This is a genomic window from Arthrobacter sp. Z4-13, assembly GCF_054792705.1.
Map to the genome: position 1 here is coordinate 3,363,990 of NZ_CP096459.1, position 112,767 is coordinate 3,476,756.

Genomic DNA, 112,767 nt, shown 5'->3' on the forward strand with positions numbered 1-112,767 from the left:
TCACTGTTTTCCCCCGGGTAGGGCCTCGATCCGCAAGGTATCTTGTAGCCCATGAGCATCTTCCTGGCCGGCGCCGGACCGGACTTCGACTCCTTTCCTGACGTGTTCGAGCTCTTCGTCAAGGACATCTCCGGCCATCGCGGCCAGCCTCGGCCCGCCCGGATCGCCGTTGTGGTGCACCGCCGCGGCGGGAACCCGGAGAGTGTGCTGCAGGATTACGCCGGGCCGCTTCAGTCCCTGGCCTCCTGCGAGGTGGTACCGGTCCTGCTGGGTGCCGGCAGCCCAGCGGATCCGGCGGCTTTCGATGGCGCGGATGCCGTGGTGGTGGGCGGCGGGCTGACACCGGCGTACCTCGAAGGGCTTCAGGGCTGCGCGGGTGGCATTGCCGCAAGAGTTGCCGACGGCGCGCCCTATCTCGGGTTTTCCGCCGGCGCCATGGTTGCTCCCGGCAGGGGCATTATTGGCGGTTACCGCATTTAGGGGGGTCGAGGTGTGCGGTGAGGAGTGTTCAGAAGACCTTGACGACGTCGATGTGCGCGACGGACTCGGGCTGGTTCCCTTTGCCGTGGACGTTCACGCCGCCCAGGCAGGGACGCTGAGCAGGGCCGTGGGTGCCGTGGCGGCGGGACTGGTGGACAGGGCCGTGGCCGTGGATGAGGACACGGCAATAGTCGTGCCCGACGGACGTGAGGGGGACTTCGTGGTGATCGGCAGCGGTAACTGCTGGGATATCCGCAGGTCCGGCACAGGCTGCAGTGTTGCTGTCCTTTCGGCCGGCAAGTGAAACAGTACCGCCCGGCTGGCCCGGGGCAGGCTTAGGAGTCGAAGTGGGTCTGGACGCTGGCGCCGGACAACTGTTCGATCAGTTCGGTGGCGACGTCACGCAGCTTGCGGTTGCGGTTGCTGGAGACCTTGGTGAGAATTTCCATCGCTTCCAGCTGTGAGCACCTGTTCTGCGCCATGATCACACCGCACGCCAGATTGATGGCGGTCCGGCTTTCCATGGCTGCCTCCAGGTCCTCCGCCCGGTGCTGCGCCGACTTGATGCGGACCGACAGGTGAAGGGTACTGTGGGCGGCCGCAGCAAAGCCAAGAGCCTTGTCGTAGACATCCGGGGTGAAGACTCCGGGCTTTGACGCGAAGAAGTTCAATGCGGCGCTGGCTCCATCGGTGATCTCCAATGGGACTCCCATGGAGCTGCAGACGCCTGCCTCTGCGAATTTCCGGGCCAGCTCCGGCCACCTCCCATCCGTGGCGACGTCGTCGATAATCACAGGGGACATGTCCCGCAACGCCTTTATGCATGGGCCGTCACCGACTTCCTGCTCCAGCTGATCCAGCTCGATGGCGCGTCCGCTGCTGCCCGCGGCAGTAGAGGGCCTGCGCCTAAGCTTGACGGTGACTGCGCATTCGATCTCGTCACCGGCCGCCTCGGATACCGCCGCGGCCGCCAGCCTGGAGAGCCCGGAGAGGAATTCAACTGCATCTTCCGTACCCACCAGGATGTTCTGAAGCTGGTCCACGGGTTCGCTTTCCGATGAATTCGACATGGGCCTATCCTACGTCCCACCCGCTAAAGCAGGCGCCTGTTGATGTTTGTGAACCAGGAGGAAATCCTGCCCGGATTACCCTCAATACCCTGCAGGTCCCCGGCGAAATGAGGGCCTGCCGGCTATTCGGGCAGCTCCATCTGGAATCCGCACGGACAGTGCAGGACCTGCGTTGTGAGGTATACGTCCAAAGCGTCCACCAGGTCCTGCCCGGTAGTGGCAGGCGCATGGAGGCGGCGGAGTTCCGAGCCGGTCTTCTGCATGGGCTGCCCGCAGTGGATGTAGTGCCCGCCGAAGGCAAGCACGTCCTCCGGGCTCCGGACCCGGTTCAGGAGTGCTGCAACAGCAACAACGCTTGCCCTATGGAGGTACTGGCTCCTGCACGTCCTGCAGGAGTAACCCACTTCCACGGAACCGTTGGCAGGCGGAGTCAGCGCCACGATGGAGTGCAGGGCCAAGTGGCGGTCCGAGCCGCACTTAGTGCACCTGAGGGGACGGTCCTCAGCCCGCTCTCCCTGGACGCTGTGGTTGGGGCCCTCGGGATGGACCGACATTGTCAGGCGGCCGCGGGGTAGCTGGACAAGATGTAGTCTGCCGCCGCCGGACCGACCATCCGGAGCCTGCTGTCATGAATGTCGACGCCGGCCCGGTGCATGGCGGCGCGGAAGGTAACGTCCGGTTTCGCTTCCAGGTCGTGGAGGAAGCACCAGCTGACGTACAGGCCGTACAGGCAGTCGGCGGACATGGGGCAGTCCGTATCGAATTCTGGAACTGTGGCTTCGGCAAGAAAGGTTGAGAAATGCGAGGCAGCCATGATGGCTCTCTTTCGCTGATGTGCATCTGTCCGCCGTCTTGCTACAGCGGTTCCTCCTGATGGCCCTGCACATGGCCCGGAGGGGAAGCGCCTCAATTACGTGACGCCCGCCACTTAGAATTTACGCACTCACCGCCCTGCTGTCCAGCCGGGACCCTCCCCGCCGTCGGCCCGGGGATTCCTCGCCACCCTGAAGCCACAAAAGGTCGACGGCGGATTGGCACTCCTGCGCGGGGCCCGGAGCTATTCGTCGAAGTATGTGCGCAACCCCGGGTCCGGAGAGACGGACTCGATAACGCCCGCGGCCACGTCCCGCAGCTTGATATTGCGGCTGTTCGACGCCTTTCTCAGGATTTCCATGGCTGCGGCCTGGCTGCAGCGGTTTTGCGCCATGATGACCCCAACCGCAACATCGATGGCTGTCCTGGATTTCATTGCCGCCTCCAGGTCCTCCTTCGCGTCCTTCAACTGGGCCATGCGCAGCCCAAGCCGGAGCGTTTTGCAGGACTGCTGGCCAAACAATTCCGCCCGCGCGATGTCATCGCGGGAGAATCCGTGGACTGCTGAGGAGTAAATGTTCAAGGCAGCAGTGGAATCCCCCTCAAGTTGCAGGGGAACGCCAAGAATCGAGCGGACACCGCGGACAGACACCGCATGAACGTATTCCGGCCAACGGCGCTCAGTGGCGACGTCGCCGACGTAAACGGTCTGGCCCGTCCGCATCGCCGCAAGGCAGGGGCCTTCGCCGTGCGCGTACTGCAGCTCATCCAATACCCGCGCCCGGGGTGTACTGGAGGCCACAGTGATGGGCCTCTTCCGGCGTACCACGGTGACATTGCAATGGACATCGCCACCGGGCGGGGCCAGCAAGGACGCCGAGAAGACGGCGAATTCCTCGAAGAAGTCCTGGGCGTCAGCGGCCTGCAGGACAAGGTCCTGCAGACGGGAGACGATCCCGTCCTCCGTTGCTGCGGCGTTGGGTAGAGCGTCTGCGGTGTTGGGCAAAGCGTCCATCGGTTCCCTGCAAGTTGAGCTTCGACCGCTTGCGGTTGCCCGCGCGGCTTTTAGACGCCCACTTCCAAACGTTCCCCCAGCCTACATCGATTCAACGGGCAGCGCGGGAAGGCCTATTGGGCTGAAGTGACACACCTCAACACGGCGGCAATGCAAGGGCTATGCTGGTTAACGGAGCGGCAGGAATTTCGCTCCCGGCCCAGCAGGGGGCACCCGTCAAGGACAGCAATGTCCGGCGCAGAAGGTTAGCTACCATGCCACAACAGCAGCTCCCCCTGGATGAACTTACTCTCGCGCTCGCTCGCGTCAATAACCTGCTCCTGACCGAAGAGAAGGTTGGGCGCGCCGTTCAGTTGCTCGCCGAAGGCATCCGTGACGCTTTCCCCGGAAGTTCAGGTGCCGGCGTGTCGCTGCTGGACGAACAGGGCACCAGGATCAGTACAGGCGTCACCGACCCCGTTGTCCGGGAGGCAGACGAGGCCCAGTACGAACTCGGCCAGGGTCCGTGCCTTACCGCATGGGCCACCGAACGCACCGTGGTGATTGACGACGTCGTCACTGATGACCGCTGGCCCTTGTGGTCCCAGGCGGTAAGCACCCTCTCCATCCGGTCCGTCATCAGCGCGCCGCTGATGACCGGCACGCGGTGCCTGGGGGCGTTGAAAATTTATTCGACCGAACCCGGCGCCTATGACGCTGCCACCGCCCGGCCGCTGGAAAAACTGATCGTCCCCGCAGCTACCTTGCTGGACAACATCCAAAGCTCCGATACCCCGCAGCGCTTCACCCAGGTCCTGTCTTCGGCCCTGCACAGCCGGGACACCATCAACCGCGCCCAGGGTTTCCTGATGCACAGGCACGGCCTGGACCACGGCGCGGCCCTGCAGAAACTCCTGGAGCTGTCACGGACCGGCAGGCAACCACTTTTCAGTGTCAGCACCGACATACTCACCGGGACGAAGAACGGTCCTGATGACGAAAGCTGACCGGGGCAGGCCGGACCCCTCTGCTGGACTCGAACAGGAGCAAAGCCGCCTCCTGCGCAAAGCCCTGCACCACGCCGGCATCAAACACGGGGATCTCTGGCTGCGCTACTTCAGTATCGGAGGCACAGTAGGGGAATACGAAGTGGACGCCTACATCCAGTCGCTGATGTCCCTGCCGCCGGACCAACGCGACCTGATAGCACACGCAGCAAACGAGCTTATCGACGAATTCCCGCCGCTTCCCCGCGCACCATACCTTGAAGACCTCGCCCCGTAAAGAAGGAGCCCGTTATGCGACACGGCATGGGTCTTCCCCGGGCCACGGCCCTGGAATCGGCCGCTTTCCTGCTCGACGTTTTCCTGCCCACGGCCGCGAAGGGGCCACTCATCCGCCGGCCGAAGGTAGAGGCGGCCGCGGAACGGCTCGGACTCGATGACCGGGCAGTCCGCAGAATGGTTAAGCTCGCCAGGAAATACCCCGACGGGCCGCTCATGCTTCGCATCCCAGGGCGGCGGCAGGCCGTGGTGCTGCAGCCGGAACACCTGCATCATGTCCTGGCCAACTCGCCGGAGCCCTTCTCCCCGGCAAGCAGTGAAAAGAAGGCCGCCCTCGCGCACTTTGAACCTCGCTTCGTGCTCATTTCGGAAGGGCCGGAGAGGACCGCGCGAAGGGCGTTGCAGGAACAGGTCCTTGACGCCCACAGCCCCGTGCACAGGCTGGCAGCGCCATTCCTGCCCATCATCCGGGAAGAAGCGGACCAGCTGCTGCAACGCCCTGAGGAGGGGAGTCTGCCAGGGAGCTTTGAACTGGGATGGGATGATTTCATCCAGTCCTGGGACCGGGTGGTGCGGCGAATGGTCTTCGGGGACAACGCGCGTGAGGACCACGAGCTGACCAACATGCTCGCCAAGCTCCGGGCGAACGCGAACTGGTCCTTCCTCAAGCGGCAGGACACCGGGCTCAGGACAAAGTTCCTCAGCCGCATTGAGGACCGGATGAAAAATGCAGAACGGGGCAGCCTCGCATACGCGATCGCGAACGTGCATCCCGGCCAGCACGCTGCGCCGGTTGATCAGATCCCGCAGTGGCTGTTCGCCCTTGAAACGACAGGAATTGCCACCTTCAAAACGCTGGCACTCCTGGCCACGCATCCGGAACATGCGGCCACGGCCAGGGATGAGGTACAGCGCGACGAAACGCAACGCCAACACCTACCCTTCCTGCGCGCCTGCGTCCTGGAGTCCCTGCGGTTATGGCCCACAACGCCCGTGATCCTTCGCCAGAGCACCAGGGAAGTCCAATGGCCCGACGGCGACATGGCAACCGGCTGCGGCGTCATGATCTATGTCCCGTACTTTCACCGGGACGAAGCCCACGTCCCGCAGGCGCATTCCTTCACGCCCGGGCGGTGGCTGGACCGGAACGGCGAGGAGGGCTGGCCGCTGGTTCCCTTCAGCGCAGGTCCGGTGTTCTGTCCCGGACGTCAACTCGCGCTGATGCTCAGCAGTGCCATGCTCGCCTCCCTTATGGAAAAGAGCTCGTTCACCCTGTCCTCCCAGCATGCCCTGGACCCACAAACACGCCTTCCGGGGGCGCTAAACAATTACTCCCTGCGCTTCACCGTTACGGGCACCGAACCGGAAAGCAGCCGGGAGCAGGCTGCCTGAGCGTTCGCGACTGGCCGTGCACCCGCCGTCGTACCTCCCGCCCCAAACGGCATTGTCCTCCCTGTGGACCCCATGAAAGGGGTGGGACCTTGGCTTTATGCTGGGACTATGGCGCAACAACTTCCCCTTGACGAGCTCAGCAGTGTGATCGCCCGCATTCGAGGGCTGCTGCTGACGGAAGAAAAGGTCACCACGGCCGTCCGGCTCCTGGCCCAGGCCGCCAAGGAGTCGGTTCCGGGCACCATCGGAGCGGGCGTGTCCCTCCTGGATGCCCGGGGGCGCCGCACCAGCAGCGGCTACACGGACAAGGTTGTGGGCCAGGCCGACGCCCTGCAGTACGAATGCGGGGAAGGCCCATGCCTCACTGCCTGGGCAACAGAGGAACCTGTGCTGATGACGGACCTCAACGATGAAACCCGCTGGCCGGACTGGCGCAAGGCCGTGGCAGGACTGCCCGTGCGCTCGGTTGTCAGCGCTCCACTGATCGCGGGCAAAGAGTCCATCGGCGCCCTGAAGTTATATGCCGCCGCCCCGGATGCCTATGACGCGTCCAGCACTATCCTGCTTCAACTCTTTGCTGCCCCGGCCGCCACGCTGCTCTCCCACATCCAGGCCAGTGAGGCACCGCACAAAATGACGCAGGGCCTGCAGGCGTCCCTGCACAGCCGTGATGTTGTGAACCGGGCATGCGGTGTGCTGATGGAGCGCCTGGGGCTTGGCCACGAAGCCGCCCTGCACCGGTTGATCAAGCAGGCCCGCGACGAAAACACCGCATTGCAGCACATCAGCGAACGTGTCCTTGCCGGGACGCCGGCATACAGGGCATAGGAGCTGCCCGTGGGCTTTGATCCGAACGAACCGGAACAACGGCGAAGGCTCCGCTCCGCGCTAAAGGCCGCAGATATCCTGGTTTCTGAATTGTGGCTGAAGTATTTTGCTATGTCCGGCGACGCGGGCGAATACGAGGTGGAAGCCTATCTGCAGGGGCTGCTTTCCCTGCCACCCGTCCAGCGCGACCTGCTTGCGTTGGCCGCCAATGAGCTGATTGACGACCTCCCCCGGCCCCGCGCACCGTACTCCGATGATTTTGACGGCGGCCCTGGTTCCGGTCCAGCTGCCGGTCCAGCTTCCGGTCCCCCGGTATCAGACAGCCGGGAAGGCGGCGCCGGACGGCAGTCCGAGCCGGACCAGTAGATCGGAACGTACGGGCGTATCCAAAGGTCCCGCACCGGCGTAGTGTCGGTATCAGGAGATTTCAGGATAAACCGAGATCCAGAGGTTGAATACCCGGGTCAGCCGCGCAGAGAGCGGAGGCCGCCGGCCAGGGGCAGATGCCCACGGCAAACCCAAGGATCGAGGCCTCATGGCCCAGGACAGCAGACTTACCACTTCGGACCAGATGCAGGATTTGCTGCTGGACAGCCCTGAGTTTCCCGACTTCCTCCTGGGCCTCGCCACAATTTCTGCCTCCTTGCTTGGCTCAGACGGACAAATGACGTGCACCATCACGGTGGAGCGCGAGGGAGGCCCGGCAACGGTTGCCAGCAGCAGTGACAAGGGCCGCCGGCTGGATGAAACACAGTACGCATTCCACGACGGGCCCTGCCTTACGGCGGTGCGACAGCAGCGCTTGGTGTCGATTCCGGACCTGAGGGGCGACGAACGCTGGAGTGACTACCTGGAGGCAGCACTCCAGGAAGGGGTGCGTTCCGTCCTGGCCGTCCCCATCCCCACCGACCCCTTATCCCGTGCCGGATTGAACTGCTATGCAAGCACGGTGGGCGCCTTCACCGAGGAAACGGTGGTCCTGCTGGAGCAGCATGCAGCATCCATGTCCCGTGTCCTGCGGATCGCCCTGCGGCTGCACGGCGCGGCTGTGCATCCCGAGCATCTCCGCGCCGCGCTCAAGTCACGGGCCATGGTGGACGCCGCGGTATCCCTGATCATGCTCCAGCACCGTGGCGGGCGGGACGATGCCTTGGAGCTCCTCCAGTTGGCCGCCAAGTCCGGCAACCGGCGGGTCCATGACATCGCCAACGACATTGTCCGGGGAGCTGAAGTCCCGGCAGCCCGGCTGGACGGAGGGTAGGAACGTATATACCGATGGGGGCCGAAGGTCCTGGGCAACGGGACCGGTCCGCCGGCCTTGATCGCCATCGTAATAACGGAACTGACGGAACTAACGGAAAGGCGATCAGCCATGACGGCCCAGGATTCCACCGCCGGCGGTTTTGACGCCACGCCCCGGGAAGCCTCGCCACCGGCGTCGAATATTGAGCTGCGGCTGCAGGAACTGGCCCTGGACAGCCGGGACGTCGTCGGCTTCCTCACCGACTTGGCGGCAGTTGCCTCTTCCTGGCTGTCCTCCCCGGGCAACCGAATCCACAGCGGCGTCACGGTCCTTCGCCGCAAAAAAACCGAAGTAGTGGCCAGCAGCGACGCGGCAGCCCATGCTTTGGACGAGTTGCAGAACGGGTTCGGGGATGGACCCTGCCTGACTGCGCTTCGAGCCGCGACTACTGTCCTGGTATCCGACCTGGCCGATGAGCGCCGCTGGGCCCCCTACTTGAAGGTCGCCCGGGAGTATGGCGTCTCCTCCATCCTCGCCGTACCGCTGAACCTGTCCGGCGAGGCAGAAGCCGTCCTTAACCTTTACTCCGGCAGAAGCAATGGATTTTCAGCGGACGATGTCTCCGCCGTGGAAGCCTTCGCGAGCCAGGCTGCAAATTCCTTGCGTCTGGTGCTTCGCATCGCCCAGCTCAACGATGCCAGGACCGACCTCGGGACGGCCATGCAGTCGCGCACCGTCATCGATATGGCTGTTGGAGCGATTATGGCTGAGAACAGGTGCAGCCGGGACACTGCATTCCAAATCCTCACGAAGGCCTCCAACACCCGCAAGATCAAACTCCGGGACGCAGCGGCTTCCGTAATCGGGCCCATATCCGGCGGGCAGCAAATAGCTACCTACTTCGACGAGTAGTGCCGGCTGCCCCAATCCTGCAGGACGTGATGAGTCTCACCTGCAACAATCCCCATCCCGGTTGAGAGTCGCTCCCGCTCTGGGCACTATGGAAAAGGAGGGCGGGCGGCTCCTGAGCCAACACCCTCAACGGTCTCGTGTGCTTAGTCACATCAGCCCTGATACGGTTGCCAATCCTGAAAGCAACCTGCACCATGGAAGTACGGGAATGCGCTTTCCCACCTGCAGTCCGTCCTCACCGAAGAGGGCACGGTCCGGGCAATGAAGACTCCGGGCTGCCAACCGCATGAAATGGAAGTTGAATAATGACGTTCGATACCAATGACTCCGTAACCCTGAAGATCTGGGACAGGTCGGCCCTCCACCACACGCTGGACACGGCGGTAAGCGACCTTTCCGCGCGCCACAACACCACTACATGCCGCATCGCCGTCACCTGCAGCGGACCCAACACCTTTACGCTGAGCGTCCGTGGCGAAGAGCGCGCACTGGCTTCCGCCTAAGCCGCTAACCGCTGAGGAAAAGCGGACGACGGCGGGAGGTTCCGCCGGCGTCCGCTTTTTCACTTTCGAAACCTTCAGGCCGGGACAAAAAGACCATCCTGACGGCGTGGGTGTTTAACGCGAAGCGCCTTCGTCAGCTGTGGGTTGGTTCCTCGACCAGGGCGGTGGCGATGCTGTCCGCATCCTCCAGCGCGGCGAGGTAGCGTTCTGCGTCGAGGGCAGCGGCGCAGCCCGTGCCGGCGGCGGTGATCGCCTGCCGGTACCGGTGGTCCACCGCATCACCACACGCAAACACCCCCGAACGGTTGGTAACCGTTGTAGGTGAGTCCACCTTGATGTAGCCGTCCTCGTCCAGGTCCACCTGCCCGGTCAGCAGTTCCGTGCGCGGCACATGCCCGATCGCCACGAAGATCCCGGTCGCGGCCTGCTGCCGGGACTCCCCCGTGCGCGTGTCCGTGAGCGTCACCCCGGAGACTTTCCCGTCACCGTGGATGGCCGTGACAGCGGAGTTCCAGGCGAAGCTGATCTTCGGGTTGTCCTTGGCCCGCTGCGCCATGATCCGGGAGGCACGCAGCTCACCCTTGCGGACGACGACGGTCACGGACTTCCCGAACCGGGTCAGGAACATCGCTTCCTCCATAGCCGAATCCCCGCCGCCCACCACGATGATGTCCTGCTCCCGGAAGAAGAACCCGTCGCAGGTGGCGCACCAGGAAACCCCGTGGCCGCTGAACTTCTTCTCCTCCGGCAGGCCGAGCTCCTTGTAGGCCGAGCCGGTGGCAAGAATGACGGCCGGGGCCTCGTAGGTCCCGCCGCCGCCGGTGACCACCCGCTTGAGGTGACCGGCAAGCGCAACTTCCGTGACGTCGTCGAACACCACCTTGGCGCCGAACTTCTCCGCCTGCTCCTGCAGCCCGTCCATCAGCTCCGGCCCCTGGATGCCGCCCGGGAACCCCGGGAAGTTCTCCACCTCCGTGGTGTTCATCAGGGCACCCCCCGCGGTCACGGACCCGGCCAGCACCAACGGCGCAAGGCCCGCGCGGGCAGCGTAAATCGCGGCGGTATAACCGGCAGGGCCGGAACCGATAATGATGACTTGTTCGGTTGCGGGGGCGTTAGCGTCAATGGTCACGGCGGATTCCTTTGCTCGGGCGTTTGGGAAAAGGCTACTGCGCATCCGGGTGCCGCGCGGTGCCAATTCATGGGGCCGGTTGCCTGCCGTACAGAATCAGCTGCCTTGATGGTCATTTGCAAGGGCCTGGCCGCCCATATCGACGGACGTCAATCAGTTGCATAATAGGGTGCATGACCTCCCTGCAGATACTCGAACCCGACGTGGACCCGTCCTGCTGCACGCCATCGCAAAAGCCGGCATTGAGCGCGAAGGAAGCCCAACAGAAGGCGCTGGTTTTTAAGGCACTGGCCGATCCGAACCGGCTCCGTCTGCTGTCCATCGTGAAGGCAGGGGAATCGGGAGAGGCCTGCGTATGTGACCTCACAGAACCGCTGGACCTCGGCCAGCCTACGGTGTCGCATCACCTGAAAATACTTGTGGAGGCGGGACTGCTGCACCGTGAAAAGCGGGGCACGTGGGCCTACTTTTCGCTGGTCCCCGGTGCGCTCGATGATGCAGCCGGACTCCTGGCAACGCTGTGAGGCAGCAATCGGCGCAGGCCCAGCTGCTCCAGGCCGCGCCTGCTGACCAGCCCCGGGCGTCACTGAACCTGATTCCGGCGGCGCTGGTGTCGACGTCGGGCTTTCTGCTGTTCGCCAGGGAGGACCGCGTCTCGGGTTTCCTCCTGCTGGCCGCCGCCCTGGTCCTGGCCGCCATGATCAGCCGCCGCCTTGTGATTGACCTGGCGCTGATTGGTGTGGGGTTGACCGCGATGAGCCTGGTCCCGATCACCACGGACATCAGCACCGAACACATGGCCGTGATGGGTACTGCGATGGTCCTCGCCGTCGGGATCCCCTATGCGGTTTCGCGGTTCATCACCAAGGACCACGCCATCCGCTTTCCGGTCAGGACCGGCCAGCCGTGGACCCGCGCCGAAAAGTGGTACCTGCCCGCGGTCCTGGTGATCGGGTACGCCCTGATGCCCGTCTACATGATCCGGACCGGCGTCTACAACAACTGGCCCGCCGTCAGTGATCCCGAGGGCATCGCCCGGCTCTTCCTGGGAACCAACGTGCTGGGGATCTGGGACGAGCTGTTCTTCATCTGCACGGCCTTCACGCTCCTGCGCCGGCACCTTCCCGACTGGCAGGCAAACCTGCTCCAGGCGGTGCTTTTCACGTCATTCCTGTGGGAGCTGGGATTCCACTCCTGGGCGCCGTTTTTCATCTTCCCTTTTGCCCTGCTCCAGGCCCGGCTCTTCACGATCACCAGGTCGCTGTCCTACATCGTCAGCGTTCACCTGCTGTTCGACTTCGTGTTGTTCCTGGTCCTCATTCATGCCCACAACCGCCAGTGGATCGACATCTTCCTCTACTGAGGCGCCTTCCTGGATTGGGGTCCGCCGGCTCTGGACGCGGGGGCGGCGGGAGCACATAGTTGGAGCGTGCAGACACCCGATCCTGAACTTGAGTCCCTGCGGCAACGGGCGGCCCGCGGCGATTCCGACGCCGTGGATGAACTGATCGAAAAGGCCGCCGAGCGCGGCGATCTCGACGAACTCCGGCGGCTGGCGGATTCCGGCAGCCGGGATGCGGCCGACCAGCTGGTTGAAACGGCGGCAGAGAAGGACGACCTTGACGAGCTCCGCCGCCTGGCCACGTCCGGTAACTTCGACGCCGCCGACGTGCTGGCCGAGCTCGAAGACGAAGACGACGGCCCGTAGAGCGGAGAGAACAATGAGTGAAGTTATCGACAGGTTGGCGGCCGCCCTGAATGCCCACGACCTCGAAGCGGCGGCCGCGCTCATCCACGAGGACTACCGCAGCGAACAACCCGCCCATCCCGGCCGGGCCTTCGTAGGACGTGCCCAGATGCACGCCAACTGGCAGACGATCCTGGCAGGCATCCCCGACTTTCACGCGGAACTGATCCGCTCGGTCGACGACGGCGACACGGCCTGGAGTGAATGGTTCTGGTCCGGAAACCGCACGGACGGCCAGGAGTTCCAGGTCCGCGGAGTGACACTCTTTGAGATCAGCAACGGCATAATCACGGCCGGCAGGCTCTACCTGGAGGACGTCGAGCGGGTTACCAGTATCGAGGAGGACGTGGAGGGCATGTCGGGACGCCGGCCGGACCGCCCCTAAGACACTGGCGCGACGACGGAGCTCGTGGCCGAATTTGCCGCCCGCGGCGGCCAGGCCCCCGCACCCAATTCAGGGCGGCCCCGTCTGCCTTACCCCACCGGCCGGAGCGATGTGATCATCCGCCGGATGTTCTGGTATTCAGTGGTGTCCATGTACTTCCGGGCCTGTTCCAGGTACGGCAGGGACTCAGCGCCGGGCGTCCTGTTGTTCTCCGGGTTGTAGAACGCCCCAAACATCGCCGCGGTGGGCGGCCACGTGAAGAAGTGGAAGATGGCGCAGGCTGAATCGTCGGTGGGAGCCGGAACGGACGTGATGCCATAAGCCGCTGCCGGGGTTTCGGCCGGACCGGGAGCTGTAGCGTCGCCCCGGGTCTCAAAGACGTACCGCGGCACTGCGCTGTCCTGGGCCAGCGCAGGGAGTTCCTGCGACTCAAATTCCGAGTAGGGATATTTTTCCATGCAGGTTGACCCCGTTGCCATGTTGGTCCTCAGCGTGGCCAGCGGTCTCCCGGCCTCATTCCTTACCTCAGCAAACGCTCCGCCGCCTTCGGGCAGTTCCCCTGCAGGGTCTGTCACGCTCCATGCGGAGGGAAAATCGAAGGCCAATTGTCCGTCTGCCGTCGTAAAGTTCGCCCAGGACGCCCTCGTTGATGTGGCGGTGGGCCCCGCGGTCGCCGTCGACGTCGTGCCGGGCGAGGCTGGCGGCGGGGAAGTGATCGAAGGGCCGGGGGCAGCCGTACTGGGTGACGCAGAGACCTCGGGCGGGATGGTCGTCGCCGTCGGCGGGCCTGCCTGCGAACCACACCCCGCAAGTAGAACAGCAACCAGAGTCATCGCGGGCAGCAACCCGCCGGACCTACGCATTTCACCCTCCCGGAGGTCAGAAATCTTGTCCTCCAATTGTGGAACCGCCGGCAGGTTTGGGACCGGGTAGCTGCTCATTGGCGCCGAACCGTTGTGCCGAATAACGGAAACGCTTTTGTGCCACAAAGCACGACGGCGGCCCACCCCCTGGGGAGCCGGCCGCCGTCGAAAGCGTTTTGTTAGAGGGTGGCGGTGTCGATTACGAAGCGGTAGCGGACGTCCGAGGCGAGGACGCGCTCGTAGGCATCGTTGATCTTGCCGGCAGGGATGACCTCGATCTCAGCTCCGATGCCATGCTCGGCGCAGAAGTCCAGCATCTCCTGCGTTTCGGCGATGCCGCCGATCATGGAACCTGCGAAGGAGCGGCGGCCCATGATGAGGGCGAAGGCGTTGACCGGGAGCGGCTCCGCGGGGGCGCCGACGTTCACCAGTGCTCCGTCAAGGGTCAGCAGCTGCAGGTAGGAGCTGATGTCGATCGACGCGCTGACGGTGTTGATGATCAGGTCGAAGGTGCCGGCGAGGTCCTTGAAGGTGTTCTCGTCGCTGGTGGCGTAGTAGCTGGCGGCGCCCAGGCGCAGCCCGTCTTCCTGCTTCTTCAGCGACTGGGACAGGACGGTCACCTCTGCACCCATGGCGGCGGCGAGCTTGACGGCCATGTGGCCCAGACCGCCGAGGCCGACGACGGCGACCTTCTTGCCGGGTCCCGCGCCCCAGTGGCGCAGCGGGGAGTAAGTGGTGATGCCGGCGCACAGCAGCGGCGCGGCGGCGTCGAGCTCGATGCCTTCCGGAATCCGGACCACGAAGTCTTCGGTGACGACGACGTGGGTGGAGTAGCCGCCCTGGGTGATGGTTCCGTCCCGGTCGACGGCGCCGTAGGTACCGACGTTCCCGGCCAGGCAGTACTGTTCCTCGCCCTTTAGGCAGTTGGCGCATTCGCGGCAGGAATTGACCATGCAGCCGACGCCCACCCGGTCGCCCACCGCGTGCTTGGTGACAGCCGGGCCCACCTCGGTGACGATGCCGGCGATCTCGTGGCCGGGAACCAGCGGGTACTGCTGCGGGCCCCAGTCGCCGCGGACCGTGTGGATGTCCGAGTGGCAGATGCCAGCGAACTTGATCTCGATCAGGACGTCGTGGGGGCCAACCTCACGGCGTTCGATGGTGGTGGAAACGAGGTCCTCGGTAGCGGACGGGGATGCATAGGCCTTGACGGTGGTCATGGGTCTCCTGTGGTTTATGGGGGATAACTAAATTTTACAGGGAATGATTAATATCAAACCCGCGGTTTCCAGGCGTAGCGAGGGGCCTGCTGTAACTGGTTCTGGCAGTACCACCCTTAGCGGCCCTCATATTCGTCATCGGTGATGTGCTCACGCCAGTTAGTTGGTGCTCCATCTGGTTGGCTGAAAGGGGATACTTCCATCAAACCCGCAGCCGGCAGACCTAGCGAGGGCCCTGCTGTAACTGGTTATGGCAGGCCCTCCCAACGCCTTTCGGATCCGTCGTAACGTGTCCCTATGGATAACCGAGCCGAGGTACGACAGTTCCTCTCAACCCGCCGCGGACGCATCACCCCCGAACAGGCAGGACTGGAACCATACGGCGGCCGGCGCCGGGTGCCAGGGCTGCGACGTGAGGAAGTGGCCCGGCTGGCAGGAGTCAGCGTGGACTACTACACACGCCTGGAGCGCGGGAATCTGACAGGTGTCTCGGACAGTGTCCTGGACGCCATTGCCCGGGCCCTTGAGCTGGACCGCGCTGAACACGACCATCTCTACGACCTCGCGCGCACTGCCAACACTTCCGGACGCAAGCGTGCTGCGCCACCTGTTCCATCAGGAGTCCGGCCCGAATTGCAGTTCCTCCTGGACACGATCACCGGAGCGCCTGCCTTCATCGGAAACAACCGGATGGACATTGTTGCGGCCAACACGTTGGGTTATGCCCTGTACTCCGATATGTACCGCAGCACGGCGCGGCCGGCGAACCACTCAAGGTTCATTTTCCTGGACCCCCGCGCCCACAACTTCTACCCGGACTGGGAGCGGGCGGCGAACACCAACGTGGCCATCCTGCGCCGCGAGGCGGGCCGCAGCCCGCACGATAAGGGCATTGCCGAACTCATTGGAGAGCTCTCCATGCGCAGCGAGGATTTTCGCACCCGCTGGGCGGCGCACAACGTCCGCCGCCACTACGCCGGAACAAAGTTCTTCCAGCACCCGGTGGTGGGACTCCTGGAACTGAACTACCAGGTGCTGGGGCTGGAAGAGGATCCCGGGCACTCACTGACGGTTTACCCGGCCACCCCTGGCAGCCCCTCCGACGAGGCCCTCAAGCTCCTCGCGTCCTGGGCCGTGACGGAAAACATCGTGGAGCTGGCCCTGGCCGGCGCGCGGGGCTAGCCGGGACTCGGGTTCATCCCTGGGCCGGCTCGCCCCTACAAAAGGGGGACTTCGAGGATCCGGTCGTCCTCAGGGCCTGGATCGCCTCGGCCGTCGGTGTTGTTGGTGACGAACCACAAAGCACCGTCCGGAGACACTGTTACGTCGCGGATCCGGCCGTACTCGCGGCTGTAGTGGTCGGTGAAAGTTGAGGGGTCAGAGACGGGCACCGACCTCAGGACCTGCCCCCGCAGGTTGGCGATGAACAGGGTTCCGCCCGCATGGGCCATGCCGCTGGGACTGGCCGATGTCGGCTGCCATTGCTGCACCGGATTCACGAAGCCTTCCCTGTCCGTGATTCCTTCGACAGTGGGCCAGCCGTAATTTGCGCCCGGCGTGATGATGTTCAACTCATCCCAGGTGTTCTGCCCGAACTCCGTGGCAAACATCGTTCCGTCGTCGGCCCATGCCATGCCCTGCGGGTTCCTGTGCCCGTAACTGTAGACGAGGGAGCCCGGGAAGGGGTTGTCGGCCGGCACGCTGCCGTCCGGAGTCATCCGCAGAATTTTGCCGGCAAGGGACTCCCGCTCCTGGGCGCTGTCGCGCTGGCCCGCATCGCCCGCCGCCACATACAGCATGCCGTCCGGACCAAAGGCGATCCGCCCGCCGTCGTGAATGCTCGCAGACGGAAGGCCCTCCAGAAGGGTGTCCGGTTGTCCGAGTGACAGGGAACCGGGCCCGCCGCCCACCGCGAAACGCTGGACGCGGTTGCCGTCCGACCCCGTCGAATACACATAGAGGTCGCCCTCGCTGCCAACGGCAAGGCCCAGAAGTCCTGACTCTCCCCTGGCGGCTACACCCTCAACGGTTCCGATGGACCGCGCTGAGCCGTCCGGAGCGAGTTCGAGGATGCGCCCGCTGTTCCGTTCGCTGACCAGCGGCGTCCCGTCACGGAACACCACCGACCACGGAGCTTCCAGATCCGTGGCTACCGGCTGCGGCGTGCCACTGATGGTGGCTGCGGCAGGGCTGGAGGGTTCGCTGGCTGGTGTGGAGGTAGCCGGGGCGGAGGCAACCGGTGCCGGCGTACCCGGAGCAGGGGAACTGCTGGCGGTTGGCGCGGGTGCCGGGCCGGCCGTGCAGCCCGCGAGCAGAATGCTTGTCCCGATGACAACTGCCGTAAGGACCAGCTGGCGCATGTGCTTCTCCCATCAATCACGTTTCCCCTTCCAGTCACATTAACCCGCATTGCGGATCGTGGCGCCGCATTGCCTGCTTTGTCCCCGGAATGGCGCCACAAGTAGCACCGTTTCCTTCCGTTGAGCTTCCGTTAAGCAGTGCTGGCCAAGGCTTAGAGCAGCGTGCTTAGGTGTTTCAACGGTTACAACCAGGGCGCATCAAACAGCACCGCAACGAACAGGAGGACCCGATGCCTGACACGTCCAGCCGCACGCCAGGCCCCGGCTCCTCGCCTCTATCCTGTTCCCGCCCACGCCGAATGTGTCGGCCGTCCCGTCGAGACCGAGCAGGCTCAACCACCGGCCGCTGACCCGCACGACGGCGGCACCCACCTTATTCCCGTTACCCGCGTCCCACGGGCGGCTTCTTCACGCCCGGATTTCCATACCTTCCCTTCGAAAGGCTCGCCATGTCCCTCGCAGCATCTTCCCCGCCGCAGCCAAAAACCAGCCCGTCCTTCACAAGGCGAAGGGCGCTGGGCGCACTCCTGGCGATTCCCGCCATCGGCCTGTTGACGGCCTGCGGCGGCGCCGCCACAGCCGGCAGCCAAGCCAGCCGGGCGGCCTTCGCACCGCTCGCCACCTCGGCGCCGGAAGGGACCACCATCACAGTGGGAGATCCCAGCATCCGGGTGGCCCTGGAACTCTCCGGCCTGATCAGGGACCTGGACGGCATCAACGTGGAGTTTGCGAACATTTCCGGCGGCCCCCAGACCACAGAAGCCTTCCGGGCCAACGCCCTGGATGTCGGATCGGTGGCCGACATTCCGCCCATCCACGCCACCTGGACCGGTCTTGATGTCCGGATCATCGCGAGCGCGTACCGGCAGGACGCGGTGAACCACCCGCTGTACGAACTCGGCATCGCACCCGAGGCCGGGATTTCCTCGCTTGAGGAGCTGCGCGGCAAGAAGATTGCCTACAGCCCGGGCCAGGCCCAGGGAGCACTGGTCCTGCGGATCCTCGGAAAGGCCGGCCTCGCCCAGGATGACGTCAAGCTGGTGGAGCTCCCCAGCACCGGCGACGCCTACGCGTCGGCGCTGTCCAGCAAGCAGGTGGACGCCGCTCCGCTGGGCGGCGTGCAGATCAAGCGCTACCTCGCCAAGTACAGGGCCGACGGCGGCACCACGCTCCGGCACGGCCTGCGCGACGATCCGGGGCACCTGTACTCCCCCGCCAAAGTCCTGGCCGATCCAGCCAAGGCAGCGGCCCTTGGCAAGTACGTCGAAGCGTGGGGCAAGGCCCAGTGCTGGATTGAGGACCACCCCGAGGAGTGGCTCGAGGGCTACTACGTCAAGGACCAGGGCCTCTCCCGCGAAGACGGCCAATACCTGATTGACGCCGCCGGCAAGCGGGACGTCCCCACGGCCTGGACCGAAGGCATCGAGCGGCACCAGCAGACCATCGACCTGCTGTCCCGGGAACAGAATAAGCCGCAGCTCGAAGCGGCGGATCTCTACGACACCCGCTATGAAGCCATCGCCGGTACCGCATTCGCCGCGGCTGCCAAGGGAGGCACCGCGTGAGCGCCGCCCCCGTGCTGGATCGTCCCGGCGTCGAACCCCACTTGGACCCGGCGCTCGCCACGCGCGAGGACGTGCGGCCTACGGGCCGCCGGCTCGGACCGGGGCGACGGCGGCGGCTCGCCTGGCTGCTGGGCCCCTCGGCGCTGCTGCTGTTGTGGACAGCCTCTTCCGCAACCGGGCTGCTGGATCCCCGGATCCTCTCCGAACCCTGGACAGTAGTGGCCACGGCCGGTGAGCTCCTGGCCGACGGCCGGCTGCAGGAAAACCTCGCCATCTCCGCCCAGCGTGCGGGCCTGGGGCTCTTTTTCGGCATCGTCGTCGGCGCCGTGCTGGCCCTCCTCGCCGGGCTGAGCCGGGTGGGCGAGGCGCTCATCGACGGACCGGTGCAGATCAAGCGCGCCATTCCCGGCCTCGCCCTGATTCCGCTGCTCATCCTGTGGTTCGGCATCGACGAGACCATGAAGGTCCTCACGATTACCCTCGGCGTTTTCGTCCCCATCTACCTGCAGACCCATGCTGGGCTGCGCGGAATTGACCTGCGTTACGTGGAGCTCGCCCAAACCGTTGGATTAAGCCGCACGGCCTTCATCCGCAAGGTGGTCCTCCCCGGCGCGCTGCCCGGCTTCTTCCTGGGCCTGCGCTTCGCCGTGACCGGCGCCTGGGTGTCGCTGGTGGTGGTGGAGCAGATCAACGCCACCAGCGGCATCGGCTACATGATGGAACTCGCCCGCACGTATGGCCAAACCAACGTCATTGTCCTCGGACTCGCCGTCTACGGCATTCTCGGCCTGTTGTCCGACGGCGCCGTCCGCTTCATCGAACGAAAGGCCCTCTCATGGCAGCGTACTCTGGCGGGCTGACCGCCGTCGCACCTTCCGGCACAGCATCCTCCGGCATAGCACCTTCCGCAGTGGACCGCTCCGCCGGTGCAGTTTCCGTCCGGCACCTGATCCGCAGCTTCGGGCCGAAAGGCGTGCTGAACGGCGTGGACCTGGACATCGCCCCCGGCGAGTTCGTTGCCCTCCTGGGCCCCAGCGGCTGCGGCAAAAGCACCTTGCTCCGGGCACTGGCCGGGCTGGACCACGATGTCCGCGGCAGCGGTGTGATTACCGTCCCGGAGCGCGTGTCCGTGGTGTTCCAGGACTCGCGGCTCCTGCCGTGGGACACCGTCCTGGGCAACGTCATCTTGGGCCTGCGGGAGCACGACGCCGAGACCCGGGCACGCAAGGCCCTCGCCGAAGTGGGGCTCGCCGGCCGGGAAAAATCCTGGCCGCACGAGCTGTCCGGCGGGGAACAGCAGCGCGTGGCACTCGCGCGCTCGCTGGTCCGGGAACCGCAACTGCTGCTGGCCGACGAACCGTTCGGCGCCCTCGACGCCCTGACCCGGATCAAAATGCACGGGCTGCTCCAGGATTTGGTGGCCGCGCACCGGCCGGCCGTCCTGCTGGTCACCCACGATGTGGACGAGGCCATCGCCCTCGCGGACCGGATCGTGGTCCTGGACAGTGGCCGCGTTGCCACCGTCCGCACCGTAACTCCGGACATCGGTTCCGCCGTGGACGCGGCCGGACACGAAGCACTGCGCCGCAACCTCCTGGCCGACCTCGGCGTCGTCGGCACCAGCCACTGACCCGGCTACGCCGTCGTCCCTTCCCACCAGCCCATACGAACAGCCTGACCAAGGAGCATCTGATGACTTCCGAGAACGCCTACCCCATCCCTACCGAGCAGCGCCAGCTCCACCTCAACGCCTTCCTCATGAGCACCGGTCACCACGAGGCGTCATGGCGGCTGCCGGAGAGCGACCCGCAGTCCAGCACCGATGTGGAGCACTACAAGCAGCTGGCCCGCACGGCTGAGCGCGGCAAGCTGGACTCCATTTTCTTCGCGGACTCGCCCGTCCTCTTCGGCGAGGTGGGCCGCCGCCCGGCCGGCAAGCTGGAGCCTACGGTGCTCCTGACCGCCATCGCCGGCGCCACCGAGCGCATCGGACTGATCGCCACGGCCTCCACTACCTACAACGAGCCGTTCAACCTCGCCCGCCGCTTCGCGTCCGTTGACTGGGTCAGCGGTGGCCGCGCAGGGTGGAACGTGGTCACCACCGCCGGCCCGGACGCCGCCCGCAACTTCGGCGTGGACGATCAACCTGCCCACGCCGTCCGGTACGAGCGTGCCGCAGAGTTCATCGAGGTGGCCCAGAAGCTGTGGGACAGCTGGCAGGACGACGCCGTGCTGGCGGACAAAGCCGAGGGTGTCTGGGGTGACGCCGAAAAGATCCGGGTGATCGACCACGAGGGCAAGCACTTCAAAGTCCGCGGACCACTCAACGTGCCCCGCTCCCCGCAGGGGCACCCGCTGATCGTCCAAGCCGGCTCGTCCGAGGACGGCAAGGACCTGGCGGCCCGGTACGCGGACGCAGTTTTTACCGCCCAACAGACCCTGGCGGATGCACAGGACTTCTACCGGGACCTCAAGGCCCGCACCGCGGCAGCCGGCCGGGACCCGCAGACGATCAAGATTCTTCCCGGCATCGTGCCGGTCATTGGGGCCACGGAGGAGGAAGCCCTGGAGCTGGAAAAGGAGCTGGACCGGCTGATCAAGCCCGAGTACGCCCGGATCCAGCTGGCCAAGACACTGCGCGTTGCCCCGGAGGACCTGCCCCTGGACCGCCAGTTGCCGGAGGACCTGCCCAGCGAGGATGAGATCGAGGGCGCCAAGAGCCGCTACACCCTGATCGTCCAGCTCGCCCGCCGCGAAAAGCTCACGGTCCGCCAGCTGATCGGCCGGCTGGGCGGCGGCCGCGGGCACCGCACCTTCACCGGAACGCCGCAACAAGTGGCGGACGCCATCCAGGAATGGTTCGACGGCGGCGCGGCGGACGGTTTCAACATCATGCCGCCAGTGCTGCCCTCGGGGCTGGAGACGTTCGTGGACCAGGTGGTGCCGATCCTGCAGGAGCGAGGCCTGTTCCGCACCGACTACACGGGCCGCACGTTGCGGGAGCACTACGGCCTGGAACGCCCGGCCAACCGCTTCGCCGACGCAACTGCCGCCGGGCTGGTCTCGATCGGTTCGGCACTCTGATGGGCAGCAGCTCCCGGCGCAAATCAGGCAGGGTGCACACGGGTGGTGAGGTAGAGGCGGTGGGCGGTGACGACCAGCGTCAGCCAGGCCGCACCCAGAGCCCAGGCGCTGGTCCAGCCCGCAACGCCGTCGGCCTGGACCACGGATTCGTATACCTCGGCGAACACCGCGGCGAGGGCAAGCTGAACCATGTTTCCCGGGCCGTCTCCCCTCCGAAAACTGAATTAGTAAGCAAGCTTATCTTGCGGGGTTTCCAGCTGGTTCAGGCAGTAGTTTTTGAACCAGTGCCGGATGCGCTGTGGCAGCTTCGGGTAGAACACGGCCAAGGCCCTCATGGTGCGGTGGAAGCGGCGCTCATGGCCATCGCTCCAGGGTAGGCCGAAGTCCTTGCGCAACTGGTGGGGAAGGAGACCCGCGGTGAGGAACCTGGCGAACGGCATGATGGCGCGGTACCAAAGCGCTGCGCGCTCCGGGTAGAGGAGGCCCCGGCCCACGCGTACGGCGTTCTCATCGGCGCGCAGTGCGCGGATCCGCTCGTCCCAGTAGCGGCGGAACGCGGCCCTGTCCTCGGGCCACATCCGCTCCGGAAGTTGCAGGGCTGTGCCGAGTTTCGCGTAGTCATGGTACATGGCGTCGGCCGTGTCGTCGTCGAGCGGGCCGTAGATCTTCTCAATGATGGTGAGGGCAGTGTCGTAAAGCGTCGCTGTCACCCACAGCTGCAGTTCGGCGTTGTAGGCGTTGTACCCCGGGGACTTTTCATCGGCAGCCCGGCGAACGGGGACATGGGCCCGGTTCACCCGGCGGCGGACCTCTTTCAGCTGTTCGTCCGAGCCGTAAACGACGGCGTAGACGTAGGTGAGGGTGCCTGTAAGCCTGTTGATCGGGCGGTCGGTGAAGGTGCTGTGCTCGGCCACACCGCGGCCTACTGCGGGGTCGGCGAGCTGCAGCAGGATGGCGCGTCCTGCTCCGGCAAGCAGGATGCCCTCCGCCCCCAAATCCGCAAGTCCACGCACCATCTCAACAGGGTACCGGAGGGACGGAGGGCAGCGGGGCGGGGCTGCCGCAAAAGTGCTGCCCCGCCCTGCCAGGTTCAGCCACACGCGTCAGGCTACGTACTCCGTGCGCCCGGCCACGACGGTAAGCAGTACGCGTGCGCTCAGCAGCGATTCCTCGCCGTCAATGAAGGGATCGGCGTCGAGAACAGTGAAGTCCGCGGCGAGCCCCGCCATCAGCCGCCCACGCCGGTCCTCCTCCATGACTGACGCCGCAGCGTCGCGGGTTGCGTGCGCGATGGCCTCAGCCAAGGGACGGGCGAAATGCGGATTATTCGGGGGAAAGGACGGGTCCAGAGCCGACTGCCTCGTTGCAGCGACGAACATGTTCTGCAGGGCCTCGTATGGTGCGGTGGGGGCGTCGGTGGAAAAGGCCAGGAGGGCCCCGGCCGCCACGTATTCGGGCCAGGCGAAGCTGCGGTCTGGCCGGTCGTCGCCCAGCATCGCCACCCAGTTGCCGTAGATGGCAGGGTCGGCGTGGACCGGCTGCATGGACGCAGTGACGCCGAGCCGGGCCATCCGGGCAGGGGTCTCCGGGGAGGCGTATTCGAGGTGCTCGATGCGGTGGCGGCGGTGGCGTGGGCCGTTTATTTCTGCGGCACGCTCCACGGCATCCAGGGCGATATCGCTGGCGTGGTCCCCGATGGCGTGCAGGGCCACCTGCAACCCCGCGGCATCGGCCGCCGCCACCACCGGGTTCAGCTGCTCCGGGGACCAGATCGGCCCGGCCTGCGATCCGTCCGCATAGGGCCGGTTCATGGCAGCGGTGCAGGCGTCGATCACACCGTCCAACGCCAGCTTGATGCCGGCCACACGCAGCCATTCCGTGTTGACTTCGCCGGCCAGGAGCACGGCGCGCTCCACTTGGGCGAGGTTTTCGTCGTCGTCCCCGGTGTTGTGGATGAACCAGTGCGCCACGACGCGGATCGGCAGCCGGCCACCGCGCCTCCCCGCGGCACGGCGGAACGCGGCCAGGTCGAGTTCACCCAGGGCCATGTCCACCGCACCGGTGACCCCGGCGGCCAGGTAAGCCTCGATGGAACGTTCGACGGCGGCATCCCGGTCAGCGTCCGATGTCACCTCCCCCAGGAAGGGCCACACAAACTGTTGCGCCGCCGTCTCGTAGAGCATTCCGTCCGGTTCGCCCTGGCCGTCACGCCCAATTCGTCCACCGAGCGGATCGGGGGTGTCCCGGGTGATGCCCAGTTCCTTCAAGGCTGCCCGGTTCACCCAGCAGGAGTGGTAGTCGTTGGCATCCAGGTAGACGGGCACGTCTGATACTGCTTCGTCGATCATGGCCGCGGTTGGCGCTCCGGGCAGCGAGTCGAACAGCCAGCCCCTGCCAAGGATCCGCCGCGCACCCGGGCCTGCGGCCCGTGCGGTGCGCAGGCGTTCCTGAATCTCGGACAGGGACCTGGCGTCTGTCAGCGCCACTTTCCCCAGTGCCTCACCGAGCATCAGCACATGGGTGTGTGCGTCGATGAATCCCGGCAGCACCAGCCGCCCGCCGAGGTCGACGACCTCTGCGGCGTCACCGGCAGCCGCCTTGGCGGCCGCCTCTTTGCCTACATAAATAAGCTTGTCGTCGTCGATGACGAATGCTTCCGCCCACGGTGCCGACTCATCGGCAGTGAAGACGCGGGCATTGCGGTACAGCGCTGTCATGGTTTTCAGACTCCTGCAGTTCGGATGGTGGCGATGTCGGGTGAATGTGCATTGTTGGCGGCGGTTTCCGCTTCAATCCGGGATGAGAGCCGGGCGATGAGCACGGCGGGAACCAGGAGTACCAGGCTGAAGCCGGCGAGCACCGCGCCGAGGGCTGGAAAGCCGAACGACTCACCGATCCAGGCTCCGAACATCGGCGCAAAGCTGGATCCTACCAGGTACACCCCCAGCACCGGTCCGGACCAGCGGCCGCTGGCGTCGAGAGCGGCCGCCGTGGCAATGAAATACATAAAGGCAACGGCGTACACCGTGTTCCAGGCGATCATCGCGACGAGGTAGATGGTGGGGTCTGTGGTGAGGCAGGCAGTCAGTTTCAAAGCAGCGCCGAGCGCCAGCAGGATGCCCAGCGGGAGTGCCCGGCCCAGCCTGGTCCCCAGGAAGATCAGCGCGATGGCGGCGAGCAGCCCACCCGCAGTGGATGCGCTGAGCACCAGGCCCAACTGCTCCTCCGTCATCCCGGCCTGGGCAACGCCGATGGCTCCGGACATCGCCCAGAGTGAGTCCTCGCCCACCGCCCAGAGCGCGAATGTGGCCAGCAAACCGAGGCCCGCAACGGTGATGGTCCTGGTGGTGAGGGCTCCTCCGGTGGCAGCTGCCGCCGTCGTACCCGGTGCTGGCGATGCGCCCGGCGTCCCCTCGTGGACCGCCGGCGCCTCAGCCCGCGGCAGCCACCCGGCAGTGAACAGCAGTACGAGGGCAAGTCCGGCGACGAAACCGAAGGCGCTCGCCATCCCGATGCCCACCACCGGGATGATTGCGAGCACGACGGTGACAATGGCGCGGTTTGCCAGTCCGCTGATACCGGACGCACGGTTGGGATTGCGGAGGGCGGCCAGGGCTGCGCCGCCGGATGCCACTGCACCGCCGGCTCCTATACCACCGGCGATGATGCCGATAATGGATGCGGCGGGAGCCAGGTCAAAGGCGGCGAGTCCGAACCCTGCCGCCGCTACGGCCAGCCCAAGCCGTGCCACGAGGTACCGCCCGCGCCCTTCGGTGAAGCGGGCAACTGCGAGGCACGCGAGAGCCGTGGCCAGGAGGCAGGCGGTCATGAGTGTTCCGGCTTCCGTCGCGCCCACGCCCAAAGACTCCTGGATGGCGAGGATCATGAACGGGACCAGGTTGGCGCTCATGAAACCGACGACGCCGATCCCGAACGTCGAGACGGCGCGTTTAGTGGTCAGCGGAAGCCGCTGCGGTTCTGGCTGGGTCATGGGATGTTTCCTTCGAACAGGAATATGCGCGGTTACAGGGCTGGCGGCGCTTCGTTGCGTCCTTCGCGCCTGCTGCCGTCACCGGCAGTGTCCGCTAAAACGAATGGTGTTCGTTTTATTATGCATGTGACGTGGATCAAAGGGAAGAGTCCATAGACTGGCATTTGACGAAGGGAGCCCCATGCCACGGCCGAGAACACCGATCCTGTCGGTGGACCGCATCGCCGATGCCGCCATCGAGCTTGTGGATGAAGGGGCCGGCTTTGGCGTTAATGCCCTCGCCCGTCGTCTCAGCGTGACGGCCTCGTCCTTGTACAACCACATTTCGGGGCGCGACGAAATCATCGAACTGATGCGCGCACGAATGGCCGCGCAGTCCATCCCGGATGTTCCCGGGAACGCCAGCTGGGACGAAGTGGTAACGCTGATTGTCCGTGGCCAGCGGGAGATGTACGCGGCCCACCCGTTCGTGGTGCCGCTCATCGTCGGTAAGACCATTACCGATCCAGGGGTGATCTCCGCCTACGAGCGCATGGCCTCGGCGCTCGTGGACGGCGGATTTCCCGACGGCGACGTGCTGACGATCATCTCCGTCATCGACTCCTTTTCGCTGGGCGCCGGTATGGATCTGGCAGCCCCGGACGACGTGTGGGCACCCACTGAATCAGCCGCCACCCTGTCCCGGCTGGTCAAAGCATCCGGCCAGGGCCGGGAACGCAGCGACAGGGCTTTCGAGACCGGGCTTGAGCTGCTGCTCGAGTCGCTCCGGATGCGCCTGGCCGCGCACTGAAGGGCTTAGGACCCGATCTTCCGCGGAGCGGACTAAAAACGGATGAACAGGCGCTTCACAGGCGTTATGGGGATCACGTTTGGCAGAAGCAATTTTGGGAAGGACGTTCGTGTCCATTCGCTAGCCTTGAAGCATGGAATCGTTCGAGGCGCAGGCTGTTATTCTCGCCCCGTCCAGCGTTGTCCGGGACGTACTCACCGACCAGGGAAACTACCCCGTATGGAACTCTGAATTACGGAGATCGCAGGCGACATCGTCCACGGCGCCAGGATCCGTGTCCGGTTGACCGGCAGTAAAAGGACGCTTCCACTCCGCGTCAAGAGGTTCGACGGGCACCGAATGGTGTGGACCGGGCGCAGGGCGCTCGGACTGCTGACCTTCGTCCGTACGTTCACCGTCACGGACCATTCCGGCCTGACGCTTTTGCATGTGCGCGATAGTTACAGCGGTCCGCTCCGGAAGTTGTTGCGCAGGACGACGGACGGCACACCTCCGCCGCTGCCCGAGTTCGTAGACGAAGTGAAATTCCGTTCGGAACTGTTGGGCTTCCACTTCCACGACGGAATTTTCCCAAGTACCGCGTTGCCTCGCCGCCAAAGTGAGCGCCGAACGAGCGCAAAAGCGGCGCACTGAGACTTATCGACAACCCCTGCCCCTGACCTCGATCGAGGAATGTCAGACCCCCGTTAGAAGATGTTTCTATGGGAATCGGTACGGGCACAGCGGCGGTAATGGAGGGTATTCGAACCTCCATTGCCGGCCTTGATGCCCTGTTGCTGAAGGACGCCCGGTTGGATGCCGTGGCTGATGGTTCAGGTCCTGCCGCTGTCGCTGCTGAGTCAGATCCGGCTGCTGTTGCTGGCCCCGCTGCCGCGGACCCCGTTGTTGATGACCCTGCCGTTGATGACCCTGCCGTTGATGTTTTGCAGCGGCAGCTCGATCACCGGCTGGAGCGGCTGGCCCTGATGAAACGCCTGGAAGGACAACTTGCTGCGCTCAAGGCCCGGGACGCTGCCGAAATCATCGAACTCCAGCAGGCCATGATTCCGCCGGACGCCTCCCTCCAGGACAGGTCTTACCAGGAAATGTCCATGGTCGAGGAAATCGCCGGCATCCTAACCGTAAGCGCCCCCGCCGCCGCGGCGTTCATCACCCAATCCCGGCAAATCTGCGCCCTGCCGCCGGCAATGGACGCACTGTCCACCGGGGCCATGTCCTGGATGCACGCCCGAATCATCGCCGACGAAACCGAAGGGCTTGACCCCGCCGGCGCCACGGCCCTGGTAGTGCACTTCTTCGATCCCAAAGCACCCCACCCGGCCCGCGGAGCCGCCCCCGGCGAGCTCGTACCGTCCAGGTTCCGCCGCAAGGTCCGCGCCTGGCGCGAACGCCACCACCCCGAAACACTAGAAAAACGCCACACTAAATGTGCGGCGGACCGGCGGATGGAATACACCCCGGACCGGGACGGGATGGCGTGGGTCTCGCTCTACCTGCCCGGTGACACCGCCTGCGCCATCTGGAACCGCTCCACGGCTCTCGCCCGTGGCCTCCGAGGCCCGGACGAACCCCGGACAATTGCACAATTACGGCCTGACATCGCCGCCGGCCTGCTCCTCAACGCACCCGCCTCGGGCAGTCTCCGTAATGGGGACGACATTGTCGAAGTAGGAAAAGTCCCTCCTCCTAGGGTTGACGTGCTCGTTACCGTCCCGGTGTTCGCCCTGCTCGGCGCCACCGACGAACCCGCCATGCTCGATGGCTTTGGCCCGATACCCGCATCCATGGCTCGCAAACTCGTCGCGGACGGGGCAAACTCGTTCCACCGCGTCCTGGTGGACCCTCGCGACGGCGCACCACTGGAAATCGGCCGAACCACCTACCGCCTCACCCAAGCCATGAAGCGCGCTCTCCACCTCCGCGACGGCAAATGCACCTTCCCCGGCTGCAACAACACATCGCTCGACAACGAGGTCGATCACCTCACCGCCTGGCACCACGGCGGAACCACCGGAATCAGTAACCTGGGCCAACTCTGCCCCAAACACCATCACCTCAAACACGCCACCGGCTGGACACCCACTCCAGCCACCAAAAACGAACCACCCGGCTGGACCTCCCCCACCGGCCGCCACTACAAACCTGAACACCATGACTGGGAACCACCCCACTGGCCTCACCAGCTGGCACCGGCGCTGAACTCCGGTGTCACATCCAGCGTGCGGGGGCAACAGCCAGCGGCTGGTGATCCTCCGGATTTTGTTCATATCGGGCTCTCCGCAGGGGAAGCCGGCATAGTGCGGTTCCTGCACGCTCCACCCGCCTGAGTACGGTCGCGCCTGGCCCTTGTCGAAATCCTGTCTGGGTTTCGACGTGACCGCCCACGCCCCTGCATTCGCCGTCGTCCCAGCTGGAAGATCCGGAAGCACGTCGGCCAGCACGTCCGTGTCCATGCGGCTGAAGGGCTCAGGCTCGTTCATGGCGGGGCCATCCGTGAATAGAAGGCAGTGGATCCCTGCGGACTTTCCGATATTTCTGCGCGTGCTATTTGGCCTCCGCAACATGCTGGCATCAGTTCCCTAGACTTGCCAGTGGACGTAAGCCAAACAAGGGAGAAGGAGCAAACATGAGTGGAGTAGTCGTTGTAGGGGTTGATGGCAGCGAGTCGGCCAGGAAAGCTGCGGAAGCTGCCAGGGACCTGGCGGCGTCGCTGGGAGCTTCCCTTCACATCGTGACCGCGTTCGAGACCGAGAGCGCCGAGACCTTCGGCGTCGGGTCGGACCAAGTGAGAATCTCGAATGCCGACAGCGCTGAAATCGTCGCGAAGTCGCTGGGCAATTCAGGCCAGCGTGTGGAGATCACCCACTCCGCCGCCCGCGGCAAACCCGCTGATGCTCTGATCAAGGAAGCCATCCGCCTGGACGCCCGGGTGATCGTGGTGGGCAACCGCAGGATGCGCGGCATCGGCCGGCTGCTGGGCAGCGTCGCCAACAGCGTGGCGCACAACGCCCCCTGCGACGTCTACATCGCAAACACCTACGACGACTAGCGGCTCACCCCAGCAAACGGGCGACGACGGGACCTCCCGCCGTCGCCCGCCTGTGTTAAGCCCTCATCACCAAACCGGTAGCTAGGTAGCCGCTTCCGCCTCCGCCAGGCGAATCATCCGGAGTTCGTCGGTAACTGCCTGCGAAGGCCAGTGACCGTTCGCGATTTCCCGCGCCCGGGGCTGGTCAACGTCGGGGAACAGCTTCTCCAGCAACCCCGTCACGTGCAGCAGACCGATCAAGGCGCTGGTTCGGGGATCCGGCGTCCCGCCACGCAGCGCCGCCCCAATCGAGGCCAAAAGCGCCGCCTCCGGCGCGTGGTCCTTCTCCGGGTACCGCGTCGTTGTGAACAGGCCGAGGTGCTTCTCGCCCACATGCTCCACGATGCCCTGCGCGGCCATTCCTTCATAGATCCGGTGCACTTCGGCCCGGCTTTCCAGCATCGACACCCAGCGTTTGGGCGTGTGCGGCCGTGACTTGTGCCGGATCAATTCCAGTTGCTGCTGGAACCCGGACGCGCTGGCGGGACCGCCGGCCTTGACGTGTTTGCCCTGCAGATCAACCGCGCCGAGCAGCGCGAGCTCGCTCAAAATTGCCCCGGCCACGCCGGCCTGGAGGACGGGCTGGGAAACTGCAGGCTCGCCGTCGTGGTCGTTCGTTGCAAGAAGGAGGAATGCCTGGGGAAGGCTCAGCTCCCCGGCCCTGGGAGATTCAGCGTTCATAAGACCATGGTCCCGCTGCCGGGCAGCTACCACAACGAGGATTTACATCCCGGAAACGGAAACCGCTGGTCGCAAGAGAAATTGCAGAGTACATTTAATGCAATTGCCCTTGCAGAGTGATCTGCGTTACAGAACAGGTCCCCCTTTGAACACGAACGCCGCCGAAGAGGAGCCCTTCGCACCCGAGACCACTGGGGTCAGTGGCGCCGGGAACAGCTCCCAGGCTTGGCTCGGGGACGTGATCCCGGACGTTCCCCTCACCAAGGCACAAAGCCGCGTGGTGGAGGTCATCGCGCGCAATCCGCAGCTCTCCTCCTACGCGGACATCGCAGAGATCGCCCAACGCGCAGACGTCAACAACTCCACCGTGGTCCGCGCCGCCCAGCATTTGGGCTACCGCGGCTGGCCGGATCTCCAGCGGGAACTCCGCTCCCGCTACCTCGTGATGATCTCCACCGAGGACACCCTCACCGAGCATGGCGAACACCGCAGTCCCCTTCACGATGCACTGAACCATGACATCGAAAACCTCCGGCTCACGCTCGACTCCAACACCGCCGACGACGCCGAGGCTGCCATCGCGGCAATGGCAGCTGCCAGGTCCATCACCGTCGTCGGGATCGGCTCATTCGCTGGCCCCGCCAGCGTGATGGCCCACCTGGGCTCGACGATGGGGTACCCCATATCGCTGGAAAACCGGGGCGGCGTCCACCTTGCCTCCAGCACCAACACCCTTGGCAAGGGCGACGTGCTGGTAGTCATCAACATGTGGCGTTCCGTCCGGCAGGTCATCATCGCCGCCGAAGCGGCGAAGGCCGCCGGTGCCACGGTCATCGCCATCAGCGACATGCGCCGCGGCCGCCTCGCGGCCGCGGCTGACCACCTCCTGGTGGTGGCCTCCGAAGGCATCTCCTTCTTCCAGTCCGTCACCGCCGCCAACTCCCTGGTCTACGGCCTGCTCGCGGGCATGGAGGCCGCGCACCCGGAGCGCAGCCGCGCCGCCATCCGCCGCACCCAGCAACTGTGGAAAGACCTCGACATCTACCTCGATTGACCCCGCACCTTCAGTCGCCTCAAGCATCCCCACATACCTCAACCTGCACACACTCCAGGAGTACTTTTATGAATGACCAGGTCGAGCGCCGCGTCGCCGTCATCGGACTTGGCGCCATGGGCGGAGCCATGGCCGTCACCCTTCATAAAGCCGGCTGGGACGTCACCGGCTTCGACCCTTCTGACGCGGCAAGGTCGGCCGCGGAAGAAGCCGGCATCACCACCACCGCGAAACTCGAAGACGTCGCCGGGACCCCCTACACAGTCCTCTCCCTGCCGGCTGCCAGCATCGTCGAAACCACCGTGCCCCAGCTGCTGGCACCGGGGACCATCGCGATCATCGACACCACCACCTCCGAACCGGGCACCAGCAAAACCATGGCCGAACTCGCCCAGACACAGGGAACGGCATTTGTGGACGCGCCGGTCTCGGGTGGCCGTGACGGCGCAGCAACCGGTTCGTTGAGCGCCTTCGTTGGCGCAACGGATGCCGCCCTTGCCGCCGCCGAGCCCGTCCTGCTCGCGCTCACCGGCGGCAAGTACAGCCACATCGGCGGCCCTGGCAGCGGCAACGTGGTCAAGCTCCTGAACAACGTCCTGGCGGCGGCCAACCTGGTCTCTGTTGGTGAGGCCCTGGGCGTTGCCAAGGCCTACGGCATCGACCCCGCCACAGCGGCAGCCAGTATCAGTAACGCCTCCGGCGGCAGCAAGGTTTCCGCCAACATGTACCCCAACTGGGTGCTCAGCGGCACCCACGATTCCGGCTTCTCGCTGGGCCTGATGGCCCGTGATGCAGCCCTCGCCGTTGATGTCGCCCAACAAATTGGCGAAAACCCCGCACTCCTGGCGGCCGTGGCGAGCCAGTGGCAGGACGCCCTGGCCGCCCTGGGACCACGAGCCGACTTCACCGAAATCGCCCGGACCGTTGCCCCGGCCATCACTCCCGCCGGCCCTGCCAAGACCGCACCAAACACCGCACCAGGCACCGCACCAAACACCGCACCAGGCACCGCACCTGATGCCGCGCCCAGCAACGAAAGCGGCACAACCGCCGTCGCCTAAGCACTTCCAGCACGCACTCCCCCAGCCCAAAAGGAACACCACATTGAGCATCACCACAGCACCAACATCCTCCTCGGCAGCCACCGCCGAAACCGTCCTGGATGCCGCCTTCCCGGCCGGCTTCGGCGCCTTTGTTGACGGCCGCGTCCTCACCGGCAGCGGCGAAAGCATCACCCTCACCGCGGCCGCCACCGGCGAGCCCTTCGCCACCTACGCGGACCCCGGCGCCGAGGGCGCCAACGCCATCCTGGAAAGCTCGACAGCTGGCGCCAATGCCTGGGGCGCGCTGAACGGTTTCGAGCGGGCAGCCATCCTGCGCAACGTCAGCCGGGCCGTGGAACAGCACGCCGAGGAACTCGCCATCCTCGAATCCGCCACCACGGGCAAGCCCATCCGGGACGCCCGCGTCGAAGCCGCCAAGGTGGCCGAAATGTTCGGCTACTACGCCGGCTGGGCGGACAAACTGACCGGCCAGACCATCCCGGTCCCCGGCAACTGGCATACCTATACCGAGCGCGTCCCGTGGGGCGTCGTCGTCGCCATCACCCCATGGAACGCTCCCCTGTTCACGGCAGGCTGGAACTCCGCGGCCCCGCTCGCGGCCGGCAACGCCGTGATCATCAAACCCAGCGAATTCACCCCCGCGTCCTCGGTCCGGCTCGCCCAGCTGGCGCACGAAGCCGGGCTGCCGGCAGGGGTCTTCAACGTGGCCGCAGGGCTGGGCCAAACCGTGGGCGCCACCTTCACCACGGACCGGCGGGTGGGCAAGGTCAGCTTCATCGGCTCCGTCCCCACCGGCCGCCGCGTTGCAGTCGCTGCGGCCCAGGCCGGAATCCCGGCACTGCTCGAACTCGGCGGTAAAAGCGCCAACATTGTGTTCGCGGACGCGGACCTGGACCGTGCCGCAGACGGCGCCATCTCGGCCATCTTCTCCGGTGCGGGCCAGTCCTGCGTGGCCGGGTCGCGCCTCCTGGTGGAGCGCAGCGTGCATGCACAGTTCGTCGAACTCGTCGCCGCGAAGGCCGCACGGCTTCGGGTCGGCGACCCGCTGAGCGTGGACACCGAGGTGGGCCCCATCATCACCGCCCAGCAGTTCGCCACCGTCAACACCCTCATCGAGGCAGGAATGAACGACGGCGGCCGCCGGGTCACGGGAGCAACGCTGCCGGAGTCCCTGGCCGGGTCCGCCCTGGCCGGCGGGCACTGGGTAATGCCCACCCTGCTCGACGGCGTCACGCCAGCCAACCGCCTCGAAACCACGGAAGTGTTCGGCCCGGTAGTGGGCGCCGACGCGTTCGATACGGAAGCCGAAGCCATTGCCCGGGCCAACAACACCAACTTCGGCCTGGCCGGTGCCGTCTGGACCTCGGACGTGTCCCGGGCGCACCACATCGCCCGCGAGGTGAAAGCCGGCACCTTCTGGATCAACTCCTACAAAACCATCCACGTGGCGGTTCCGTTCGGCGGCTTTGGCGATTCCGGCCACGGCCGCTCCTCGGGTCCGGGCGTGCTGGACGAGTACACCCAGACGAAGGCCGTCTGGGTACCCACCCGCGCGGCCGGGTCCCCCTTCCCGTCCCTGTCCTACTAAACGCTCCGCACCAGAGAAGGCAGATGCCCATGGAACTGACAAACCACCCCCCCGCCCTGGTGGCCCTGCGCGGTGCGCTGGCAGACGGCGTCGAACACTGGAAGCCCCGGGTCCAGGCGCTGGCGCGGGAAATCCACACGCTCAAGGAGGTCTCCTTCGAGGAGGTGCGCTCGGCTGAGGCCATTGCCGCCCTGCTGGCAGATGCCGGCTTTGAGGTGGAACGCGGTACCTCGGGTCTGCCCACCGCCTTCACCGCGAGCGCCGGCGGCGGCGAACTGACAGTGGCCCTATGCGTGGAATACGATGCGCTCCCGGACATCGGCCACGCCTGCGGGCACAACCTGATCGCCGGCGCCTCCGTGGCCGCTGCCCTTGCCCTCCGGCCGTTCGTGGACGAGTTGGGGATCACGCTGAAGGCCATCGGCACCCCCGCAGAGGAGCACGGCGGCGGCAAGGCGTTGATGCTGGAGCGGGGAGCGTTCGACGGCGTCGGGCTGGCCCTGATGGTCCACCCGGTCCAGGACGGGCTCACGTACAACCCGGCGGGCACCAGCGCCCAGGCCGTGGGCCGGTACCAGGCAACATTTTCCGGAAAAGCGGCGCACGCGGCGGCGGCCCCGCACCAGGGCGTTAATGCTGCCGACGCCGCGGTGCTGAGCCAGGTTGCCATCGGCCTGCTCCGCCAGCAGATCCCCAGCGACCACCGAATCGCCTGTTTCGTGGCCGAGGCCGGGCACGTCACCAACATCATTCCGGAAAAGGCTGTGGTCCAGTTCGAGTGCCGGGCCTTCACCCTGCCGGAATACGAGGCGCTGCACCAGCGCGTCCGGAACTGTTTCGAGGGCGCGGCGCTGGCCACCGGAACAACGCTGGCCATCGAGGAAGCGGAACCCCTTTACGAACCGCTGCTGCAGGATGACGCCCTGGCAGCGCACTGGACCGAGGCGATGGATGCGTTCGGCAAGGACACGTCGCGGTCGTCGGGCCTGAGCGGCGGCTCAACCGACATGGGCAACGTCTCCCAGGTCATCCCGTCCCTGCACCCCTGGCTGAGCATTCCGGGTGCCAACGTGCCCATCCACTCGCACGCGTTCGCCGCGCTTGCGGACTCCCCCGAGGCCTACGCGGTGATGTTCGAGGCTGCCACCGCGCTGGCCTGGACCGCCGCCGGCGCCGCCTCAACCCCCGCCCAACGGGAGCGCTTCATCACAGCCGCGTACCGCTGTCGTACATTCACGCAGGAAGGCACATCATGAGCACCACCAAAACAGCCCGGGTTGATAAAGCCGGCACCAAGCTGACCATCCCCATCGCCGCCCTGGCGCTGGTGATCGCCGTCGCGGTCCAGTTCATCGGGCAGGCGAAGATCGACCTGGGCATCGGGGCGATCATCATCTTCCCCATGGTGTGGGGCCTCATCCTGGGCCTTCTGGTCTCGGTCCAGAAGTTCAAGCCACTTGGCCTTGACCTCCAGCGGGTGGCCGCTGCGCTCGTTGGCGTCGCCGTGCTGCTGCTCGTGGCCCGGCTGGCCTTCAACATCGGGCCAAGCCTGCCCACCCTCCTCAAGGCGGGGCCGGCGCTGCTCCTTCAGGAAGTGGGACACCTGCTCGGCACCATCGTGCTGGCACTCCCCCTGGCTGTGCTGCTGCGGATGGGCAAGGCAACCGTGGGCGCCACCTTCTCGCTGGACCGTGAGCCGTCCTTCGCCATGGTGTCCGAGAAGTACGGGCCGGATTCGGACCAGTACCGCGGCGTGCTGGCGATGTACGTTTTCGGCACGCTGTTCGGCGCCGTGTTCATCACGCTGCTGACCTCACTCGTGGCCAACTGGAAGATCTTCGACCCGCTGGCACTGGCCATGGGCGCCGGCGTGGGGTCCGGCTCCATGATGGCTGCCTCCGCAGCCAGCATCGTCGCCGCCTACCCGGCGGACCAGGAGGCAATCCTGGGCATGGCCGCCGTATCCAACCTGATCACCACCGTGCTGGGCGTCTACGTGGGTATCTACATCGCGCTGCCGCTCGCCGACAAGTTCTACAAAGCCCTCACCCGCAAGCAGGAAGCCCGCCAGGAAGCCGCTGTTACGGCAGGCGGCCCCGCCGAACGCACCGTCGCCGACCTGGACCGCGAGGCCGCGCAGGCAGAGGAGAACCGCCGGTTCCGCGAGCGCGTTGCGGAATCCTCGGCTGCCATGAAACTGCCGCTGTGGCTGTCCCTGTCCGTGCTGACCATCCTGGGCATCGGCACGGCGTCCGTGGCGGCCAAAGGGTTCAGCCTGAGCATTGTGGCCGGGTACGCCATCATGCTGGCCCTGGTTTTGGTGAGCATCGCGCTGGCCAAGGCCACCCGGAAGATCTCGGCCATCATCTTCGTCACCACCCTCGGCGCGTACATCTCCAGCCCCTGGTTCTTCGCCGCCGAAGCACTCAACGCCGCCGTCAAGACCGTGGACTTCCTGTCCATCGCCACGGTGATGCTGACGCTCGCCGGCCTGTCCCTGGGCAAGGACATCCCGCTGCTGAAGAACATCGGCTGGAAGATCATCCCCGTGGGCCTGGTGGCCATCACGGCGTCCTTCCTGCTCTCCACCGTGATCGCGGAGTTCGCCCTGGGTCTCTGGCAGTAACTGCACGCCTTGCCGTCGCGGCAGGAAGGAAGCGGACGACGAGCGGGACCTCCCGCTGTCGTCCGCTTTCACGGCAAAAAAGTGCGGGCCACCTGGATCATTGGTATCGCTCCCTGGTAATGCTTCGGGAGCCATGCGCCCAACACGGCCAGCGCACTAATCCAGGTTGTTGCCTGCCGTTTCCGGCCCGCACCGTCTCTTAGCTGGAGACGTCCCTTTCGATTTCTTCGGCGAGGTCGTCCACGGCCTCGGGACGCAATTCGATGCCCGCCTCGTCAAAGCGTTCCTCAAGCACGTGGCTTACGTCGTCCTGGACGTGGCCCAGCCGGATCTCGTCTTTGACGTCTTCGGCGATACTTTCCGCAGTCTCCACGCCGTCAACCTCCTCTGCACTGTCGTCGTTAAAAGGGGCACCGGTATCAGCTGAGTCAGTCATACTTCATCGTTGCCGCTACGCCGCAAGCGGTCAATGATGAGCACCGCCCCAAAGCAAAGCGGACGACGGCGGGACCTCCCGCCGTCGTCCGCCCTCGCCTTATCAGCATCGCGTCAATGCCCGAAGGAGAGCGCCTGCGAAACTGTGACCGCGATCAGGACGAGGAACGTAACAGTCACCGCCCACGCTTCCAGCCGCAGCCTCGTTTTAGTCCGGGGCGCAGGCCCCTTACGCGTTGATTTCCACTTGTACATAGTCCTCCCGAAGGAACATCCGGCGTTCCTGCCAGCCGTCGAGTACAACCCAGATGATGGAGCCGTCGGGCGTGGTGGCATCCACGAAACCCGTGCCGATGGGGAGCCCGTGCTGCGAAAGCCGCACCGGCTGCCCGATCGGCAAGGCGTTCCAGGACACCCGGCGCCACTGCTGCCCTTTTGCCTTCATGGCGCTACCGCAGGATGACCGTTCGGTTGCCCAGCAGCAGGATCCTGCCCTCGCAGTGCCAGCGGACAGCGTTGCGCAGCGCGACGCACTCCGCATCTCGGCCGGCCGCCACCAGGTCATCGGCGGTGTGCGTATGGTCCACCTCGACGACCTGCTGGGAAATGATCGGGCCCTCGTCCAGCTCGGCGTTCACGTAGTGCGCCGTGGCGCCGACGGTTTTCACACCGCGATCATAGGCCTGATGGTACGGCTTGGCACCCTTGAAGCTGGGCAGGAACGAGTGGTGGATGTTGATGGTCCTTCCGGCGAGCTTGGCAGACAGCTCGTCGCTGAGCACCTGCATGTAGCGGGCCAGGACCACGAGTTCGACGTTGAATTCGTCCACAAGTTCCAATAGCCGGGCTTCCGCGTCGGGCTTGGTGTCCTTCGTGACCGGCACGTGGAAAAACGGGATGCCGTCCCATTCAACCAGGCTCGCCTGGTCCCGGTGGTTGGACACGACGGCGACGATCTCCACCGGGATGTCCCCCGTTCGTGCCCGGAACAGCAGGTCGTTCAGGCAGTGCCCCATCCTGGATACCATTACCAGCACCCGGCGCTTGCGGCCCTGCGGCTCCAGTTGCCAGTTCATCTGCCATTCTTCGGCCAGCGGCGTGAAGTCCCGGCGCAGATCCTCGGTGCTGAACGGGAGGTGCCCGGGTGACACGGAGGAGCCGGAGGAGAAGTGCACGCGCATAAAGAAGTGCCCGTGCGCCTTGTCCCCGTATTGCTTGATGTCGATGATGTCGCAGCCGTGCTCCAGCAGGAACGCCGACACCGCGTGAACGATGCCCGGCGATTCCACACAGTCAATGGTCAGGACATGCTCGACGGCGACGGCAGGCTCCGCCGTCGAGCCACGGAGTTCAGGGGCCGGGACGGGCACCTCCAGCGCAGTGCTCATTTCTTCACCCCGTCTTTCAATGCACTGTCAAAGTCGCGTCCGATGGCCGACGCCTCGGTGTCCATATCCTGCGCAAGCTCCGACTGGAAGCGCGCAAAGCGGGCCGCGTGTGCCGGACGGCGGCGCAGCACCAGCCACGCGGCGCCGAGCACCAGGAACCACACCGGCGTCACCAGGAGTGCCAGCAGGGTGTCCGGCTGCGTGGTCAGTGCCCACAGGACGAAGGCGAAGAACGCGAACACCACCCACACCATCGGGATCCCGCCCGGCATCGGGTACTTGGACGACTCGTGCAGGCGGGCACGGCGGCGCCGGAATGCCAGGTAGCTGGCCAGGATGATGGACCAGACGAACACGAAGCAGACGGCGGACACGGTGGTCACCATTTCGAAGGCCTTGCCGATGTCCTGGCCCGCGTACATCAGGATGACGCCGGAGAGCAGCAGGACACAGGAGAGGAACAGGGCATTCTGCGGGACCTTACGAGTGGACAGGTTGCGGAAGACCGACGGCGCGTCCCCCTCCTGCGCCAGCCCGTAGACCATGCGGGAGGTGGAGTAGATGCCGGAGTTGGCGGAGGACATGGCCGAGCTGAGGACCACCAGGTTTACTACGGTTGCGGCGGCGCCGAGTCCGGCCAGGGAGAACATGGCGATGAACGGGCTGTGGCCGGCCTGGAACTGGGTCCACGGGGTGACGGCCATCAGGATGATGAGGGCGCCCACGTAGAAGAGCAGCACGCGGATGGGGATGGAGTTGATGGCCTTGGGCAGATTCTTCTCCGGGTCCTTGGCCTCGGCCGCGGTGGTGCCAACCAGCTCGATGCCCACAAACGCGAACACCGCGATCTGGAAGCCGGCCACAAAACCCATGAACTCGTTCGGGAACATGCCGCCGTGGCTCCACAGGTTCGTGAAGGTGGCAGGGCCGGCGTCGGACTGGAAGCCTGTGAAGATCATAAACATGCCCACGATGATCAGCGCCGCGATGGCAATAATCTTGATCAGCGCGAACCAGAACTCGGTCTCACCGAACGCCTTCACTGTCACGAGGTTCAGGAACAGGAGGATGGCCACGGTAGCCAGTCCCGGGATCCACAGCGGCAGCCCTGGCCAGAGTTCCTTCGAGTAACCGGCGATGGCGATGACGTCCGCGATACCGGTGATCACCCAGCAGAACCAGTAGGTCCAACCGGTGAAGAAGCCCGCCCAGGGTCCCAGCAGGTCCGCCGCGAAGTCGCTGAAGGACTTGTAGTTCAGGTTGCTCAGCAGCAGTTCGCCCATGGCCCGCATGACGAAGAACAGCATGAAGCCGATGATCATGTAGACGAAAATGACGGACGGTCCGGCCGCGGAGATGGTTTTTCCCGACCCCATGAACAGGCCTGTGCCGATGGCGCCGCCAATGGCGATCAGCTGGATGTGCCTGTTGGTGAGCTGCCGCTCAAGATGCGGCTCCTCGTGCGTCGTTGCAGGGTTAGTTGTCACGTGCTGCTCCTCGAATCAGTGCTGTCTGGAGTGCTGAAGTAGTCGCCTGGTCCGGGCCGGCCGGCACGGACTCAAGGCTGTTGAAGCTGTAAAGATGGATGCCGGCGAGATTGCCCGGCTGGCTTTCCAGCCCGGCGATCAGGCTGTCCGGCGAGTAGCGGTCCCCGCTCAGGAGTTTGCGGGCCAGCGGGCCCTTGCGGCTGAGGAACTTCAGGGAACTTCCGACGCCGATCTGCGCGGACAGTGCCACCAGCTTCGTCCGCGGGACGGACCCGGCTACGCCCGCCCAGACGGGCAAGGCGAGGCCTTCACGGCGCAGCAGCGCCGCGTAGTCATGGATCTTCCCGGCCGAGAAGCACATCTGCGTGACCACATGGGAGGCCAAGTGCTGCTTGGCCAGGAGGCCGTCGAGCAGGTCCACCGGGCTGACCAGCGGGTGGCCCTCCGGATACCCTGCGACGCCCGCCCGCATCATTCCGCTGCTGTACTGCGCGATGTCTTCGAGGACCGGAAGCGCCGAGTCATAGACGCCGGCGGTCTGTTTCCGGTCTCCCCCAATAACGAAGACTTCGCGGATGCCCGCTGCATCACAGCCGCGGACAATCTCGGTCAGCTCGGCACGGGTGCGGATGCTCCGTGCGGCGAGGTGCGGGATGACCTTGTACCCGGTGTCGGACAGCTCCACTGCGGTGCGCATGGTCCGCTCGATCCCGTGGTGCGGCAGGCACGTCACGCTGAGCGTGGTGGTCTTGGGCACCAGGGCCTGAACCTGCTCAACGATTCCCTGGGAAGGGATGATTTCGATTCTGACGGGGAACATCATTGGTCCTCTCTGTGCATCAGGACTGCTGTGCATCAGGATTCCGGGGCATCAGGTTGGGCTGCCTGTTGGAACACTCAGGAGTGGGCTGCGAGGAGGGAGCTGGCTTCCTGGCGGGTGGTGCCGGAGGACTCGATGTGGGCCAGTTCGGCGGGGATTTCCCAGCCCTTCTTGCGCATCGCGGTGGCCCAGAGCCGCCCGGCCCGGTAGGAGGAGCGGACCAGCGGGCCACTCATCACGCCGAGGAAGCCGAGCTCGGCGGCCTCGTCCTGCAGGTCCACGAATTCCTGCGGCTTGACCCACCGGTCCACCGGCAGGTGCCGCTCGGACGGGCGCAGGTACTGGGTGATCGTGATCAGGTCACACCCGGCCTCGTGCAGGTCCCGCAGCGCTTCGGAGATCTCCTCGCGGGTCTCGCCCATGCCCAGGATCAGGTTGGACTTGGTCACCATGCCCAGGTTCCGGCCCTGCGTGATCACATCCAGGGACCGCTCGTACCGGAACGCGGGCCGGATCCGCTTGAAAATCCGCGGCACGGTCTCCACGTTGTGCGCGAACACCTCAGGCTTGGAATCGCAGATCGCCTCAATGTGTTCGGGTTTGCCGGAGAAATCCGGAATCAGCAGCTCCACGCCGGTGCCGGGGTTCAACTCGTGGATCTTGCGGACCGTCTCGGCATACAGCCACACGCCCTCGTCCTCGAGATCATCCCGGGCCACACCGGTGACGGTGGCGTAGCGCAGCTGCATCGCCTGCACCGACCTGGCCACCTTGGTGGGTTCGAACCGGTCCACCGGGGAGGGTTTGCCGGTATCGATCTGGCAGAAATCACACCTGCGGGTGCACTCGGAGCCGCCGATCAGGAACGTGGCTTCCTTGTCCTCCCAGCACTCAAAGATGTTGGGGCAGCCGGCCTCCTCACACACCGTGTGCAGGCCTTCCTTCTTCACCAGGTTCTTGAGCTGGACGAACTCCGGGCCCATCTGGACCTTGGCCTTGATCCACTCCGGCTTCCGCTCCACCGGGACAGCGGAGTTGCGCTGTTCAACGCGCAAAAGCTTCCGGCCTTCAGGTGCCAATGTCATCAGTACTCTTTCCTTAGCATTCCACGACGTTGACGGCGAGGCCGCCCATAGCCGTTTCCTTGTATTTGGAGCTCATGTCCTTGCCGGTCTCGCGCATGGTCACGATGACCTCGTCGAGCGAGACCCGGTGCGAACCGTCGCCCCAGAGCGCCATCTTCGCGGCGTTGATCGCCTTCGCCGCCGCGATCGCGTTCCGTTCGATGCAGGGAACCTGCACCAGCCCGCCGATCGGATCACACGTCAGGCCCAGGTTGTGCTCCATGGCAATCTCGGCGGCGTTCTCCACCTGCGCCGGCGTCCCGCCCATGACCTCGGCCAAGCCCGCCGCTGCCATGGACGACGCCGACCCCACCTCGCCCTGGCAGCCCACCTCGGCACCCGAGATGGAGGCCTGCTCCTTGTACAGCACCCCCACGGCACCGGCGGCGAGCAGGAACTTCACCACGACGTCGTCGCGGTCCTCCTGGCTGGCGTTTTCCATTCCCGGCGCAAAGTGCAGGGCGTAATACAGCACCGCCGGAATGATCCCGGCCGCCCCGTTCGTAGGCGCGGTAACCACCCGGCCGCCGGACGCGTTCTCCTCATTCACGGCCAGGGCGATCAAGTTAACCCACTCCTGCCAATACTTCGGGTCATGGAACTCCTGGTCCTGGCCTTCACTGTCCGGCCGCGAACTCTCCTTCTTCAGCCGGTCATACCAATCCGGGGCACGACGCCGGACCTTCAACCCCCCGGGCAGCACGCCTTCGCGCTGCAGGCTGGTCTGCACACAGCCCTCCATCACGGAGTAGATGTGCAGCAGACCCGCCCGGATCTCCTCGGGAGTGCGGCTGTCCTCCTCGTTGACGCGCATCACGTCACTGATGCCCAGCCCGGTTTCCCGGCAGTGCTCCAGCAGTTCGGCAGCGGTGCGGAAGGGCAGGGGCAGCTCTTTCTTGGATTCCTCCAGCTCCTGCTGCGCGGCGTCCTCCTCGCCCTCACGGACGATGAAACCGCCGCCCACCGAGAAGAACGTGGCCGTGTGCAGGACCTGGCCGTTGGCATCGGACACCGTGAACGTCATGCCGTTGGTGTGCCGCGGCAGAATGGTCAACGGCCGCAGCACCATGTCCTTCACCCCATACGGCAGGGGCACAGCACCCGCCAACTGCAGCATGCCGGTCCCGGCAATCGTCGCCAGCCGCTCCTCCACCTCATCAGGCAGGATCAACTCCGGATGGAAGCCCTCCAGCCCCAGCAGGATCGCCGTCATCGTGCCGTGCCCGTGGCCCGTCGCCGCGAGCGACCCAAACAGGTCAACCCGCAGCGACGCCACGTCCGCCAGCTTGCCGAGGCCCTTGAGCTCCTCCGCAAAAACGGCAGCAGCCCGCATCGGCCCCACGGTGTGGGAACTCGAAGGCCCGATCCCAATAGAGAAAAGGTCAAAGACTCCAACAGCCATGTGCGTTTCCTAACCAGTAGTTCGTGCCGAGATGGCAGTTCGCACTAGTGTTCTTCCGAATCACTGCCGCGAACTGCCAACTCGATGCGTTATTTGGGCTAGAGCCCGGGGTAGAGGGGGTGGGCTGCTGCCAGGGCTTCGACGCGGTGACGCAGGCCCGAAAGGTCTGCATCGGCGTCGGCTGTCAAAGCCTCGGCGATGATGTCCGCAACCTCGCGGAAGGCCGCTTCCCCGAACCCTCGCGTGGCCAGTGCCGGCGTGCCGATGCGCAGCCCGGAGGTGACCATCGGCGGGCGCGGGTCGAACGGGACGGCGTTGCGGTTAACCGTGATGTCGATGGCCGCGAGCCGGTCCTCGGCCTGCTGTCCGTTGAGTTCGCAGTTGCGCAGGTCTACGAGGACCAGGTGCACGTCGGTGCCGCCGGAGACCACGCTGATGCCCTTGGCGGTGACGTCCGGCTGGACCAGGCGCTCGGCCAGGATGCGGGCGCCCGCGAGGACGCGTTCCTGGCGCTCCTTGAATTCGGCCGATGCCGCGATCTTGAACGCCACGGCCTTGCCCGCAATGACGTGCTCCAGCGGGCCGCCCTGCTGACCCGGGAACACAGCCGAGTTGATCTTCTTGGCGATGTCGGCGTCGTTGGTCAGGATGATGCCGCCGCGCGGACCGGCGAGGGTCTTGTGCGTGGTGGAGGTGGTGACGTGGGCGTGCGGCACCGGTGACGGGTGCAGTCCGGCGGCCACCAGGCCGGCGAAGTGCGCCATATCCACCATCAGGGAGGCGCCCACCGAGTCGGCGATCCGGCGGAACTCGGCGAAGTCCAGCTGCCGGGCGTAGGCGGACCAGCCGGCAACGATCAGCGCGGGCTTGTGCTCCTGCGCCAGGCGCTCCACTTCGGCCATGTCCACGGTGTGGCTGTCCTCGCGGACGCCGTAGGGCACCACGTTGTACAGCTTGCCGGAGAAGTTGATCTTCATGCCGTGGGTGAGGTGGCCGCCGTGGGCCAGGTTCAGGCCCATGATGGTGTCGCCGGGCTTGATCAGCGCATGCATCACCGAGGCATTGGCCTGCGCTCCGGAGTGCGGCTGCACGTTCGCAAACCCCGCGCCGAACAGTGCCTTGATCCGGTCGATGGCGAGCTGTTCGATGACGTCCACGTGCTCGCAGCCGCCGTAATAGCGCTTGCCCGGGTAGCCCTCTGCGTACTTGTTGGTCAGCACCGAACCTTGCGCCTGCATCACGGCGACGGCGGTGTGGTTCTCGGAGGCAATCATCTCCAGGCCGTCGCGCTGGCGGGTGAGTTCGTCGTCGATCTTCGCGGCGACCTCCGGGTCCAAGGCAGACAGGTCCGAGTCCAGGGACGGGGAGACGACCTGCTCGAAGGCGGTGACTTCCGCGGAGGCGCTCACAGCTCGCCGCCGTTAGCTGCAGCGTACTCTTCAGCGGACATCAGCGGGCCCTCTTCGGCGACTGCCACCTTGAACAGCCAGCCGGCGCCGTAGGGATCGTTGTTGATCAGGGCGGGGTCGGAGACTACTTCATCGTTGATCTCCACCACTTCACCGGTGACGGGAGCGTAAAGGTCCGAGACGGACTTGGTGGATTCCACCTCGCCGCAGGTCTCCCCCGCGGTCACTGTGGAACCCACCTCGGGCAGATCCACGTACACGATGTCGCCCAGGGCTTCGGCAGCCACAGCCGAGATACCAATGTTGGTGGGGCCGGATCCGTCAGCAGCAACCCACTCGTGCTCGGCGGAGTACTTCAGTTCAGCAACAACTTTTGCCATGTGTAATTCCTTAGGTTCGTGTTTGAAAAGTGAGAGAGCGTCGGGTTAAACCGTGCGAAAAGTGATGGCGCGTTCGGTCGAAACGTGCGGTAAGTGATGGCGCGTCGGGAGGGGCCGGCATCCGGAAGCGTGCGTCTAAGGGAGCGTCGCGTCCGCGCAGCGGGCGCCTTCGCGACCGAGCACGCGGAGGATGTCGGCCCCTCCCTTACTTCTGGCGCTTGTAGAACGGGAGCTCTACTACCTCGAACGGCTCTGGCTTCCCGCGGAGGTCGATGTCGAGGGCAGTGCCAAGTTCGGAGTGTTCGACGTCGACGTAGGCCAGGGCGACCGGGTACCCCAGGGTGGGGCTCGGCTGGCCGGAGGTCACCTCACCCACGACGTTGCCGTCCTTGAGGACCGGGTAGTGGCTGCGGCCGGCTCGGCGGCCCAGGCCCTTGAGGCCCACAAGCTTGCGGCCCGAGGTGGAGCCTGCACCCAAAGCCTTGAGCTCCGCCAGCACGGCCCTGCCCACGAAGTCCGACTCCTTCTTGAGCGAGACAACCGGACCCAGTCCGGCCGCGTAGGGGTTGCCTTCGCGGGACAGCTCGTTGCCGTAGAGCGGCATGCCGGCTTCGAGGCGCAGCGAGTCCCGGCAGGCCAGGCCGGCGGGGATGAGCCCGTAACCGGCGCCAACTTCCAGGAGCACGTCCCACAGGCCGGTGGCGTCCTCGTTGGGGACGTAGATTTCGAAGCCGTCCTCGCCGGTGTAGCCGGTGCGGGCCAGGAGCAACTCCTGAACGGCGCCGTTGACGGTAATACCTACCTCCACCGCCGCGTAGTACTTCAGCTCAGTTACCAGGGAGTGCTGTTCGGCAGGGATCAGCGTCAGCAGGATGGCCTCGGCGTTCGGTCCCTGCACGGCGATGAGCGAGGTCTCGGCGGACACGTCCTCCACGCTGACATCGAAGTTGGCGGCCCGCTCAGCCAATGCAACGGCAACCACCGCAGCATTGCCGGCGTTGGGGATCACCAGGTACTTCTGTTCGCCAAGGCGGTAGGAGATGAGGTCGTCGATAATGCCGCCGTCTTCCTGGCAGATCAGCGAGTACTTTGCCTTGCCCACGGCCACGGCGGAGAGCTTGCCAACCAGTGCGTAATCGAGGAACGCAGCGGCGTCGGGGCCGGTGACCCAGACTTCGCCCATGTGGGAGAGGTCGAAGAGGCCGGCGGCGTTGCGCACGGCGTGGTGCTCAGCCAGCTCGGAGCTGTACTTCAGGGGCATCTGCCAGCCGCCGAAATCGGTGAAGGAAGCGCCGGCAATCTTGTGCTGCTCGTACAGCGCGGTGTAGTTCTCAGTCATGGGATCAGCCTTCCAATCCGGTTGTTGAGCTTGTCGAAACCTCGAACTCGGAAAGCGGAGGGCAGGAGCAGACCAGGTTGCGGTCCCCTGCTGCGCCATCGATGCGGCCCACCGGCGGGAAGTACTTGTCCTGCCGGAGCGATGCCACCGGGAAGGCGGCCTGCTCACGCGGGTAGGAACGGTTCCAGTGGGAGGAGACGACGGCGGCTGCCGTGTGGGGTGCGTTGCGCAGCGGGGAGTTCTCCAAGGTGAAGTCGCCGGCGGCCACCTGGTCGATTTCCTTGCGGATGGTGATCATGGCTTCGATGAAGCGGTCGATCTCGGCGAGGTCCTCGGACTCGGTGGGCTCCACCATCAGGGTTCCGGCCACCGGGAAGGACAGCGTGGGGGCGTGGAAGCCGAAGTCGATGAGGCGCTTGGCCACGTCCTCGGCGGTGACGCCGGTCTTGGCAGTCAGGTCGCGCAGGTCCAGGATGCATTCATGCGCCACAAGCCCGCTCTCGCCGGTGTAGAGCACGGGGAAGTGCTCATCGAGCCGCGCGGCAACGTAGTTCGCAGCCAGCAGCGCCGACTTGGTGGCCTCGGTCAGGCCCTGGCCGCCCATGAGCTTTACGTAGGCCCAGGAAATCGGCAGCACGCCGGCTGAACCGAAACGCGAAGCGGAGATGGCAACGCCTTTTTGTCCGGCAGGGCCAGAATCGTGTGCAGCCTTGTTGGCGTCGCCCGGCATGAACGGTGCAAGGTGCGCTTTCGCAGCAACAGGGCCGACGCCGGGTCCGCCGCCGCCGTGCGGGATGCAGAAGGTTTTGTGCAGGTTCAGGTGGGAGACGTCGCCGCCGAACTTGCCCGGCTGGGCCAGCCCAACAAGCGCGTTGAGGTTGGCCCCGTCAACGTACACCTGGCCACCGGCTGCGTGGATCGCGTCGCACACCTCGCGCACATCGGAGTCGTAGACACCGTGGGTGGACGGGTAGGTGATCATGATGGCCGAGAGGACGTCCTTGTGGGCCTCAATCTTGGCCTGCAGGTCGGCGTGGTCAATGGTGCCGTCAGCAGCCGTGGCCACCACGACCACCTTCATGCCGGCAAGAACGGCTGAGGCGGCGTTCGTGCCGTGGGCCGAGGCCGGGATCAGGCAGACGTTGCGCTGTGCCTCCCCACGGGAGTGGTGGTAGCCGCGGATGGCGAGCAGGCCGGCCAGCTCACCCTGGGAGCCGGCATTCGGCTGGATGGACACCTGGTCGTACCCGGTGATCTCCGCCAGGTCGGATTCCAGGCCGGAAATCAGCTCACGCCAGCCGGCAGTCTGCGAATCCGGAGCGAACGGGTGGATGGAGGCGAACTCCGGCCAGGAAATGGCTTCCATCTCGGCGGTGGCGTTCAGCTTCATGGTGCAGGAGCCCAGCGGGATCATGGTGCGGTCCAGCGCCAGGTCCCGGTCCGAGAGACGGCGGATGTAGCGCAGGAGCTGGGTTTCGGAGCGGTGGGTGTTGAACACCGGGTGCTGCAGGTAGGTGGAGGTGCGCAGCACCGGCTCGGGCAGCTCGAACCCGGCGGCGTCCACAACGGGACCGGCGCCAAAGGCTACGACAACCGCGGAGAGGACCTCCGGCGTCGTGGTTTCATCGACTGACACGCCAACTGTGTCCGCATCGATGAGGCGCAGGTTGATCCCGCGGGCTTCGGCCGCGGTGATCACCTTGGCGGCCTTGCCGGGCACGCGGACGGTGATGGTGTCGAAGAAGGTGTCGGACACCAGTTCGCGGCCGGCGATCGTCAGTGTGGTGGCCAGGGCGCGGGCGTTGTTGTGGACGGTTTCGGCGATCGCCTTCAGCCCGTCGGGGCCGTGGTAGACGGCGTAGAAGGACGAGACGATGGCGAGGAGGGCCTGCGCGGTGCAGATGTTGGAGGTGGCCTTCTCGCGGCGGATGTGCTGCTCGCGGGTCTGGAGGGCCAGGCGGTAGGCGGGGACACCGGCGTCGTCTTTGGAAACACCGACGATGCGGCCGGGGAGGGTGCGCTCCATGCCCTGGCGGACGGCCATGTAGGCGGCGTGCGGGCCGCCGAAGAACAGCGGGACGCCCAGGCGCTGGGTGGAGCCGACGGCGATATCCGCGCCCTGCTCGCCCGGCGGGGTAATGAGCGTGAGGGCCAGGAGGTCGGCGGCGACGGTGACCAGCGCGCCGCGGTCCTTGGCCTCGGCGATGACGGCGGACTGGTCCCAGACCCGGCCGGAAACGCCGGGCTGCTGCAGGACGAGGCCGTTGATGTCACCCTCGGGCAGGCCGTGGGTGAGGTCGGCAATTTCCACCTCGAAGCCAAGGGCTTCGGCGCGGCCCAGCACGATGGCGATGGTCTGCGGGAGCAGGTCGGCGTCGAGGACGGTCTTGCCGTCTTTCGCGGACTTGTCCTTGTTGGCACGGCGCATCAGGAGCACCGCTTCGGCAACGGCCGTGGCCTCGTCAAGGAGGGACGCGTTGGCCACCGGGAGCGCGGTGAGGTCCTGGACCATGGTCTGGAAGTTCAGCAGTGCCTCGAGCCGGCCCTGGGAAATCTCGGGCTGGTACGGGGTGTAGGCGGTGTACCAGGCAGGGGCTTCGAGGATGTTGCGGCGGATCACCGGCGGGGTCACGGTGTCGTAGTAGCCCTGGCCGATCATCTGCACGGCCGTCTTGTTTTTGCCGGCCAGCTTGCGGAGCTCGGCGAGGACCTGGACTTCGCTCAGGGCGCTCTCGAGGGTGAGCGGCTTGTCCTGGCGGATGGAATCGGGAACCGCGCTGTCAACGAGGCCATCAACGCTGTCGTAGCCGACGGCCTTGAGCATAGTATCAAGGTCGGCTTGGCGGCGCGCGCCGATATGGCGGTCTGCGAAGGTGGTTGGGGACGATTGAACCGTCATGAGAGGAACTCCATAATTCAGGTGGTGCCGAAACACCACGTTGATTCGGGTTCCTCCCCGCTCTGTATTGGACCTGAGAGTTTTGCGTTGCCTGCTGTTCGCAGAGCGCCACTTGCACCGTCGGTGAGCCCGGTTGCCCGGACTGCTTTCCAGAGTTGCCTTGCCGCGGCGGTACGTGGGCCTGAGAGATTCCTGGGGAGGATTTGCTCCTACGGCGCCTGCAGAACGTACCGGCAGGACTCTCCCGCCGCAGATCATAAGCATGTGCCACTGGTGGGTGACACGGCTCACACCTTACAGGGTTGCGGGGCGGGATGCAAAATTACCGTCCGATGGGTCGGAAATTCCGCCCCTTCCACAACCCCAACCACCTGTCGGATAATTGAAGACCCTCAAGAGGCGGGATGAGCACGATGACCAGCCACACCATTGCCGTCCATATCACGGTGGACGATCAGTCCCACCCCGCTGCGGTCTCCGAGTTGCTTGCTGAGTTGTCGTCCCGCTTCAAGGAAGTAACGCGGGCGGAGTTCATGCTGGGCGGGCAGCGCTGGGGCGGCGCGGAAACGCTCAACGTCCGCCGGGTGAAGACCGCCGCAGATGTGGTGGCTGTGTCTGCGCGTGACCGGAGGCATTTGGCGGCCCAGCTGGAAGCCGCGCTTGCCCACCGCGAAGCCGGCTACGGCGACGCTGAAGTGGGGGCGCTGTGGGAGTTCGCGAACAGCCTTGCGCGCACCCTTCAGATCGGCGCATCGGACCGGTTGTGACGGCGGCGTTGCCCTTTTTGGTGCCCTATTGCTTGTTGGAGCTGGTCCTTCTGCCGATCGTGTGGCCCGGCCAGAACGCCAGGACAAGCAGGCCGATAACGGCTACGGCCAAGCCAATCTGCGTCCCCTGGGTAACGAAGGCCAGCGGGACCTGGGTGACCCTCGTACCGGCGGCGGGCCCGGGTGCGCAGCTTGCACTCATGCTGAGCGAGACGCCTGTCCAGGAGCACCCGCGGATACACCTTGACCTGTACGCGGACGACCAGGACGCGGAGGTGGAACGGCTGCTCTCCCTCGGCGCGCAGCGGGTTGACTGGGACCTGTACCCGGAGGAACCCGACTTTGTGGTCCTCGCCGATCCCGACGGGAACCGGTTCCGGGTTGTTGACAAGAGCCCGGCGGTAGCCCCGCCCAATTGAGGGCCGCATCATTCCAGCTACGCAGCTAGAGGTATATCGAACAGCCGCTCCGCCAGCGTGATGAGGTGGCGCGGAGCGTCCGCTTCCTCGCCCGGCTTGCCGTGGCCCAGGAACATGGCCGTTCCGTGGATGGTTTCGTCCAGATCGATGCCCGCTTCGCGGATGAGGACTTCCGCCCGGACATTCTCGGCGTACCTGATTCCCTCACTGTCCAGGTACACGTGCCAGTCTCCGCTGGTGACAAGTCCTACGTTGCCGGCGGCCACACGCTGCAGTGCCGCCACGTCCAACTCCACGGTTCTGATGTGGACCGGATTAACGAGGCGGGCAGGGACGATCAGGGCATTGAGGGAGGTGTTCATGGTGGCGTCCTTGTAACGGGATACTTCAACTCTGGTGGTGGCTTGCGGCAACGGCTGGTTTGGCGCGGGCAGCCGACCAGGCTAGGAGTCCCGAATTCGGCTGCCCGCTGGCTTTTAGCGCTGGTTTTTGCGTGGCTTTAAGAATTTAATTTCACTGTTTACGCTTTTGGCTTTTTTATCTGCTCTTTTTTCAAGGATCGACTTGCCGACTTTTTTAGCAGCGCCGCTTTTGGGGGATTTTCCGGACATCGGAATCACGCCTTTCCATGCTTTGCGTTACCCGATACCATACCTGCTTTTATTTTTTTATCCAGTCCTTCAAAAACCGCTTAAGGCCGCACCCTACGCCCGTCCTTGCGGGTTTCCGGGCGTGACCGGCGAAGTCATGCTGATTTCGAAAAAGTGACGCAAAAGCAGTTTTTTGTTTTTCCTGTCAGCGCTTTCAACAAAAGCAGGAAATTGCAGGCAGTTGCGTCGCGTTTTTACGTCCGGCACAAACCGGCTTGCCAACCTACATAGGTAGTGACACGATCTAACTATGGAAGATCTCGACTTTGACCAAGAGTTGATCCGGGCGGCACTGCCGCAGGCGGTGCTCGCGGTGCTCAGTCGTGGGGAAAGCCACGGCTACGCCATCGCCGAGGTCCTCCGCCTTCATGGCTTCGCCCGCATCAAGGGGGGAACGCTGTATCCCCTCCTGAAAAGACTGGAAGACCTCAACTTTGTTAGGCACACCTGGCAGCACGATCAGGCGGGGCCGGGCCGCAAGCAGTTCACACTCACGGAGACAGGACGCGCAGAGCTGACCCGAACGGCAGCAGCGTGGGGCCGGATGAGCCAAGCCCTCGCCAACATTCGAACATCAGGACAGGAACAGTCATGAACTACGAGCGAAACCTAACCTTCAACCTCAGGATCCGCGGCTTGTCAGAATCCGAGATCACGGAAGTTCTCGACGAGGTGCGGGCTCATCAGGCAGCAGCAGGGACTTCAGCGGCAACAGAATTCGGCACAGCCGAGGAGTATGCAAAGCAGTTTCCCAAGAAGAAGCGGCAGACACTAGGACGCACTATTACGGCCCTTGGAGCTGGGTTGGCGATCGCCTACATTCTCCTTGCGGTCCTCCTGATGTTGCTTTTTAAAATCGACATTCGCGACTTTGTAGGCCCGGCAACGCTTCTGCCGGCAGCCATGCTGATCCTGACCGGCGTCTTCGCAGGATTCCTCATCGATTACTTCAAGCCAGCAGGTCGTTCCGTTCGCTGACGTTCCGATCGTTGTCGGCAGAACTGGTACGCCAGCCAGATCGTTCCGAGGATCGGCAGAAGGGGAAAAGTGTGCCTGCCAATAGCGACCAGGAAGACGAAGGCAATCCAAAGAACAGCGGTGATAACAGTCATCGAAATAAGCGTCTTGCGCGTGATCGGAAAGGAGGGCAGCACTATACCTTCGGCGCGGAGCTTGGATGATTCACGTACGACCCCACGGATCAGTGGACCGAAGACAGCAGCCGAAGCCGTGAGGGCTAAAAGCGTGCGCCAGGGTTGTGGAATTTCCAGTGCATCCAAGGCGCTGGCCAGGAGTGCGCCTAAAAGGAAAAACCACCACATTCCCCAGACAGCAAGCCGCCTTCGCTTCGGCGGCATACCCTCGAGCGTATCCGGTGGCCACGCTTGCCACTCATACTTCTTGTTGCTCTGATCCGTACTCAAGCGCTCCAACTGGCGTGGTCAGGGTGGCACTCTTCGCTGCTGGGGCCGGCGAGTATCGCCCGGATTTTCCCGTAGTCGAACACGCCTCTGCCCCAGTCCACTTCCATGGCGTGCAAGGCCTGGCGGTTCCGTCGCTCCGCTTCGCACTCAGGCAAGGCCGTTGTTGACATGCCCTGCTCCAGTAGGAACAGGCCTGGCCGCTCACCAGGTGTGACGGCAGTGATGATCTGGTCGCTCATGGTCATCCCCCAATACTGCGCAGATACGGTCGGTGTGATGCTGCTCACCGGGTGCCAAACTATCCCAGCAGCAGGCAGGTTTGGTCAAGACCCTGGGCCGGTCGTTGTGGATTGCGCAAGGTGAGTTCTGAATTTGTCATGGCAAATACGGCCGGCCACACCGCCCTGGTGCGAGAATGTCGGCATGTTCGTATTCCTGGAGACGGAGCGGCTGTTGCTGCGGCAGTTTGATCTCCGTGATGCCGACCTGCTCGTGGAGCTCGACGGCGATCCGCGCGTCATGCGGTACATCACGGGTGGCACCCCGACGCCCCGGGATGAGGTTGAAGGCGAGGTACTCCCGGCGTTCCTTGGCTACTACCGTCGGTACGCAGGTTATGGTTTCTGGGCTGTGATCGAGAAGTCGACAGGAGATTTCCTCGGTTGGTTTCACTATCGGCCCGCCCCCGACGCGCCGCAAAACGAGCCGGAACTGGGCTACCGATTGCGCTTCGACGTCTGGGGAAAGGGATACGCGACTGAGGGTGCCCGTGCACTGATTGCCAAGGGGTTTAACGAGTTTGAGGTGCAACGGGTCGTCGCTTCGACCATGGCCGTTAACACGGCTTCGCGTCGGGTGATGGAAAAATCCGGGATGCGGTTCATACGTGCTTTCGTCGCTGACTGGCCGGTGTCGATTCCAGGCGATGAACACGGCGACGTCGAGTACGCGACTAGCCGGAGCGAGTGGGAACAGAACCGCGCCGGTGTCAGTGCTGGGTGATCCGCTGACACCTGGGCGGACAACTCCGGCGCCCGGCGGTTCAGCCAGTTTCACAAATTTGCGGCTTCTTCCTCCGCCAGCCTGATCATGCGAAGCTCGTCCTCCACCGCACGGGCTGGCCAATAGTCCTTTGCCAGCTCATCTGCCCGGATCCTGTCTGCCTCAGGAAAGAGCCTGCCGAGGAGTCCGGCCGCCTGCAGCAGGGCGATCAGCACTATGGTCCGGGCGTCGGTTGCCTTGGAAACGGGCTTGGCACCGGGCGCCCTGGCACCAGGTTCCGCGGCCCCGGCCGTCCCGGCATCCGTCGTCCCTGCAACGGCCGTCCCGTCACCGGCCGCGGTGGTGTCCGGCGCCTCAAGGTTGGACGGCGGACCGCTAACTGCTGCCCGGATCTTTTCCAGGATCGCCGCCTCCGGAGCATGGTCCCGCTCCGGGTAGCGCACTGCCCGGAACCTGCCCAGGTGCTTTTCACCGACATGCTCCACGATTCCCAGAGACACCAGCCCCTCGTAGACGCGCAGCACTTCGGCACGGCTCTCCAGCACGCCGACCCACCACTTGGGAGTGTGGGGCCGGGACTTGGCACGGATGAGTTCCAGCTCGTGCTCGAACTCAGTCGTCGGGGTGCCGCCGGTAGCCCTGACGCGCTTCCCCTGCAGCTCTACAGCACCGAACAGGTCCAGCTCCGCCAGTACTGCCCCTGCCACCGTGGTCCTGAGTGCGAACAGGGGCACCTCGGGTTTGCCGCTTTGGTCGTTTGTGGCCAATAGCAGGAAGGCCTGGGGAAGGCTCAGTTCCACCGTTTTAGGAGTTTCAGCGTCCATAGGATCATGGTGGCGCAGTTGGGAAGCCACCACAATGATGATTTATATGGACGACGGCGGGACGTCCCGCCGCCGTCGTCGGAATTTCCAGCCTCAAGAGGCCCGGGTGAAGGTCCCCAGCCCGGTTCTGTCGTAGAAGTCCAGGATGACGCTGGGCGAGGTGCCGCTGCTTGCCGCCGCAAATAGTGCACCGGCCAAGCCGTTGGCGTTCTCGCCAATGGATTCGAAGCTGAAGATGTCGCCGTCGAAATGGGTGAGCGGGAAGGTCGTGGGACTGCCGGTCGGCCCCATTCTCATGGCCAATTTCCCGCCCTCTTCGAAGACCACAAGCGGGCCATAGTAGGAGTTGTTATAGGTGCCTGCGTAGGCATTGTTTGGTTTGGCAGGCGAGGAGTTGGAGGGGATCTTTGTGTAGTCGACCTCAGGTTTATCGGCCTCGTCCTGTTGCTTGAAAATGCCGGCGATAAAGGTCAACCAGTCGACGGTGGGCGATCCGTGCTGGGCTGTGTCCATAAAGTCAGCATTGATTGCTTCGGGAATCCCTTGTGGACGGCCGTTGGTCAGGGCCACAATGGCCAGTTGTTCACCGGGAAGCATCGATACGGCGGTGGCTGCGCCAAGGTTGAATGCCCCGGAATGTCCCAGTTGGACGCGGGCCTGGTCGTCGTAGGAAACGTTCCAGCCCAGCCCGTAGAAGCGGGAGCGGGCAGCAGGAGCCGACGCCGGACCGGAGAAGGCATGGGGAACATGGGATGTTTGGAGGGCAGCCGGATCAATGACGGGTTTGCCCTCGTAACTGCCGTTGCCTAGCTGTAGCCGGAGCCATTGCGCCAGATCCCGTACGGACGAACTTGCGCCCCCGGCCGGGGCTTCAGCGTCGGGGTGGCGGCGGTATTTCGCTGCCCACTCCTTGTTCCCGAGCGGCACATGAAGGATGGCCCTGTCGGTGGCCCTCTCGTAGTCCGAGTAGCGGTAACTGGACGCGGACATGCCCAGTTTGCGGAACAGGATCTCGTCGGCCAGATCCTCCCAGGTCATTTTCATCGCATCGGCTGCTGCCTGGCCGCCTTCGGTGTAGCCGAAATTGCTGTAGTTGTAGCTGGACCGGAACGTATCAAGCGGTTCCTGATTGAGATGGCTAAGGATGTAGGCACGATCGAATCCGAGGTCCTCCAGCAGATCGCCCGAACCCGTTCTTAGGCCGCTGCGGTGAGACATCAGGTCAGCGAAGGTTGCGTTCCGGGTGACGTACTCATCTTGGAGGGCGAAGCTCTTGTTGTGTTCGATAACGGGGTCGGTCCATTCGATGACCTTTTGTCCCGCTACCCCTGCGACGACGGTGGAGGCCAGGGGCTTGGATACGGAAGCCACCTGGAAGACGGTGTCAGGAGTGATTTGCTCGGGCTTTCCGACTTCCCGGACCCCGAAGCCTTTGGAATACAGCACCTCGTCCCGGTACACCACGGCTACGGCCATGCCCGGCAGTCCGGTACGTCCCATGGCATCCTGGATGAATTCGTCGAGCCTAGCCAGGGCGTTATCCACTTTTGCCCGGTCCAGCAGTGGTTCGACCTGTCCCGGCGGGGCCGGGAGCAGCGATGCCGGCGCCGCCGGTACAAGCTGTGCCGATGCAGCGGTGCAACCTGACAGCAGGGGTAACCCGGCCACGCCGGCCGCCCCAATCCCGGCCGTCTTCAGCAGCGTACGTCGGTTCGGGAAAGCGGAACCATTATTCATGTCGAATCCTTGATCCTTCGGCGGTGGGCGGTTCAGTAGGCCCCAGCCTTCCCGACAGGCTTAATAGTGGACCCCGCACTGCAGGCAGGCAATGGATGCTGCGGAAGTTGGTAGGCCAGGGCAGCGCCCAGGAATCAGCAGGCATAAGCTGGTACCAGCAGGAGGTTCCTTCCAGCCCCGGGGAGGTCGTCATAAACACCGAAACCGCAAAGGTGACCGGTCATGATGTCACCACAATCGTCTGCGTGTGCGGCAACACCGTCAGCCAGGACGGATTGATTCAGGCGAACTCACAGGGAGTGCCTGTTCATGCAGAAGCCCCCGTCCCAGAAGGGCTGGCGGCGTGGCCGGTGGACGAGGACCTCTACACGCTGTGCCCCAGATGCGGCCGCGTGTACCGGGACACCGTCATTGAGGAGACAGGGACCGCGCCCGTTGCTTTCCGCGTCGACATCACCGCTGGCCAAATAGCAGACGCAATCCGGGTGCACTGGAACCTCAGTGCCTAGGCGTTATCCGCAGGGACGCACTTTCTACTACCGTCGGTGACGCCCTGCAAAGAACTCGAACGGACGACGACGGGGGGGGGCTCCCGCCGTCGTCCGGATCCTTTTCTCAGGCGTAGCGAGGTTGCTTGGCGCGGGGCTTAGCAACGGTCCGACGACATTGACCAACACAGTCGTAGGCTACTTAGGAGGCTGGACCCTGATGGCCGGCCTGGGTCCGAAGGGAACATCGAGTGGACAACAGTGCTGGTAGATGGTTCTTGAGTGGCGCGGAGCGGGGAAACACTGCCACCGGCGTGCACGCCGGGGATGCCGGATCGGAGTCCCGGTCCGAGGGCAACCTCGTGCGGCCCCTGATCCATGGGTCCGCCTACTTCGTCCGGCTCCATGAGGAACTCACGGCCCTACAGGCCGGAGACCGTGTATGGTTCACCGATTGGCGCGGAGACGGCGACGAGCGGCTCACTGCGGACGGACCCACGATCGGTGAGCTGCTGGCGCGGTTGGCACGGGCGGGCGTGGAAGTGCGCGGCCTGATCTGGAGATCCCACGGCGAGCGCATCTCGGCCCCGATGAGCACCCGGTCCAACGAGCTCCTCAGCCGCCAGATCAATGACGCCGGCGGTGAGGTGCTGTTGGATCAGCGGGTGCGCCTCTTCGGTTGCCATCACCAGAAACTGGTGGTCATCCGCCGTCGTGACGACCCGTCGCGTGACGTCGCGTTCGTGGGCGGGATCGACCTTTCCCACGGCCGCCGGGACGACGCCGATCACGAGGGAGACCCGCAGGCGGTGGACATGGATTCCCGGTACGGGAAACAACCTCCGTGGCACGATGCCGCCCTCGAACTTCGTGGCCCGGTTGTGGCAGATGTGCTGGAGCTGTTCGCGGAACGGTGGAATGACCCCCATCCCCTGGACCACCGCACACCATACCGGATGCTGCTGCAACGCCTGGCCGATATGCCCCGGCACCCCAAACCCCTGCCGGAGACAGCGCCGCCACCGCCGCCGGCCGGCCCCCACGCCGTGCAGCTGCTGCGTACCTACGGTGTGAAGCATCCGCCGTTCCCCTTCGCCCCCAGCGGTGAGCGAAGCATTGCCAGGGCCTACACGAAAGCTTTCGCCCAGGCCCGCTCGCTGATCTATATCGAGGACCAGTACCTGTGGTCGGCTGAGGTCGCAGCCGGAATCGCAGCTGCCCTCGAAAAGAACTTAGGGTTGAACGTGATCGCCGTGGTGCCACGCTACCCGGCGTCGGACGGGCCGCTCGGAGGGCCGCCCAATCGGGTGGGGCAACTGCGTGCCATTGAAAGGATGCGCCGCGCTGCCCCCGGCAGATTCGGCGTCTTCAACCTGGAGAACAAAGCCGGGACTCCGATCTATGTCCACGCCAAGATCTGCATCATCGACGACACATGGTTCACGATCGGGTCGGACAACTTCAACCGCCGGTCCTGGACCACGGACAGCGAGCTTACCTGCGCGGTGGTCGACACCGGTGCTGGTCAGCGGGAAGCGCCCGGCACTGACACTGATCCGGAGGCTTCCCGTACGTTGGCCCATGGGCTCCGGCTCCAGCTCTGGGCCGAACACTTGGGCCTGGACCAGACTGACCTCCAGCTCCACGATCCGGCAGCCGGGCTGGGCCTGTGGAAAGCCGCCGCCGACGCCCTGGACGATTGGCATAAAACCGGCGGCCGCTCGCCCCGCCCCAGGGGTCAAGTGCGGCACCACCACGCGCAACCAGTGCGGCGCATTCAGCGTCTCTGGGCGGACCCCGTAAATCGTCTTCTGGTGGACCCGGACGGACGTCCCCGCAAAATGCGCGGCACGACCCGGTTCTAGCAAGCACGTGACTTGTATCTTGGCCCGGGGGCAGCGAACCCGTCGCTAGGGAGGCCCTGCCAGTACTCGCTGTGCAGGGAAACCGTTACAACGATCTGCACCTGGGACGTTGGGGATGACCCATCTGACTCCGTCACGCAAGTCAGAACACCACTTGCTGAGAAACCGCTTTCTCGATAGTGTCCTTTTCAGCGCTTTGCTGTGATCGGCGTCATAGTGGCCGCCGGACCAGAGCGCAGGTCATTCCAATGACGGAAGAGGGAACATGCAAAAACGCAGTACCTACTTGTCCATGTCGGCAGCCATAGCGGTGGCAGGAGCACTGATCGCTTCGGCTCCTGCAGGTGCATCTCCTAACCCGGTTGCAGGCACCGTGGGCCAGACCGCGCAGACACCCTTGGAGCGCCAGGTCCTGTCCCCGGGGGACGGCTGGGCCTCGGCAGGAACAGGCACCACCGGTGGTTCGGCAGCATCGGACGCACACATCTACGACGTCTCTACGAAGGCCGAGCTGGAGGCCGCCTTCGCAGCTGGCGGCGTGCAGCCCAAGATCGTCAGGGTCCACGGCACCATTGATGCCAACACGGCCCCGGACGGCTCGCGGATGACCTGCGAAAACTATGCAGAAGGCACCGGCTACAGCCTTCAGCAGTACCTGACGGACTATGACCCGGCCATCTACGGCCGGGACCAGGAGCCTGCGGGCCCGCAAGAGGATGCAAGGCGAGCAGCTGCCACCAAGCAGGCACAGAATATTCGACTGGATATCCCCAGCAACACCACCATCGTCGGCGCCACCCAGGACAGCAGCATCACCGGTGCAGCCCTGCGCATCAACGGCGCAAGCAACGTGATCGTGCGCAACCTCACGGTCCGTGACGCCCATGATTGCTTCCCGGCCTGGGATCCGACCGATGGTGCCGAAGGTAACTGGAACAGCGAGTACGACATGCTCCAGGTGGTCAACAAGGCCACCAACGTTTGGATCGACCACTCCGAATTCACAGATGCCCCCAACCTGGACAGCTCCCAGCCGCTCTACTTCGGCCGCCCCTACCAGGTGCATGACGGCGCCGTGGATGTCACCAACGGCTCCGACCTGGTGACCATGTCCTTCAACCGGTTCTCTGACCATGACAAGCTGCTGCTGATTGGCTCCACCGACAACACCAACCGAGGGGACCCCGGCAGGCTTCGCGTCACGATCCACCATAATGTTTTCGAAAACGTCGGCCAGCGCGCCCCGCGGGTCCGTTTCGGCCAAGTGGACGTGTACAACAACCATTTCAAGGTGACCGAGGACAGCACAGTCCCCTACGGCTACACTTTCGGCGCCGGGATCGATTCGCACCTCTATGCCGAGGCGAATGCCTTCACGCTTCCGGCCAGCATCGACCCCGCGAACATCATCACCCGCTTCAAGGGAACGGTGATCACCACCATCGGGAACGCCGTCAACGGCAAGATCACTGACCTTCGGGGCGAGTACAACGCCGCTGCTGCGCCTGCGGACCAGCTTGCCGAGGACACGTCCTGGACGCCCACCCTTCGCACCCAGGTCCACCCGGCCCAGGCGGTGCCCGCCCTGCTCCAGAACTCCACCGGTCCCATCTTCACTGCCGGAGGAGACCTCTGATGGCCGCCATCCTGCCCAGCCGCCGCAGCGTCCTGGCCTCACTGGCACTCACCGCAGGCACCTTGGCACTCTCGGGAACAGGCATAGCCAGCGCCGTCCCCCAAGCGGACCCTGACCCCACCAAACCCCGCACTAAGCCGGTCATCTTCGTGGTCGGGGACTCGACGTCGTCGGCGTACCAGCAGTCGGAACGCCCCCGCGCCGGTTGGGGACAGGCGCTGCCGCTCCTGCTGGGGCCGCAGGCAACGGTCTTTGACTACGCCTGGTCCGGCGCGTCTTCCAAGAGCTTTGCCGACGCCGGGCTGCTGGACCGGGTGCTGGCCCTGATGCAGCCGGGCGATTACCTGCTGATCTCCTTCGGCCACAACGACGAAAAAGTAACGGACCCCGCCCGGGGAACGCTCCCGGACTCCACGTTCAAGGAATATTTGAGCCGCTACGTCGACGGCGCGAAGGCGCGCGGAGGCAAGCCCGTCCTGGTCACCCCGGTTGAACGGCGCCGCTTCGATTCGTTCGGCAATGCCAAGGATTCCCACGGCGCCTATCCCGAGGCGGTGCGGCAACTCGCTGCTGCGTCCGGCACGCCGCTGGTGGACCTGACGGCTTCGTCGAAGGAACTGTGGCAGCAGCTGGGGCCGGAAGGAACAAAGTCGCACTTCCTTTTCCTGGCTCCCGGCGAGCACCCGCAGTATCCGGGGGGTTCCGAGGACAACACGCATTTCCAGGCCGCCGGGGCGCTGGCCGTGGCCCGGCTCGTGGGACGGGAACTGCAGTCCAAGGAGATCGTCCCGCCGGGCTACTTCCTGAATATCGGCGGCGGCGCCGACCCCCTGCTGGGCATGTATTGGCCCGCTGAACGCCCCATCGACATTCCGGTAACGCTCGACGTCGGACCGGGCAAGTCGTTCCCGACGGTACAGTCCGCCGTGGACTCAGTGCCCGCGGGCAGCCTCCAGCGTACGGTCATCAGGATCCAGCCGGGCAGTTACCGGGAAGCCGTGCGGGTACCGGCGGACAAGCCGCGGATTTCGTTCATCGGCCAGGGCAGCCGGCCGGAGGACGTGGTGATCGTCTACAACAATGCATCCGGGACGCCCAAGCCGGACGGCAGCGGGAACTTCGGCACGTCGGGCAGTGCCTCCGTGCGGATTGACGGGGCGGACTTCGTGGCCCGGAACCTGACCATCAGCAATGATTTCGACGAGGCCGCCAACATGGGGATGAAGGACCGCCAGGCTGTCGCGTTGCACATCACGGCTGACCGCTCGGTGCTGTCCCACGTCAGGCTGCTCGGCAACCAGGACACCCTGCTGGTCAACTCACCGGGCGCGGGCGTGCAGGCGCGTTTCTACTTCGAAGGTTGCTACGTGGAAGGGGATGTTGACTTCATCTTCGGCCGCGGCACCGCCGTTTTCAGCGGCTGCGAGATCAAGTCACTGGACCGCGCCTCGACAACGAACAACGGCTACGTGACAGCAGGCAGCCTGGCCCTGTCGATTCAGTATGGCTACCTCTTCGACCAATGCCGGCTGGTCTCAGATGCTGGGGCGAATACCGTCCACCTGGGCAGGCCGTGGCACCCGAGCGGCGATCCGAAGGCCGTTGCCCAGGTCCTGGTCAGGGATTCCTGGCTCGGCGCCCACATCTCCGGCTCTCCCTGGACCGACATGAGCGGCTTCTCCTGGCGTGAGGCACGGTTCCACGAGTACAACAACCGCGGTCCCGGTGCACAGGTAACCCCCGACCGGCCCCAGTTGCCTGAGGCTGAGGCAGGCAACTTCACGGCCAGGAACTACCTTCAGGGCAAGGACGGCTGGGCACCGCAGCTTGCGGGTACGACGGCGGACTGCAGCGCAGTGCCGTCGGAGGTGTCCGCGTAAGTACTGGCAAAGAAGGGAAGCCCGGTTCCGGTGCGGAGCCGGGCTTCCCTGTGCTCCACTTGCCGGCAGTGGTTGACAGCCAGCGCTATTGAAGAGGCCATCGACGCTGTTCCCACCATAGGTTGCGAGGGCCTTGGTCGCCAGGTGCTAAGTATGCTTAGTATGTTAACTCGACTTGTCCGTACGACGGCCGGAGGATTCCGGTGGGAAAGAGGTAACGGTGGCCACGATTCCAGTTGAGAAGTCCGGAGGGCCTGGTGAAGCATGGGTTCCGTAGTGATTTTTGCCCCTTCCCCGGTCCTGACTGTCACGGTTGAGGACGTCGAAGGTACCGCAGATATCCATATCCACGCCGGCGGCCAGGGAGTATGGCAGGCTCGTATGCTCAAGGCGCTCGATGCAACAGTAACCATGTCTGCGGTCTTCTCCGGCGAAACCGGACGCATTTTGCGGCACCTGATCGATGATGAAGGGGTTAGGGTGCTGCCTGTTGCCGGCGAAGGCAACAGCGGGGCATACGTGCATGACCGCCGCGAAGGTGAACGCAATATCGTAGCGGAATCGCCCGGCCACCGGCTCACGCGCCATGAGCTGGACGAACTCTACGGGCTGACGCTGCAGGCCGGGATGGAGGCTGGCACAGTGATCCTCAGCGGCACCGGACGGGAGGATTCGGTACCGGCCGACATGTACCGGAGGCTCACGGCCGACCTGCGCACCGCCGGATGCACCGTCATCGCTGATCTGGCAGGCGAGAGGCTGGACGGCGTCCTGGCCGGCAAACCGGCAGTCATCAAAATGTCCGACGAGGAAATTGTCAGCAGTGGCCGTGCCGAAGCCGCGGAGACAGACCAGATTATTGAAGCGATGCACACCCTCGTCCGGGAAGGTGCGTCGTCAGTCATTGTGACCCGCGCGCACCTGCCCTCCCTGCTCCTGAGCGAAGGCGCGGTCAGCGAAATTCACGTTCCGCAGCTTGAAACCGTGGAAACAAAGGGCGCCGGCGATTCCCTCACCGCCGGAGTGGCCGCGGTGCTGGCTGATGACGGGAACCTCCATGATGCCGTTGTTTTGGGCACAGCGGCCGGCGCGCAAAACGTCACCCGCCACGGCCTCGGCAGCGGAGAAGCAGCGGCAATTCACGAGCTCGCCAAGCTCGTCAGGATCGTTCCACTCGATGACACCAGTGAAAACGAACCGGCACAGCAGATGAGCCCCGATGAACTGGCACGAAAGGTCAGGACGACATGAACCAGCCCACGCGTGTCCTTATTACCAACGACGACGGCATTGGCTCCCCAGGCCTGCATGCGTTAGCTGCGGCAGCCGTTCGGGCGGGCCTAAGCGTTGTGGTCGCAGCACCAGCCTCCGAAGCCAGCGGCAGCAGTTCCTCGATTACCGCTGTGGAGCAGGACGGCAAAATTTCCATTGAGGAGCGCCAACTGGAGGACCTGGACGGGGTCAAAGCCTATGCCGTCCATGGGGCGCCGGCTTTCATCACGATGATCGCCACCCATGGTGCCTTCGGCCCGCCACCGGACATCGTCCTTTCCGGCGTTAATCGCGGGGCCAACGTGGGCCGGGCCATTCTGCATTCCGGCACGGTGGGAGCGGCGCTCACGGCCGGCGTCAACGACGGGCGTGGAATGGCAGTGTCCTTGGATACCGGCCTCAACCCCGACGAGCTCCACTGGGACATGGCGGCGCGACTGGCCACCGGTTTGCTGCCGTTCCTGATGGAACAGGAGGCCGGAAGTGTCCTGAACCTCAACGTTCCGAACAGCGCCGGTCCCGAACTGCCCGAGTACCGCACGGCCACCTTGACCAGGTTCGGCATAGTCCAGACCACCCTCGCGGAACGGGGTCAGCAGCACGTGCGGTTGGCCATCGCGGACACCACGGAGAAACCCGATCCGGACAGTGACGCGGCACTGCTGGCAGCAGGCTACGCCACGGTGACCGCCATCCAGCCGGTCACCGGAACCACGATGCCCTCCCTTTCCGCCATGCCGCACGCCGCTTCACTGGGGTAGGGGCTCCCCTCATTACCGAAGCGGACGACGGCGGGAGGCTCCCGCCGTCGTCCTCTTCCGTGTCCAGTTCAGGCGTCGTCGTGGGCGAGGTTGCTGGAGAGTTTACGGCGGGCGCCGGCATACTCCTGAAGTGCCTTGGCCCGCGTCTCGAAGGTGCCCACCGCGTCGGCACCGGCGGCGAAGCGCAGTGGCGGCTCTTCGAGTCCGGCCAGTTGGATCAGGGCGTCGGCGAGCTTGGCCGGGTCGCCACCCTGCTGGCCGTCCATGCTTTGCCAGGCGGCGACGGTCTGCCGGGTGCGCTCGGCGTAGTCGTCGATGGTGGATTCCGCGTAGCTGGTGGATTCCGGGGTGAGCAGCTCGGTGCGGAAGAACCCCGGTTCCACGATCATGCTGCGGATGCCGAACGGTGCGATTTCCGGGGCCAGCGACTCCGCCCACCCCTCCACACCGAACTTGGAAGCGGCGTAAGCGGTGAGGAACTCGCCGCCTGCGATCCCGGCAGTCGAGGAGATGGTCACCAGCAGGCCCGAGCGCTGGGCGCGGAGGACCGGCAGGGCGGCGCGGGTGACGTTCATCGGCCCGAACATGGTGGTTTCGATCTGTGTCCGGAAGTCCGCCGGGGTGATTTCCTCGAAGAACCCGGCGTAGAAGTTGCCAGCGTTGTTCACGAGGACATCGATCCGTCCGAACCGGTCCACAACTGTCTGGATGGCGGCGGCTGCGTCTGCGGGTTCGGTGACGTCCAGCTTCACGGCCAGCAGATCCGCGTGATCACCGACGGCCTGTGCGACTTTTCCCGCGTTGCGGCCGGTGGCGACCACCGCGTGGCCGGCCACCAGGGCTGCCTTCGCGATGTCGGTCCCCAGGCCGCGGCCTGCGCCGGTGATGAACCAGACCTGTTTGCCCTTCGTGGCTTCCTGCCCGCTGGTGGTGTTCTGCTCAGTCATGTGTTTGTTCTGTCTTTCCTGTGTTGCGTGTTCCCGGTTGCGCCGGGGCGCGCTCAGGGAGGGTGGATCCGCCGGCAGGATCGCCGGAGGTGGTTGTTGCGGGCGGTGATGCTGCCCAGCTGGCGAGGAACGCCAGCGCGTTTTCAGAGGCGGAGCCCGGCTCCGCCGAGAAGGTGAACACGGTCTGCCCCTCGTCACCGGGAAGGTCCAGCGTCTCGAACTGCAGGGACAGGTCGCCGGCCACCGGGTGGTGAAAGCGCTTGGTTCCCGTGGTGTGGATCCGCACGTCGTGCCCGGCCCACAGCGCGGCGAACAGACCGCTGCGGGTGGTCAATTCCCCGACCAGCTCGTTCAGCGCCGGTCGTGGGGATTCCGGCCGGATTCAAGCCGGAGCATCGCCACCGTGGTGGCCGCGATCGCGTTCCAGTCCGGATAGAAGTCACCTGCGTCCGGATCGAGGAAGACGTAGCGTGCCTGGTTCGACCGCCGGGCGGGGCCGTCGGGGCCCTGCGACTCAACCGAGTTGAACACCGGCCCGTAGAGGGCAAGGCCCAACTGGTTTGCAACCAGCAAATCCGAGCGGCCGTTCTGCACTATGGCCGCCACTCCCGTCATTCCGTCCAGCAGACGCAGCACACCGGGACGGACCTGTTGCCGGGTCGGCCGGCGGGGCGTCCGGCGCGAGCGCACGTTGGCCGTCCGTGCCAGGTCCATCAGGTGTGCCCGCTCGGCTTCGTCCAGCTGGAGGGCGGAGGCCACGGCCTCAAGCACCGAATCGGAGACGCCACGGAGGCTGCCGCGCTCCAGCCGCGTGTAGTAGTCCGTGCTCACCCCGGCCAGCTGCGCCACTTCCTCACGGCGCAGGCCGGGCACACGGCGCAGCCCGCCGTAGCTGGGGATCCCTGCCTGCTCCGGGCTGACCTTCGCGCGACGCGAGATCAGGAACTCACGAATCTCTTCTTTCCCGTCCACGACTTCCACGCTACGCAGCCTGTCCGGCCAGTGGCAGTGTCTATCAGACACCCCCAGCTCTGCACCGAGAGGAAGGCAGCCGACACAAGGGAACGGACGGCCGGGGAAGGTTGCTGGCGGGTGAACTGCGAGGGACGTTGGCAGAGGCTGAGGGAGGCCGCAAACCAACGTCTGGTGCGGCCTCCCCTGTAGCTGCCCTGCACCAGCGGAGGGGCGAGTGGATTTCGCATGCGGGCAGCGTCTAGCGTGAGGTCCATGTCAGCGTCCGATGCTTCAGCGAATTCCAGCGGCAATCCGCTCCTTGTCCTGGGCAAGATCACCTCGATCCTCGATGCGTTCTCCCTCGCCAGGCCGGTTCTCTCCCTCAGCGATATCCGCGAACACACGGGACTGCCCACGTCTACTGTCCAGCGCCTTGTCACGAACCTGACCTCACAGGGATTCCTGGACCGTGAAGAAGATGCTTACCGCATCGGAATGCGGATGGCCTATTGGGCGGCTCCAGCCACCCGAGGCATGGAAGTTGTGGACATCCTGAGCCCGCTGCTCAAGACGTTGCGCGATACCACGGGCGAAACTACCTGCTTCTTCAAGTCCGAACAGCATTACCGCGTGTGTGTGGCCATGGCAGAAACGCGCCATGCACTTCGCCGCGAGATGCATCTGGGCAAGGTGGCGCCGCTGTACGCAGGCTCGGCAGGGCGGGTTCTGTTGGCATGGGATCCGGAGCTCATGGAGGCAGTCCAGCGCGATCCGCTGACGCCTATCACCGAATCCACCATCACCACCTCCGAGGACCTGGTCATTGCCGTTAAACAGACACGGCGGGACGGGTTTGCCATCACCGTTGGCGAGCGTGAAGACGGCGCATCCGGTTTGTCCGCCCCGGTTTTCGACTCTGCGGCGGGTTTAGTGGGCGCGGTGACCATCAGCGGGCCCACCCTCCGGATGCCGCTGGAGACCTGCCAAACCTGGGTGGAGTCCCTGCTCACGACGGCGGAACATATGACGCGACTGATAGGTGGCCGCTTCCCTGGCGAGTCTTAAGCCCCGCCAGGACACCAAGAGAGCTACCGCGTGGCGATGGCCTTTCCGGCCGCGTGCATCGCTGCAGCATCCGTAGCGATATGGATATCCTCGAAGTTCGCCGCGTAGTTTCCCAGATCCTCGGCTACGGATCCCACAACGGCCACTACAGGAATGTTCCGGCCGGAATTCCGCACCCGTTCCAGGATCGCCGAGATGATTTTCCCCTCGCCGGTCTGTGAATCCAGCCGCCCCTCGCCCACCACCACGGCCGTGGCCGCCTGCAGGAACCCGTCAAAGTCGCCCGCGTCCAGAACGACATCCGCCCCGGACAGAAGCTCCGCCCCGAAGTGCGCCCACAATCCGCCGGACAAGCCGCCGGCCGCACCGGTACGGGGCACTCCGGCAGGGTTGCGGGGATACGAGCTGGAGAGCTGGGTCAGACGTTCTTCCAGCAGTTCCACCGTCGCAGGATCTGCGCCTTTCTGCGGGCCGAAGACACGGGCAGCCTCCAGGAAGCTGGTGGTGACGTCTGACAGGACAGTGATCCGGGCACCCTGAAGGCCACCCTTGTCGGTGATGGCCCGCACTGCGCCGGCACCGCCGTCGGTTGTTGCGGAACCGCCCGCTGCCACGAGGATGTGGGTGGCGCCGTGACTAACAGCCGCTGCAATAAGCAGGCCGGTGCCGTACGTGCTGGCTGACAGGGCGTCCCCTGGGCTGTTCCGCCCAGCGGTAAGGCCACTGGCTTGGGCAACCTCGACGACGGCGGTACCGTCGGCGGCCAGCCCCAGCACACCCTGGAGCGGCTCACCCCAGGAATTTACGACGTCAGCAGTCACCGGTGACGCCCGCAGGCTGCGGCACAACGCGTCGAAGGTTCCCTCTCCGCCGTCAGCGACGGGCAGTTGGGCAGCCAGCCCACCGCCCTCCTCGATGCCTGCGGCAATGGCAGCAGTCACCTCGGCCGCGGAGTAGGTCCCTTTGAAACTGTCCGGGGCTACAAGAATAGTCATGCCGGGACGGGCTGGTTGACCGGGTGGAGCGGCGGCCTGCCCTCGGCGATGGCGATGGCGTTCAATGCGCTGAGCCGTGCCATTTCGCTTCGGACCCGCACGGTGGCACTGCCGACGTGCGGCAGCAGCACCGTGTTGGGCAGTTCCGCCAGCCCGGGCGCGAGCTGCGGCTCGTCCTCGAACACGTCCAGCCCGGCACCGGCAATAACCCCGGCGCGCAGGGCCGCCACGAGGGCGGGCTCATCCACCACCGGCCCGCGGGCAGTGTTGATGAGGATGGAGTCCGGCTTCATCCGCGCCAGAACATCCGCGTCCACCAGATGCAGGGTCTGGTCGTTCAGCGGGACGTGGAGGGACAGGAAATCACTCTGCTCCACGAGTCCAGCCCAAGGAACCTGCCGGACCTTGCCGGCGAACTCACCGAGTTCCTCATCGCTGACAGGACGGTCGCCCGGCGGCCGCGGCGAGAAGATGACCTCCATCCCAAACCCAAGGGCACGGCTGGCCGTTGCACGGGCAATCCTTCCGAACCCGGCCAGGCCCAGCACGGCGCCGGAGACGTCCCGGCCCAGCAGAAGTTCCGGTTCCCACCCGAGGAAGTGGCCGTCGCGGACCAGCCGGTCGGCCTCCACCACGCGCCGGGCGGTGCCGAGGATGAGCAGCATGGCGATGTCCGCCGTCGCGTCCGTCAGGACTCCCGGCGTATTTCCCACCAGGATCCCGTGCCGGGTGGCGGCGTCCACGTCGATGTTGTTGTAGCCGACGGCGTAGTTGGAGATGCCCTTGACCCGGGCGTCGGCGAGGAGCGGTGCGTCAATGACGTCGCGCAACTGGGTGAGAACGACGTCGAAATCACCTGAGGCGCACAGGCCCGCCAAGGTGTCGTAGTCAGGAGGTTCCGGCAGGACGGTGACATGCCCGGCGTCGGAAAGCAATTGCATCCCCGGTTCCGGGATGGCCGTGGTGACCAGGAAATGGTTGCCCATAGTCAGTTCCCTCCAGTGGAGCAGGGTGCAGGGGCGGCGGAATCTGCGGGAAGGACCCATTCGAAGGCTTCCGCGCGGGACCGGGCTCCCTGCGCCGCTTTGGAGCGGTTGGGTTCGCCCAGCTCGGCGAGCAGTTTCTCGGACAGGACAACCAGGTTCGCGAACTTTTCCGTGGTGAGCCATTCGGGCCGGGTGGCGAAGAGGATGTCCTCGCTGGAGGTGTTGCCGCTGGCGCCGGGGGCGAAGGGGCAGCCGCCCAGCCCGCCGAGTGCGCCGTCCACCATTGCGGCGCCGGCCTGGATCGCGGCGAGGGTGTTGGCTACTCCCAGGCCCCACGTGTCATGGCCGTGATAGACGATCCTCCGGGCGGGAGACTCCTCCCGGACCCGTGCGATCAGCCCGGAGACCTGGGCCGGGATGGCTTGGCCCAGGGTGTCGCAGATGACGATGTCCGCGGTGCCTTCGGCGCGCGGATCGTTGGCGATGGACAGGATCCGTTCCTCCGGAACGTATCCTTCGAACGGGCAGGTGAAGGACGTGGCGATGCAGAGCTGGATCTGGCCGTTGACGGCCTTGGTGTACTCGATCGCCTGCGGCAGGGCCGCGAGGCTTTCTTCGGTGGTGCGGCCGATGTTCGCTTTGTTGTGCGAGTCCGATGCCGAGAGGCAGTACTGGAAGTTCCGCGCTCCGGCCGCTGAGGCCTTGGCGACGTGGCCCGGGGTGGCCACCCAGATCCAGCACTTTTCCAGTTCCTCGGGTGTCAGGGCCTGAACAACTTCCAGTGTGTTCGCCATGGTGGGGACCAGGTCCGCGCGGGCCATCGATCCGAGTTCGATCGAGGGCACGCCCAGGCGCAGCAGCTCCCGGACTGTTTCGACTTTTCGCTCCGTGGAGAGGAGTTTTCCGGTGAGCTGGAGTCCGTCCCTCAGGGTCACGTCGCGGAGGATCGTGTTGCCAAGCGTTGTGGCGAGAGGGCTCTGATGGGTGTTCATGGCTGGAGTGCCTCCTCGCGGCCGGAGGCCGCACTGATATCTGCGGGGTCCATGCTGAGGAGCCCGCTGAGGATTTCTTCGGTGTTTTCGCCCAGGTCCGGTCCGAGGTTCCGGATGGGCAGCGACTGGTCGCCGATCACGGGGACAATGCCGGGGAATCCCACGTCAGACAGAATCTCGTCGCCGGTGGAAACGTCGAACTTCTGGATCATGTTGCGGGCTTCGTACTGGCTGTCGGTGCTGATGTCCGCGGCCGTGTAGATGGGACCGGCCGGAACACCGGCGGCGTCCAGGGCTGCCAGGGCATCGCCGGCGTCCAGCCCTGCCGTCCACTTTCCAATGGCCTGGTCGAGCTCTTCACGCCGTTCCCAGCGGCCGGCGTTGGTCTGCAGGGCCGGATCGGCTGCCAGGTCAGGCCTGCCGATGGTGTCCATGTACCGCTGGTAAATCGAGTCTCCGTTACCGGCCACCACTATGCTGGCGCCGTCCTTGCAGACATAGGCGTTGGAGGGCGCGATCCCTTCCATTCGGCCCCCCACTCGCTGGCGGTCCACGCCGTAAGCCTGGTAGTCGGGAATCAGGGATTCCATCATGGAGAACATGGCCTCGTTCAGGGCGACGTCGATAATGCGCTCGGTGAGCGGTGCAGCGCCGGCCGAGTCCCGCCGTCGTGCTTCCCTTTGGTAGAGGCTCATCATGGAGCCGAAGGCGGCGTACAGGCCCGCGATCGAGTCTCCGATGGAGACGCCCACCCGGACGGGTGCGCGGTCCGGGTCGCCCACGAGGTTGCGGAACCCGCCGTAGGCTTCGGCGACGGCGGCGAAACCCGGCCGCTCGGACAGGGGGCCCGTCTGCCCGAAGGCGGAGATGCGGGTGATGATGAGATTCGGGTTGGCCTGGTTGAGGACGTCGGGGCCCAGGCCCCACCGTTCCAATGTGCCGGGCCTGAAGTTTTCGAGCAGGATGTCCGACTTGGCGGCAAGTGCGAGGACGGCTTGCTTGCCGGCCTCGGTCCGGAGGTCCAGCACCACTGACTTCTTGTTGCGGTTGATGGTCCGGTACAGCATGGAGGTGTCGCCTTTGTGGAGACGCCAGTTACGCAGCTCGTCGCCGGTCCCGGGGCGTTCAACCTTGATGACTTCGGCGCCGAAATCGGCAAGCAGCCTGCCTGCGGTGGGGGCAGCAATGTAGTTGCCGAGCTCAAGGACGCGTACTCCCTCGAGGGGCGCGATGCGTGTCTGTGTCATGGGGTGCTTCTTTCGTTTGGCGCGTGTCTGAACGGAGGTGCTGGATAGGTCAGAACAGCAGGCTCATGGGCATGATCAGGAGAATTGCGACGACGGAGGCCACCGAGACGCCGACGGTCACCGATTTCAGTGCGCCCCGCACGCTCTGCCCCAGCAGCGACTGCAGGAGCCAGAAGGTGTTGCTGGTGACGTGAACCATAAACAGGGATCCTGCGCCGGCGGCCAATGCCAGGAGCACGGGGTCCAGCCCGATGGCAGGAGCGATCGGTGCCAGCAGTCCGGCTGCGGTGATGGCAGAAAGGGTGACGGAGCCGACGGCGATGTGAAGTACGGCGGCAATGGCCCAGACCACCAGGAGCGGGGCAACCGTGCTGGCGGAGAAGAACCCGCCCAGGATGTCCCCGAGGCCTGCTGCAGCGACGGTTGCGGCGAGGGATCCGCCGACGCCGGTGAGGATCAGGATCTGCCCGCTTTCCTTGAAGCCGATGGTGATCGCTTCTTCAACGCGGGACTGGCCGATGGCTGAGCGGGTGACGAGGCAGGTGCCGATCAGGCCGATGAGCAGGGCAATGACGGGTTCACCCAGAAGCTGGAGCCAGGGCAGGTCGATTTCGAGGATCTGCAGGATGGCGCCCGCTCCGATCAGGAGCAGCGACGTCAGGAGCGGGGCGAAGAGGAGCAACAGCGGGAATTCCTTCTTGCCCCGCTTAGCCAGCGCAACGGTGCTGTGCTGCAGGTCCGCGCCTTCCTTGCCCGAGTTCCGTTGCGGTGCGCTGGTTGATTCGCCTGCGGCCGATGCAGCTTCCTCGTCGTCTTCGCCTTCACGGTCTTCTTCTGCCACAAAGGTGTGGTCCTCGTCCTTCTCTTCATTCCAAAAGCCGCGGCGGAAGAGGAAGGTCATGATCGCGATGGAGATGATGATGGTGGGGATTACCAGCAGGAGGCCGAAAAGCAGCATTTTGCCCAAGGGCACGTTCAGGAGGCCGGCCAGGGCGAGGGATGCGACGCCCGGAACCATGAACACAATGCCGCATTCAAGGGCGATGGCCATGGCCGTTGCCATCCGCGCGGTGCCGAGTTTGCCGATCTTCGGCGCCAGCTTGCGGGCCAAGGGCGCGGAGATAACGAGCAGGACGTCCAGGAAAATGGATTGAAGGACTGTTCCGATGGCGAGGCCCATGGTGTACGGCAGGCGCTTCGGGCCGAAGGTATTCAGCAGCAGCTCCACCAGGCGGCGGATGGCCCCGCTCTGGTTGAGGATGGAGCCCATCAGCACGCCGAAGGCGATAAGCAGACCCACTTCCACCATGATTTCACCGAACCCGCTGGTGATGGTTTCAACGGTCTTTTCTACGCCCAGGCCAACGGCGAGGCCCAGGTACACGGAGCCGATCACCAGGGCGATGACGGGGTTGACCCTGAAACGGACGATCAGCACGACGGCGGCAAGGACTGCCACGGCCGTGTTGATAAGGACGGCTATGTCTGACATGAGGGGGAATCCGATCGTTAGGCCTTCCACATTGAAGGCTTGGGAACAGATGGGCATCGTGAGGAAGGCCACATCGCTAAACCCATATTATGGGATGCAGCTCAGAATGCAAGATATTCTTTTTGCCGGCCAGGTTGTAGGGAGAACGTCGGAGGGTGGTGGTAACCGAAAGGTCAACCGGACGTGACAGGGCATCCCGATGCGCCGATCAGGCGACCCGGCGGAAGTGGGGATGGTGAACGACGCCGCACGTGGGGCAAAAAGGACGACGGCGGGAGGCACCCGCCGTCGTCCGCTTTCTGCTTTTGAGACGTTGATTCCTCAGCTGATCCCACTGTCACTTCTAGAACTGCCCAGTCGGGCCGCTGTCCTTGACTTCGCCACGCCACCCGCCGGTTTCGCTACCGCGTGATTCGATGAAGTCCTTGAACTTCCGCATGTCGGCCTTTACCTGCATCTCATCGATCTTCAGTGCCGCGCCTGCCTTTTCAGTGACGTTTTCCGGCGCCCATTCGAAATGGACTTTGACCTTCGTGTGATTGGCATCCAGCGGCGTGAACCTGATGATGCCGGCATGGGACTTGCCGTCGGTGCTGCGCCAGGCGATCCGGTCGTCCGGCTCCTGGTCAACGATCTCGGTATCGAATTCCCGCTGAACACCACCCACCTTGGTAACCCAGTGGTTGGTGGTGTCAGTCAACTGGGTTACGGACTCCACGCCGGACATAAACTGCGGAAAGGACTCGAACTGGGTCCACTGGTTGTACGCGGTCCGCACCGGAACTGCGACGTCAACGGTCTCTTCAACGTGTTCCATCTGCTTCCTCCTCGTGACGGACGGCCGCAACAGCGGACCGGCAGCACTGGCCATCCTGCCAGTCAGGCAGCCGCCACCTTTTCACCATAAATCCGGCCGCGACCGGGGTCCAGACCTTCGGAATTCCCTTGAACCGCCGCCTTAGGTGGCGGCGGGATGCCGGGGCCAGCCCGCGATGATCAGCTCACCAGCGCCGGATCAGGTCAACGCGATGGCGTTCGCGGGCGAGCCCGTTCCGCCCGTAATGTTGAGCGGTTTGATGCTGAGGAAGGCGTCCCAATTGCCGGTGCTTCGCATGTGCCGGGCGAGTGGGCCGAGCCGCCATAGTTCGCCAAGGGGCATGCCGAGTTTGGCGAGGAGTTGCTGGTGCATCATTCCGTGGTCGTTCGGCGCCGAGTTCCGGTAGGGGCTGCCTGGCACGGCCGGCAGGCATTCGAGCGCGAAATTGTCCGCGGCAAGGAGGGACAGTTGGCGGTCCCAGGCCCAGGCGACGAAATCTTCGGACTGGGCAATACCCGTGGCCCGGCGGCTGTCCCGCGTCCGTTGTTTTCCGTCCGGTGGCAGGGCCAGGAACCATTCGCACCAACCGGTGTGGAGCATCAGAATGTCCCCCGCCAGGAGGCTGACGGACTGCTTCTTGAGTGCCGCCTCGATCAGGTCGAGGCCCAAGGGCTCACCCGCGGCATGGTCGATGGGTTGGCCCTGGCCATTGCGGTATCCCTCAAGATCCACCACCACTCCCCTGCCGACGATGGGGCTGTCCGCCCATTCCTGGATGCCGAGATCCGGCGTACCTTCGCGGATGCGGTCATCGGGGGTGCTGTTGTAGAAGCCGACGTCGTCGGCCCGGCGGTGCCGCAGTCCGTCAATCTGGGTTGATCCCTGAAGGTAGTAACCGTCAAGGTAGTCGTCCCGGTGTGCAGGGTGGGAGGAGTAGATGGTGTGCCGGGGAGCGCCGCGCTTGAGGGACATTCCGGGGTCGAAGGCGTCTGCCGGATAGTCGAGGCCAAATGCGGTTCCGGTTCGGATGCAGTTCCGCGCCTCCAGTATTGCGCCCGGTGTGATGAACGACGGCGTTCCGCGCGTTGGCTCCGGGAACAATCCCCAGGAGGTACCCGCCAACACGCCCTCCCGCCGCAGCAGGTCCGCGAATGAAGGATAGTTGCCGGCAAGGGAGGTCATCGTGCCCCTGCTTTTTGCGGCTGTTCCTGGTTCTGGTGGCGTTTGTAGCTGAGGAGGAACCCGGCGATGGCGCAGACGGAGGCGGCGATACACATTGGCGTCTTGATGGTCTCGTTCAGCAGCGTCAGCCATGCGCCCTGGCCGGCGATCAGTGCAACGGCCTGACCTGTCACGAACACGGCTCCGCCAAGGAGCAGCGCTGCCAGGGTCAGGACGAAGAGGACTTCAACTGCCCGTCGGATCTTATGCATGTGGTGTTCCTTTAGATCGGCAGGGCGCCAAGGATGATCAGCACGCCGATGCCGAGCAGCGGCAGGGCGTAGTGGGTCAGCAGCCGGGCGAAGGTCTTGATGGGGTCCACGTCAGCGATCCCGCACGCTACGTACAACGGAGCACCTCCCGGCGGAACCGCCGCCTCACAGGAGGAGAAAACCAGGACGGCAACGGCTGCGGTGGTTGCCGGCACCCCCGCCGCGACCAGGGTTGCGACGCCGACAGTCCCGACGGCCGCCATCGTCGCCGTCGCGGAGAGCGGTGCTGCGACGGCGATGATGATCAGCCCAATCAGGATCGCCAGGAGCCACAGGGGCAGGTTCAGCCCGTTCAGCAGTTCCGTCATTTGCTTCGGCAGTCCGGTCGCGGCGAGGGCGTTCGCCCCGGCGAAAGCGAACACAACCGTCACGCCGACAATTGCGAACCGTGGTGCGGAATCCTGCAGCAAGGCCCACCATGCACGTCCTTTACGGGGAAGTTTCTTCCTGCCCAGCAGAAAACCGGTGATGATGAGGACCACCGGGATCCAGACGATGACGCTCACTGCCTTGGTGACATCTCCGCCGGTCCAGTCCGACAGGGCTTCAGCGATCGCGCCCGAAGTGATGACCAGCGGAATGGCCACCACGACGAACAGGAGCAAGGTTGCCCAGCCACGGCTGAACGCTGAACCGACAGAAAGCCGGTGGGCGGCATCAAGCGGCGTCATCCCGCTTTTGCGGATCAGCAGCCAGGTGACGATCAGCCGGTGCAGGAAGCACCAGAGACCGCCGAACAGCAGCGGCAGGACGAGCGCGTTGATGTCCAGCAACGGCCCCACCGTGGCAGACCCGACGAGAACGAACATGGACGCGCTGAACGGGAACGTGATACCCATGCCGGCGTTGCCCGCCACGAGCGTGGCCGCCGCGGGCTTGTCCAGCTTGGATTTTTCCATCCAGGGAATGGTGACGGAACCTACCGTGGCGGCGATGGCGGCCTGGTTGTGGACTACTCCTCCCAGGCCTGCCGATGCCACGGTGGATACCCAGGCCGGTCCCCCCTTGACTCCCCCGATGAGGGAGTTCAGCAGGTCGATCAGCTTGTCGAGCACCCCGGTTTTGTCCAGCAGGTATCCCATGAAAACGAATGCCATGGTTGCGTAGACGATTTCGTCGGTTATCGCCGAATAGAGCGCCGTCCAGCCGATCTGGCCGGCTGCCGAACCGGTGAAGGGGAGCACAACCAGGAAACCGAGGATCATGGCTTCCCCGACGCTGCGCTTGATGACTGTCGTCCAGAGCAGGATGACGGCCAGGTAAGCGCCAAGGGCCCAGATGCCGATCATGCTGCTGCTCCTGACCGCGGCGTGCTGGTGGTGGGGATAGTCAACTGATACCTGTTCATGATTGTGCCCGACACCGGGGTCAGCGCAAGGCCGGTACCGTCTCCGCAGCCATGCGGCTGAGGGCGGCCGCGGAGGCAGTGGTCATTTCTGCAGGCACTCCGAGGTCGGAGAGGTAACTCGCAGTGTCCTGCATTTCCTTGGAGCGGCGGAGGGCATGCTTGACTGTACCGGTCAGGAAACGGTCGATGACTGCCTGGCCGTCCCCGGCCAACTGGCGAGCGATCTGGGCACGGATCCACTCTTCGAGTCCGGCTGCCTTACCGGCGTTGACGGCTTCGACCACCACTGAGGCCAGGCCCTTCATCAGGACGCTGCGGAGGAGCTTGTGGGCCATGGCTGCACCGGGCTCGCCCTCCGCGATTTCAACGTCCACACCAAGCGGGCCAAGCAGATCCACGACTGCCTGGGCACCGGGGCCGCTGACCATGAGGGGCGTCTTCTCCCCCAGCGCGGAAACCGGACCAAGGATGGCGACGTCGGCAAAGTCGGCTTTGCCGGGCAGCCGTCCGAGCTCCTGCATGACGCCGGGCGAGGACGAGGTGAAATCGGCGTAGCAGCTCCCTGCTTCCAGGACCGGAAGGCATTCCTGGGCGACGCTCCGTGCTGCGGCAGCTCCTGTCAGTACCAAAACGATGTCAGCCCCTGTACAGGCTTCGGACGCAGTTGCTGCACGGGTGACGCCCGCAGGAGTGGACGGGGCAACCGGATCAAACCCGGTGACCTCGTGGCCGGCGGCTGTAAGTGCCGCGGCGTAGGTGGCTCCGGCCTCGCCGAGACCGATGATGGTTACCGCTGTCATGATGTCGTCTGTCTTTCTCGTATTAGTGGCGGACTGCTTAGTGGCGGGCTGCGACGATGGCTTGCCTGCGGTTGGTCTCGTCGGCAAAAACTGCTTCCGCAGCTTCGGCTACCGCGGCTGCCTGTTCACGGGGAATAACCACGACGCCGTCCGAGTCACCGATGATGACATCGCCCGGCAGAACGGGCACGCCGCCGAAGGCGAGCGGCGTTCCGAGACGGAACGGGCCGTTCTTGTAAGGACCGGCGGGGGTAGTAGCCCGGGCGAAGACGGGCATGCCGATCTCCGCCAGCGCTTCGGCGTCGCGCGCTGCTCCGTCCAGGGCGAAACCCGCGATGCCGAGGTTGATGGCACGCTCGCCGATGAGTTCGCCGAGCAGGGCGCGGGACTCATCCCCGCCGCCGGCGACAACAATGACGTCTCCAGGCCGGGCGGACTCAAGCGCCTTGTGGATGCCCTGGTTGTCGCCGGGCCTCGTCCATACGGTGAAGGCGGGGCCGGCCAGGAGGGCGCCGGGCCAGATGGCCTGGATAGCGGAATTTGCGACGCCGAGCCGGTCCATGGCGTCACCGATGTTGGCGGCGGGAAGCTTGGCGAGCCGTTCCACCAGGTCCTTCTCGGGGCGGGGAAAGTCGGCTTCGGTGGTCTCAATAGCTGGCGTTGTCATGGTGCGTTCTTCCGTCGGGTGAGGGCGTTGGTTACTTGGTTTCCTGGACCAGCGGGAGGGCCTTCTTGAAGTCCTCTTCCTGGCCGGCCCAGAACTGCTTGTAGTCTTCGCCGGGGAGGTAGCTGGTCTGCAGGCCAAGGTCGTTCATCTTCTGCACTACAGACGGGTCTTCGATGGCCGTCTTGATGGCGGCCTCAAGCTTCTTCGCCACGCCTTCCGGCAGGCCGGCGGGGGCCGAATAGCCGCGGGCGGTGCCGGCTTCGAGTTCGTAGCCGGATTCCTTGAACGTGGGAACGTCCGGAAGCGAAGGTGCCCGCTCCGACGTCATGACGCCCAGGACACGGGCCTTGCCCTGCTTGGTCAGGTCGGTCACGTCGCTGACGTTGGCCACGAGGATGTCAACGTGCTTGCCAAGGAACGCTGTGGTTGCCTGCGAAGCACCTTCGGAGAAGTGGACAGGGGCGAACTCTGCGCCGGTGGTCTCCTGGACCTGTGCCAGCGCGAAGTGTTCACCTGTCTGCAGGCCTGTGGTGCTGGCGGTCATGGACTTCGGGTTTGCCTTGGCAGCGTCCAGGAGGTCGTTCAGCGTCTGGTACGGGCTGTCCGGCTGGACGGCGATGACGGTGGGGTCGATGACCTGCCGGCCGAGGGGCTGGAAGCTGTCACGGGTGTATTTGGCGCCGCGGGAGGGGTCCAGGGGCGAAACGACGACGGACGGCGAGCCGGTGGCACCGATGGTGTAGCCGTCGGGTGCCGCGCTGGTCAGCTGGGTGTAGCCGATCTGGCCGCCGGCGCCGGGCTTGTTGATGACCTCAACGTTCGTGCCGAGTTCCTTTTCCAGGATCGGCTGGATGAGCCTGGCCGCGGTGTCGACGGCGCCGCCCGAGGAGAAGGCCACGACCAGCTCGATCGTCTTGCCCTTCCTGGGGAAGTCGTCGGCGGCGGCGTTGGTGGCTCCGGCGTTGGCGCCGCAGCCGGTCAGGGCGATCAGGGATGCAGCCGCGAGGGCGGCGGCGATACGGGGACGGGTTTTCATTGTTCTTCTCCTTTGAAGGGGGTGTTGGGGGTAGCTCGGGGTGGTTTAGGTTTCGGGGTCTTCATTGAGCGCCTTTGGCTTGCGCAGCTTGAGGAGCGGGCTGAAGATGATCAGCAGTCCAAGGCCGATCAGGACCGCGGAAAAGGGACGGCTGGTAAAGATGCTGAAGTCGCCCTGGGAGATTTCGAGGGATTCCCGCAGGGAGCGTTCCATCAGGGGGCCGAGCACCAGCGTCAGCACCATGGGCGCCAGCGGGATGTCCAGGTGCCGGAGGGCCAGGCCCAGGAGGCCGAACCCGATCATCACGAAGACATCGAAGACGCTGAAATTGATGGTGTAGGCGCCGATGACCATAAAAAGCAGGATCAGGGCGGTGAGGATGGTGGTGGGAACCCGGAGGATGGAGGTCCACAGCCCCACCAGCGGTACGTTCAGGACCAGCAGGAGCAGGTTCCCGATGAAGAGGCTGGCGATGATGGCCCAGGCGATTTCGGAGTGTTCGGTGAAGAGGGTTGGCCCCGGGGTGAGGCCCTGCTGGAGGAATGCTCCCATCAGCACGGCGATGGTGGGTGACGCCGGGATGCCCAGTGTGAACAGCGGGATCAGGGCGGCATTGGCGTGGGAGTTGTTGGCCGTTTCGGGACCGGCGACGCCTTCGATGGCGCCCTTGCCGAGTTCATTGCGGTGGCGGGAGAACTTCTTCTCGGCGCCGTAGGCGAGCAGGGATGACACGGAGCCGGTCATGCCCGGGATGAGTCCCAGACCAAAACCAATGCCGGTTCCGCGGGCCATGGCCGGGGCACTGCGTCGCCATTCCTTGCCGGTGGGAAGCAGGGAACGCAGGTTGGGGGCATGCACGCTGGGAGTGGTGCTGCCCTTGCGGTAGGACAGCAGTTCCGAGAGGCCGAAGACGCCGACAATCACCGCGACGAAGCTGACGCCGTCCAGGAGCCGGTCCATGCCGAAGGTGAACCGGGGTGCCCCGGCTACGGGGTCGATTCCCACCATGGCGATCAGCAGGCCCAGGGCGCCGGAGATGACTGCCTTCACCATGGATTTTCCGGCCAGCGCGACAAGGAGCGATATGCCTACGACCATCAGGGCGAAGAATTCCGGCGGGCCGACGAGCAGGCCGAGTTCCCCGAGGGGCCTCGCGGCTGCCACCAGGCCCAGGGTAGCGATGGTGCCGCCCACAAAGGACCCGACGGCGGCGATGGTCAGTGCTGCTCCGGCCTTGCCGATTTTGGTCATCGCGTAGCCGTCAATGGTGGTGATGGCCGAGGCAGCCTCACCGGGAGTGTTCAGCAGGACGCTGGTGATGGTTCCCCCGTAGGCCGTGCCGTAGAAGATGGCGCAGAGCATGATGATGGCGCCGGTGGCGTCCAGGTTCAGGGTGAGGGGGATGAGCAGCGCGACGCCCGCTACCGGGCCGATGCCGGGCAGGACGCCGATGATCGTGCCCAGGAGGCAGCCGAGGAAGGCGAAGAGCAGGTTCTGCCAGGTCATGGCGGCCGCAAAGCCGCCCATAAGTTCGTTGAAGATATCCACGTTCAGAGTCCGATCGTGTTCAGCAGGGGGAAGGCTGAGACGGGCAGTGCCACGTTGAGGCCGTAGTTGAAGGCGTAGAACGCGCCCACGCTGCCGGCGAGTGAGGTGATCAGGGAGGAGGGCCAGGCCCTGCCGCCGCGCAGCTTCAGGTGGTACATCAGGAAAAGGAACATGCTCAGCTGGAAGCCGAGCAGGTCCATCACGGCCGCGAGGATCACCAGGCTCACGACGACGGCAATGACCAGTCCGCCGTCAACGCCCTCGGCCGTTTCGCTGGGCCGGCGAAGCTCCTGGAGCAGCCAAACGACGGACATCGCGGCAAGTACTGCGCCCATGGCGAAAGGGAACAGGCCCGGTCCAGGTCCCAGCGAAGTCCACAGGCCGAGCCCAATCGAACTGACCAGGACGTAGACGCCGACGGCGGCGAACGCGCCGATGCCGGCCAGCACGGAGGGTGCCACCCGGGCAGGGCTCGCGGGTTTGGCGGTGACTGACTCCGTTGTCATGGATTCCTTCTCAATGTCTGGCTTTCACTCCATGTTCTATTTCACAGAATGAAACTATATTGCGTACAGAGAAATGGTGACAGCAGACACACCTACTGTCAAGCGCAAGAAACTTACATAGAATGGAAGAATGGCGATGACGACAACAACGGAACCTCCGGCTGAGGAGGGCCCCAAGGCCTCCAACATGCGCTCCCTCTCCAGGGCCCTGGAAGTCTTCGCGGAACTTCAGCGGGCCGAGCGGCCGCAGCGGCTCAGCTATCTTGCCAAGGCCTGTGGGATGAGCCTGCCTACTACCCTGAGAATCCTGCGGGTGCTTCAGGATTTCGGCATGGTCAGCCAGACGGACAAGTCCTACCGGATCGGCCCGGCCGTCCTGCCTGCCGCCCGCAGCTTTCTCGAGAATGACCCGCTCGTCGTCTCCGCCCGCCCCGTCCTTCAGCAGGTGGCCTCACAGACCGGACTTACGGCGTCGCTCTATACGCGGCTCGGATTCGAGCGCATCCTTGTGGCCCGGGTCGACGGCGAGGCTCCCCTCCGGTATGACCTGCCCCTCGGTAAGCGGCTCCCCCTCACGCTGGGGGCTGCGGGCAAGATCCTGCTCGCGTCCGCGTCCGACGACGAACTCCAGCAGGTGGTGGCTGCGGCAATCGCAGGCGGCCAGGAGAGCGCCGCGTTGACGGTCGAGTCGCTGCGCTCCAGGCTGCCTGAGCCGTCCGCTGACTACGCATACTCAGCGGACGAGCGTGCCACAGGAGTTGTCTCGGTGGCCGTCGCCGTGCCAAACAGGCTGGGACGGCCCAGTGAGTCCATCTCGCTCACCAGCCCTGTTGAGGCAGCCAGTGAAGCGACGCTAAAAGCCGGAGTGCCGGAACTCCGCCGCGCCGCCGGGAGGCTTTCGGAACTGCTCGAGGGCTCCGTCTACTAGGGGTTCCACCCACGCGTGCGGACAGGACACTCGCCTGTTGTGCTTGCGTGATCTGCCCTTGATGGAATGGACGAGACGGAAGGGGCTCTGCAGTAACCCGTCGCTGGCGGCCACCGGGAACCGGACGTAATCGGTGGCGTCATGGGCCCCGCAGCGCCAGCGGGTAGATTTGAGCCGATGATTTCCATTGACCGGGACGACCCCTCACGCGGCGACGTCCATCAGCTCCTCAGCGAACACCTGGCGGACATGTTCGCCACATCCCCGGCCGAAAGCGTCCATGCCCTGGACCACTCCGCCCTGTCCGCGCCGTCGATTGCGTTCTGGACCGCCCGTGAGGACGGAGATCTGCTGGGGTGCGGCGCACTCAAGCTCCTGGAGTCCCCGCCCGGGTTGACCAAGCACGGCGAGATCAAGTCCATGCGCACAGCAGCAAGCGCACGCGGACGGGGTGTAGCTACCCTGCTGCTCCGGCACATCCTCGACGACGCCCGCACCCGGAACCTTGAGCGCCTCTACCTTGAGACTGGCACCGAGGACTACTTCGCTCCTGCGCGCCGTCTGTACGCCAGGAATGGCTTCACCGAGTGCCCGCCATTCGCCGGCTACATCCTGGACCCCAACAGCATCTTCATGGAGCTCCGCCTCCAGTGAAGGACCCGCTCTAACGGACACCTTCAAAAACAGCACGCAGCATCAGGCGACCAAGCGTCAGGCAGCGAGGAGCTTCAAAATGGCCTGTTCCATGGGGCTAACGGCGGCGCGCAGGCAGGCTGGTGGCAAGAGTGGTGGCTCCCGGTCCCGGTGCTCGGCTGGATAGTATCGGCCGGTCGGTGACATCCAGCCAGGTGGCTGATCCTTCGTTGCCTGCGTTGGTTTCCAGGCCCGCCGGTGTTTGAGCCGATGGTGTTTTGGGTATGCCTGTCCCAGGTTGCTGACCCCGGTGGTTCCACCGTGCTGCCAGGCCGTGAGATGGTCCGCCTCATTATCCGGGCTGTGGTTGCTGCAGCCCGGGAAGGTGCATCTGCCGTCCCGCATCTTGAGCCATCGCTTCAGTGTTTCCGGGAGCCGGTAGCTGGTGCGCCCGATTTCCAGCGGCGCTCCATCCCTCGGGTCTACCAGAACGCGATAGAACGAGCTGGCACCGTCAGCAACCAGCTTCCGTGCCATCGACGCCGGGACCGGCCCCAACCCATCGACTTCGGCGGGTTCGTCCGTCAGGCCGAGAAGGGAGAAGACCGGAACGGTCACTAGTACCTCTGCCTTGGGCGAGGGCACGTCTCCCGCATCATGATTTGTACTGCCCAGCAGCAACCCTGCGGCGATGTCGGCGCACAACTGGGTGAGGGTGCGTGGTTCCTGCGGGCCTTGGAGGCCGCGGGCCTGCGCAATTGTCCTGTTCCGGACGGCACAGGCAGTATCCTCGGGAACGTACAGCGAGATCCAAGCCATGCCGTCCCGGTCCGGGCTGTACTCCATCCGCCGGTCCGCCGCGCTCTTTGCGTGGCGGACCTCGATTGACTCGGGGTGGTGGCGTTCGTGCCAGGCCCGGACCTTCCTCCGGAACCGGACGGGCACCAAATTTCCGGGTGCGGCACCGCGAACCTGTTCGTCAGGGCCGAAGAAGTGTCCCTCCAGAGCGGATGCTGCCGCGGGCGTGAGGCCGGCGGTTTCCTCGACCACGATGCGGGCGTGCTGCCAGGCGATGGTGCCGGCTTCCAGGGCATCGAGTGCTGCCGGCAACGAGGTGGTCAGCGCATGGGCTTCCCCAAGGAGGGCAGCTGCGGCGCGTTCACCGATGGTGAGCGTACACGCGACTTCTGCCACGCGGCTCATCTCCTGCGCGGTCGCCTCGTATGCGCTGGCCGGCGGCCCCTCCACCGCGTCTGTGGCTTCCGAGTAGGCGGCCACCAGCCGGACCTTCGCCGCGGCCGTCACGGCCTCAACCCGTGCCAGCACCGCGAGGCCATCCAGACACGCTTCGGAAAGCTCCTGCAACGGATCAGCATCAGCGTCGGGAAGACGGTCAGCTCCATCCGCGGCCATCGGGCAGGCAACAACACCGGCGAGCTCAGTAACCAGCCCTGCCATCGAGGCGACGGCAGCCACCAACGACGCCCTGCCTTCCGCATCGACAACCACACCGGTCTCCATAACCAAAAGCATGGCAGGGGGGTGTGACATTCTGGACTTACGACGGCGGGACCTCCCGCCGCCGGAACGAAGCGGGACCATCCGCCGTCGTCCGCTTGGTTATAGGCGGCGCACCCGCGCGTGAAGCCCCGCGTCATACAACGTGACGGCCTCCGGATCCGGGCAAGGAACGCCCTACCCTTAACAGGTGACTTTGACTAAGATGCGCACCGCCGCCGCGAGCTCCCTCGCCGCCGCCGGTCTCCTGTTTTCCCTGGCCGCCTGTTCAGCGCCGGCCACCCAGCCAGCCGCCTCCGCACCAGCTTCCTCGGCAGCAACTTCATCCAGCGCCGCACCCAGCGCCTCCGGGCCCTGCGGCGGCGTAAAGGTCATCGTTGATTCGGGCGCCCTGGAGCAGGACGCCGCTGAAACCTCCACCTGCGTGCCCGTTGACGAGCCCACTGTCGCTGCCGATGTGCTCAAGCAGGCCAACATCAAGACCGAGGGCACCGAGCAGTACCCCACCGAACTGGTGTGCCGTGTGAACGGTGTGCCCGCCGCGGACTTCGACATCACCCACAAGGCCGGCACGTACCGGGAAGAATGCAAGGGCATGCCCGCCGCATTTGCCTACTGGTCCCTCTGGGTCAAGCCGGCTTCCGGTGACTGGGCCTACGCCCAGGAAGGCCACGCCACCCTGAAGGTGAGCCCCGGGGAGAGCCTCGAACTGCTCTACACGGTCGACGGCGAACCGGCCGCCCCCGCGGCATGACCCTCCGACCCGCGCCGTTACGTGCAGCGGCGGCCCTCGCTGTCGTCTTCGTCGCGGCGCGGGTCATTTACCGCGTCCTCTTCAACGGCGCGGGCATCGGCGGGCCGGTCCTGCTCGACCTGCCGGCCATGCGGCTGCCCGCCCCGTACGCGCATGTGGTCTTCCTTGGCCCGGTCACGGGACAAGGCCTGTGGGAGGCGGTCCTCTCCGCCCTGCCGATTGCCGCCATGTTCCTCGGCTTCGGCCTGCTCAACGCATTCGTGGACGTGGCCCGCGGCTTCGTACACCTGGCCCGCCGCGGCCCCATGCAGGGCTTGGCCAGGACTCTCGTGGTGGCGTGGGCTGCGCTCCCGGCGCTGGCCGACGCCGTTGCCTCCGTACGCCTGGCGTTCCGGTTGCGGGGCGAAAAGTTTGGACCCCGCGCCCTGGTGCCCATCCTCGAGCGCACCCTTGAGCACGCAAGCCGGGTTGCCGCAGCTTTGGAGTTGCGCGGCTTTGGGAGCAGGGCAGCACATCAACCCAACCAACGCGGCGACGCCCCGGTCCTCATCCAGGACGCACAATTCCGCATCGGTGACGCAACGGTGCGTGTTGCCGAACTCACGCCGTCGCGCGGTTCAGTAACCGTCATTACCGGGCCCACCGGCTCCGGCAAATCCACCATCCTGCGGGGCATCGCCGGCCTCCTCTCGCACGTGGACGGTGGCGAAGTCTCTGGCACCGTGCGCGTTGCCGGAGCCGACCGTGCCGCCACTCCCCCGCGGGACACCGCCCGCGCCGTAGGCGTCGTCCTGCAGAATCCCCGCGCCGCCTTCGCCAGCACCCGGGTCCGGGACGAAATCGCCCTCGCCCTGGAACTGCGCGGTATGCCATCCGCTTCCACCAAGGCCCACGTGCTGGAGGTTGCCGAACATGTGGGCGTGACGGATCTGCTGGACCGGAATCTCAGTACCCTCTCCGCCGGTGAAGCAACGCTCGTCGCCGTTGCAGCCGCGGTTGTGGATCATCCGGCACTGCTCCTGGTGGATGAGCCCCTGGCCGACCTCGACACCGCAGCCCGCAGACGCGTCATCACCGTGCTTCACGCCCTCGCCTGCGATGCCGGTGTCTGCGTCATCGTGGCGGAGCACCGGGCGGAAGCGCTCGTGCCGATCGCGGATTCATGGTGGACCATTGACGACGGCGCCCTGGTACCGGGTGCCGCGCCGTCCGCGCCTTCCGCCCCCGTCCAGGCCAATCCGGCGCAGGCCCAGCCGACGGACCCCGCGCCCGTGCTGACGGCGGCAAACCTTGCGGTGCACCGCAAGGGCAAGCCGCTCGTGCGCGACGCATCCCTCACGCTGCACCGCGGTGAAGTGGTGGCCCTGGTGGGGCCGAACGGCGCCGGGAAGTCGTCCCTCCTGGTGGCGCTCGCGCTGGGTGAGGGCACGGGCACTGAAGGCTCGGGGGTTGCAAAAACGTACGACGGCGGCATGGTCGACGGCGGTCGCGTGGCCCTCGTGCCGGACGCCTCGGACGACCTCTTCACCAGGGACACCGTCGCGGGAGAGCTCCGTGCCGCAGAGCGGCGCCTTGCCCGCCGAAAGAACGCCGAACAACCCGCGCCTGGCTCCCCAGCTGCACACCTCGCCCGGTTGCGGGGCGACATCACAATTCCCATCGGACACGAGCATCCCCGCGACCTCTCTGCAGGTGAGCGCAGGATCCTGGCCATCGCGCTGCAGACCATGGACGATCCCCAGGTCTTCCTGATCGACGAGCCCACCCGCGGCCTCGATCCTGCAGCGCGCACGGCAGTCGCAGCGGCGCTGCGGGCCGCCGCCGACGCCGGCGCCGCGGTCCTGATCGCTACCCACGACCGCGATTTTGCCCGCGGCCTCGGCGCCCGGATCCTCCCGATGCGGGACGGCGTCGTACCCTCTGCTTTCGAGAACAACACGCCGGAACCGGCCCCTCTGCTTCTCCGGAAGGCAGGTGCCGGACCAAAACCAGCGGTAGGTGACGAGCAACCAGACTTCCATGGCAAGGATAGGCAGCACCGCGTCCGGATGCCGCGGGGCGTCGAGCTCGCCGTCCTCGCGGCCGCGAACCTACTGGCCCTAGCAGCGTTCTCCTGGCCGCTGCTCGCCGCGGCCCTCCCCCAGGACGCCGCCACGGCCCTCCCCTACGCGGCGCTGGCCATCGCGCCCGTCGCCGCGGTCGCCGTCGTCATATCCTTGGACGGCTCAGTCCGTTCCGCACACATGGTGGCGCTGCTCGGCGTGCTGGCAGCGGTCGGTTCGGCGGTGCGGGTGGTGAGCACCGGCGTCGGGGGCGTGGAGGCAGTCTTTATCTTGCTGATCCTGGCAGGCCGGGCGTTCGGTGCCCGTTTCGGCATGCTCCTCGGCGCCGCCACCATCGCCGTCTCCAGCGCAGTGTGGGGTGGGATCGGGCCCTGGACCCCGTTCCAAATCTTCGCCTGCGCATGGGTGGGCGCGGGCGCCGGCCTGCTCCCCCGCCGGGTGCGCGGGCAAGCGGAACTGTGGTTGCTGTGCGTTTACGGTGCCGTGGCGTCCTACCTGTACGGGTTGCTGCTCAACCTCTGGTTCTGGCCCTTCGCGGTGGGCGCCGGCACCGGCATCTCGTATGTGCCCGGTGCGCCGCTGAGCACCAACCTGAGCAGTTTCCTGCTGTACTCGCTGCTGACGTCGACGGCGGGCTGGGACACCCTGCGTGCCGTCACCACGATCATCGGCATCGTTGTGGTGGGGCGGGCCGTTCTCGCCGCGTTCCGGCGGGTAAAGCCGGTCTCCAGCTCGGGCGGAAGCCCGGGCGGCCACGACGCGCAGGCGGGCTCCGATCAGTCCGGGGACCGGGTTGATCTCAGGGTCTAAGCCATCCCCCGTGCTGCTGCAGGGTGCGCCACCACGGCATTGCCCATAGTCTGGCCAGGTGGATACAAAGACTGTGGAACCCGGCGAACAGGTCGACAGGCAGTCGCGCATCCTGGAAGCGGCCTTGGATCTGCTGTCGCGCCACGGCATTTCGGGAGTCAATATGCGGGCCGTGGCCCGCGAGGCCGGCGTGGCTCTCGGGCTGGTGAACTACTACTACGAAGACAAGCTGAGCCTAATCCGTGCAGCTCTGCACCGGGTAGACCAGCATGACCTGATGCTGCTCACGCCCGGCCCCGACTCGTCCCCCGGCGAGCAGCTGAAGAAGGCCCTGCAGCGGGTCGCGGGCCCGGAATTCCTTACCATGCAGTACCTGTCCCTGCGGCTCCACCTATGGGCCTTGGCACAAGCCCATGAAGACTTCGCCTCCATCAATGCCGCAGCGTTCGAACGCTACCTCCAAGGGCTCGCGACGTTGATCGGCAATGCCAGGCCCGATCTTTCCAATGGTGAATGCAGGGAGCGGGCAGCAGACGTCGTCGTCGTGCAAAACGGGATGTGGCTCACCGCGCTCCTTGGTGTTGACGAGGATTCCATCCGGCGGAGCATCGCCCGCACCGAAGAGATCGCCTTCGCCGCCTAGCAGCGTGCCTTACCCTCTTTTGCGGATGTAAGCGTGGATGGAACCGATAGGCACTTCCATCTGCTGCGCCCTTCCGTGCGGCTCCCGCGTTCATGACAGGCGCCCGTCATATTCGATGCCGGGAGCGGCTTTTCCCCTCCGTGGCAGGGCGCGATGTTTCATCCGCGTTAAATCTTGAACGTTTGTCCAGTCGGACTATTGAACACTCGTTCAACGTCCATTACTGTGCATGAGTATGACGTACACCACACCCCAGGGATTTCCGGCACCGCTTTGAGTCAGCGCTGACGCATCACCACTTCAGGGATTTCCAACGCTTGTCCGGTATCGCTGCGCATCGCCGCTTCCGGAAGAAGGACCACCAGCCTTCACTCGGCTGGCCTGCACCAGGTAGAAAGAGAGTTTCCAGCATGACAAAAACCCACTACGACTACGTCATTGTCGGCGGCGGAAGCGCGGGCTCCGTGCTCGCCAACCGCTTGAGCGAAGGGGGCAACAGCAGCGTCCTGGTACTCGAGGCCGGACGCAGCGACTACCCCTGGGACCTGTTCATCCAGATGCCTGCCGCGCTGACCTTCCCCAGCGGCAACCCGCTGTATGACTGGCGCTACGAATCGGACCCGGAACCCTTCATGGGCGGCCGCCGCGTAGCGCACGCCCGCGGCAAGGTCCTGGGCGGCTCCAGCTCCATCAACGGCATGATCTTCCAGCGCGGCAACCCCCTCGATTACGAGCGCTGGGGCGCCGACGCCGGCATGGATACCTGGGATTTCGCGCACTGCCTGCCCTACTTCAACAAAATGGAAAACGCGCTGGCGGCGGACCCGGATGACGAACTGCGCGGCCACGACGGCCCACTCGTCCTGGAACGTGGCCCGGCAACCAACCCGCTCTTCCAGGCGTTCTTCAAGGCCGCCCAGGAAGCCGGCTACCCCCTGACCGACGACGTTAACGGCTACCGCCAGGAAGGCTTCGCGGCCTTTGACCGAAACGTCCACAAGGGCCAGCGCCTCTCGGCATCCCGGGCACACATCCGCCCCAACGCCGGCCGTCCGAACCTCACCGTCCTCACCCGGGCGATGGTCACCAAAATCAACTTCAAGGGCACGGTGGCCACCGGCGTCACGTACCGCCGCAACGGCCAGACCCACGTGGTGAACGCCGGTGAGGTCATCCTGTCCGGCGGAGCCATCAACACCCCGCAGCTGCTGCAGCTCTCCGGCGTGGGCGAAGCGGGGCACCTCAACTCCCTCGGAATCAACCCCGTGGTCAACCTTCCCGGCGTTGGCGAGAACCTGCAGGACCACCTGGAGGTCTACATCCAGCACGCCTGCACCCAGCCGGTGTCCATGCAGCCCAACCTGGACCTCTGGCGCTACCCGCTCATCGGCCTGCAATGGCTCCTGGGACGCAAGGGCCCCGCTGCCACGAACCACTTCGAAGGCGGCGGGTTCGTCCGCTCCAACGAGGACGTGGCCTACCCCAACCTGATGTTCCACTTCCTGCCCGTGGCAGTGCGCTACGACGGGCAGAAGGCGGACGCCAAGCACGGCTACCAGGTGCACATCGGCCCCATGTACTCCGATGCCCGGGGCACCCTGAAGATCAAGTCCACGGACCCCACCGTCCACCCGTCCATGCTCTTCAACTACCTCTCCACGGAGCAGGACCGGCGCGAATGGGTGGAGGCCATCCACGTAGCCCGCGACATCCTGGGCCAGTCCGCCATGACGCCCTTCAACGGCGGGGAGCTCTCACCCGGGCAGAGCGTCCGCACCGACGCCGAAATCCTGGACTGGGTGGCCCGCGACGCGGAGACCGCCCTGCACCCCTCCTGCACCGCCAAGATGGGCCCGGAGTCCGATCCGATGGCGGTGGTGAACCCGCTCGACATGTCCGTCCACGGAACGCAGGGCCTCCGGGTTGTGGACGCCTCGGCCATGCCCTACGTGACCAACGGCAACATCTACGCCCCCGTCATGATGCTTGCCGAGAAGGCAGCCGACCTCATCGCGGGGAAGGCCCCGCTGGCACCGCAGCATGCCGAGTTCTACCGGCACGGAATCAGCCCGCTGGAGCGTAACGGCACCGCCGCTGCAGCTGCCCCCGCAGCAAAGGGCTAGGCATGAATAATGAACTCGAAAAGGAGAAACGATGACCGCCACCGTTGAGCAGGTCCGCGACGCCGGAAAAGCGGAGGACGCCATCAAGGGCTTGTACATTGACGGCGCCTGGCACCAGGCATCCGACGGCGGCACAACCGTGGTGCGCTGCCCGGCGGACGGGCGCGAAGTGGCGGTAGTCGCCTCGTCCACCCCGGAGGACGCGGAGCGGGCAATCGCCAGTGCCCGGGCAGCGTTCGACGGCGGTGCGTGGCGCCGGCTGACCGACATCGAACGCGGCGAGGTCCTGCTTCGCATCGCCGCACTGCTGGAGCGGGACAAGGCAGCTTATGCCCGCGCCGAAGCACTGGATACGGGCAAGCGCCTCGTCGAGGCCGAATACGACATTGACGACATCGCCTCCTGCTTCCGCTACTACGGCAAAATAGCGGGCCTCGACGCCGGCAGGGTCATCGATACGGGCCGGGCGAACGCCATCAGCCGTGTGGTCTATGAACCGCTCGGCGTCTGTGCCCTCATCGCTCCCTGGAACTACCCCCTCCTGCAGGCGGCCTGGAAAGTGGCGCCGGCACTCGTTGCGGGAAATTCCTTCGTGCTCAAGCCCAGCGAGCTCACGCCGTCAACCTCCATCCTGCTCATGGAAACGCTGGCGGAGGCAGGGGTTCCGGCCGGCGTCGCGAACCTGGTCACGGGTAGCGGGTCGAGGGTGGGCCCCCTCCTCAGTTCCGATCCTCGGGTGGACCTCGTCTCCCTGACCGGGAGCTTGGCCACGGGCCAGACCATCATGGCTGCAGCCGCAGAGACGGTGAAGCGGGTCGCCTTCGAGCTCGGCGGGAAGAACCCCAATGTCGTCTTCGCTGACGCAGACTGGGACGCCGCCGTCGACAATGCCCTGACCGCCGTGTTCCTGCACTCCGGCCAGGTCTGCTCGGCAGGGGCGCGGCTCGTCGTCGAGGAGTCCATCGCGGAGCGCTTCGTGGCCGAGGTGGTGGAACGCGCCCAAAAGATCCGGATGGGCGGGCCTTTTGACCCCAACGCGGAAACGGGCCCGCTGATTTCCGCCAGGCACCGTGACCAGGTCCACGCCTACGTCCAGGACGGCATCGCGGAGGGTGCGCAGCTTTTGTGCGGCGGCTACATTCCCGACGACGGGCCCCTTGCGGACGGCTTCTTCTACCCGCCCACCGTGCTCGGCAACTGCCGCTCCGGCATGAGCGTACTGCGGGAAGAATCCTTCGGCCCGGTACTGACCATCGAGACGTTCCGGACCGAGGAGGAGGCCGTCGCCATCGCCAATGACACGGAGTACGGCCTGGCGGGTGCTGTCTGGACGTCCGACGCGTCGAAAGCGCAGCGCGTTGCGGGAGCCCTGCGGCACGGAACAGTATGGATAAATGACTACCACCCGTACGTCCCGCAGGCGGAGTGGGGCGGTTTTGGGAAGTCCGGCATTGGCCGTGAACTTGGCAGCGCCGGCCTCAACGAATACCGCGAGGCAAAACACATCTGGCAGAACATCCAGCCCGCGCCCAGCGGCTGGTTTGGCTCACCTGCCAGTGACGCCGGGGTGGGGGCCGCCGGCTAACACCAGCATTTGGGGGACATGGCCGGGCGCCGCAGGCGCGGCGCCCGGCCGCCGATATAACCCGTGTCCAATGGCGGCCACGGGTCATCACCATCGTGCTTTTCCACTTAGGAGTTCAGATGTTCGAACCCAGCAAGAGTACTGATTCAAGCGGCATGGACGAGTTCGGCTATGCCCAGACCCTGGACCGCAGCATCGGCAAATTCGCCAGTTTTGCGGCCGGCGTCAGCTACATTTCCATCCTCACCGGCGTATTTCAGCTGTTCTACTTTGGTTTCTCCATGGCCGGCCCCGCCTACGCGTGGTCCTGGCCCCTCGTCTTCGCCGGCCAGCTCATGGTGGCGCTCTGCTTCGCCGAGCTGGCCGGCCGCTACCCGGTGGCCGGCTCGGTGTACAACTGGGCCAAGCGGCTCTCGTCCGGGACGTTCGCCTGGCTGGCGGGCTGGCTGCTGCTCATCTCCTCGATCGTGGCGCTCGGCGCCGTGGCCCTTGCCCTGCAGCTCACCCTGCCCCAGATCTGGTCCGGTTTCCAGATCATCGGCGACGGCACCGGCACCTACGATTTCGCCCTCAACGGCGTGCTGCTTGCCAGCATCATGATCTCCATCTCCACCCTCATCAACGCCTTCGGCGTGAAGCTGATGACCAAGATCAACAGCATCGGCGTCTTCGTGGAGCTCGCCGCCGCCGTGCTCCTCATCCTGGCCCTTGGCTGGCATGTGGTGCGGGGTCCGGAAGTCCTTTTCAGCACCGAAGGCTACGGCATGGACCACGACCTTGGCTTCTTTGGGGTGTTCCTCATCGGCGCCATGGCCTCCGGTTACGTGATGTATGGCTTTGACACGGCCAGTTCCCTGGGCGAGGAGACGAAGGACCCGAAGAAGACCGCCCCCAAGGCCATCCTCCGTGCCATCACGGCGTCCTTCATCCTCGGCGGCCTGATTCTCCTTGGCGGACTCCTGGCCGCTCCTGACCTCAACGACCCCAAGCTGGGCGCTGCCGACGGCGGCCTGCAGTACATCGTGCTCTCCGTGTTGGGAGGCCCCTTCGGCAAGGCGTTCCTGGTGTGCATCGTGGTGGCCGTGACCGTCTGCACCCTGGCCGTTCACGCTGCCGCCATCCGCATGATGTTCGCCATGGCCCGGGATAACAACCTGCCATTCAGCCGCCAGCTCAGCAAGGTGCATCCTGAGCGGAAGACGCCCACGGTGGCGGCCATCGTCATCGGTGTCATCGCCATCATGCCGCTGATCGTGAACGTCTCCCAGCCCGCCATCTTCACCATCCTTTCCAGCATCAGCATCGTCCTGATCTACCTGTCCTACCTGCTGGTCACCGTTCCGCTGCTCCGCAAGCGGTTCCAGAAGAAGTGGCCGCTTGCGGATGACGGCACCGAGCCGGGCTTCAGCCTGGGCAAGTGGGGGTTGCCCGTGAACATCCTCGCGGTCCTGTGGGGCGGCGCCATGACGCTGAACCTCATCTGGCCCCGCCCGGAGATCTACAACTCGGTTCCCCCGTTTGAGTGGTACCTGCAGTGGGGCGGCGTGATCTTCGTGGCCGCCGTCGCCGGAGGCGGGGCACTGCTGTACCGCCTGAAGATCAGGCACCAGACGGGCGTCCTGGCCGAACACGCAGCAACCGCCCAACCGGCTGTGGATGTCAGCGGGCCGGATGCTCCAGTTGCGCCTCAGCTGGTGTCCGCACCCGTTTCCACCCCTTAGCCCTTATCAACCAGAAGCAATACATATCCGTGGCACGGTCCAACCCGGGACGCGCTGCCCGGTCCTGGCGGGCATCCCTTTGCAGTACGTGCAAGGGGATGCCCGTCATTACTGTTTATTGCCGGTTCCGGGAAGCCGTTTGGCTGCGCACTGGTTGAGAGATGAGCCGCGCAGCAATCATGCAGCTATTCCGCATGATTATCTCCAAGATTTTGCGCTTTTATTGCATCTCTTGTGACCCTAGTCTCATCCTTACAGGCTCTTCGAACTTCGGACTCAGACTTGTCCGATTCAGCGCCGGGCAGGCAGCATCGGGATGCTGTTCCACTGGACACGACATCCCGCTGACAGCCTTCGCCCTCGCGGAGGAAGAGCTGTCCCGTGCCCGTGAAGGGTGCTTCGGTGGCCTGAAACCTGGGGAGGTATCCTCATCGAAGCATCCTTCACGGGCTATGGGGCAGCGCCTGCAACTTTGCCGGACCAGTGCCAGGCCATCCGAATGGAAGGCCTGGCACCAAATACCCCTACTTAAAGGAGTGTCCATGTCAGGAAACAAAGCCGTCGCCTACAAAGAACCCGGTGTCGTCGAAATCATCAACACCGACTACCCAACGTTCGAACTCAAGGATGGGCCTGGCGTTAATCCCGCCAATGTAGGCCGAAAAGTACCCCACGGCGCGATCCTGCGTACGGTGACCACCAATATCTGCGGCTCGGACCAGCACATGGTTAGGGGCCGGACCACGGCCCCTAAGGACCTCGTCCTGGGCCATGAAATCACCGGCGAAGTGGTGGAAGTCGGTCCCGACGTGGAGTTCATCAAGGTGGGAGACATTGTCTCCGTACCTTTCAACATCTCCTGCGGCCGGTGCCGGAACTGCAAGGAGCGCAAGACGGGCATCTGCCTGAACGTCAACCCGGACCGCCCGGGCAGCGCCTACGGTTATGTGGATATGGGCGGCTGGGTGGGCGGCCAGGCAGAATACGTGCTGGTCCCCTATGCTGACTGGAACCTGCTCAGGTTCCCGGACCGCGACCAGGCCCTGGAAAAGATCATGGACCTGACGATGCTTTCCGATATCTTCCCCACAGGGTTCCACGGTGCCGTCACTGCCGGCGTGGGCGTAGGATCCACGGTCTACATTGCCGGCGCCGGCCCGGTGGGCCTCGCGGCCGCCGTGGGCGCGCAGCTGCTCGGTGCCGCCGTCGTAATTGTCGGGGACATGAACGAAGACCGGCTGGCTCAGGCCCGCTCTTTCGGCTGCGAAACCGTGAACGTCTCCAACGGCGATCCGAAGGACCAGATCGAGCAAATCCTGGGCGTTCCTGAAGTGGATTGCGGCGTGGACGCCGTAGGATTCGAAGCGCGGGGGCACGGCAAGGACGCCTCGCACGAAGCCCCGGCCACTGTGCTGAACTCCCTTATGGACATCACCGCCGCAGGCGGGGCCCTTGGCATTCCCGGCCTGTATGTCACCGGCGACCCCGGTGGAATCGACGACGCCGCCAAGCACGGCTCCCTGTCGCTGTCCTTGGGCACCGGATGGGCAAAGTCCCTGTCCTTCACCACCGGCCAGTGCCCCGTCATGTCGTACAACCGCCAGCTGATGATGGCGATCCTGCGCGACAAGGTCCAGATTGCCAAGGCAGTAAACGCCACAGCCATCCCGCTTGAGGATGCACCGCGGGGTTACGCCGAATTTGACGCCGGTTCGGCCACTAAATTCGTGCTGAATCCGAACGGATACGTCAAGGCGTAGAACCTCCCGTAAGCAGCAATCCACCCGGATGGCACGGGCCTCCCTCGCCCGTGCCACCGGGGAGCATCCACTCCCCTGCATCAGCAAAGGTAATCGCATGACCCATCGCACCGACCAAGAATCGATTCTCCGCCTTAGCAGCAACGGGAAGGAGCATGTTGACATCCGGCTCGAAGCATCGAGTCCGGTGACCGTTCGGCTGCAGCTGGATGGTGGCTGCAATTGCCAGCGTCGCACTGAAAATCGCCCGGGTTCGTATGTTGACAGCGACCTCGGTGTCCGCTGACAGTGGCTGTACAGGCTGACACACGGCTCCTAACCTGGTCCCGGCCTTCGCCAGCGTAGGGATGAGCACCGGCATCACCTACACCTACAGCTGGCTGCGAAATGGGTCCTCATGGCCCTCATGCTCACCTCGTCCCATCATCGGGAACAGGATTTGCTGCAGCACGCGCCTCCTGTCCCCGGCTCGCCTGCCGGTGGAAGCTACTTGGACTTGGCAGTCGGCACCGCCTTCTTGCCGACCTCGGATTCCTCGTGCGGGGAGTCGGCAGTGATCACCACTGGTTCGTTGTGAATCAGTCCGCGGCCGTCCTCGTTCTCGCCGCCCTTGGTCTTCAGCAGACTCGCGACGGTAGCTACGACGATGGTGGCGGCGATGAAGAGCAGCGAGAGCCAGATGGGGATCTCCGGCACCCAGAGGAGCGGTTCCCCGCCGTTAATGAAGGGGAGCTCGAGGCTACACAGCACCGCCACTGACTGGTTCCGGTGCAGGTAGCTCTCCTTGCCACCTTTCCACTAGTGTGAAGGTCGATCCGACCTGCGTTACGACCGAGAGGGATGAGCATCTTGCGTATAGGCGAACTGGAACAGAGATCTGGAGTACCGGCTCGAATGCTTCGGTACTACGAGGAGCAAGGGTTGGTGACACCGCGCCGCCTGGACAACGGTTACCGGGAGTATGACGAATACCTTGTGGATCGTGTGGCAAAAATCCGCGGGCTCATCGACTCGGGGATCCCGACCAGGATCATCGGCAATATCCTGCCGTGCTTGAACCAGCCGCAGACAGTCGTCGTCGATGATGCGGACCCGGAGCTCCTGGAGATCCTGCTGCAAGAGCGGGATCGGATGACTCACAAGATTGACGTCCTTTCCCAGAACCGGGACGCCATCACCCGCTACATCCACGCCCTGGAAGCCGCCGCCGGCAGCAAGAGCAGCATCGTCACAGAACGCCAGCGGGCGTAGCAGGACGCCTATGATTTGACCTTCGCATTAGTGAGAAGGTTGCACGATGGGTAGGTGACTTCCTTCTCCTCTTCAAAAATGATCCTCGGCATGCAGCTCGGTAACGGATACGGCGCCCACGGGTCGGCCTGGCGCGCCGCGGGCGTGGATCCGACCAATTACACCGACTTCGACGCGCAGGTGCGGTACGCCCAGGCCGCTGAACGCGGGAAGTTCGCGTTCCTGTTCCTGCCCGACTTCCTGGCCTATAAAGCAGATGGCGTGCAGGAAGCGCCCATGCTCACCCTGGAACCCATGCTGACCCTGGCGGCCATAGCCCGCGCGACCGAGCGCATCGGTCTCGTAGCGACCGGCTCCACGACCTTCAACGAGCCCTACAACCTCGCCCGCCAGTTCAAGGCCCTGGACGTGATGAGTCACGGCCGAGCCGGGTGGAACGCCGTTACAACCAGCGACCCCGGGTCCGCCGCGAACTTCGGGCAGGAGATAGCGCCCCGGCCGCAGCGCTACCAGCGTGCGCACGAGACCATCCAGATCACCCAGGCTCTCTGGGGCAGCTGGCAGCAGGATGCCTGGATCAGGGACACAACGAACGGCCGGTTCATCGATCCAGAGAAGATCGAGGCCATCAACCTGCAGGGAGAATATGTCGCGTCCCGGGGACCGCTGCCCATCCCGCCCTCGGAGCAAGGCCAACCTGTGGTCTTCTCGGCCGGCGGAGGCGCGAACGGCCTCGAGATTGCTGGTCGGTACGCCAGTGCCGTCATCGGCGCCGTGTTCACCATTGAGGACGCGCGCGCCCAGCGTGAAGCGACCCGTGACGCCGCACGCAGGGCCGGACGCGACCCTGACGAGGTGAAGTTCATCGCTGGAGTCATGCCGGCCATCGCCGCCACCAAACGGGCGGCCCTGGACCGCCGTGTTGCTCTCGGCGACCAAGCCGCCCCGGCCCTCGTGCCCTATCTCGGCTCGATGCTGGGACTGACTCTTGATGCGAGCCAGATCGACGAGCCGCTCAGGCCCGCCCAGCTGGCGGGAGCCCGACCCAGCCCCTTCGATCCCCGCTCCCCGCGGGCGCTCGAAGTCGCCCGCGAAGGATGGACGCTCCGCGACATCCTCGCTCACGGGGTCATCGATTACCACCCCACCCCCGTTGGCCCGGCATCCGTCACCGCGGACCACATGCAGGAATGGTTCGAAGCAGGCGCCTGCGACGGCTTCTGGGTGTCGATCGACGTCTACGAGGACGGCATCGACACCTTCGTCGACGAAGTTGTCCCCCTGCTTCAGGAGCGCGGTCTTTTCCATGACGACTACGAAGGCACCACCCTCCGTGATCACCTCGGCGCCCCAGCCCAGTACGGCCTGGACGCCCGACTCGCGAAGCCAATCGAATGACGACAGCCGCCGACACCCCCAGCCAAAGCCACAGCATCGATCAGAGTTCCTTCCGCAGTACCGTCGGTCGCTACGCCTCAGGCATCACGATCATCACCGGCTACGATGACCAAGGACCAACCGGGTTCACCTGCCAATCGTTCTACAGTGTCTCGGTCGACCCGCCGCTCGTGTCCTTCAGCGTCATGAAAACCTCCACCACCTACCCGAGGATCCGCGACACCGGAACCTTCACGGTCAACGTCCTCTCAGGCGGCCAGAAAGCAGTATCCAACCAGTTCGCCCGAAGAGGCACGGATAAATGGGCAGACATCCAATGGAGTACAACAGCACAGGGCAACCCGATCCTCGATAAAAGCTTGGCCTGGCTCGACTGCACAATCTGGGCAGAACACGACGCCGGCGACCACATCATCGTGCTCGGACGCGTTATTGAACTAGGAATATCCGCTGGCGAACACGCTGATCCCTTGCTGTACTTCCAAGGCCAATACCGGGCCCTCCGCTAGCGACGCCCCGCTTTGCACGCACCCACGGCCTCGCGATCCGGCGTGGTTCCCTTCCCGATTTGACCTTCACACTAATGGCAAGGTTGAGAATGAAGGGACAAGAATTGCAAGAGGAGAAGCATGAAAATCGGAATCATCGGCGCGGGCTCGATCGGCTCGACCATCGCTCGGCGGCTCAGTCGCCACGGACACGACGTCGTAATCGCGAACTCACGCGGCCCGGAGACGATCGCAGCAGCAGCCTTGAGCACCGGCGCGCGGGCAGTCACAGCCTCAGAAGCGGTCAACGACGTCGATGTCCTCATCGTCTCGGTTCCGATGAGCCGCAACAAGGACATCGCCGCCCACGTCCGGCGCGCACCTGAGGCCGCGGTCGTCATCGACACGTCCAACTACTACCCGGCCCGCGACGGCATCGTCCCCGCCTTCGCTGAGGGGCAACCTGAAAGCGCCTGGTTGTCCGAGTTGTTCGGCCGCCCCGTCACCAAAGCCTGGAACGCCATAACGTCCCAGTCGTTTGACGCCAAGGCCACCGAGGCCGGTGCTGCAGGCCGGGTCGCCATTCCGGTGGCATCTGATCACGACGACCACCGGAACCTCGCCATGTCCCTGGTTGAGCAGACCGGTTTCGACGCTGTCGATGCCGGAGTCCTCGCTGAGTCCTGGCGTCAGCAGCCCGGCGCCCCCGTCTACTGCACCGACCGTACGCGAGGAGATGCCCGCCTTACTGGCAGCCGCCGACAAAGAGCGCGTCCCACAGCGCCGGGATCTGGCCATGGAAGCCATTGGAGGGTACATCGCCGCCGGCGGCAGGCCGGATGGCAAGTTCCTCGTCGCGATCAACCGTGCCTGCTACAGCTGACGCTACGGCCCCAACTTCACGCGCCCACACACACGCAAGCCAGGATGAATAACGAATGACCGCTCCCGAAGCTACAGAACTACAGGTGGTCGGCGGTAACGGATCACCGTCCGACAGTGCAGGCCAGACGCAGAAAACATCATGGGCGGGAGTAGCGTCGCTGAGCGTGGGCGTATTCGCCCTCGTGATGGCCGAATTCCTGCCGGCGAGCCTTCTCTCCCGGGTTGCCCAAGATCTGGGAGTGACAGAAGGCCTGGCTGGTCAGTCCGTCGCCATCACCGCCATCGTCGCAGCAGTTTCCGGCATCACCATCCCTGTCCTGTTATCGCGCATGGACCGCCGGCACCTGATGATCATCCTCTCGGCGCTTGCCGTCGTATCGGACGTGCTGGTGGCGATCGCACCGACCTACCCGATACTCCTCGCTGCCCGCGTCCTGCTGGGCATCGCGATTGGTGGTTTCTGGGCGCTTGCGATTTCCATCACAGCTCGCTTGGTTCCGGCGTCGAAGCTCGGCCTGGGTTTGACGATCGTGAACGTGGGCGTGACGTTGGCCACCGTCGCCGCCGTCCCGCTCGGCACTTTGCTCGGTGAAGTCTGGGGCTGGCGTGCGGTGTTCGCTCTGGCCGCGGGCGTCGGGATCATCGCGGTCATCATCCAATTCATCGCCCTACCCTCGATGCTTGCCGGCCCTTCGGGCGGATTCCGGCCCCTGGTGCAGACACTTCGTTCCCGACTGGTTCTGCTCTGCCTGTTCACCATGGCGCTGATGGGTGCCGGCCACTTCGCCGGCTTCACCTACATCCGTCCTGCGGCCGCCGAGGTGGGCGGGCTCAATCCCGAGCAGCTCGCTGTCCTCTTGCTGGTGTACGGCCTGGGAATCGTGGGCGGCAACCTGATCGCCGGACCTCTCGCCGACCGCATGTTGCGCATCGCGGCACTGGTCTTCCCGCTCGTGCTCGGTCTCGCGATGATCGGCTTCGTTTACATGGGCAGTAGTACCGGTCTTCTTTTCACCGCAGCCGCACTGTGGGGAGCCGGTTTCGGTGCTCTTCCTACTGTTATCTCGACCTGGCTCGCACGAGCCGAACCGAGCCGCCTTGAAAGCATTGGCGGACTCCAAACAGGTGTGTTCCAGGTCGCGGTCGCACTCGGCGCGTTCCTCGGCGGGCTTCTCGTCGACGGTGCGGGTGTACAGACCGCCCTGGTCCTCGGCGGCCTCGCCTCCATGCTCGGCGCCCTACTACTGGTGCTGGTCAAACCCCGGACACTGGCGTAACCGAAAAGGGCTAGCCGACCCGAACTTGTCTCCGCTGGTGGCGCCTGCCGCACCTGGATTCCGACCCGAGCCGATAAAATCATACGAGCACCTAGGATCAACAACTTATGAGTACTGACACGCACCTCGCCCCTGCAACAGGGGTCGTCGACATCGTCGACGATCCCCAAGAAACGGTTACCGGCCCGATCGCCACCAGCCCGGCGCCGAGGAAGCGATTGTCTCCGGGAGAGGTTCTGACAATCTCCGTCCTGGTCTTCTCGGCGTTCGTGGCGTTCCTGTCTGAGATGGTCGTCGGGGTGGCGCTGCCGCAGATCATGGACGACCTGAACATCACGGCGACGACCGGGCAGTGGCTCACCACCGGCTACGCCCTCACCCTGGCGGTCATCATCCCGACCACCGGGTACATCATGCAGCGGTTCCAGCTCCGGACGATCTTCATTGTCAGCGTCGGATTGTTCACCCTCGGCACGTTGATCGCGGCCGTCGCACCCGGCTTCGCGCTGCTACTCACCGGCCGAATTGTGCAAGCACTCGGTACGGCGGTGTTGGTTCCGCTGCTGATGACGACGTCGATGGGTCTGGTTGCGCCGTCTCGTCGTGGACAGATGATGGCGTTGGTCACTGCCGTGTCTGCCGTCGCACCCGCCCTCGGACCAGCCTTCTCCGGCCTCGTGATGTCGCAGCTGACCTGGCGGTGGCTGTTCATCATCATCTTGCCGCTGTCGTTACTCGGCCTCCTCATCGGGGCGATCAAGATGCCGAACCTCACGACGCCGCGGCGAATCGGATTCGACATGCTGTCGCTGGTGCTCTCCGCGACCGGGTTCGGCGCACTGGTCTACGGCCTGGCCAGTGCAGGCGAATCCAGCGGCGGTCACTTCTCAGCTGCGTTCTGGATCGCCATCCCGCTCGGTATAGCAGGTATCGCAGCATTCGTGTTGCGTCAGCTCAGCTTGCAGCGCCGTGACGCGGCCGTTCTGGACATGCGGATCTTCACGTACGCCGGGTTCGCGCGACCCGTCATCGTCTTCACGTTCCTGGTCATGGGCGCCTTCGCTCTCGCCACCCTGCTCCCCCTGGTCATGCAGGAATCCCTCGGACTCGGTTCATTGGAGACCGGGTTGCTCATGGTGCCCGGCGGCGTGACGATCGGGATCGTATCCCTCCTCGTCGGCCGCTACTACGACCGCATGGGAGCACGGGGGCTTGCGATCCCGGGAGCTATCGTCGTCAGTGCCGGATGGTGGTTCATGACGACCTTCACCGAGAACACCTCGATGTGGGTGGTCCTGGCCACCTACGTGTTTATCTGCGCCGGACAAGCATTCGCCTGGGTCGCTCTCTTCACCATGTCGCTGGGATCCCTTCCAGGCGCCCTCGCTCCGCACGGCAGCGCCGCGCTCAACACCATCCAGCAGCTCGGCGGCGCGGCCGGCTTGGCAGTACTCATCGCGGTTCTCAGCTCGAACGCCGACGGCGCCGACGCCACTTCCATCGCAAATGGTGCACGCGCTGCTTTCACAGTCGGCGCTGTTATCGCAGTCGTCGCCCTCGTGACCACGGCATTCCTTCCGCGACACGCGCGCAACGCGGACGAAGACTGAATGGCCAACAGAACATGACCTGCCGGCTATCGGCCGCGTCTGGCTGTGCGGAGATCGAAGCGCACAGCCAGACGCCGGAGCCAAGCCAAGCCCAGAGGTTCCCGGGCGCCCAGCTCAAGATGACGCCGCCCTGATGTGTTGTGGCTACATCTAGCGCAGCCTCGACCGCCGCCAGTTCAGGGGCAGTGAGCAGAGCGCGCAGCGGACGATCTTAGCGGCGGGTTGTGTTCTCTGCCGCAGCCGCGACGACCCCGGATGAAACCCGTTATCCGCCGCGTTGGGACTAATATGCAGCTTCCGCCAATTCCGCTCTCCATTTTGGACCGCGCCAATGCCCGCGACGGGGCAGCCGGAGGCTCTCGGCTCAACTCTGCAACGAGCAAAACAAGCCGAGCAGCTCGGCTACCACCGGTTTTGGGTTGCGGAGCATCACGGTGTGCCAGGGATTGCCGGTTCCGCTCCAACAGTGTTGATGGCCGTGATCGCCGCGCAAACAGAGCGAATTCGCGTCGGCTCGGGCGGGGTGATGCTGCCGAACCACCAGCCCTTGGTTGTAGCTGAGCAAGCGGCGACTCTCCAGGCAATCTTTCCCGGACGGATCGATTTGGGCATTGGACGTTCCGTTGGCTTTACATCAACAGTACGAAGGGCGCTCCGCCAGGACAGAGATGCAACTGATCGCTTCGAAGAGGACTTGGCAGAATTGTTGTCCTACCTTAGCGGCAGCGCTGCAATGATCGCCCGCCCGTACGACGGCGGCGCAACCCCACCGTTTGTACTCGCTACAGGCAAAGGCGTGGACATCGCCGCCAGCGCGGGCCTCGCCGTCGTGGTCGGTGGTCCAACTTTCACCGGACCTAGAACAGAACTTGCCCATGTGGTGCTTGACCGCTATCGCAAAAATTTTCGTCCTTCCATGTACTACGCGGAACCATATGTGATTCTCTCCGCGAACGTCGCCGTGGCGGAGACCACCCAAGCGGCCCGGGATGTGCTGATGCCGGAGGCTTGGGCGCTGGCGCAGTCACGCACCCAGGGGCAGTTCCCGCCGCTTGAGCCCACAAAATCTATTCAAGAACAAGCAATGACCCCACGACAACAGAACCTTATAAGCGAGACACTCGACGCGGCGATATATGGAACCGCCAATGACGTGGCGGAGCAACTAAGCGTGTTGCTCGAGGTGCTCAAGGCTGACGAACTTATGGTTACCACCAACACCTTCGACACCGCCACGCTAGCCGATACTGACGGCAGGCTTGCCGCCCTCTTCGGGCTGGGCTGATGCACTTCTCATCGGCCACGTCGGAGCCTTTACCGTCAAGGGTCGCTTGACCCAGGTCTACGGAATTAGCAGAGAGACGGTACCAGTACCTGCGCCAGGCAAAGCCAGCCTAGAGTCCTGACCCTTCCTCATATGGCCAGACCAGCTGTGAATTCAGACCGTGCCTGCATCGTCCTTTGGTGGGTTCCTGGATCAGGTTCCCATTCCCAGGTGTGCTCCGCCTGCCACATCGAGGGATACGCCGGTGATGTAGCGGTTGTCCGGGTCGGCGAGGAAAAGGATGGCGCGGGCGACTTCGTCTGGTTCCGGCGAACCGGCGCATGGGAAGCTGGGCGGCGCGCTTGGCCCGGTTGGCGGCTGCATCCGGGCCCGAGTCCTTTGCGAATTGTGCCCACATGGGAGTGTTTACCGGGGCCGGGCGCGATGGCGTTGACCGAGATGCCGTTGGGGCCGAGCAGCTCGGCAAAGGACCACATGATGTGGAGCACTGCGAGTTTGCTTGGGGGACAGCTCTAAATTCCAAGCTGACACGTGGCAGCCTGGGTCCGCCCAGGCGTTTTGGCCTCCACACGCGCAGGCCAAAGACCACCCCCAACTCACACCTTGAAGTACTTCGCCTCCGGGTGGTGGAACACGAACGCGTCGGTGGACTGTTCCGGGTGCAGCATCAGCTCGTCGCTGAGGATCACGCCCATCCGCTCGGGCTTCAGCAGCTCCGTCACCTTGCGGCGGTCCTCCATGTCCGGACACGCCGGGTAGCCCAGCGAGAACCGCGCACCGCGGTAGTCGAGCTTGAAATACCCTGCCGTGTCCTTCGGCTCTTCCGCCGCGAACCCCAGCTCCTTGCGAATCCGCGCGTGCCAGAACTCCGCCAGCGCCTCGGTGAGCTGCATGACCAGGCCGTTGAGCTCGTAGTAGTCGCGGTACTGGTTGGCGGCGAACATCTTGGACGTGAACTCCTCGATCTTGGAGCCGGCGGTGACCAGCTGCACCGGCAGCACGTCGATCTGGCCCGATTCACGCGACTTCACGAAGTCGGCCAGGCACAGGTGCCGGTCGCGGCGCTGGCGCGGGAAGTCGAAACGCAGCCGGTCGGTGCCGATCGGACCGCCTGAACCGCCGTCGGGGGCGAGCAGACCGGCGGCGCCCAGGACGCCGTCGTGATCCTCGCCGTGGTGCAGCACCACCACCTGTTCCCCCTCGGAGACCACCGGGAAGTAGCCGTAGGCGACGGACGCGTCCAGCATTCCCTCGCCGAGGATGCGGTCCAGCCAGTACCGCAGGCGCGGGCGGCCCTCGCGTTCCACCAGTTCCTCGTAGGAGGCGCCGTCCTCGCCGCGGCCGGGCTTCAGCCCCCACTGCCCCATGAAGGTGGCGCGCTCATCGAGGAACGCCGAGTAGTCGTGGAGCGAGACGCCACGCACGATGCGCGTGCCCCAGAAGGGCGGCGCAGGCACGGGGTTGTCGGAGGCGACGTCGGACCGGCCAGGCATCGCTTCCGGCTCGGTTACCGTGAACTTCGCGCCACCCTTATGGATGCGCTTCTTCAAAGGCGGCAGGCCGACGTCGTCCGGGGACTCGCCGCGGGCGACGCGGACCAGCGGTTCCATGAGGGCGAGGCCCTCGAAGGCGTCCTTGGCGTACCTGACCACGCCATCAAACTGCTCCGCCAGGTCCTGCTCCACGTAGGCGCGCGTCAGGGCTGCCCCGCCGAGGATCACCGGCCACTTCTTCGCCAGGCCACGGGACTGCAGCTCCGCTAGGTTCTCCTTCATCACCACGGTGGACTTCACCAGCAGCCCGGACATGCCGATCACGTCGGCGTTGTGCTCTTCGGCCGCCGCCATGATCTCGGCGATGCCCTGTTTGATGCCGATGTTGATGACTTTGTAGCCGTTGTTGGTGAGGATGATGTCCACCAGGTTCTTGCCGATGTCGTGCACGTCGCCGCGCACGGTGGCGATCACCATGGTGCCCTTGCCCGAGGAGTCGGACTTCTCCATGTGCGGCTCGAGCAGGGCCACCGCGTTCTTCATCACCTCGGCGGACTGCAGCACAAACGGCAGCTGCATCTCGCCGGCGCCGAAGCGCTCGCCCACCACCTTCATGCCCTCGAGCAGGTGGTCGTTGATGATGCCGAGCGGGGTCATGCCCTCGCTGCGGGCGAGGTCCAGGTCCGCTTCGAGGCCCTTGCCTTCGCCGTCGATGATGCGCCGTTCCAGGCGCGCACCCGTGGGCAGGGCCGCGAGTTCCGCGGCGCGCTGGTCCTTGAGTGCTGCGGTGTCGACGCCGGCGAACATGTCCAGCATGATGGCCAGCGGATCGTAGGTGGTATTGCCGTCGGCGTCGTATTCGCGGCGGTCCCAGACGAGGTCCAAGGCAACCTTGCGCTGTTCTTCCGGCAGTGAGGCGAGCGGCACGATCTTGGCGGCGTCGATGATGCCGCTGGTCACGCCGGCCTGCACGGCCTCGTGCAGGAACACGGAGTTCAGGACGACGCGCGCTGCCGGGTTCAGGCCGAAGGACACGTTGGAGACACCGAGCGTGGTGTTGATGCCGGGGTACTTCGCGGTGATCTGGCGGATGGCCTCGATGGTTTCGATGCCGTCCCGGCGGGTCTCTTCCTGGCCGGTGGCGACGGGGAAGGTCAGGCAGTCGACGATGATGTCCTCGACGCGCATCCCCCATTCGCCCACCAGGGCGTCGACGAGGCGCGAGGCGATGGCCACCTTGCCCTCGGTGGTGCGTGCCTGGCCCTCTTCGTTAATGGTCAGGGCGATCACGGCGGTGCCGTGTTCCTTCACGAGCGGCATGATGCGCGCGAAGCGGCTGTCCGGGCCGTCGCCGTCCTCGTAGTTGACGGAGTTGACCACCGGGCGGCCGCCGATGTGTTCGAGGCCGGCCTGCAGTACGGCCGGTTCGGTGGAGTCCATGACCAGAGGGAGCGTGGAGGCCGACGCGAAGCGGGAGACGATCTCCTTCATGTCGGCCACGCCGTCACGCCCCACGTAGTCGATGCAGACGTCCAGCAGGTGCGCGCCGACGCGGATCTGCTCGCGGGCGATGTCCACGCAGTCGTCCCAGCGCTCTTCGAGCATCGCCTGCCGGAACGCCTTGGAACCGTTCGCGTTCGTGCGTTCGCCAATGGCGAGGTAGGAGGCATCCTGGTCGAAATTCACGTGCTGGTAGAGGGAGGCGACGCCGGCTTCACGCTCGGTGGGGACGCGGGCGGGGCCCTTGCCGTTGTTGGTGTTCGTTCCGCGGATGCGGAAGGGCGCAAGGCGTTCGACGACGGCGGCCATGTGCTCCGGCGTCGTACCGCAGCAACCGCCCACCAGGCCCAGGCCGAATTCCCGCACGAACTGCTCGTGTGCGGTGGCGAGTTCGGTGGGTGAAAGCGGATAGTGCGCGCCGTTGGCGCCAAGGACCGGCAGGCCGGCGTTGGGCATGCAGGCGATGGCGACGGAGGACTGCTTGGAGAGGTGGCGGAGGTGCTCGCTCATCTCGTCCGGCCCGGTGGCGCAGTTCAGGCCGATGGCGTCGACGCCGAGCGGCTCGAGGGCGGTGAGCGCGGCGCCGATCTCGGAGCCCATGAGCATAGTTCCGGTGGTCTCGACGGTCACCTCGACGAAGATCGGTAGCCGGATGCCGCGGGTCACGATGGCCTGCTTACAGCCGTTGACCGCGGCCTTGGTCTGCAGGAGGTCCTGGCTGGTTTCGATGAGGAAGGCGTCTGCTCCCCCGTCGATGAGGCCCTCGGCCTGGAGTGCGAAGGTCTGCTTGAGGTAGTCGTAGCTGGTGTGCCCGAGGCTGGGGAGCTTGGTGCCGGGTCCCATAGAGCCCAGGACCCAGCGCATCCGTCCGTCTGTTTTTTCTGCCGCTTCTGCGCGTTCGCGGGCGATCTCTGCACCCTTGCGGGCGAGTTCTTCGATCCGGTCGTCGATGCCGTAGTCGGAGAGGTTGGACCAGTTGGCGCCGAAGGTGTTGGTCTCCACGGCGTCGATACCCGTGGCGAAGTACGCGTCGTGGATGTCCGCGAGGACGTCCGGGCGTGTGTCATTGAGGATCTCGTTGCAGCCTTCGAGGCCCTGGAAATCGTCCTCGAGAGACAGGTCCCGGCCCTGCAACATGGTGCCCATCGCGCCGTCGGCAATGACGACACGGTGGTTCACAGCGTCCAGGAGCTCCTGCGAGCGGGCAGGGCGGGGCACGGACTCAATATCAAGTGCAAAACGAGGCATCTAAACAGGTTACGTGTGGGGGCTGCAACGTTGCGCTGTGTGTCCGTGTACTACGACGGCGGGTGGGCACTGGGACCTCTATGGCTCACCGGCGCGCGAACGCCCGAAGGGATATTTAACTCTCTCTAGTCGCGGGACGACGCTGTCCGATGGCGTCTTCGTCGTGCTTTCTCCGGTTTGGCCGCGTCCTACGGGTGGCAGCGGTCTATGAGTGCGTCGTACACACCGTTTCAGCTGACGGGGGCATCCTCTTGTGTTTCCAAAAGCGCCCGGACATGGCCGAGAATTGTTATTCTTGCCTGAACTACCTTCTTTTCCCATTGCGCCCTTTCTTTCAGTGAAGGATCGCGCAGTTCCGCAAATACGGCGTTGTCATGGGAGAGGAGACGAATCTGTGAGCAGAGGTCACTAAGAACTGGTCGAGAATGCGGTGCCACCTGGTTTACCTGTTCGATCGATTCATTTAGTATCTCGAACCCCAGGGAAGGTACCGGGTCCCCGTCTGCCGGTTCCTGCTGTCCAGGCATCCAGTCGTTGAAGATGCTCTCCCAGCGGTGCATGACAGTTTCGAACGGGTCCGAACCCAAGCCAAAGAGGGGAAGGACGTACTGCATCATAGAAAGCGGGTCCTCGGCATGACGGTCAATGGCTGGCACGGCGACTTTTGGAACCCCTTGCCCGTTTACTGGCATAGCAGTAATCGTGGTGATCGACCCCGGGGCATAGCACTTTGATCTGGACAGCCTACGGATCATGCTGGCTTGCAGTGATGCCAGTTCACCCATGTTGATGGGCCACCAATGAGGCATCTCCTGTTTGCGGAAGTACGCTATCAAGTGGATTTTGGAGTCCCGGACAAGGAACTGGACGGTGACAAACGCGGGAAATTCCGAAGTCTCATCGCGGAAGTCGGTAGCCGGCCGCACTAAGACCGCTACGGCACGACTGGTTTCACCTTTACCGGATAAAGCGCGGGCAGCGCTTTCGATTTGGCTCGCTTCCCCTGGTTCAGATGCAAACAGGCGTTCGCCGTGGTTGAAGCTGGCTGCGCGCCCGGCCGTTTCGCGCTGCCACCAACTGATGGCCTGGTCGAACCACTCCTGACGGTCATGGCCCTCTGGAATGTCAACGTAGTGCTGCGAGACGGTCAGGGCACTTGTACCGTCTTCAACACGGCAGACAAGAGGGCTGGGCAGCAAATGCAGTCTGTCGCGCAGCGCTAAGAGCTTTTCATGAAGGCCTTCCGCTGTAGCGGCTTCCAGCAACCCACGGGCGGGGCTGAGGTCGATAGGCTGATGAACAGTGGGGAACGCCGACAAAGGCACATGGGTCCCCTCTTGGCAGGTCGGGACGTCCCTGACGTCAATGCCATGGACTCGCGCCAGCGGCTGCCTCACATCAAGCAGCCTTCCGATGGTGTCATTCGCACCGCCGGGTTGAAGGGCCGGCGCGCTGATGATTGTCATTTCGTGCAGGGCCGTGCCGTGCCGTCCCTGCAGTGTCATGAAGCTGTCCGAAAGGACGCGCGCTTCGTGCTTATGACCATGAATGGCTACATCGATTTTGTTCGTGGCTAGCCAGTCACGCAGTTCGCCAAGGTTCAGGATGGCTTCAAAGGGCTTTATCTCCTCACTAGTACCCACGGGTATGACCTGATGATGAAGCGCTGCTATTCGAAGCGGTTCAGGCCTTGTTGTGAGTATCCCGGTGCTAAGAGCGTCGCTGGCAACGCGGAACTGCGTTCTTCCCACCCTTGCCATGTCGAATCTGCCCCGTGCTTTCCAAGCCTGATAGAGGGCCTCCACCGCCGGCTCAGATTCTCGGAGTTGTTCGAGCACTTGTAGATGTGCTTCCAAATTGCCGTTGGTAGCTGCTTCGACACCGCTGTAGTCCGACGAGTTGAGCCCGATCACGACGTAACTGCTGTCTAAGGCAACGAGCACAGGCGGCAGGACATCCGGGACCACCGCGCCGTTCTCATCAAAATCGACGCCATCCAATAACGCTGTTCGGTAACCATGAGACCTAAGGCGAAGAAATGCTTCATAGCGATCTGACGAGCTAGGAGGCGTCCCCCACGCCACGTCATGGTTTCCCGGCACCACCAGAATACGGTCCGCGTTAGGTAACGATTTGCCTAGCGGGGCAAGTACGGCAGGCAGCAAATCAAAACCTTCTGGGGAACCTTTTTCGGTGACGTCGCCGGTAATGACGATGGCATCCAAGGTCTGGCCATCCAACGTCAGCTGTTCCCCGAGGTTACGCAGACTGGACTTGATCCGGGCAATTCTTGTTTGCTGCTGCGATCTGGCCACCACAGCCACTTTTGCATCGCTGAGTGTGTCCCCTCCCCCGGCGGTGAGATGAAGATCGGACAAATGAAGCAGCAAAGCCATGGCACATCCCCAATGCAGGCGGCGCCAAGGCACCGAAGATATTGCCCGCCATCCAGCAACCGCACACTGGGCCCTGAACACGCGGCTATACCAACTGTATGTGAAGACAACTACTACGCTGGGGACGTGAAGATGAAATTTCGCAATGCTGGTGAAGCGTTCGTGTCAAAGCTTGGGGAGATCGCTGCCACCGGCGAATGTGTGACTGTGCGCGGACACTTGACCCGCGAACTGCGCAACCAGACAATTACTTTGCAGGAGCCGCTGGAGCGGTGCATCGCCGTTCCGGGCCGCCGCAATAATACTTTTGCTGCCATCGCTGAGACCATGTGGGTCGTCGCAGGCCGTGATGATCTTTCCTACCTGTCGGCATACCTTCCTCGCGCCCGAGATTTTTCCGATGACGGCACCACTTGGCGGGCCGCATATGGGCCGAGGCTCCGCTCCTGGCATGGGATAGATCAACTGGAACATGTCAGGAAATTGCTTGGGGCGTCACCAGAAAGCCGACGAGCGGTAATGTCCATATTCGACCCAGCAACTGATTTCAGCGACAGCAAAGACGTGCCCTGTACTAACTGGCTGCATTTTCGTCTCCGAGATAACAAACTTGATCTGAATGTGGTTGTACGCAGCAACGACCTCATATGGGGCTTCTCTGGGATCAATACCTTTGAGTGGAGCGTGCTCCAAGAAATGATGGCCCATTGGGTGGGAGCCTCTGTGGGAGAGGCAACATACTTTGTATCTTCCCTGCATCTGTATCAGCGGCACTTCGGCCGCGCCGGGCAGATCCTTTCGCAGGCACATCGCTCGTCCCCCTACCGGGACGTTTCGACAGTACAGCGCTTCAACACACCTTTTGACGAACTTTCAACTCGTCTGTCCGAATGGTTCGCCCTTGAGGCACGGATGCGAACGGGCACGATCAATGTCGCCGACATTACAAAGTTCCAGGATCCATTGCTGCGCGATTTCTTGGCCATGCTCAACGCCTACTGGACATTCAGGCGAGGCGCTCAGGTCGAAGCTCGGGCACTGTTGGACAGCGTCCAGGACCCCGCCCTCGCATTCGCGGGCCGGGACTACTTCGACTGGATGATGAATCCGGCCAGTGAGCGGACGACCACCGACATCGAACTCTCACCGCCCGGCTTCACAGTTTTGCTGGGCTTTCTCACCGAGCTTCATCGTGTAAAAGACGCCATGTACGGCGACAGTTGGAAACGGCGGGGGGAACAGATGGGCATCCTGGCCAATGTGGCCCGGAAGGTAGACCGGCTGGTGATGTACACTCCTTCAGCGCCTGAGGGCACCGAAAGCTTCCTCGATTCAGCCGTGGACCTGCTCATCTACTCCGTGAAGTACGACACGTATCTAAGCGACATGCTGGGTCTCCGCCCCCCAGCCGATAAGGCATGGAGCGATGGGACAGCAGGTTTCGAGGAGACACTCAAAGCGGTGCAGCCGCTCGTGGGGGAAGAAGTATCAGCCTCAGAACGCACTCGAACGATTGCCGAAGTATTCCATGAGCTTGAGGAGGCGGTCGCCGTCGGTTCTTCTGCAGCCGAAAAGGCAGGCCGGGTCAAAGCCTTATCTGATCAAGCCGCTGCCTTGGTTATGGCCCTCTGCAGGGAAAACCCTGCGAGCGTGTACCGCATGATGTCTGAGCTCGATTACGCGAGCGCAGCCCATAGGGCTTGAGCCTGACTCTCCATTGGCCTGGCTCGCGCCGATGCAGTGGAGAGGCAAAACGCCGATTCATATCGGTTGGCATGCTCTTGACGGGCCGACGGTCACTTTGGCCGAGTGATGGGTCACTGACGGCATTGCCTTTCGTTTAAGCTAGTGGGCAGTGCTCTTCCGCCGGCTGGCCGGAGCCAAGATGTAGGAATCTGGAGATGAGATGAAGCGTCCAAGGCCACGCACCGAGGTCTACAACATCTACTGGCGGTTCGCTTTCGAACGTCATCGTATATTCGAAGCCAAAGTATCTGGCACTCCTGGCCCATGGACCGAAGATGCCATACTCCGCACCTACAAGTTCTGCAATGTCTTTAGGGCAGCAGACCGCGTTAGCCAGTATCTAATCCGACACGTTTGTTACTCCGACCAAGACCACAGTCCAGAAGACCGACTCTTTCAAATTGTGGCCTTTCGTACGTTTAGCAACATCCGCACTTGGGATTCCCTCAGGTCAATACTCGGACGTAATCCCACAATCGAGGATCTACGTGACGGCCGGTTCGAGGCAGCACTGAACACCATCAAACTGCTGAATGGCGGGCTCTACACGGGGGCTTTCATCCTCTGTGCCACGAATGCTTACGGGCGAGGCCTG

Annotated in this window: 108 protein-coding genes, 3 pseudogenes and 2 riboswitches (1 of these 113 cut by a window edge); of the genes and pseudogenes, 58 read left to right on the forward strand and 53 right to left on the reverse strand. The window is 64.7% G+C overall.

What is annotated here, in order from left to right; genetic code table 11:
- Positions 1-51: 51 nt before the first annotated feature.
- Both M1E07_RS17285 and M1E07_RS17290 read left to right on the forward strand, forming a co-directional pair.
- Positions 52-480 carry a Type 1 glutamine amidotransferase-like domain-containing protein gene (locus tag M1E07_RS17285; protein WP_461187852.1) on the forward strand — a complete coding sequence of 143 codons (429 nt, stop codon included), beginning with the start codon at positions 52-54 and terminating at the stop codon, positions 478-480.
- Between the two features lie 10 nt (positions 481-490).
- On the forward strand, positions 491-784 hold the full coding sequence (locus M1E07_RS17290; RefSeq protein ID WP_461187853.1) for a hypothetical protein: 294 nt from the start codon (positions 491-493) through the stop codon (positions 782-784).
- 31 nt (positions 785-815) lie between these two features.
- On the opposite strand, the gene M1E07_RS17295 is transcribed toward M1E07_RS17290, so the two are convergent.
- The 4 genes from M1E07_RS17295 to M1E07_RS17310 form a co-directional block, all read right to left on the reverse strand.
- Positions 816-1,550, reverse strand: a complete 735-nt coding sequence (locus tag M1E07_RS17295) for a GAF and ANTAR domain-containing protein (RefSeq protein WP_461187854.1) — start codon at positions 1,548-1,550, stop codon at positions 816-818.
- Between the two features lie 122 nt (positions 1,551-1,672).
- Positions 1,673-2,104 (reverse strand): hypothetical protein, encoded by a 432-nt coding sequence (locus M1E07_RS17300; protein ID WP_461187855.1) that lies wholly within the window; start codon positions 2,102-2,104, stop codon positions 1,673-1,675.
- A 2-nt stretch (positions 2,105-2,106) separates the two neighbouring features.
- On the reverse strand, positions 2,107-2,364 hold the full coding sequence (locus M1E07_RS17305; RefSeq protein WP_461187856.1) for a hypothetical protein: 258 nt from the start codon (positions 2,362-2,364) through the stop codon (positions 2,107-2,109).
- Positions 2,365-2,607: 243 nt separating this feature from the next.
- On the reverse strand, positions 2,608-3,378 hold the full coding sequence (locus M1E07_RS17310) for a GAF and ANTAR domain-containing protein (protein ID WP_461187857.1): 771 nt from the start codon (positions 3,376-3,378) through the stop codon (positions 2,608-2,610).
- A gap of 254 nt (positions 3,379-3,632) precedes the next feature.
- On the opposite strand from M1E07_RS17310, the gene M1E07_RS17315 reads away from it, so the two are divergent.
- The 8 genes from M1E07_RS17315 to M1E07_RS17350 all read left to right on the forward strand — a co-directional run bounded on the left by M1E07_RS17315 (position 3,633) and on the right by M1E07_RS17350 (position 9,518).
- Positions 3,633-4,364 carry a GAF and ANTAR domain-containing protein gene (locus tag M1E07_RS17315; protein WP_461187858.1) on the forward strand — a complete coding sequence of 244 codons (732 nt, stop codon included), beginning with the start codon at positions 3,633-3,635 and terminating at the stop codon, positions 4,362-4,364.
- Entirely contained in the window at positions 4,351-4,641 is a 291-nt protein-coding gene (locus M1E07_RS17320; RefSeq protein ID WP_461187859.1) for a hypothetical protein, read from the forward strand. Before M1E07_RS17315 ends, M1E07_RS17320 begins: the two co-directional genes overlap by 14 nt.
- 14 nt (positions 4,642-4,655) lie before the next feature.
- Positions 4,656-6,032 carry a cytochrome P450 gene (locus M1E07_RS17325; protein ID WP_461187860.1) on the forward strand — a complete coding sequence of 459 codons (1,377 nt, stop codon included), beginning with the start codon at positions 4,656-4,658 and terminating at the stop codon, positions 6,030-6,032.
- A gap of 108 nt (positions 6,033-6,140) precedes the next feature.
- Entirely contained in the window at positions 6,141-6,860 is a 720-nt protein-coding gene (locus tag M1E07_RS17330; RefSeq protein WP_461187861.1) for a GAF and ANTAR domain-containing protein, read from the forward strand.
- Between the two features lie 9 nt (positions 6,861-6,869).
- Positions 6,870-7,226: a hypothetical protein gene (locus tag M1E07_RS17335; RefSeq protein ID WP_461187862.1), complete on the forward strand. Its 357-nt coding sequence runs from the start codon at positions 6,870-6,872 to the stop codon at positions 7,224-7,226.
- 169 nt (positions 7,227-7,395) lie between these two features.
- Complete coding sequence (locus M1E07_RS17340; protein ID WP_461187863.1) at positions 7,396-8,121, forward strand: GAF and ANTAR domain-containing protein; 726 nt, start codon at positions 7,396-7,398, stop codon at positions 8,119-8,121.
- A gap of 111 nt (positions 8,122-8,232) precedes the next feature.
- Positions 8,233-9,015, forward strand: a complete 783-nt coding sequence (locus tag M1E07_RS17345; RefSeq protein WP_461187864.1) for a GAF and ANTAR domain-containing protein — start codon at positions 8,233-8,235, stop codon at positions 9,013-9,015.
- Between the two features lie 305 nt (positions 9,016-9,320).
- Entirely contained in the window at positions 9,321-9,518 is a 198-nt protein-coding gene (locus M1E07_RS17350) for a hypothetical protein (protein WP_461187865.1), read from the forward strand.
- A 133-nt stretch (positions 9,519-9,651) separates the two neighbouring features.
- Here M1E07_RS17350 and trxB read toward each other — a convergent pair whose 3' ends face one another.
- Positions 9,652-10,650 carry a thioredoxin-disulfide reductase gene (gene trxB / locus M1E07_RS17355; RefSeq protein ID WP_461187866.1) on the reverse strand — a complete coding sequence of 333 codons (999 nt, stop codon included), beginning with the start codon at positions 10,648-10,650 and terminating at the stop codon, positions 9,652-9,654.
- Between the two features lie 173 nt (positions 10,651-10,823).
- On the opposite strand from trxB, the gene M1E07_RS17360 reads away from it, so the two are divergent.
- The 4 genes from M1E07_RS17360 to M1E07_RS17375 all read left to right on the forward strand — a co-directional run bounded on the left by M1E07_RS17360 (position 10,824) and on the right by M1E07_RS17375 (position 12,782).
- Positions 10,824-11,174: an ArsR/SmtB family transcription factor gene (locus M1E07_RS17360; RefSeq protein WP_461187867.1), complete on the forward strand. Its 351-nt coding sequence runs from the start codon at positions 10,824-10,826 to the stop codon at positions 11,172-11,174.
- A gap of 68 nt (positions 11,175-11,242) precedes the next feature.
- Positions 11,243-12,013: a CPBP family glutamic-type intramembrane protease gene (locus M1E07_RS17365; RefSeq protein ID WP_461190428.1), complete on the forward strand. Its 771-nt coding sequence runs from the start codon at positions 11,243-11,245 to the stop codon at positions 12,011-12,013.
- Between the two features lie 66 nt (positions 12,014-12,079).
- The gene (locus M1E07_RS17370; RefSeq protein WP_461187868.1) at positions 12,080-12,358 is read left to right on the forward strand and encodes a hypothetical protein; all 279 of its coding nucleotides are present in this window, start codon (positions 12,080-12,082) and stop codon (positions 12,356-12,358) included.
- Between the two features lie 13 nt (positions 12,359-12,371).
- On the forward strand, positions 12,372-12,782 hold the full coding sequence (locus M1E07_RS17375) for a nuclear transport factor 2 family protein (RefSeq protein WP_461187869.1): 411 nt from the start codon (positions 12,372-12,374) through the stop codon (positions 12,780-12,782).
- Between the two features lie 89 nt (positions 12,783-12,871).
- Here the strand turns inward: M1E07_RS17375 and M1E07_RS17380 are convergent, their stop codons facing one another.
- The 3 genes from M1E07_RS17380 to M1E07_RS17390 all read right to left on the reverse strand — a co-directional run bounded on the left by M1E07_RS17380 (position 12,872) and on the right by M1E07_RS17390 (position 14,865).
- A complete protein-coding gene (locus M1E07_RS17380; RefSeq protein WP_461187870.1) occupies positions 12,872-13,240 on the reverse strand; it encodes a hypothetical protein in 369 nt (122 codons plus the stop codon).
- 67 nt (positions 13,241-13,307) lie between these two features.
- Positions 13,308-13,586 (reverse strand): hypothetical protein, encoded by a 279-nt coding sequence (locus tag M1E07_RS17385; RefSeq protein WP_461187871.1) that lies wholly within the window; start codon positions 13,584-13,586, stop codon positions 13,308-13,310.
- A 238-nt stretch (positions 13,587-13,824) separates the two neighbouring features.
- Positions 13,825-14,865: an NAD(P)-dependent alcohol dehydrogenase gene (locus M1E07_RS17390; RefSeq protein ID WP_461187872.1), complete on the reverse strand. Its 1,041-nt coding sequence runs from the start codon at positions 14,863-14,865 to the stop codon at positions 13,825-13,827.
- A gap of 297 nt (positions 14,866-15,162) precedes the next feature.
- On the opposite strand from M1E07_RS17390, the gene M1E07_RS17395 reads away from it, so the two are divergent.
- A complete protein-coding gene (locus M1E07_RS17395; protein WP_461187873.1) occupies positions 15,163-16,047 on the forward strand; it encodes a helix-turn-helix transcriptional regulator in 885 nt (294 codons plus the stop codon).
- 35 nt (positions 16,048-16,082) lie between these two features.
- Here M1E07_RS17395 and M1E07_RS17400 read toward each other — a convergent pair whose 3' ends face one another.
- On the reverse strand, positions 16,083-17,225 hold the full coding sequence (locus tag M1E07_RS17400) for a PQQ-dependent sugar dehydrogenase (RefSeq protein WP_461187874.1): 1,143 nt from the start codon (positions 17,223-17,225) through the stop codon (positions 16,083-16,085).
- A 449-nt stretch (positions 17,226-17,674) separates the two neighbouring features.
- On the opposite strand from M1E07_RS17400, the gene M1E07_RS17405 reads away from it, so the two are divergent.
- The 4 genes from M1E07_RS17405 to M1E07_RS17420 all read left to right on the forward strand — a co-directional run bounded on the left by M1E07_RS17405 (position 17,675) and on the right by M1E07_RS17420 (position 21,874).
- Entirely contained in the window at positions 17,675-18,790 is a 1,116-nt protein-coding gene (locus M1E07_RS17405) for an ABC transporter substrate-binding protein (RefSeq protein ID WP_461187875.1), read from the forward strand.
- A complete protein-coding gene (locus M1E07_RS17410; RefSeq protein ID WP_461187876.1) occupies positions 18,787-19,650 on the forward strand; it encodes an ABC transporter permease in 864 nt (287 codons plus the stop codon). The genes M1E07_RS17405 and M1E07_RS17410 overlap by 4 nt, the downstream gene beginning before the upstream one ends.
- Complete coding sequence (locus M1E07_RS17415; protein WP_461187877.1) at positions 19,626-20,420, forward strand: ABC transporter ATP-binding protein; 795 nt, start codon at positions 19,626-19,628, stop codon at positions 20,418-20,420. The genes M1E07_RS17410 and M1E07_RS17415 overlap by 25 nt, the downstream gene beginning before the upstream one ends.
- Before the next feature lie 62 nt (positions 20,421-20,482).
- The gene (locus M1E07_RS17420) at positions 20,483-21,874 is read left to right on the forward strand and encodes an LLM class flavin-dependent oxidoreductase (protein ID WP_461187878.1); all 1,392 of its coding nucleotides are present in this window, start codon (positions 20,483-20,485) and stop codon (positions 21,872-21,874) included.
- Between the two features lie 23 nt (positions 21,875-21,897).
- On the opposite strand, the gene M1E07_RS17425 is transcribed toward M1E07_RS17420, so the two are convergent.
- The 4 genes from M1E07_RS17425 to M1E07_RS17440 form a co-directional block, all read right to left on the reverse strand.
- A complete protein-coding gene (locus M1E07_RS17425) occupies positions 21,898-22,065 on the reverse strand; it encodes a hypothetical protein (RefSeq protein WP_461187879.1) in 168 nt (55 codons plus the stop codon).
- 33 nt (positions 22,066-22,098) lie between these two features.
- Entirely contained in the window at positions 22,099-22,890 is a 792-nt protein-coding gene (locus M1E07_RS17430; protein ID WP_461187880.1) for an oxygenase MpaB family protein, read from the reverse strand.
- A gap of 87 nt (positions 22,891-22,977) precedes the next feature.
- Positions 22,978-24,591: an amidohydrolase gene (locus tag M1E07_RS17435; protein ID WP_461187881.1), complete on the reverse strand. Its 1,614-nt coding sequence runs from the start codon at positions 24,589-24,591 to the stop codon at positions 22,978-22,980.
- A 5-nt stretch (positions 24,592-24,596) separates the two neighbouring features.
- Entirely contained in the window at positions 24,597-25,865 is a 1,269-nt protein-coding gene (locus tag M1E07_RS17440) for an MFS transporter (RefSeq protein ID WP_461187882.1), read from the reverse strand.
- A 181-nt stretch (positions 25,866-26,046) separates the two neighbouring features.
- Between M1E07_RS17440 and M1E07_RS17445 the strand changes: the two genes are divergently transcribed.
- From M1E07_RS17445 to M1E07_RS17460, 4 genes are all read left to right on the forward strand, one after another.
- Positions 26,047-26,655 carry a TetR/AcrR family transcriptional regulator C-terminal domain-containing protein gene (locus M1E07_RS17445; protein ID WP_461187883.1) on the forward strand — a complete coding sequence of 203 codons (609 nt, stop codon included), beginning with the start codon at positions 26,047-26,049 and terminating at the stop codon, positions 26,653-26,655.
- A 133-nt stretch (positions 26,656-26,788) separates the two neighbouring features.
- Positions 26,789-26,941 (forward strand): hypothetical protein, encoded by a 153-nt coding sequence (locus M1E07_RS17450; RefSeq protein WP_461187884.1) that lies wholly within the window; start codon positions 26,789-26,791, stop codon positions 26,939-26,941.
- Positions 26,942-27,356: 415 nt separating this feature from the next.
- Positions 27,357-28,982: an HNH endonuclease signature motif containing protein gene (locus M1E07_RS17455; protein WP_461187885.1), complete on the forward strand. Its 1,626-nt coding sequence runs from the start codon at positions 27,357-27,359 to the stop codon at positions 28,980-28,982.
- Between the two features lie 299 nt (positions 28,983-29,281).
- On the forward strand, positions 29,282-29,704 hold the full coding sequence (locus M1E07_RS17460; protein ID WP_461187886.1) for a universal stress protein: 423 nt from the start codon (positions 29,282-29,284) through the stop codon (positions 29,702-29,704).
- Between the two features lie 81 nt (positions 29,705-29,785).
- Here the strand turns inward: M1E07_RS17460 and M1E07_RS17465 are convergent, their stop codons facing one another.
- Positions 29,786-30,424: a GOLPH3/VPS74 family protein gene (locus M1E07_RS17465; protein ID WP_461187887.1), complete on the reverse strand. Its 639-nt coding sequence runs from the start codon at positions 30,422-30,424 to the stop codon at positions 29,786-29,788.
- Positions 30,425-30,569: 145 nt separating this feature from the next.
- On the opposite strand from M1E07_RS17465, the gene M1E07_RS17470 reads away from it, so the two are divergent.
- The 5 genes from M1E07_RS17470 (at position 30,570) to M1E07_RS17490 (ending at position 36,756) form a co-directional block, all read left to right on the forward strand.
- Complete coding sequence (locus M1E07_RS17470; RefSeq protein ID WP_461187888.1) at positions 30,570-31,478, forward strand: MurR/RpiR family transcriptional regulator; 909 nt, start codon at positions 30,570-30,572, stop codon at positions 31,476-31,478.
- 68 nt (positions 31,479-31,546) lie between these two features.
- Positions 31,547-32,539 carry an NAD(P)-dependent oxidoreductase gene (locus M1E07_RS17475; RefSeq protein ID WP_461187889.1) on the forward strand — a complete coding sequence of 331 codons (993 nt, stop codon included), beginning with the start codon at positions 31,547-31,549 and terminating at the stop codon, positions 32,537-32,539.
- A gap of 43 nt (positions 32,540-32,582) precedes the next feature.
- Positions 32,583-34,130, forward strand: coding sequence for an aldehyde dehydrogenase family protein (locus tag M1E07_RS17480; protein WP_461187890.1), 1,548 nt, complete (start codon positions 32,583-32,585; stop codon positions 34,128-34,130).
- A 29-nt stretch (positions 34,131-34,159) separates the two neighbouring features.
- Positions 34,160-35,386 (forward strand): amidohydrolase, encoded by a 1,227-nt coding sequence (locus M1E07_RS17485; protein WP_461187891.1) that lies wholly within the window; start codon positions 34,160-34,162, stop codon positions 35,384-35,386.
- The gene (locus M1E07_RS17490) at positions 35,383-36,756 is read left to right on the forward strand and encodes a DUF3100 domain-containing protein (protein ID WP_461187892.1); all 1,374 of its coding nucleotides are present in this window, start codon (positions 35,383-35,385) and stop codon (positions 36,754-36,756) included. The genes M1E07_RS17485 and M1E07_RS17490 overlap by 4 nt, the downstream gene beginning before the upstream one ends.
- Before the next feature lie 199 nt (positions 36,757-36,955).
- Here M1E07_RS17490 and M1E07_RS17495 read toward each other — a convergent pair whose 3' ends face one another.
- The 11 genes from M1E07_RS17495 to gcvP all read right to left on the reverse strand — a co-directional run bounded on the left by M1E07_RS17495 (position 36,956) and on the right by gcvP (position 49,439).
- Positions 36,956-37,192, reverse strand: a complete 237-nt coding sequence (locus M1E07_RS17495) for a hypothetical protein (RefSeq protein WP_461187893.1) — start codon at positions 37,190-37,192, stop codon at positions 36,956-36,958.
- A 228-nt stretch (positions 37,193-37,420) separates the two neighbouring features.
- On the reverse strand, positions 37,421-37,636 hold the full coding sequence (locus M1E07_RS17500) for a hypothetical protein (protein WP_461187894.1): 216 nt from the start codon (positions 37,634-37,636) through the stop codon (positions 37,421-37,423).
- A gap of 4 nt (positions 37,637-37,640) precedes the next feature.
- Positions 37,641-38,579, reverse strand: coding sequence for a formyltetrahydrofolate deformylase (purU, locus tag M1E07_RS17505; protein ID WP_461187895.1), 939 nt, complete (start codon positions 38,577-38,579; stop codon positions 37,641-37,643).
- A complete protein-coding gene (gene cycA / locus M1E07_RS17510) occupies positions 38,576-40,066 on the reverse strand; it encodes a D-serine/D-alanine/glycine transporter (RefSeq protein WP_461187896.1) in 1,491 nt (496 codons plus the stop codon). Before cycA ends, purU begins: the two co-directional genes overlap by 4 nt.
- Positions 40,056-40,889, reverse strand: coding sequence for a methylenetetrahydrofolate reductase (locus tag M1E07_RS17515; RefSeq protein WP_461187897.1), 834 nt, complete (start codon positions 40,887-40,889; stop codon positions 40,056-40,058). The genes cycA and M1E07_RS17515 overlap by 11 nt, the downstream gene beginning before the upstream one ends.
- A gap of 74 nt (positions 40,890-40,963) precedes the next feature.
- A complete protein-coding gene (gene lipA, locus M1E07_RS17520) occupies positions 40,964-41,971 on the reverse strand; it encodes a lipoyl synthase (RefSeq protein ID WP_461187898.1) in 1,008 nt (335 codons plus the stop codon).
- A 13-nt stretch (positions 41,972-41,984) separates the two neighbouring features.
- Positions 41,985-43,412 (reverse strand): L-serine ammonia-lyase, encoded by a 1,428-nt coding sequence (locus M1E07_RS17525; protein WP_461187899.1) that lies wholly within the window; start codon positions 43,410-43,412, stop codon positions 41,985-41,987.
- A 98-nt stretch (positions 43,413-43,510) separates the two neighbouring features.
- A complete protein-coding gene (glyA, locus tag M1E07_RS17530) occupies positions 43,511-44,821 on the reverse strand; it encodes a serine hydroxymethyltransferase (RefSeq protein WP_461187900.1) in 1,311 nt (436 codons plus the stop codon).
- Positions 44,818-45,201 carry a glycine cleavage system protein GcvH gene (gcvH, locus tag M1E07_RS17535; RefSeq protein ID WP_461187901.1) on the reverse strand — a complete coding sequence of 128 codons (384 nt, stop codon included), beginning with the start codon at positions 45,199-45,201 and terminating at the stop codon, positions 44,818-44,820. The genes glyA and gcvH overlap by 4 nt, the downstream gene beginning before the upstream one ends.
- A 205-nt stretch (positions 45,202-45,406) precedes the next feature.
- Positions 45,407-46,540 carry a glycine cleavage system aminomethyltransferase GcvT gene (gcvT, locus tag M1E07_RS17540; protein ID WP_461187902.1) on the reverse strand — a complete coding sequence of 378 codons (1,134 nt, stop codon included), beginning with the start codon at positions 46,538-46,540 and terminating at the stop codon, positions 45,407-45,409.
- A 4-nt stretch (positions 46,541-46,544) separates the two neighbouring features.
- The gene (gene gcvP, locus M1E07_RS17545) at positions 46,545-49,439 is read right to left on the reverse strand and encodes an aminomethyl-transferring glycine dehydrogenase (protein WP_461187903.1); all 2,895 of its coding nucleotides are present in this window, start codon (positions 49,437-49,439) and stop codon (positions 46,545-46,547) included.
- Between the two features lie 52 nt (positions 49,440-49,491).
- Positions 49,492-49,597, reverse strand: a riboswitch (glycine riboswitch).
- A 1-nt stretch (position 49,598) separates the two neighbouring features.
- Positions 49,599-49,696: riboswitch (glycine riboswitch) on the reverse strand.
- A 147-nt stretch (positions 49,697-49,843) separates the two neighbouring features.
- Between gcvP and M1E07_RS17550 the strand changes: the two genes are divergently transcribed.
- Positions 49,844-50,206, forward strand: a complete 363-nt coding sequence (locus M1E07_RS17550; protein WP_461187904.1) for a hypothetical protein — start codon at positions 49,844-49,846, stop codon at positions 50,204-50,206.
- 25 nt (positions 50,207-50,231) lie between these two features.
- On the opposite strand, the gene M1E07_RS17555 is transcribed toward M1E07_RS17550, so the two are convergent.
- A complete protein-coding gene (locus tag M1E07_RS17555) occupies positions 50,232-50,408 on the reverse strand; it encodes a hypothetical protein (RefSeq protein ID WP_461190483.1) in 177 nt (58 codons plus the stop codon).
- Here M1E07_RS17555 and M1E07_RS17560 point away from each other — a divergent pair.
- Positions 50,356-50,625 (forward strand): annotated as a pseudogene (locus tag M1E07_RS17560) (VOC family protein); the annotation flags it as partial. The gene M1E07_RS17555 and the pseudogene M1E07_RS17560 overlap by 53 nt on opposite strands.
- A gap of 17 nt (positions 50,626-50,642) precedes the next feature.
- Here the strand turns inward: M1E07_RS17560 and M1E07_RS17565 are convergent.
- Entirely contained in the window at positions 50,643-50,987 is a 345-nt protein-coding gene (locus tag M1E07_RS17565) for a hypothetical protein (RefSeq protein WP_461187905.1), read from the reverse strand.
- A 114-nt stretch (positions 50,988-51,101) separates the two neighbouring features.
- Positions 51,102-51,236, reverse strand: coding sequence for a hypothetical protein (locus M1E07_RS17570; protein ID WP_461187906.1), 135 nt, complete (start codon positions 51,234-51,236; stop codon positions 51,102-51,104).
- A 289-nt stretch (positions 51,237-51,525) separates the two neighbouring features.
- Between M1E07_RS17570 and M1E07_RS17575 the strand changes: the two genes are divergently transcribed.
- Complete coding sequence (locus M1E07_RS17575) at positions 51,526-51,870, forward strand: PadR family transcriptional regulator (protein ID WP_461187907.1); 345 nt, start codon at positions 51,526-51,528, stop codon at positions 51,868-51,870.
- Complete coding sequence (locus tag M1E07_RS17580) at positions 51,867-52,253, forward strand: hypothetical protein (RefSeq protein ID WP_461187908.1); 387 nt, start codon at positions 51,867-51,869, stop codon at positions 52,251-52,253. The genes M1E07_RS17575 and M1E07_RS17580 overlap by 4 nt, the downstream gene beginning before the upstream one ends.
- Here M1E07_RS17580 and M1E07_RS17585 read toward each other — a convergent pair.
- Positions 52,220-52,699, reverse strand: a complete 480-nt coding sequence (locus tag M1E07_RS17585) for a hypothetical protein (RefSeq protein WP_461187909.1) — start codon at positions 52,697-52,699, stop codon at positions 52,220-52,222. The genes M1E07_RS17580 and M1E07_RS17585 overlap by 34 nt on opposite strands.
- A complete protein-coding gene (locus tag M1E07_RS17590; protein WP_461187910.1) occupies positions 52,696-52,944 on the reverse strand; it encodes a hypothetical protein in 249 nt (82 codons plus the stop codon). The genes M1E07_RS17585 and M1E07_RS17590 overlap by 4 nt, the downstream gene beginning before the upstream one ends.
- 178 nt (positions 52,945-53,122) lie before the next feature.
- Here M1E07_RS17590 and M1E07_RS17595 point away from each other — a divergent pair, with 178 nt between their 5' ends.
- Positions 53,123-53,701 carry a GNAT family N-acetyltransferase gene (locus M1E07_RS17595; RefSeq protein WP_461187911.1) on the forward strand — a complete coding sequence of 193 codons (579 nt, stop codon included), beginning with the start codon at positions 53,123-53,125 and terminating at the stop codon, positions 53,699-53,701.
- Between the two features lie 50 nt (positions 53,702-53,751).
- Here M1E07_RS17595 and M1E07_RS17600 read toward each other — a convergent pair whose 3' ends face one another.
- Together M1E07_RS17600 and M1E07_RS17605 are read right to left on the reverse strand one after the other, a co-directional pair.
- Positions 53,752-54,525, reverse strand: coding sequence for a GOLPH3/VPS74 family protein (locus M1E07_RS17600; RefSeq protein ID WP_461187912.1), 774 nt, complete (start codon positions 54,523-54,525; stop codon positions 53,752-53,754).
- Positions 54,526-54,618: 93 nt separating this feature from the next.
- Positions 54,619-56,262, reverse strand: a complete 1,644-nt coding sequence (locus tag M1E07_RS17605) for a serine hydrolase (protein WP_461187913.1) — start codon at positions 56,260-56,262, stop codon at positions 54,619-54,621.
- A gap of 95 nt (positions 56,263-56,357) precedes the next feature.
- Between M1E07_RS17605 and M1E07_RS17610 the strand changes: the two genes are divergently transcribed.
- From M1E07_RS17610 to surE, 6 genes are all read left to right on the forward strand, one after another.
- The gene (locus M1E07_RS17610) at positions 56,358-56,771 is read left to right on the forward strand and encodes a hypothetical protein (RefSeq protein WP_461187914.1); all 414 of its coding nucleotides are present in this window, start codon (positions 56,358-56,360) and stop codon (positions 56,769-56,771) included.
- A 257-nt stretch (positions 56,772-57,028) separates the two neighbouring features.
- On the forward strand, positions 57,029-58,615 hold the full coding sequence (locus tag M1E07_RS17615) for a phospholipase D family protein (protein ID WP_461187915.1): 1,587 nt from the start codon (positions 57,029-57,031) through the stop codon (positions 58,613-58,615).
- 265 nt (positions 58,616-58,880) lie between these two features.
- A complete protein-coding gene (locus M1E07_RS17620) occupies positions 58,881-60,251 on the forward strand; it encodes a pectate lyase family protein (protein WP_461187916.1) in 1,371 nt (456 codons plus the stop codon).
- Entirely contained in the window at positions 60,251-62,131 is a 1,881-nt protein-coding gene (locus M1E07_RS17625) for a pectinesterase family protein (protein WP_461187917.1), read from the forward strand. The genes M1E07_RS17620 and M1E07_RS17625 overlap by 1 nt, the downstream gene beginning before the upstream one ends.
- 264 nt (positions 62,132-62,395) lie before the next feature.
- Complete coding sequence (locus tag M1E07_RS17630) at positions 62,396-63,382, forward strand: PfkB family carbohydrate kinase (RefSeq protein ID WP_461187918.1); 987 nt, start codon at positions 62,396-62,398, stop codon at positions 63,380-63,382.
- Entirely contained in the window at positions 63,379-64,164 is a 786-nt protein-coding gene (gene surE / locus M1E07_RS17635; protein WP_461187919.1) for a 5'/3'-nucleotidase SurE, read from the forward strand. Before M1E07_RS17630 ends, surE begins: the two co-directional genes overlap by 4 nt.
- Before the next feature lie 68 nt (positions 64,165-64,232).
- On the opposite strand, the gene M1E07_RS17640 is transcribed toward surE, so the two are convergent.
- Complete coding sequence (locus M1E07_RS17640; RefSeq protein ID WP_461187920.1) at positions 64,233-65,111, reverse strand: SDR family oxidoreductase; 879 nt, start codon at positions 65,109-65,111, stop codon at positions 64,233-64,235.
- Positions 65,104-66,134: pseudogene (locus M1E07_RS17645) on the reverse strand (helix-turn-helix transcriptional regulator). The gene M1E07_RS17640 and the pseudogene M1E07_RS17645 overlap by 8 nt, the downstream one beginning before the upstream one ends.
- Positions 66,135-66,338: 204 nt before the next feature.
- Here M1E07_RS17645 and M1E07_RS17650 point away from each other — a divergent pair.
- Entirely contained in the window at positions 66,339-67,130 is a 792-nt protein-coding gene (locus M1E07_RS17650) for an IclR family transcriptional regulator (protein WP_461187921.1), read from the forward strand.
- Positions 67,131-67,153: 23 nt separating this feature from the next.
- On the opposite strand, the gene M1E07_RS17655 is transcribed toward M1E07_RS17650, so the two are convergent.
- From M1E07_RS17655 to M1E07_RS17720, 14 genes are all read right to left on the reverse strand, one after another.
- The gene (locus M1E07_RS17655; RefSeq protein WP_461187922.1) at positions 67,154-68,125 is read right to left on the reverse strand and encodes a glycerate kinase; all 972 of its coding nucleotides are present in this window, start codon (positions 68,123-68,125) and stop codon (positions 67,154-67,156) included.
- Entirely contained in the window at positions 68,122-69,111 is a 990-nt protein-coding gene (locus M1E07_RS17660) for a 2-hydroxyacid dehydrogenase (RefSeq protein WP_461187923.1), read from the reverse strand. The genes M1E07_RS17655 and M1E07_RS17660 overlap by 4 nt, the downstream gene beginning before the upstream one ends.
- A gap of 2 nt (positions 69,112-69,113) precedes the next feature.
- Entirely contained in the window at positions 69,114-70,103 is a 990-nt protein-coding gene (locus M1E07_RS17665) for a beta/alpha barrel domain-containing protein (protein ID WP_461187924.1), read from the reverse strand.
- Positions 70,100-71,350, reverse strand: a complete 1,251-nt coding sequence (locus M1E07_RS17670) for a CaiB/BaiF CoA transferase family protein (RefSeq protein WP_461187925.1) — start codon at positions 71,348-71,350, stop codon at positions 70,100-70,102. The genes M1E07_RS17665 and M1E07_RS17670 overlap by 4 nt, the downstream gene beginning before the upstream one ends.
- A gap of 49 nt (positions 71,351-71,399) precedes the next feature.
- Positions 71,400-72,842, reverse strand: coding sequence for a GntP family permease (locus M1E07_RS17675; RefSeq protein WP_461187926.1), 1,443 nt, complete (start codon positions 72,840-72,842; stop codon positions 71,400-71,402).
- Between the two features lie 343 nt (positions 72,843-73,185).
- Positions 73,186-73,659, reverse strand: a complete 474-nt coding sequence (locus tag M1E07_RS17680) for an SRPBCC family protein (protein WP_461187927.1) — start codon at positions 73,657-73,659, stop codon at positions 73,186-73,188.
- A gap of 198 nt (positions 73,660-73,857) precedes the next feature.
- Positions 73,858-74,841, reverse strand: a complete 984-nt coding sequence (locus M1E07_RS17685; RefSeq protein ID WP_461187928.1) for a cyclase family protein — start codon at positions 74,839-74,841, stop codon at positions 73,858-73,860.
- Positions 74,838-75,092 (reverse strand): hypothetical protein, encoded by a 255-nt coding sequence (locus M1E07_RS17690; protein ID WP_461187929.1) that lies wholly within the window; start codon positions 75,090-75,092, stop codon positions 74,838-74,840. Before M1E07_RS17690 ends, M1E07_RS17685 begins: the two co-directional genes overlap by 4 nt.
- 11 nt (positions 75,093-75,103) lie before the next feature.
- Positions 75,104-76,441, reverse strand: coding sequence for a TRAP transporter large permease subunit (locus M1E07_RS17695; protein ID WP_461187930.1), 1,338 nt, complete (start codon positions 76,439-76,441; stop codon positions 75,104-75,106).
- Positions 76,442-76,520: 79 nt separating this feature from the next.
- Positions 76,521-77,300: a DUF1932 domain-containing protein gene (locus M1E07_RS17700; RefSeq protein WP_461187931.1), complete on the reverse strand. Its 780-nt coding sequence runs from the start codon at positions 77,298-77,300 to the stop codon at positions 76,521-76,523.
- Between the two features lie 37 nt (positions 77,301-77,337).
- Positions 77,338-77,967: an RraA family protein gene (locus M1E07_RS17705; protein ID WP_461187932.1), complete on the reverse strand. Its 630-nt coding sequence runs from the start codon at positions 77,965-77,967 to the stop codon at positions 77,338-77,340.
- A gap of 31 nt (positions 77,968-77,998) precedes the next feature.
- On the reverse strand, positions 77,999-79,003 hold the full coding sequence (locus M1E07_RS17710) for a tripartite tricarboxylate transporter substrate binding protein (protein WP_461187933.1): 1,005 nt from the start codon (positions 79,001-79,003) through the stop codon (positions 77,999-78,001).
- A 45-nt stretch (positions 79,004-79,048) separates the two neighbouring features.
- Positions 79,049-80,551, reverse strand: a complete 1,503-nt coding sequence (locus tag M1E07_RS17715; RefSeq protein ID WP_461187934.1) for a tripartite tricarboxylate transporter permease — start codon at positions 80,549-80,551, stop codon at positions 79,049-79,051.
- A gap of 2 nt (positions 80,552-80,553) precedes the next feature.
- Positions 80,554-81,057 (reverse strand): tripartite tricarboxylate transporter TctB family protein, encoded by a 504-nt coding sequence (locus tag M1E07_RS17720; RefSeq protein WP_461187935.1) that lies wholly within the window; start codon positions 81,055-81,057, stop codon positions 80,554-80,556.
- 136 nt (positions 81,058-81,193) lie between these two features.
- Between M1E07_RS17720 and M1E07_RS17725 the strand changes: the two genes are divergently transcribed.
- Positions 81,194-81,985, forward strand: coding sequence for an IclR family transcriptional regulator (locus tag M1E07_RS17725; RefSeq protein ID WP_461187936.1), 792 nt, complete (start codon positions 81,194-81,196; stop codon positions 81,983-81,985).
- 177 nt (positions 81,986-82,162) lie between these two features.
- Positions 82,163-82,639, forward strand: a complete 477-nt coding sequence (locus tag M1E07_RS17730) for a GNAT family N-acetyltransferase (protein WP_461187937.1) — start codon at positions 82,163-82,165, stop codon at positions 82,637-82,639.
- Positions 82,640-82,696: 57 nt separating this feature from the next.
- On the opposite strand, the gene M1E07_RS17735 is transcribed toward M1E07_RS17730, so the two are convergent.
- A complete protein-coding gene (locus M1E07_RS17735; protein WP_461187938.1) occupies positions 82,697-84,139 on the reverse strand; it encodes an HNH endonuclease signature motif containing protein in 1,443 nt (480 codons plus the stop codon).
- Positions 84,140-84,326: 187 nt separating this feature from the next.
- Here M1E07_RS17735 and M1E07_RS17740 point away from each other — a divergent pair, with 187 nt between their 5' ends.
- The 7 genes from M1E07_RS17740 (at position 84,327) to fdhA (ending at position 95,595) form a co-directional block, all read left to right on the forward strand.
- Positions 84,327-84,890: a hypothetical protein gene (locus tag M1E07_RS17740; RefSeq protein WP_461187939.1), complete on the forward strand. Its 564-nt coding sequence runs from the start codon at positions 84,327-84,329 to the stop codon at positions 84,888-84,890.
- Positions 84,887-87,763 carry an ATP-binding cassette domain-containing protein gene (locus M1E07_RS17745; RefSeq protein ID WP_461187940.1) on the forward strand — a complete coding sequence of 959 codons (2,877 nt, stop codon included), beginning with the start codon at positions 84,887-84,889 and terminating at the stop codon, positions 87,761-87,763. Before M1E07_RS17740 ends, M1E07_RS17745 begins: the two co-directional genes overlap by 4 nt.
- A gap of 58 nt (positions 87,764-87,821) precedes the next feature.
- The gene (locus M1E07_RS17750) at positions 87,822-88,406 is read left to right on the forward strand and encodes a TetR/AcrR family transcriptional regulator (RefSeq protein ID WP_461187941.1); all 585 of its coding nucleotides are present in this window, start codon (positions 87,822-87,824) and stop codon (positions 88,404-88,406) included.
- 410 nt (positions 88,407-88,816) lie between these two features.
- A complete protein-coding gene (gene betA / locus M1E07_RS17755) occupies positions 88,817-90,529 on the forward strand; it encodes a choline dehydrogenase (protein WP_461187942.1) in 1,713 nt (570 codons plus the stop codon).
- Between the two features lie 31 nt (positions 90,530-90,560).
- Entirely contained in the window at positions 90,561-92,114 is a 1,554-nt protein-coding gene (locus M1E07_RS17760) for an aldehyde dehydrogenase family protein (protein WP_461187943.1), read from the forward strand.
- A 119-nt stretch (positions 92,115-92,233) separates the two neighbouring features.
- Complete coding sequence (locus M1E07_RS17765) at positions 92,234-93,835, forward strand: APC family permease (RefSeq protein WP_461187944.1); 1,602 nt, start codon at positions 92,234-92,236, stop codon at positions 93,833-93,835.
- 542 nt (positions 93,836-94,377) lie between these two features.
- Positions 94,378-95,595: a formaldehyde dehydrogenase, glutathione-independent gene (fdhA, locus tag M1E07_RS17770; protein ID WP_461187945.1), complete on the forward strand. Its 1,218-nt coding sequence runs from the start codon at positions 94,378-94,380 to the stop codon at positions 95,593-95,595.
- A 486-nt stretch (positions 95,596-96,081) separates the two neighbouring features.
- Here fdhA and M1E07_RS17775 read toward each other — a convergent pair.
- A pseudogene (locus tag M1E07_RS17775) lies at positions 96,082-96,330 on the reverse strand (TerC family protein); the annotation flags it as partial.
- Between the two features lie 105 nt (positions 96,331-96,435).
- Between M1E07_RS17775 and M1E07_RS17780 the strand changes: the two are divergent.
- The 7 genes from M1E07_RS17780 (at position 96,436) to M1E07_RS17810 (ending at position 103,789) form a co-directional block, all read left to right on the forward strand.
- On the forward strand, positions 96,436-96,846 hold the full coding sequence (locus M1E07_RS17780) for a MerR family transcriptional regulator (RefSeq protein ID WP_461187946.1): 411 nt from the start codon (positions 96,436-96,438) through the stop codon (positions 96,844-96,846).
- 54 nt (positions 96,847-96,900) lie between these two features.
- Positions 96,901-98,244: an NtaA/DmoA family FMN-dependent monooxygenase gene (locus tag M1E07_RS17785; RefSeq protein ID WP_461187947.1), complete on the forward strand. Its 1,344-nt coding sequence runs from the start codon at positions 96,901-96,903 to the stop codon at positions 98,242-98,244.
- A complete protein-coding gene (locus M1E07_RS17790) occupies positions 98,241-98,753 on the forward strand; it encodes a flavin reductase family protein (protein WP_461187948.1) in 513 nt (170 codons plus the stop codon). The genes M1E07_RS17785 and M1E07_RS17790 overlap by 4 nt, the downstream gene beginning before the upstream one ends.
- Positions 98,754-98,873: 120 nt before the next feature.
- Positions 98,874-99,674, forward strand: a complete 801-nt coding sequence (locus M1E07_RS17795; RefSeq protein ID WP_461187949.1) for an NADPH-dependent F420 reductase — start codon at positions 98,874-98,876, stop codon at positions 99,672-99,674.
- Complete coding sequence (locus M1E07_RS17800; protein WP_461187950.1) at positions 99,671-100,894, forward strand: MFS transporter; 1,224 nt, start codon at positions 99,671-99,673, stop codon at positions 100,892-100,894. The genes M1E07_RS17795 and M1E07_RS17800 overlap by 4 nt, the downstream gene beginning before the upstream one ends.
- A gap of 107 nt (positions 100,895-101,001) precedes the next feature.
- Positions 101,002-102,504, forward strand: a complete 1,503-nt coding sequence (locus M1E07_RS17805; protein ID WP_461187951.1) for a DHA2 family efflux MFS transporter permease subunit — start codon at positions 101,002-101,004, stop codon at positions 102,502-102,504.
- A gap of 331 nt (positions 102,505-102,835) precedes the next feature.
- Positions 102,836-103,789, forward strand: coding sequence for an MsnO8 family LLM class oxidoreductase (locus M1E07_RS17810; RefSeq protein WP_461187952.1), 954 nt, complete (start codon positions 102,836-102,838; stop codon positions 103,787-103,789).
- 192 nt (positions 103,790-103,981) lie between these two features.
- On the opposite strand, the gene M1E07_RS17815 is transcribed toward M1E07_RS17810, so the two are convergent.
- The 3 genes from M1E07_RS17815 to M1E07_RS17825 all read right to left on the reverse strand — a co-directional run bounded on the left by M1E07_RS17815 (position 103,982) and on the right by M1E07_RS17825 (position 110,426).
- Positions 103,982-104,152, reverse strand: coding sequence for a hypothetical protein (locus M1E07_RS17815; protein WP_461187953.1), 171 nt, complete (start codon positions 104,150-104,152; stop codon positions 103,982-103,984).
- Positions 104,153-104,385: 233 nt separating this feature from the next.
- Positions 104,386-108,030 carry a methionine synthase gene (gene metH, locus M1E07_RS17820; protein WP_461187954.1) on the reverse strand — a complete coding sequence of 1,215 codons (3,645 nt, stop codon included), beginning with the start codon at positions 108,028-108,030 and terminating at the stop codon, positions 104,386-104,388.
- Positions 108,031-108,260: 230 nt separating this feature from the next.
- Positions 108,261-110,426, reverse strand: coding sequence for a metallophosphoesterase (locus tag M1E07_RS17825; protein ID WP_461187955.1), 2,166 nt, complete (start codon positions 110,424-110,426; stop codon positions 108,261-108,263).
- Positions 110,427-110,558: 132 nt separating this feature from the next.
- Here M1E07_RS17825 and M1E07_RS17830 point away from each other — a divergent pair, with 132 nt between their 5' ends.
- Together M1E07_RS17830 and M1E07_RS17835 are read left to right on the forward strand one after the other, a co-directional pair.
- Positions 110,559-112,130, forward strand: coding sequence for a thymidylate synthase (locus tag M1E07_RS17830; protein WP_461190429.1), 1,572 nt, complete (start codon positions 110,559-110,561; stop codon positions 112,128-112,130).
- A gap of 202 nt (positions 112,131-112,332) precedes the next feature.
- Positions 112,333-112,767, forward strand: the 5' portion of a protein-coding gene (locus M1E07_RS17835) for a nucleotide kinase domain-containing protein (protein WP_461187956.1). The gene runs 576 nt beyond the window's last position; 435 of the gene's 1,011 nt are visible here — the first part of the coding sequence; it begins with the start codon at positions 112,333-112,335; its stop codon lies beyond the right edge, outside the window.

Bases quoted from the DNA above. Each gene is read 5' to 3' on its own strand.
- M1E07_RS17435 (WP_461187881.1), bottom strand. From the start codon at position 24,591: ATGACAGCGCTGTACCGCAATGCCCGCGTCTTCACTGCCGATGAGTCG.
- M1E07_RS17380 (WP_461187870.1), bottom strand. From the start codon at position 13,240: ATGGAAAAATATCCCTACTCGGAATTTGAGTCGCAGGAACTCCCTGCG.
- M1E07_RS17650 (WP_461187921.1), top strand. From the start codon at position 66,339: ATGTCAGCGTCCGATGCTTCAGCGAATTCCAGCGGCAATCCGCTCCTT.
- M1E07_RS17565 (WP_461187905.1), bottom strand. From the start codon at position 50,987: ATGAACACCTCCCTCAATGCCCTGATCGTCCCTGCCCGCCTCGTTAAT.
- M1E07_RS17655 (WP_461187922.1), bottom strand. From the start codon at position 68,125: ATGACTATTCTTGTAGCCCCGGACAGTTTCAAAGGGACCTACTCCGCG.
- M1E07_RS17760 (WP_461187943.1), top strand. From the start codon at position 90,561: ATGACCGCCACCGTTGAGCAGGTCCGCGACGCCGGAAAAGCGGAGGAC.
- M1E07_RS17430 (WP_461187880.1), bottom strand. From the start codon at position 22,890: ATGGTGCGTGGACTTGCGGATTTGGGGGCGGAGGGCATCCTGCTTGCC.
- M1E07_RS17330 (WP_461187861.1), top strand. From the start codon at position 6,141: ATGGCGCAACAACTTCCCCTTGACGAGCTCAGCAGTGTGATCGCCCGC.
- surE (WP_461187919.1), top strand. From the start codon at position 63,379: ATGAACCAGCCCACGCGTGTCCTTATTACCAACGACGACGGCATTGGC.
- M1E07_RS17500 (WP_461187894.1), bottom strand. From the start codon at position 37,636: ATGAAGGCAAAAGGGCAGCAGTGGCGCCGGGTGTCCTGGAACGCCTTG.
- M1E07_RS17640 (WP_461187920.1), bottom strand. From the start codon at position 65,111: ATGACTGAGCAGAACACCACCAGCGGGCAGGAAGCCACGAAGGGCAAA.
- M1E07_RS17390 (WP_461187872.1), bottom strand. From the start codon at position 14,865: ATGACCACCGTCAAGGCCTATGCATCCCCGTCCGCTACCGAGGACCTC.
- M1E07_RS17360 (WP_461187867.1), top strand. From the start codon at position 10,824: ATGACCTCCCTGCAGATACTCGAACCCGACGTGGACCCGTCCTGCTGC.
- M1E07_RS17625 (WP_461187917.1), top strand. From the start codon at position 60,251: ATGGCCGCCATCCTGCCCAGCCGCCGCAGCGTCCTGGCCTCACTGGCA.
- betA (WP_461187942.1), top strand. From the start codon at position 88,817: ATGACAAAAACCCACTACGACTACGTCATTGTCGGCGGCGGAAGCGCG.
- M1E07_RS17580 (WP_461187908.1), top strand. From the start codon at position 51,867: ATGAACTACGAGCGAAACCTAACCTTCAACCTCAGGATCCGCGGCTTG.
- M1E07_RS17465 (WP_461187887.1), bottom strand. From the start codon at position 30,424: ATGAACGCTGAATCTCCCAGGGCCGGGGAGCTGAGCCTTCCCCAGGCA.
- M1E07_RS17300 (WP_461187855.1), bottom strand. From the start codon at position 2,104: ATGTCGGTCCATCCCGAGGGCCCCAACCACAGCGTCCAGGGAGAGCGG.
- M1E07_RS17600 (WP_461187912.1), bottom strand. From the start codon at position 54,525: ATGGACGCTGAAACTCCTAAAACGGTGGAACTGAGCCTTCCCCAGGCC.
- gcvH (WP_461187901.1), bottom strand. From the start codon at position 45,201: ATGGCAAAAGTTGTTGCTGAACTGAAGTACTCCGCCGAGCACGAGTGG.
- purU (WP_461187895.1), bottom strand. From the start codon at position 38,579: ATGAGCACTGCGCTGGAGGTGCCCGTCCCGGCCCCTGAACTCCGTGGC.
- gcvP (WP_461187903.1), bottom strand. From the start codon at position 49,439: ATGACGGTTCAATCGTCCCCAACCACCTTCGCAGACCGCCATATCGGC.
- M1E07_RS17550 (WP_461187904.1), top strand. From the start codon at position 49,844: ATGAGCACGATGACCAGCCACACCATTGCCGTCCATATCACGGTGGAC.
- M1E07_RS17800 (WP_461187950.1), top strand. From the start codon at position 99,671: ATGACCGCTCCCGAAGCTACAGAACTACAGGTGGTCGGCGGTAACGGA.
- M1E07_RS17575 (WP_461187907.1), top strand. From the start codon at position 51,526: ATGGAAGATCTCGACTTTGACCAAGAGTTGATCCGGGCGGCACTGCCG.
- M1E07_RS17475 (WP_461187889.1), top strand. From the start codon at position 31,547: ATGAATGACCAGGTCGAGCGCCGCGTCGCCGTCATCGGACTTGGCGCC.
- M1E07_RS17325 (WP_461187860.1), top strand. From the start codon at position 4,656: ATGCGACACGGCATGGGTCTTCCCCGGGCCACGGCCCTGGAATCGGCC.
- M1E07_RS17525 (WP_461187899.1), bottom strand. From the start codon at position 43,412: ATGGCTGTTGGAGTCTTTGACCTTTTCTCTATTGGGATCGGGCCTTCG.
- M1E07_RS17700 (WP_461187931.1), bottom strand. From the start codon at position 77,300: ATGACAGCGGTAACCATCATCGGTCTCGGCGAGGCCGGAGCCACCTAC.
- M1E07_RS17690 (WP_461187929.1), bottom strand. From the start codon at position 75,092: ATGCATAAGATCCGACGGGCAGTTGAAGTCCTCTTCGTCCTGACCCTG.
- M1E07_RS17440 (WP_461187882.1), bottom strand. From the start codon at position 25,865: ATGACCCAGCCAGAACCGCAGCGGCTTCCGCTGACCACTAAACGCGCC.
- M1E07_RS17610 (WP_461187914.1), top strand. From the start codon at position 56,358: ATGCTGCGGAAGTTGGTAGGCCAGGGCAGCGCCCAGGAATCAGCAGGC.
- M1E07_RS17375 (WP_461187869.1), top strand. From the start codon at position 12,372: ATGAGTGAAGTTATCGACAGGTTGGCGGCCGCCCTGAATGCCCACGAC.
- M1E07_RS17445 (WP_461187883.1), top strand. From the start codon at position 26,047: ATGCCACGGCCGAGAACACCGATCCTGTCGGTGGACCGCATCGCCGAT.
- M1E07_RS17400 (WP_461187874.1), bottom strand. From the start codon at position 17,225: ATGCGCCAGCTGGTCCTTACGGCAGTTGTCATCGGGACAAGCATTCTG.
- M1E07_RS17415 (WP_461187877.1), top strand. From the start codon at position 19,626: ATGGCAGCGTACTCTGGCGGGCTGACCGCCGTCGCACCTTCCGGCACA.
- M1E07_RS17460 (WP_461187886.1), top strand. From the start codon at position 29,282: ATGAGTGGAGTAGTCGTTGTAGGGGTTGATGGCAGCGAGTCGGCCAGG.
- M1E07_RS17405 (WP_461187875.1), top strand. From the start codon at position 17,675: ATGTCCCTCGCAGCATCTTCCCCGCCGCAGCCAAAAACCAGCCCGTCC.
- M1E07_RS17485 (WP_461187891.1), top strand. From the start codon at position 34,160: ATGGAACTGACAAACCACCCCCCCGCCCTGGTGGCCCTGCGCGGTGCG.
- M1E07_RS17310 (WP_461187857.1), bottom strand. From the start codon at position 3,378: ATGGACGCTTTGCCCAACACCGCAGACGCTCTACCCAACGCCGCAGCA.
- M1E07_RS17680 (WP_461187927.1), bottom strand. From the start codon at position 73,659: ATGGAACACGTTGAAGAGACCGTTGACGTCGCAGTTCCGGTGCGGACC.
- M1E07_RS17705 (WP_461187932.1), bottom strand. From the start codon at position 77,967: ATGACAACGCCAGCTATTGAGACCACCGAAGCCGACTTTCCCCGCCCC.
- M1E07_RS17780 (WP_461187946.1), top strand. From the start codon at position 96,436: ATGAGCATCTTGCGTATAGGCGAACTGGAACAGAGATCTGGAGTACCG.
- M1E07_RS17555 (WP_461190483.1), bottom strand. From the start codon at position 50,408: ATGAGTGCAAGCTGCGCACCCGGGCCCGCCGCCGGTACGAGGGTCACC.
- M1E07_RS17765 (WP_461187944.1), top strand. From the start codon at position 92,234: ATGTTCGAACCCAGCAAGAGTACTGATTCAAGCGGCATGGACGAGTTC.
- M1E07_RS17305 (WP_461187856.1), bottom strand. From the start codon at position 2,364: ATGGCTGCCTCGCATTTCTCAACCTTTCTTGCCGAAGCCACAGTTCCA.
- M1E07_RS17455 (WP_461187885.1), top strand. From the start codon at position 27,357: ATGGGAATCGGTACGGGCACAGCGGCGGTAATGGAGGGTATTCGAACC.
- M1E07_RS17590 (WP_461187910.1), bottom strand. From the start codon at position 52,944: ATGACCATGAGCGACCAGATCATCACTGCCGTCACACCTGGTGAGCGG.
- M1E07_RS17340 (WP_461187863.1), top strand. From the start codon at position 7,396: ATGGCCCAGGACAGCAGACTTACCACTTCGGACCAGATGCAGGATTTG.
- M1E07_RS17515 (WP_461187897.1), bottom strand. From the start codon at position 40,889: ATGATGTTCCCCGTCAGAATCGAAATCATCCCTTCCCAGGGAATCGTT.
- M1E07_RS17420 (WP_461187878.1), top strand. From the start codon at position 20,483: ATGACTTCCGAGAACGCCTACCCCATCCCTACCGAGCAGCGCCAGCTC.
- M1E07_RS17285 (WP_461187852.1), top strand. From the start codon at position 52: ATGAGCATCTTCCTGGCCGGCGCCGGACCGGACTTCGACTCCTTTCCT.
- M1E07_RS17660 (WP_461187923.1), bottom strand. From the start codon at position 69,111: ATGGGCAACCATTTCCTGGTCACCACGGCCATCCCGGAACCGGGGATG.
- M1E07_RS17790 (WP_461187948.1), top strand. From the start codon at position 98,241: ATGACGACAGCCGCCGACACCCCCAGCCAAAGCCACAGCATCGATCAG.
- M1E07_RS17685 (WP_461187928.1), bottom strand. From the start codon at position 74,841: ATGACCTCCCTTGCCGGCAACTATCCTTCATTCGCGGACCTGCTGCGG.
- gcvT (WP_461187902.1), bottom strand. From the start codon at position 46,540: ATGACTGAGAACTACACCGCGCTGTACGAGCAGCACAAGATTGCCGGC.
- lipA (WP_461187898.1), bottom strand. From the start codon at position 41,971: ATGACATTGGCACCTGAAGGCCGGAAGCTTTTGCGCGTTGAACAGCGC.
- M1E07_RS17630 (WP_461187918.1), top strand. From the start codon at position 62,396: ATGGGTTCCGTAGTGATTTTTGCCCCTTCCCCGGTCCTGACTGTCACG.
- M1E07_RS17425 (WP_461187879.1), bottom strand. From the start codon at position 22,065: ATGGTTCAGCTTGCCCTCGCCGCGGTGTTCGCCGAGGTATACGAATCC.
- M1E07_RS17725 (WP_461187936.1), top strand. From the start codon at position 81,194: ATGACGACAACAACGGAACCTCCGGCTGAGGAGGGCCCCAAGGCCTCC.
- M1E07_RS17570 (WP_461187906.1), bottom strand. From the start codon at position 51,236: ATGTCCGGAAAATCCCCCAAAAGCGGCGCTGCTAAAAAAGTCGGCAAG.
- M1E07_RS17295 (WP_461187854.1), bottom strand. From the start codon at position 1,550: ATGTCGAATTCATCGGAAAGCGAACCCGTGGACCAGCTTCAGAACATC.
- M1E07_RS17620 (WP_461187916.1), top strand. From the start codon at position 58,881: ATGCAAAAACGCAGTACCTACTTGTCCATGTCGGCAGCCATAGCGGTG.
- M1E07_RS17745 (WP_461187940.1), top strand. From the start codon at position 84,887: ATGACCCTCCGACCCGCGCCGTTACGTGCAGCGGCGGCCCTCGCTGTC.
- M1E07_RS17670 (WP_461187925.1), bottom strand. From the start codon at position 71,350: ATGACACAGACACGCATCGCGCCCCTCGAGGGAGTACGCGTCCTTGAG.
- M1E07_RS17675 (WP_461187926.1), bottom strand. From the start codon at position 72,842: ATGTCAGACATAGCCGTCCTTATCAACACGGCCGTGGCAGTCCTTGCC.
- M1E07_RS17665 (WP_461187924.1), bottom strand. From the start codon at position 70,103: ATGAACACCCATCAGAGCCCTCTCGCCACAACGCTTGGCAACACGATC.
- metH (WP_461187954.1), bottom strand. From the start codon at position 108,030: ATGCCTCGTTTTGCACTTGATATTGAGTCCGTGCCCCGCCCTGCCCGC.
- M1E07_RS17350 (WP_461187865.1), top strand. From the start codon at position 9,321: ATGACGTTCGATACCAATGACTCCGTAACCCTGAAGATCTGGGACAGG.
- M1E07_RS17695 (WP_461187930.1), bottom strand. From the start codon at position 76,441: ATGATCGGCATCTGGGCCCTTGGCGCTTACCTGGCCGTCATCCTGCTC.
- M1E07_RS17815 (WP_461187953.1), bottom strand. From the start codon at position 104,152: ATGCAGCCGCCAACCGGGCCAAGCGCGCCGCCCAGCTTCCCATGCGCC.
- M1E07_RS17320 (WP_461187859.1), top strand. From the start codon at position 4,351: ATGACGAAAGCTGACCGGGGCAGGCCGGACCCCTCTGCTGGACTCGAA.
- M1E07_RS17825 (WP_461187955.1), bottom strand. From the start codon at position 110,426: ATGGCTTTGCTGCTTCATTTGTCCGATCTTCATCTCACCGCCGGGGGA.
- M1E07_RS17395 (WP_461187873.1), top strand. From the start codon at position 15,163: ATGGATAACCGAGCCGAGGTACGACAGTTCCTCTCAACCCGCCGCGGA.
- M1E07_RS17345 (WP_461187864.1), top strand. From the start codon at position 8,233: ATGACGGCCCAGGATTCCACCGCCGGCGGTTTTGACGCCACGCCCCGG.
- M1E07_RS17795 (WP_461187949.1), top strand. From the start codon at position 98,874: ATGAAAATCGGAATCATCGGCGCGGGCTCGATCGGCTCGACCATCGCT.
- M1E07_RS17720 (WP_461187935.1), bottom strand. From the start codon at position 81,057: ATGACAACGGAGTCAGTCACCGCCAAACCCGCGAGCCCTGCCCGGGTG.
- M1E07_RS17805 (WP_461187951.1), top strand. From the start codon at position 101,002: ATGAGTACTGACACGCACCTCGCCCCTGCAACAGGGGTCGTCGACATC.
- M1E07_RS17490 (WP_461187892.1), top strand. From the start codon at position 35,383: ATGAGCACCACCAAAACAGCCCGGGTTGATAAAGCCGGCACCAAGCTG.
- M1E07_RS17315 (WP_461187858.1), top strand. From the start codon at position 3,633: ATGCCACAACAGCAGCTCCCCCTGGATGAACTTACTCTCGCGCTCGCT.
- M1E07_RS17710 (WP_461187933.1), bottom strand. From the start codon at position 79,003: ATGAAAACCCGTCCCCGTATCGCCGCCGCCCTCGCGGCTGCATCCCTG.
- M1E07_RS17495 (WP_461187893.1), bottom strand. From the start codon at position 37,192: ATGACTGACTCAGCTGATACCGGTGCCCCTTTTAACGACGACAGTGCA.
- M1E07_RS17450 (WP_461187884.1), top strand. From the start codon at position 26,789: ATGGAATCGTTCGAGGCGCAGGCTGTTATTCTCGCCCCGTCCAGCGTT.
- M1E07_RS17605 (WP_461187913.1), bottom strand. From the start codon at position 56,262: ATGAATAATGGTTCCGCTTTCCCGAACCGACGTACGCTGCTGAAGACG.
- M1E07_RS17735 (WP_461187938.1), bottom strand. From the start codon at position 84,139: ATGGAGACCGGTGTGGTTGTCGATGCGGAAGGCAGGGCGTCGTTGGTG.
- M1E07_RS17730 (WP_461187937.1), top strand. From the start codon at position 82,163: ATGATTTCCATTGACCGGGACGACCCCTCACGCGGCGACGTCCATCAG.
- M1E07_RS17810 (WP_461187952.1), top strand. From the start codon at position 102,836: ATGCCCGCGACGGGGCAGCCGGAGGCTCTCGGCTCAACTCTGCAACGA.
- M1E07_RS17595 (WP_461187911.1), top strand. From the start codon at position 53,123: ATGTTCGTATTCCTGGAGACGGAGCGGCTGTTGCTGCGGCAGTTTGAT.
- fdhA (WP_461187945.1), top strand. From the start codon at position 94,378: ATGTCAGGAAACAAAGCCGTCGCCTACAAAGAACCCGGTGTCGTCGAA.
- M1E07_RS17830 (WP_461190429.1), top strand. From the start codon at position 110,559: ATGAAATTTCGCAATGCTGGTGAAGCGTTCGTGTCAAAGCTTGGGGAG.